General features: G+C 48.5%; 118 protein-coding genes, 1 other RNA gene, 1 pseudogene, 1 riboswitch and 1 other annotated feature (2 of these 122 running past the window's edge). Of the genes and pseudogenes, 47 read left to right on the top strand and 73 right to left on the bottom strand.

Annotation, left to right across the window (positions count from 1 at the left end):
• Positions 1-432 carry the beginning of a stalk domain-containing protein gene (locus AN963_RS05025; RefSeq protein WP_055743435.1) on the bottom strand. The gene continues 1,437 nt to the left of window position 1, outside the view, so only the first 432 of its 1,869 coding nucleotides appear in the window; the start codon lies at positions 430-432; its stop codon lies off the left edge, out of view.
• A gap of 174 nt (positions 433-606) precedes the next feature.
• The gene (locus AN963_RS05020; RefSeq protein ID WP_055743434.1) at positions 607-1,560 is read right to left on the bottom strand and encodes a helix-turn-helix transcriptional regulator; all 954 of its coding nucleotides are present in this window, start codon (positions 1,558-1,560) and stop codon (positions 607-609) included.
• Positions 1,561-1,706: 146 nt separating this feature from the next.
• Between AN963_RS05020 and modA the strand changes: the two genes are divergently transcribed.
• Genes modA through AN963_RS05005 form a run of 3 tightly spaced genes read left to right on the top strand, consistent with a single transcriptional unit; the run spans position 1,707 to position 3,908 of the window.
• A complete protein-coding gene (gene modA / locus AN963_RS05015) occupies positions 1,707-2,531 on the top strand; it encodes a molybdate ABC transporter substrate-binding protein (protein WP_055743433.1) in 825 nt (274 codons plus the stop codon).
• 25 nt (positions 2,532-2,556) lie between these two features.
• A complete protein-coding gene (gene modB, locus AN963_RS05010; RefSeq protein WP_055743432.1) occupies positions 2,557-3,252 on the top strand; it encodes a molybdate ABC transporter permease subunit in 696 nt (231 codons plus the stop codon).
• 5 nt (positions 3,253-3,257) lie between these two features.
• Positions 3,258-3,908: an ABC transporter ATP-binding protein gene (locus AN963_RS05005; RefSeq protein WP_055743431.1), complete on the top strand. Its 651-nt coding sequence runs from the start codon at positions 3,258-3,260 to the stop codon at positions 3,906-3,908.
• A gap of 48 nt (positions 3,909-3,956) precedes the next feature.
• Here the strand turns inward: AN963_RS05005 and AN963_RS05000 are convergent, their stop codons facing one another.
• A complete protein-coding gene (locus AN963_RS05000) occupies positions 3,957-4,721 on the bottom strand; it encodes a LamB/YcsF family protein (protein WP_055743430.1) in 765 nt (254 codons plus the stop codon).
• A 149-nt stretch (positions 4,722-4,870) separates the two neighbouring features.
• Entirely contained in the window at positions 4,871-5,215 is a 345-nt protein-coding gene (locus AN963_RS04995) for a YlbG family protein (RefSeq protein ID WP_055743429.1), read from the bottom strand.
• Positions 5,216-5,291: 76 nt separating this feature from the next.
• On the opposite strand from AN963_RS04995, the gene AN963_RS04990 reads away from it, so the two are divergent.
• Positions 5,292-5,609: a hypothetical protein gene (locus tag AN963_RS04990; RefSeq protein WP_055743428.1), complete on the top strand. Its 318-nt coding sequence runs from the start codon at positions 5,292-5,294 to the stop codon at positions 5,607-5,609.
• 10 nt (positions 5,610-5,619) lie between these two features.
• On the opposite strand, the gene AN963_RS04985 is transcribed toward AN963_RS04990, so the two are convergent.
• The gene (locus AN963_RS04985; protein WP_055743427.1) at positions 5,620-6,075 is read right to left on the bottom strand and encodes a YlbF family regulator; all 456 of its coding nucleotides are present in this window, start codon (positions 6,073-6,075) and stop codon (positions 5,620-5,622) included.
• A 53-nt stretch (positions 6,076-6,128) separates the two neighbouring features.
• Complete coding sequence (locus tag AN963_RS04980; protein WP_055743426.1) at positions 6,129-8,039, bottom strand: hypothetical protein; 1,911 nt, start codon at positions 8,037-8,039, stop codon at positions 6,129-6,131.
• Positions 8,040-8,092: 53 nt separating this feature from the next.
• Between AN963_RS04980 and AN963_RS04975 the strand changes: the two genes are divergently transcribed.
• Complete coding sequence (locus tag AN963_RS04975) at positions 8,093-8,536, top strand: protease complex subunit PrcB family protein (protein ID WP_236707875.1); 444 nt, start codon at positions 8,093-8,095, stop codon at positions 8,534-8,536.
• A 94-nt stretch (positions 8,537-8,630) separates the two neighbouring features.
• Here AN963_RS04975 and AN963_RS04970 read toward each other — a convergent pair whose 3' ends face one another.
• The 10 genes from AN963_RS04970 to AN963_RS32435 form a co-directional block, all read right to left on the bottom strand.
• Entirely contained in the window at positions 8,631-9,053 is a 423-nt protein-coding gene (locus tag AN963_RS04970) for a thioredoxin domain-containing protein (RefSeq protein ID WP_055743424.1), read from the bottom strand.
• A 74-nt stretch (positions 9,054-9,127) separates the two neighbouring features.
• Positions 9,128-9,697, bottom strand: a complete 570-nt coding sequence (locus tag AN963_RS04965; protein WP_055743423.1) for a manganese catalase family protein — start codon at positions 9,695-9,697, stop codon at positions 9,128-9,130.
• A gap of 29 nt (positions 9,698-9,726) precedes the next feature.
• Positions 9,727-10,005, bottom strand: a complete 279-nt coding sequence (locus AN963_RS04960; protein WP_055743422.1) for a spore coat protein CotJB — start codon at positions 10,003-10,005, stop codon at positions 9,727-9,729.
• Positions 9,995-10,231 (bottom strand): spore coat associated protein CotJA, encoded by a 237-nt coding sequence (locus tag AN963_RS04955; RefSeq protein ID WP_055743421.1) that lies wholly within the window; start codon positions 10,229-10,231, stop codon positions 9,995-9,997. The genes AN963_RS04960 and AN963_RS04955 overlap by 11 nt, the downstream gene beginning before the upstream one ends.
• Positions 10,232-10,437: 206 nt before the next feature.
• Entirely contained in the window at positions 10,438-14,307 is a 3,870-nt protein-coding gene (locus AN963_RS04950; RefSeq protein ID WP_055743420.1) for a non-ribosomal peptide synthetase, read from the bottom strand.
• 34 nt (positions 14,308-14,341) lie between these two features.
• A complete protein-coding gene (locus AN963_RS04945) occupies positions 14,342-15,073 on the bottom strand; it encodes a 4'-phosphopantetheinyl transferase family protein (protein ID WP_055743419.1) in 732 nt (243 codons plus the stop codon).
• Positions 15,074-15,241: 168 nt separating this feature from the next.
• Positions 15,242-15,946, bottom strand: a complete 705-nt coding sequence (locus tag AN963_RS04940; RefSeq protein ID WP_055743418.1) for a thermonuclease family protein — start codon at positions 15,944-15,946, stop codon at positions 15,242-15,244.
• Between the two features lie 352 nt (positions 15,947-16,298).
• Positions 16,299-17,348: a MerR family transcriptional regulator gene (locus AN963_RS04935; RefSeq protein WP_055743417.1), complete on the bottom strand. Its 1,050-nt coding sequence runs from the start codon at positions 17,346-17,348 to the stop codon at positions 16,299-16,301.
• A 225-nt stretch (positions 17,349-17,573) separates the two neighbouring features.
• Positions 17,574-18,014 carry a CBS domain-containing protein gene (locus AN963_RS04930; protein WP_055743416.1) on the bottom strand — a complete coding sequence of 147 codons (441 nt, stop codon included), beginning with the start codon at positions 18,012-18,014 and terminating at the stop codon, positions 17,574-17,576.
• Between the two features lie 275 nt (positions 18,015-18,289).
• Positions 18,290-18,370 (bottom strand): putative holin-like toxin, encoded by an 81-nt coding sequence (locus AN963_RS32435; RefSeq protein ID WP_353936533.1) that lies wholly within the window; start codon positions 18,368-18,370, stop codon positions 18,290-18,292.
• Between the two features lie 185 nt (positions 18,371-18,555).
• On the opposite strand from AN963_RS32435, the gene AN963_RS04925 reads away from it, so the two are divergent.
• Together AN963_RS04925 and ftsW are read left to right on the top strand one after the other, a co-directional pair.
• Positions 18,556-18,900, top strand: a complete 345-nt coding sequence (locus tag AN963_RS04925; protein ID WP_055743415.1) for a YugN family protein — start codon at positions 18,556-18,558, stop codon at positions 18,898-18,900.
• A gap of 83 nt (positions 18,901-18,983) precedes the next feature.
• Positions 18,984-20,153, top strand: coding sequence for a putative lipid II flippase FtsW (gene ftsW / locus AN963_RS04920; protein ID WP_055743414.1), 1,170 nt, complete (start codon positions 18,984-18,986; stop codon positions 20,151-20,153).
• A 42-nt stretch (positions 20,154-20,195) separates the two neighbouring features.
• On the opposite strand, the gene AN963_RS04915 is transcribed toward ftsW, so the two are convergent.
• Together AN963_RS04915 and AN963_RS04910 are read right to left on the bottom strand one after the other, a co-directional pair.
• A complete protein-coding gene (locus AN963_RS04915) occupies positions 20,196-20,528 on the bottom strand; it encodes an Asp23/Gls24 family envelope stress response protein (protein ID WP_055743413.1) in 333 nt (110 codons plus the stop codon).
• A gap of 77 nt (positions 20,529-20,605) precedes the next feature.
• Positions 20,606-22,234 (bottom strand): thiamine pyrophosphate-binding protein, encoded by a 1,629-nt coding sequence (locus tag AN963_RS04910; protein WP_055743412.1) that lies wholly within the window; start codon positions 22,232-22,234, stop codon positions 20,606-20,608.
• A gap of 146 nt (positions 22,235-22,380) precedes the next feature.
• Here AN963_RS04910 and sleB point away from each other — a divergent pair, with 146 nt between their 5' ends.
• Positions 22,381-23,160 (top strand): spore cortex-lytic enzyme, encoded by a 780-nt coding sequence (sleB, locus tag AN963_RS04905; RefSeq protein ID WP_055743411.1) that lies wholly within the window; start codon positions 22,381-22,383, stop codon positions 23,158-23,160.
• 73 nt (positions 23,161-23,233) lie between these two features.
• Here sleB and AN963_RS04900 read toward each other — a convergent pair whose 3' ends face one another.
• On the bottom strand, positions 23,234-23,491 hold the full coding sequence (locus AN963_RS04900; protein WP_055743410.1) for a hypothetical protein: 258 nt from the start codon (positions 23,489-23,491) through the stop codon (positions 23,234-23,236).
• Between the two features lie 167 nt (positions 23,492-23,658).
• Here AN963_RS04900 and cax point away from each other — a divergent pair, with 167 nt between their 5' ends.
• A complete protein-coding gene (gene cax, locus AN963_RS04895) occupies positions 23,659-24,702 on the top strand; it encodes a calcium/proton exchanger (protein WP_055743409.1) in 1,044 nt (347 codons plus the stop codon).
• A 79-nt stretch (positions 24,703-24,781) separates the two neighbouring features.
• Here cax and AN963_RS04890 read toward each other — a convergent pair whose 3' ends face one another.
• The 5 genes and pseudogenes from AN963_RS04890 to AN963_RS30095 form a co-directional block, all read right to left on the bottom strand.
• Entirely contained in the window at positions 24,782-26,116 is a 1,335-nt protein-coding gene (locus tag AN963_RS04890) for a sodium-dependent transporter (protein ID WP_055743408.1), read from the bottom strand.
• 395 nt (positions 26,117-26,511) lie between these two features.
• A complete protein-coding gene (locus AN963_RS04885; protein ID WP_055743407.1) occupies positions 26,512-26,793 on the bottom strand; it encodes a YlaN family protein in 282 nt (93 codons plus the stop codon).
• Between the two features lie 93 nt (positions 26,794-26,886).
• A complete protein-coding gene (gene glsA, locus AN963_RS04880; RefSeq protein WP_055743406.1) occupies positions 26,887-27,819 on the bottom strand; it encodes a glutaminase A in 933 nt (310 codons plus the stop codon).
• 184 nt (positions 27,820-28,003) lie between these two features.
• A complete protein-coding gene (locus tag AN963_RS04875) occupies positions 28,004-29,176 on the bottom strand; it encodes a MalY/PatB family protein (RefSeq protein WP_055743405.1) in 1,173 nt (390 codons plus the stop codon).
• A 223-nt stretch (positions 29,177-29,399) separates the two neighbouring features.
• Positions 29,400-29,549: pseudogene (locus AN963_RS30095) on the bottom strand (AbgT family transporter); the annotation flags it as partial.
• Between the two features lie 209 nt (positions 29,550-29,758).
• Between AN963_RS30095 and AN963_RS04870 the strand changes: the two are divergent.
• Positions 29,759-30,265, top strand: coding sequence for a molybdopterin-binding protein (locus AN963_RS04870; protein ID WP_055743404.1), 507 nt, complete (start codon positions 29,759-29,761; stop codon positions 30,263-30,265).
• A 98-nt stretch (positions 30,266-30,363) separates the two neighbouring features.
• Here AN963_RS04870 and sda read toward each other — a convergent pair whose 3' ends face one another.
• Together sda and AN963_RS04860 are read right to left on the bottom strand one after the other, a co-directional pair.
• Entirely contained in the window at positions 30,364-30,501 is a 138-nt protein-coding gene (gene sda, locus AN963_RS04865; protein ID WP_055743403.1) for a sporulation histidine kinase inhibitor Sda, read from the bottom strand.
• A gap of 284 nt (positions 30,502-30,785) precedes the next feature.
• Positions 30,786-31,997 carry an ornithine--oxo-acid transaminase gene (locus AN963_RS04860; RefSeq protein WP_055743402.1) on the bottom strand — a complete coding sequence of 404 codons (1,212 nt, stop codon included), beginning with the start codon at positions 31,995-31,997 and terminating at the stop codon, positions 30,786-30,788.
• Between the two features lie 218 nt (positions 31,998-32,215).
• On the opposite strand from AN963_RS04860, the gene AN963_RS04855 reads away from it, so the two are divergent.
• Positions 32,216-33,613, top strand: a complete 1,398-nt coding sequence (locus AN963_RS04855; protein ID WP_055744453.1) for a sigma-54 interaction domain-containing protein — start codon at positions 32,216-32,218, stop codon at positions 33,611-33,613.
• Positions 33,614-33,824: 211 nt separating this feature from the next.
• Positions 33,825-35,228 carry an amino acid permease gene (locus AN963_RS04850; RefSeq protein ID WP_055743401.1) on the top strand — a complete coding sequence of 468 codons (1,404 nt, stop codon included), beginning with the start codon at positions 33,825-33,827 and terminating at the stop codon, positions 35,226-35,228.
• 353 nt (positions 35,229-35,581) lie between these two features.
• On the opposite strand, the gene AN963_RS04845 is transcribed toward AN963_RS04850, so the two are convergent.
• The gene (locus AN963_RS04845) at positions 35,582-36,799 is read right to left on the bottom strand and encodes an MDR family MFS transporter (protein WP_055743400.1); all 1,218 of its coding nucleotides are present in this window, start codon (positions 36,797-36,799) and stop codon (positions 35,582-35,584) included.
• Positions 36,800-36,932: 133 nt separating this feature from the next.
• Between AN963_RS04845 and AN963_RS04840 the strand changes: the two genes are divergently transcribed.
• Positions 36,933-37,814 (top strand): LysR family transcriptional regulator, encoded by an 882-nt coding sequence (locus AN963_RS04840; protein WP_055743399.1) that lies wholly within the window; start codon positions 36,933-36,935, stop codon positions 37,812-37,814.
• A 2-nt stretch (positions 37,815-37,816) separates the two neighbouring features.
• Here AN963_RS04840 and AN963_RS04835 read toward each other — a convergent pair whose 3' ends face one another.
• Together AN963_RS04835 and AN963_RS04830 are read right to left on the bottom strand one after the other, a co-directional pair.
• The gene (locus AN963_RS04835) at positions 37,817-38,485 is read right to left on the bottom strand and encodes a phosphatase PAP2 family protein (RefSeq protein WP_236707874.1); all 669 of its coding nucleotides are present in this window, start codon (positions 38,483-38,485) and stop codon (positions 37,817-37,819) included.
• A gap of 18 nt (positions 38,486-38,503) precedes the next feature.
• Complete coding sequence (locus AN963_RS04830; protein WP_055743398.1) at positions 38,504-38,944, bottom strand: DUF188 domain-containing protein; 441 nt, start codon at positions 38,942-38,944, stop codon at positions 38,504-38,506.
• A 140-nt stretch (positions 38,945-39,084) separates the two neighbouring features.
• On the opposite strand from AN963_RS04830, the gene AN963_RS04825 reads away from it, so the two are divergent.
• A complete protein-coding gene (locus tag AN963_RS04825; RefSeq protein ID WP_407922539.1) occupies positions 39,085-39,342 on the top strand; it encodes a hypothetical protein in 258 nt (85 codons plus the stop codon).
• Positions 39,343-39,445: 103 nt separating this feature from the next.
• On the opposite strand, the gene AN963_RS04820 is transcribed toward AN963_RS04825, so the two are convergent.
• Positions 39,446-40,363 carry a S8 family peptidase gene (locus tag AN963_RS04820; protein ID WP_055743396.1) on the bottom strand — a complete coding sequence of 306 codons (918 nt, stop codon included), beginning with the start codon at positions 40,361-40,363 and terminating at the stop codon, positions 39,446-39,448.
• Between the two features lie 191 nt (positions 40,364-40,554).
• On the opposite strand from AN963_RS04820, the gene AN963_RS04815 reads away from it, so the two are divergent.
• Positions 40,555-40,815, top strand: a complete 261-nt coding sequence (locus AN963_RS04815; RefSeq protein ID WP_055743395.1) for a stage VI sporulation protein F — start codon at positions 40,555-40,557, stop codon at positions 40,813-40,815.
• 972 nt (positions 40,816-41,787) lie between these two features.
• Here AN963_RS04815 and AN963_RS30085 read toward each other — a convergent pair.
• The 4 genes from AN963_RS30085 to rnz form a co-directional block, all read right to left on the bottom strand.
• On the bottom strand, positions 41,788-41,880 hold the full coding sequence (locus tag AN963_RS30085; protein WP_236707873.1) for a sporulation protein YjcZ: 93 nt from the start codon (positions 41,878-41,880) through the stop codon (positions 41,788-41,790).
• Between the two features lie 123 nt (positions 41,881-42,003).
• A complete protein-coding gene (locus tag AN963_RS04810; RefSeq protein ID WP_055744451.1) occupies positions 42,004-42,627 on the bottom strand; it encodes a YczE/YyaS/YitT family protein in 624 nt (207 codons plus the stop codon).
• A 91-nt stretch (positions 42,628-42,718) separates the two neighbouring features.
• Positions 42,719-42,943 (bottom strand): hypothetical protein, encoded by a 225-nt coding sequence (locus AN963_RS04805; protein ID WP_055743394.1) that lies wholly within the window; start codon positions 42,941-42,943, stop codon positions 42,719-42,721.
• 36 nt (positions 42,944-42,979) lie between these two features.
• Positions 42,980-43,933 carry a ribonuclease Z gene (rnz, locus tag AN963_RS04800; RefSeq protein WP_055743393.1) on the bottom strand — a complete coding sequence of 318 codons (954 nt, stop codon included), beginning with the start codon at positions 43,931-43,933 and terminating at the stop codon, positions 42,980-42,982.
• Between the two features lie 141 nt (positions 43,934-44,074).
• On the opposite strand from rnz, the gene AN963_RS04795 reads away from it, so the two are divergent.
• The 3 genes from AN963_RS04795 to AN963_RS04785 are packed head-to-tail and all read left to right on the top strand — an operon-like array spanning position 44,075 to position 46,664.
• The gene (locus AN963_RS04795) at positions 44,075-45,067 is read left to right on the top strand and encodes an ABC transporter substrate-binding protein (protein WP_055743392.1); all 993 of its coding nucleotides are present in this window, start codon (positions 44,075-44,077) and stop codon (positions 45,065-45,067) included.
• A 6-nt stretch (positions 45,068-45,073) separates the two neighbouring features.
• A complete protein-coding gene (locus tag AN963_RS04790) occupies positions 45,074-45,877 on the top strand; it encodes an ABC transporter ATP-binding protein (protein WP_055743391.1) in 804 nt (267 codons plus the stop codon).
• A complete protein-coding gene (locus AN963_RS04785) occupies positions 45,858-46,664 on the top strand; it encodes an ABC transporter permease (protein ID WP_055743390.1) in 807 nt (268 codons plus the stop codon). Before AN963_RS04790 ends, AN963_RS04785 begins: the two co-directional genes overlap by 20 nt.
• 209 nt (positions 46,665-46,873) lie before the next feature.
• Here the strand turns inward: AN963_RS04785 and AN963_RS04780 are convergent, their stop codons facing one another.
• Complete coding sequence (locus AN963_RS04780) at positions 46,874-47,836, bottom strand: tetratricopeptide repeat protein (RefSeq protein WP_055743389.1); 963 nt, start codon at positions 47,834-47,836, stop codon at positions 46,874-46,876.
• A 58-nt stretch (positions 47,837-47,894) separates the two neighbouring features.
• Complete coding sequence (locus AN963_RS04775; protein ID WP_055743388.1) at positions 47,895-48,269, bottom strand: hypothetical protein; 375 nt, start codon at positions 48,267-48,269, stop codon at positions 47,895-47,897.
• Between the two features lie 178 nt (positions 48,270-48,447).
• Here AN963_RS04775 and AN963_RS04770 point away from each other — a divergent pair, with 178 nt between their 5' ends.
• Both AN963_RS04770 and AN963_RS04765 read left to right on the top strand, forming a co-directional pair.
• A complete protein-coding gene (locus AN963_RS04770; RefSeq protein WP_055743387.1) occupies positions 48,448-48,891 on the top strand; it encodes a DUF2621 domain-containing protein in 444 nt (147 codons plus the stop codon).
• Between the two features lie 67 nt (positions 48,892-48,958).
• Positions 48,959-49,204 (top strand): hypothetical protein, encoded by a 246-nt coding sequence (locus tag AN963_RS04765; protein ID WP_055743386.1) that lies wholly within the window; start codon positions 48,959-48,961, stop codon positions 49,202-49,204.
• A 182-nt stretch (positions 49,205-49,386) separates the two neighbouring features.
• On the opposite strand, the gene AN963_RS04760 is transcribed toward AN963_RS04765, so the two are convergent.
• The 3 genes from AN963_RS04760 to AN963_RS04750 all read right to left on the bottom strand — a co-directional run bounded on the left by AN963_RS04760 (position 49,387) and on the right by AN963_RS04750 (position 50,941).
• The gene (locus AN963_RS04760; protein WP_055743385.1) at positions 49,387-49,767 is read right to left on the bottom strand and encodes a VOC family protein; all 381 of its coding nucleotides are present in this window, start codon (positions 49,765-49,767) and stop codon (positions 49,387-49,389) included.
• A 182-nt stretch (positions 49,768-49,949) separates the two neighbouring features.
• Entirely contained in the window at positions 49,950-50,402 is a 453-nt protein-coding gene (locus AN963_RS04755) for a GNAT family N-acetyltransferase (RefSeq protein WP_407922528.1), read from the bottom strand.
• The gene (locus AN963_RS04750; protein ID WP_055743384.1) at positions 50,399-50,941 is read right to left on the bottom strand and encodes a DUF502 domain-containing protein; all 543 of its coding nucleotides are present in this window, start codon (positions 50,939-50,941) and stop codon (positions 50,399-50,401) included. The genes AN963_RS04755 and AN963_RS04750 overlap by 4 nt, the downstream gene beginning before the upstream one ends.
• A gap of 94 nt (positions 50,942-51,035) precedes the next feature.
• On the opposite strand from AN963_RS04750, the gene AN963_RS04745 reads away from it, so the two are divergent.
• Both AN963_RS04745 and AN963_RS04740 read left to right on the top strand, forming a co-directional pair.
• The gene (locus AN963_RS04745; protein ID WP_055743383.1) at positions 51,036-51,881 is read left to right on the top strand and encodes a sulfurtransferase; all 846 of its coding nucleotides are present in this window, start codon (positions 51,036-51,038) and stop codon (positions 51,879-51,881) included.
• Entirely contained in the window at positions 51,878-52,672 is a 795-nt protein-coding gene (locus AN963_RS04740) for a DUF817 domain-containing protein (RefSeq protein WP_055743382.1), read from the top strand. Before AN963_RS04745 ends, AN963_RS04740 begins: the two co-directional genes overlap by 4 nt.
• A gap of 75 nt (positions 52,673-52,747) precedes the next feature.
• Here AN963_RS04740 and AN963_RS04735 read toward each other — a convergent pair whose 3' ends face one another.
• On the bottom strand, positions 52,748-53,908 hold the full coding sequence (locus AN963_RS04735) for an MFS transporter (protein ID WP_055743381.1): 1,161 nt from the start codon (positions 53,906-53,908) through the stop codon (positions 52,748-52,750).
• Positions 53,909-54,156: 248 nt separating this feature from the next.
• Here AN963_RS04735 and AN963_RS04730 point away from each other — a divergent pair, with 248 nt between their 5' ends.
• Positions 54,157-54,699 carry a GNAT family N-acetyltransferase gene (locus AN963_RS04730; protein ID WP_055743380.1) on the top strand — a complete coding sequence of 181 codons (543 nt, stop codon included), beginning with the start codon at positions 54,157-54,159 and terminating at the stop codon, positions 54,697-54,699.
• Between the two features lie 83 nt (positions 54,700-54,782).
• On the opposite strand, the gene AN963_RS04725 is transcribed toward AN963_RS04730, so the two are convergent.
• Complete coding sequence (locus AN963_RS04725; RefSeq protein WP_055743379.1) at positions 54,783-56,381, bottom strand: peptide chain release factor 3; 1,599 nt, start codon at positions 56,379-56,381, stop codon at positions 54,783-54,785.
• A 176-nt stretch (positions 56,382-56,557) separates the two neighbouring features.
• On the opposite strand from AN963_RS04725, the gene AN963_RS04720 reads away from it, so the two are divergent.
• On the top strand, positions 56,558-58,078 hold the full coding sequence (locus AN963_RS04720) for a carboxypeptidase M32 (RefSeq protein ID WP_055743378.1): 1,521 nt from the start codon (positions 56,558-56,560) through the stop codon (positions 58,076-58,078).
• A gap of 86 nt (positions 58,079-58,164) precedes the next feature.
• Here AN963_RS04720 and AN963_RS04715 read toward each other — a convergent pair whose 3' ends face one another.
• A complete protein-coding gene (locus AN963_RS04715; RefSeq protein ID WP_055743377.1) occupies positions 58,165-58,791 on the bottom strand; it encodes a LysE family translocator in 627 nt (208 codons plus the stop codon).
• A gap of 220 nt (positions 58,792-59,011) precedes the next feature.
• Here AN963_RS04715 and AN963_RS31435 point away from each other — a divergent pair, with 220 nt between their 5' ends.
• The 5 genes from AN963_RS31435 to AN963_RS04700 all read left to right on the top strand — a co-directional run bounded on the left by AN963_RS31435 (position 59,012) and on the right by AN963_RS04700 (position 61,647).
• Complete coding sequence (locus AN963_RS31435) at positions 59,012-59,173, top strand: hypothetical protein (RefSeq protein ID WP_169791908.1); 162 nt, start codon at positions 59,012-59,014, stop codon at positions 59,171-59,173.
• 128 nt (positions 59,174-59,301) lie between these two features.
• On the top strand, positions 59,302-59,682 hold the full coding sequence (locus tag AN963_RS04710; protein WP_055744449.1) for an SET domain-containing protein: 381 nt from the start codon (positions 59,302-59,304) through the stop codon (positions 59,680-59,682).
• A gap of 105 nt (positions 59,683-59,787) precedes the next feature.
• Entirely contained in the window at positions 59,788-59,931 is a 144-nt protein-coding gene (locus tag AN963_RS31430) for a hypothetical protein (protein WP_169791907.1), read from the top strand.
• Positions 59,932-60,029: 98 nt separating this feature from the next.
• On the top strand, positions 60,030-60,596 hold the full coding sequence (locus AN963_RS04705) for a mismatch-specific DNA-glycosylase (RefSeq protein WP_055744448.1): 567 nt from the start codon (positions 60,030-60,032) through the stop codon (positions 60,594-60,596).
• A gap of 64 nt (positions 60,597-60,660) precedes the next feature.
• Positions 60,661-61,647, top strand: a complete 987-nt coding sequence (locus tag AN963_RS04700; RefSeq protein WP_055743376.1) for a phosphotransferase — start codon at positions 60,661-60,663, stop codon at positions 61,645-61,647.
• A gap of 58 nt (positions 61,648-61,705) precedes the next feature.
• Here AN963_RS04700 and AN963_RS04695 read toward each other — a convergent pair whose 3' ends face one another.
• Together AN963_RS04695 and metH are read right to left on the bottom strand one after the other, a co-directional pair.
• Positions 61,706-63,577, bottom strand: a complete 1,872-nt coding sequence (locus AN963_RS04695; RefSeq protein WP_055744447.1) for a bifunctional homocysteine S-methyltransferase/methylenetetrahydrofolate reductase — start codon at positions 63,575-63,577, stop codon at positions 61,706-61,708.
• Between the two features lie 30 nt (positions 63,578-63,607).
• On the bottom strand, positions 63,608-67,054 hold the full coding sequence (gene metH / locus AN963_RS04690; RefSeq protein WP_055743375.1) for a methionine synthase: 3,447 nt from the start codon (positions 67,052-67,054) through the stop codon (positions 63,608-63,610).
• A 125-nt stretch (positions 67,055-67,179) separates the two neighbouring features.
• A riboswitch (SAM riboswitch) is annotated at positions 67,180-67,280 on the bottom strand.
• A 211-nt stretch (positions 67,281-67,491) separates the two neighbouring features.
• Between metH and AN963_RS30080 the strand changes: the two genes are divergently transcribed.
• The 3 genes from AN963_RS30080 to argS all read left to right on the top strand — a co-directional run bounded on the left by AN963_RS30080 (position 67,492) and on the right by argS (position 70,301).
• On the top strand, positions 67,492-67,596 hold the full coding sequence (locus AN963_RS30080) for a YjcZ family sporulation protein (protein ID WP_083496784.1): 105 nt from the start codon (positions 67,492-67,494) through the stop codon (positions 67,594-67,596).
• A gap of 148 nt (positions 67,597-67,744) precedes the next feature.
• Positions 67,745-68,239: a hypothetical protein gene (locus AN963_RS04685; protein ID WP_055743374.1), complete on the top strand. Its 495-nt coding sequence runs from the start codon at positions 67,745-67,747 to the stop codon at positions 68,237-68,239.
• A gap of 42 nt (positions 68,240-68,281) precedes the next feature.
• Positions 68,282-68,519 (top strand) — a binding site (T-box leader).
• Positions 68,520-68,588: 69 nt separating this feature from the next.
• Positions 68,589-70,301: an arginine--tRNA ligase gene (argS, locus tag AN963_RS04680; RefSeq protein WP_055743373.1), complete on the top strand. Its 1,713-nt coding sequence runs from the start codon at positions 68,589-68,591 to the stop codon at positions 70,299-70,301.
• A 145-nt stretch (positions 70,302-70,446) separates the two neighbouring features.
• Here the strand turns inward: argS and AN963_RS04675 are convergent, their stop codons facing one another.
• The 11 genes from AN963_RS04675 to AN963_RS04625 form a co-directional block, all read right to left on the bottom strand.
• Entirely contained in the window at positions 70,447-70,851 is a 405-nt protein-coding gene (locus tag AN963_RS04675) for a hypothetical protein (protein WP_055743372.1), read from the bottom strand.
• Positions 70,852-70,903: 52 nt separating this feature from the next.
• Positions 70,904-71,746 (bottom strand): deoxyribonuclease IV, encoded by an 843-nt coding sequence (locus tag AN963_RS04670; protein ID WP_055743371.1) that lies wholly within the window; start codon positions 71,744-71,746, stop codon positions 70,904-70,906.
• Positions 71,747-71,893: 147 nt separating this feature from the next.
• The gene (locus AN963_RS04665) at positions 71,894-72,757 is read right to left on the bottom strand and encodes a universal stress protein (protein WP_055743370.1); all 864 of its coding nucleotides are present in this window, start codon (positions 72,755-72,757) and stop codon (positions 71,894-71,896) included.
• Positions 72,758-72,887: 130 nt separating this feature from the next.
• Positions 72,888-73,949 (bottom strand): HD-GYP domain-containing protein, encoded by a 1,062-nt coding sequence (locus AN963_RS04660; protein WP_055743369.1) that lies wholly within the window; start codon positions 73,947-73,949, stop codon positions 72,888-72,890.
• 105 nt (positions 73,950-74,054) lie between these two features.
• The gene (locus tag AN963_RS04655) at positions 74,055-75,005 is read right to left on the bottom strand and encodes a copper amine oxidase N-terminal domain-containing protein (protein WP_055743368.1); all 951 of its coding nucleotides are present in this window, start codon (positions 75,003-75,005) and stop codon (positions 74,055-74,057) included.
• Between the two features lie 99 nt (positions 75,006-75,104).
• Positions 75,105-75,416 carry a hypothetical protein gene (locus tag AN963_RS04650; RefSeq protein WP_055743367.1) on the bottom strand — a complete coding sequence of 104 codons (312 nt, stop codon included), beginning with the start codon at positions 75,414-75,416 and terminating at the stop codon, positions 75,105-75,107.
• 47 nt (positions 75,417-75,463) lie between these two features.
• Complete coding sequence (locus AN963_RS04645) at positions 75,464-77,020, bottom strand: solute symporter family protein (protein WP_055743366.1); 1,557 nt, start codon at positions 77,018-77,020, stop codon at positions 75,464-75,466.
• 100 nt (positions 77,021-77,120) lie between these two features.
• Complete coding sequence (locus tag AN963_RS04640) at positions 77,121-78,647, bottom strand: solute symporter family protein (RefSeq protein WP_055743365.1); 1,527 nt, start codon at positions 78,645-78,647, stop codon at positions 77,121-77,123.
• Entirely contained in the window at positions 78,644-78,994 is a 351-nt protein-coding gene (locus AN963_RS04635; RefSeq protein ID WP_055743364.1) for a DUF485 domain-containing protein, read from the bottom strand. The genes AN963_RS04640 and AN963_RS04635 overlap by 4 nt, the downstream gene beginning before the upstream one ends.
• Positions 78,995-79,140: 146 nt before the next feature.
• A complete protein-coding gene (locus AN963_RS04630) occupies positions 79,141-79,872 on the bottom strand; it encodes a LytR/AlgR family response regulator transcription factor (protein WP_055743363.1) in 732 nt (243 codons plus the stop codon).
• Entirely contained in the window at positions 79,872-81,623 is a 1,752-nt protein-coding gene (locus AN963_RS04625; RefSeq protein WP_055744446.1) for a LytS/YhcK type 5TM receptor domain-containing protein, read from the bottom strand. Before AN963_RS04625 ends, AN963_RS04630 begins: the two co-directional genes overlap by 1 nt.
• Before the next feature lie 135 nt (positions 81,624-81,758).
• Between AN963_RS04625 and asnB the strand changes: the two genes are divergently transcribed.
• Positions 81,759-83,606, top strand: a complete 1,848-nt coding sequence (gene asnB, locus AN963_RS04620; RefSeq protein ID WP_055743362.1) for an asparagine synthase (glutamine-hydrolyzing) — start codon at positions 81,759-81,761, stop codon at positions 83,604-83,606.
• 24 nt (positions 83,607-83,630) lie between these two features.
• On the opposite strand, the gene AN963_RS04615 is transcribed toward asnB, so the two are convergent.
• The 3 genes from AN963_RS04615 to rnpB all read right to left on the bottom strand — a co-directional run bounded on the left by AN963_RS04615 (position 83,631) and on the right by rnpB (position 87,374).
• Positions 83,631-84,224 (bottom strand): IseA DL-endopeptidase inhibitor family protein, encoded by a 594-nt coding sequence (locus AN963_RS04615; RefSeq protein WP_236707871.1) that lies wholly within the window; start codon positions 84,222-84,224, stop codon positions 83,631-83,633.
• 187 nt (positions 84,225-84,411) lie between these two features.
• Positions 84,412-86,763, bottom strand: coding sequence for an S-layer homology domain-containing protein (locus AN963_RS04610; RefSeq protein ID WP_236707870.1), 2,352 nt, complete (start codon positions 86,761-86,763; stop codon positions 84,412-84,414).
• A 228-nt stretch (positions 86,764-86,991) separates the two neighbouring features.
• An RNA gene (rnpB, locus tag AN963_RS30075) (RNase P RNA component class B) lies at positions 86,992-87,374 on the bottom strand.
• 137 nt (positions 87,375-87,511) lie between these two features.
• Here rnpB and AN963_RS04605 point away from each other — a divergent pair.
• Together AN963_RS04605 and AN963_RS04600 are read left to right on the top strand one after the other, a co-directional pair.
• Complete coding sequence (locus AN963_RS04605; protein ID WP_055743359.1) at positions 87,512-87,820, top strand: iron-sulfur cluster biosynthesis family protein; 309 nt, start codon at positions 87,512-87,514, stop codon at positions 87,818-87,820.
• A gap of 13 nt (positions 87,821-87,833) precedes the next feature.
• Positions 87,834-88,367, top strand: a complete 534-nt coding sequence (locus AN963_RS04600; protein ID WP_055743358.1) for a gamma carbonic anhydrase — start codon at positions 87,834-87,836, stop codon at positions 88,365-88,367.
• Between the two features lie 156 nt (positions 88,368-88,523).
• On the opposite strand, the gene AN963_RS04595 is transcribed toward AN963_RS04600, so the two are convergent.
• Positions 88,524-89,945 carry an aminotransferase-like domain-containing protein gene (locus tag AN963_RS04595; RefSeq protein WP_055743357.1) on the bottom strand — a complete coding sequence of 474 codons (1,422 nt, stop codon included), beginning with the start codon at positions 89,943-89,945 and terminating at the stop codon, positions 88,524-88,526.
• 113 nt (positions 89,946-90,058) lie between these two features.
• Between AN963_RS04595 and AN963_RS04590 the strand changes: the two genes are divergently transcribed.
• Positions 90,059-90,988, top strand: a complete 930-nt coding sequence (locus tag AN963_RS04590) for a DMT family transporter (protein WP_055743356.1) — start codon at positions 90,059-90,061, stop codon at positions 90,986-90,988.
• Between the two features lie 75 nt (positions 90,989-91,063).
• Here the strand turns inward: AN963_RS04590 and AN963_RS04585 are convergent, their stop codons facing one another.
• Complete coding sequence (locus AN963_RS04585; RefSeq protein WP_055743355.1) at positions 91,064-91,741, bottom strand: DUF1385 domain-containing protein; 678 nt, start codon at positions 91,739-91,741, stop codon at positions 91,064-91,066.
• 76 nt (positions 91,742-91,817) lie between these two features.
• Between AN963_RS04585 and yfkAB the strand changes: the two genes are divergently transcribed.
• Both yfkAB and AN963_RS04575 read left to right on the top strand, forming a co-directional pair.
• Positions 91,818-92,933 (top strand): radical SAM/CxCxxxxC motif protein YfkAB, encoded by a 1,116-nt coding sequence (gene yfkAB / locus AN963_RS04580; protein ID WP_055743354.1) that lies wholly within the window; start codon positions 91,818-91,820, stop codon positions 92,931-92,933.
• A 33-nt stretch (positions 92,934-92,966) separates the two neighbouring features.
• Positions 92,967-93,227, top strand: a complete 261-nt coding sequence (locus AN963_RS04575; protein WP_055743353.1) for an alpha/beta-type small acid-soluble spore protein — start codon at positions 92,967-92,969, stop codon at positions 93,225-93,227.
• A 103-nt stretch (positions 93,228-93,330) separates the two neighbouring features.
• On the opposite strand, the gene AN963_RS04570 is transcribed toward AN963_RS04575, so the two are convergent.
• The 3 genes from AN963_RS04570 to AN963_RS04560 all read right to left on the bottom strand — a co-directional run bounded on the left by AN963_RS04570 (position 93,331) and on the right by AN963_RS04560 (position 95,787).
• Positions 93,331-93,519 (bottom strand): hypothetical protein, encoded by a 189-nt coding sequence (locus AN963_RS04570; RefSeq protein ID WP_055743352.1) that lies wholly within the window; start codon positions 93,517-93,519, stop codon positions 93,331-93,333.
• A gap of 142 nt (positions 93,520-93,661) precedes the next feature.
• Positions 93,662-94,063: a LysM peptidoglycan-binding domain-containing protein gene (locus AN963_RS04565; RefSeq protein WP_055743351.1), complete on the bottom strand. Its 402-nt coding sequence runs from the start codon at positions 94,061-94,063 to the stop codon at positions 93,662-93,664.
• A gap of 191 nt (positions 94,064-94,254) precedes the next feature.
• The gene (locus AN963_RS04560) at positions 94,255-95,787 is read right to left on the bottom strand and encodes a fumarate hydratase (RefSeq protein ID WP_055743350.1); all 1,533 of its coding nucleotides are present in this window, start codon (positions 95,785-95,787) and stop codon (positions 94,255-94,257) included.
• 177 nt (positions 95,788-95,964) lie between these two features.
• On the opposite strand from AN963_RS04560, the gene AN963_RS04555 reads away from it, so the two are divergent.
• The 3 genes from AN963_RS04555 (at position 95,965) to AN963_RS04545 (ending at position 99,523) form a co-directional block, all read left to right on the top strand.
• Positions 95,965-97,932 (top strand): beta-propeller domain-containing protein, encoded by a 1,968-nt coding sequence (locus tag AN963_RS04555; RefSeq protein ID WP_055743349.1) that lies wholly within the window; start codon positions 95,965-95,967, stop codon positions 97,930-97,932.
• An 80-nt stretch (positions 97,933-98,012) separates the two neighbouring features.
• Positions 98,013-98,702, top strand: a complete 690-nt coding sequence (locus tag AN963_RS04550) for a tetratricopeptide repeat protein (protein ID WP_055743348.1) — start codon at positions 98,013-98,015, stop codon at positions 98,700-98,702.
• Between the two features lie 203 nt (positions 98,703-98,905).
• Positions 98,906-99,523, top strand: a complete 618-nt coding sequence (locus tag AN963_RS04545) for a SurA N-terminal domain-containing protein (RefSeq protein ID WP_055743347.1) — start codon at positions 98,906-98,908, stop codon at positions 99,521-99,523.
• A 68-nt stretch (positions 99,524-99,591) separates the two neighbouring features.
• On the opposite strand, the gene AN963_RS04540 is transcribed toward AN963_RS04545, so the two are convergent.
• The 5 genes from AN963_RS04540 to AN963_RS04520 all read right to left on the bottom strand — a co-directional run bounded on the left by AN963_RS04540 (position 99,592) and on the right by AN963_RS04520 (position 103,774).
• Positions 99,592-100,281, bottom strand: a complete 690-nt coding sequence (locus AN963_RS04540) for an MBL fold metallo-hydrolase (protein ID WP_055743346.1) — start codon at positions 100,279-100,281, stop codon at positions 99,592-99,594.
• An 85-nt stretch (positions 100,282-100,366) separates the two neighbouring features.
• The gene (locus AN963_RS04535; RefSeq protein ID WP_055743345.1) at positions 100,367-101,158 is read right to left on the bottom strand and encodes an ABC transporter ATP-binding protein; all 792 of its coding nucleotides are present in this window, start codon (positions 101,156-101,158) and stop codon (positions 100,367-100,369) included.
• 151 nt (positions 101,159-101,309) lie between these two features.
• On the bottom strand, positions 101,310-101,747 hold the full coding sequence (locus AN963_RS04530) for a hypothetical protein (protein WP_055743344.1): 438 nt from the start codon (positions 101,745-101,747) through the stop codon (positions 101,310-101,312).
• The gene (locus AN963_RS04525) at positions 101,744-102,571 is read right to left on the bottom strand and encodes a DUF3100 domain-containing protein (RefSeq protein WP_055743343.1); all 828 of its coding nucleotides are present in this window, start codon (positions 102,569-102,571) and stop codon (positions 101,744-101,746) included. The genes AN963_RS04530 and AN963_RS04525 overlap by 4 nt, the downstream gene beginning before the upstream one ends.
• Before the next feature lie 27 nt (positions 102,572-102,598).
• A complete protein-coding gene (locus tag AN963_RS04520) occupies positions 102,599-103,774 on the bottom strand; it encodes an amidohydrolase (RefSeq protein WP_055743342.1) in 1,176 nt (391 codons plus the stop codon).
• Positions 103,775-104,073: 299 nt separating this feature from the next.
• On the opposite strand from AN963_RS04520, the gene AN963_RS04515 reads away from it, so the two are divergent.
• A complete protein-coding gene (locus AN963_RS04515; protein ID WP_201783703.1) occupies positions 104,074-104,724 on the top strand; it encodes a pentapeptide repeat-containing protein in 651 nt (216 codons plus the stop codon).
• A 60-nt stretch (positions 104,725-104,784) separates the two neighbouring features.
• Here the strand turns inward: AN963_RS04515 and AN963_RS04510 are convergent, their stop codons facing one another.
• From AN963_RS04510 to AN963_RS04500, 4 genes are all read right to left on the bottom strand, one after another.
• Positions 104,785-105,234 carry a hypothetical protein gene (locus AN963_RS04510; RefSeq protein ID WP_152985602.1) on the bottom strand — a complete coding sequence of 150 codons (450 nt, stop codon included), beginning with the start codon at positions 105,232-105,234 and terminating at the stop codon, positions 104,785-104,787.
• Positions 105,235-105,365: 131 nt separating this feature from the next.
• Positions 105,366-106,898 (bottom strand): amino acid permease, encoded by a 1,533-nt coding sequence (locus AN963_RS04505; protein WP_055743340.1) that lies wholly within the window; start codon positions 106,896-106,898, stop codon positions 105,366-105,368.
• Between the two features lie 13 nt (positions 106,899-106,911).
• On the bottom strand, positions 106,912-107,049 hold the full coding sequence (locus AN963_RS31425; RefSeq protein ID WP_169791906.1) for a hypothetical protein: 138 nt from the start codon (positions 107,047-107,049) through the stop codon (positions 106,912-106,914).
• Between the two features lie 190 nt (positions 107,050-107,239).
• On the bottom strand, positions 107,240-109,660 hold the full coding sequence (locus AN963_RS04500; protein WP_055743339.1) for an EAL domain-containing protein: 2,421 nt from the start codon (positions 109,658-109,660) through the stop codon (positions 107,240-107,242).
• A gap of 213 nt (positions 109,661-109,873) precedes the next feature.
• On the opposite strand from AN963_RS04500, the gene uvsE reads away from it, so the two are divergent.
• Entirely contained in the window at positions 109,874-110,806 is a 933-nt protein-coding gene (uvsE, locus tag AN963_RS04495) for a UV DNA damage repair endonuclease UvsE (protein ID WP_055743338.1), read from the top strand.
• A 54-nt stretch (positions 110,807-110,860) separates the two neighbouring features.
• Here uvsE and AN963_RS30730 read toward each other — a convergent pair whose 3' ends face one another.
• Positions 110,861-111,127 carry a hypothetical protein gene (locus tag AN963_RS30730; RefSeq protein WP_152985601.1) on the bottom strand — a complete coding sequence of 89 codons (267 nt, stop codon included), beginning with the start codon at positions 111,125-111,127 and terminating at the stop codon, positions 110,861-110,863.
• A gap of 25 nt (positions 111,128-111,152) precedes the next feature.
• Here AN963_RS30730 and AN963_RS31780 point away from each other — a divergent pair, with 25 nt between their 5' ends.
• The 4 genes from AN963_RS31780 to AN963_RS04475 form a co-directional block, all read left to right on the top strand.
• A complete protein-coding gene (locus AN963_RS31780) occupies positions 111,153-111,371 on the top strand; it encodes a hypothetical protein (RefSeq protein WP_236707941.1) in 219 nt (72 codons plus the stop codon).
• Positions 111,372-111,590: 219 nt separating this feature from the next.
• Positions 111,591-111,950 carry a hypothetical protein gene (locus tag AN963_RS32220; protein WP_055743336.1) on the top strand — a complete coding sequence of 120 codons (360 nt, stop codon included), beginning with the start codon at positions 111,591-111,593 and terminating at the stop codon, positions 111,948-111,950.
• A gap of 255 nt (positions 111,951-112,205) precedes the next feature.
• Entirely contained in the window at positions 112,206-113,714 is a 1,509-nt protein-coding gene (gene hutH, locus AN963_RS04480; RefSeq protein WP_055743335.1) for a histidine ammonia-lyase, read from the top strand.
• Positions 113,715-113,803: 89 nt separating this feature from the next.
• Positions 113,804-113,845, top strand: the start of a protein-coding gene (locus AN963_RS04475) for a thiol-disulfide oxidoreductase DCC family protein (RefSeq protein ID WP_055743334.1). It continues 381 nt past the right edge of the window; 42 of the gene's 423 nt are visible here — the first part of the coding sequence; it begins with the start codon at positions 113,804-113,806; its stop codon lies off the right edge, out of view.

The raw sequence follows: 113,845 nt of genomic DNA, 5'->3' as shown, positions 1-113,845 counted from the left end.
TCCTCGAACCTCTGAACCAAATGGATTGGCCATTGTCACCATGGACGTATCGCGCTCAAACGTAAGCGGTTTATCTTTATAGCGAATCGATTTGACTGCCATTCTATTCCATAAATAATCGTATACGTAAAATCGCAAATCCTTGGTTTTCGGATTATCGAACTCCACGGTCATTTTCCCAGCAATTTTCGCATCAGATGTATGTAATTCTGCCTGAATCGTATATTTGGGATGCAAGTCTTTGACGTAAGATGGCACTGGTGGATCGTAAGAAAAGGGATCTGCCCCTGTCTGTGCCGTTTCTGTTGATGAATTCACTGCCATTGCCAGTATTGTGGATAGGGCTGGCCAATAGACGACAATCCCTGCTGATCCAAATAAAACTAGAATCGTAACACATACCAATAAACTCGTTTTTTGAAGTTTTTTCATAACTACCCTCAAATCGCTCGGTGACAAGCATTCGTTTTTTTTATAATAGCAAATCCTTGTCTGCCTGAGTAGAAATTCGGGAGATTCTGTAAAAAAACCCCGATCGAAATTTGTCAATCTAACAAAAAAACCGTTGCCACTACGAAAGGACTCGTAACGGAAACGGTTTTTCATTTACCACGTTTCATACATGATTTTTCCAGTATGCGTCAGCTCATATCCCCCAATTGCTTCTAGTTCCTTTTGAAATAGATGCGACTGTAAAATTTCCAGAACGTGAGAAATCAGCTTCTCGTTTTCCTCGTTCTTCAAAATGACGAGATCGTATCTCTCCCTCACCAGTGGAAGAAAATCAACCCCCACAATGCGGGATGCTTTCTCAATCCCGATGCCTACATCTGCTTCCTTGCGTGCCACCGTTCCTGCCACAGCGAGATGATTGGCCTCTTCACGCTCGTATCCGGCGACATCGCAGCCTTTTATGGCATGTAAGCGAAACTCTTCTTCGATCAGGGTCCGAGCTCCCGAGCCTTTCTCCCGATTTACCATGCGGATACCCGGTTTGAGCAGGTCAGTCCAAGCATGGATTTCCTTGGGATTACCCGCCTGTACATAAAATCCCGCCCACCGTGAAAGCAAATTGACGATTATGTAGCGATGTCCAGACAGTATGCTTCGGACATAAGGCAAGTTGTACTCACCCGTATCTCCATCAAATAAATGCGTGCTGACGATATCAGCCTCACCTGCGTACATGGCAATCAAACTGTTTATACTTCCTACATAGGAGCGGAGAGGTCGATAATCCTTATCCTGCTTTCGCAGATGACTCGCTAGCATGTCCAGACTGACATCCTGTCCGCTGATAATAATGTCTCGTGCTGTTCCCGTCTGCTTGGTCGCTGTCAACTGCACTCCTGCTGAAGGGAGCTCTGTTGCCGGCTGCTGCTTGTATTCCCCTTTTGCCTTCACCTTATAGGCTTCCAGATCACTGGCATCCACGCGCATCTGTCTTCCCACTCGATACGCAGGCAGCTCCCCTTTTTTAATTAAGTCATACACGGTCAGCTTAGAGATCCGCAATAGCTTTGCGATTTCTTCTGTCGTGTAAGAATTTTCATTGCTCATGGCTGACCTCCTATTTCCTTATTCTCACCTTTTATTTTCTTTTACTTTTCGTAAAATGGCAATTGATTAATGAGAAGATGATAATATAATCTAGTTATATCCAGTTATATTTAATTATAACTAAACATAATTACGGAGGTTTTTTTATGAAAAAGCAATTACTCGCGCTGTGCACTTCTTTGGGCTTGCTGCTCACCGCATGCTCAGGCTCTCCAACGACACCTCAAGCAACCCAGCCAGCACCTGCCGCTACGGCACCAGCTACACCGGCTGCTCAAACAGAAAAGGCTGAAATCATGGTTTCTGCCGCTGCCAGCTTGACGGATGCTCTAAACGAATTGAAAACGACATTCGAAGCTGACAACCCTGGCATCACCGTAACCTACAATTTCGGAAGCTCCGGAAAATTGGCACAACAAATCGGACAAGGTGCTCCTTCTGACGTCTTTTTGTCTGCTAGTGCTAAAGATATGAACGGTTTGGAAGAAAAACAACTGATCACAAAGGATACTCGCCAAGATTTCACCAAAAATGAGCTGGTCCTGATCACCAATGCATCCAGCTCCGTTGCGATCGATAGCTTTGAAAAGCTGACTGATCCTTCCCTAAAGCATATTGCCGTCGGGGAGCCTGAAGCCGTTCCTGCCGGTCGTTATGCAAAAGAAGTGATGGACACGTTGAAAATTGGTGACAGCCTCAATGGCCGACTCGTCTATGGTAGCGATGTGAGACAAGTATTGACTTTTGTCGAATCCGGTAACGCAGATGTAGGTATCGTATACGCTAGTGATGCAGCCAGCTCCAAAAACGTGAAAGTTCTGGCAACCGCTAAATCCGAATGGCACAAACCTATCGTCTATCCAGGTGCTGTCGTAACAGCCTCTACGCACGCAGATGCTGCAAAATCATTCCTTTCCTACTTGACATCCGACAAAGGAAAGGCGATCTTACAAAAGTACGGGTTCCAATAAATAGGCGGAATGGAGGTGGCTAGCGTTGATCGAGACTAATTTTACACCCTTGATTCTATCCTTGAAAGTAGCTGCGCTTTCCACCTCCCTTGTTTTTGTCATCGGCTTGCTCTTGGGCAGACTCATGACTCAACGGAATTTTTTCGGAAAGAATTTGCTGGAATCTTTCTTTTTACTCCCGCTGGTTCTCCCCCCTACTGTTGTTGGGTTTGGTCTTTTGTATTTATTCGGCAAAAACGGATTTTTAGGAAAGCTGTTGACTGACTGGTTTGGGATTCAGGTCGTTTTTACGTTGACTGGGGCCGTAATCGCCTCTGTAGTTGTCTCATTTCCTCTCATGTATCAAAGTGCCGTCGCAGCCTTTACTAGCGTCGATCGCAGGATGGAGGATGCTGCTCGCACATTAGGTGCCTCTGAGTGGCGACTTTTTTGGACAGTCGCTTTTCCGTTGGCTTGGCCGGGACTGCTCGCAGGGTTTGTTCTTTCCTTCGCACGTGGTCTAGGCGAATTTGGTGCTACCCTCATGCTTGCTGGATACATCCCTGGCAAGACGGATACCATCCCGGTCGCCATCTATTTTGCAGTCGAGGCTGGCCAGATGGAAAAGGCATTATTTTGGGTCATCATCATCGTCTCATTGGGAATGGGTACGACATTCTGGCTGAACTGGTGGAGTCGGAGAAACGTCCGCCGGTATGCAAACCATAAAGAAGGCAGGTGAACCCAATGTTGACTGTTTCCATCCAGAAGCATTTGCCTGACTTTGTACTGGATGTCTCCTTTTCTGTGCAGCAGGAAATCGTTGTCTTGTTTGGTCCTTCTGGTTCAGGCAAAACGACGATCCTTAACAGCATTGCCGGTCTAATACACCCTGATGGTGGGAAAATCACGCTCGGAGACCAGCTCTTTTACGAGCATGGAAAAAAACCAATGCCGATACAAAAGCGTAAGATTGGCTACTTATTTCAAGATTATGCCCTGTTTCCGCACATGACAGTGGAAGGGAACATTGGCTACGGAATGAAATCTGGCCATGAAATCGGACTGGAGGCTCTGCTCGCTACAGTCGGGATCGATCACCTGCTCGAAAAGTACCCTCACCAGCTATCCGGTGGGCAAAAGCAGCGCGTCGCTCTCGTCCGGGCATTGGCTACAGAACCCGACATCCTGCTCTTGGACGAACCTCTTTCCGCTCTCGATGCGGACACGCGAAGACAATGTCAGGATGAGCTATTGCGCATCCATTCCATGTGGAACATTCCTTTTCTGTTAGTCACCCATGACAGAGATGAAGCGGAGAAACTCGCCGATACCATCCTGATTATGGAGAACGGAAAAATAAAAGAAAGCCATGCGGCGAGATCCATTTCCCGTTGAACGGTGTAAATGTCCCCTGCATGGCTTTTCTTTTTATACCCATCGGGTTTATCGAGCGCTGATCGGTTCGATTGTCACTCCATTTTGTTTCGCCCAACGGTGCAGCTCTACCAAAAACTGCAAGACATCGTGACTTTCGTGATGGACACAAAGTGTATCGGCTGCCAGATCGATGTGCTGTCCATCTACGGTCAAAACCTTTTGTTTGAGGACAAGCTGGCGAGTCTGCTCCATGCGCTCTTCTTTACTGATCAATACGCTTCCTTCGAGCTCACGTGGTGCCAAGCGTCCATTTGGCAGATAAGCCCGCTCCGCAAATACCTCTTCGGCAACCTGAAGCCCGTGCTCCAAGCCAGCTTCCACCAGCTTGCTTCCAGACAGTGCGTATAGAATCAGGTCTTCGTCAATGTCTGCGATCGCCTGCACGACTGCTTCTGCAAGCTCAGGTCTCTCTGCAGCCTCATTATAAAGGGCCCCGTGCAATTTGACGTGATGCAATTCTCCCCCGATCGCCCGAGTCATACCTGACAACGCCGCTACCTGATAAAGCACCAGTTCGTAGACTTCGTTCACGGAGAGATTCATGGATCGACGACCGAAACCCTGAATATCCGGATAACCAGGATGCGCCCCGATTTTTACATCGTGCTTTAGCGCGGCTTCAATCGTCCTGTAAATGATATGCGGGTCACCTGCATGCAAACCGCACGCAATGTTGACGGAGGTGATCCACTTCATAATGCCCAAATCCTCAGATTGTCGTCCTCTGCTAAAGCCCTCGGCCATATCGCAGTTAATGTCTAGATGAATCATGGATGTACGCCCCACCTTTCCACACCTATCTATATTCCATGAAAACGCATTCATCTTCATTACTCATGTATTTCACTCTCTAAGCATACCATGTACGCTTGGTAATCAAAAGGAAAAAAGCTGCCGAAATCTGGCAGCATTTGTAGAGGTTATGTCGAAACTGCTGTGGGTTGATTCCCTTCTTCAGATGTCAACGTTTCTGCCAGAGCCATCAACTGATTTTTCTCTTGCTTGTAGTCGTATTCCTTTGCTTTATCCGGTCTCGCGTTGTTGTACTCCACCGGAATCTCATGGCGATGGGAACGCTCAATCTTCGTGACGAAGTGCAGTTTTTCCATCGTGCGAATCGTTTCGTCAATCAGATTGGCATCTACATACATCGAAACGTAATTCAACCGCTTGGAGATGTAATGAATGGTGCCAAATTTACGTAAATTTTTAGCGGCACGCGTGTTTTTGACCCACACGGCAACCCCCAGACGTCGCTCTCTCATGTTTTGGCGTCGGTCTCCTTCCCAAATCGTGGTATAATGACCCGTGAAGCTTACAAGAAAGGAATCGTGGTCTCGTATGCTGGCTACGTTTTATCAACAATTTGAAAAAACGCTACTCCAAGAAGGAACTATCACGGCAAGCAACTGGCGAACTCATGCAGGCCAGCGCTTTCTCTATGTAAGCAGTGCGCTCCCCGTCCATAGCCTGACCACACAGCTGATGGAGACTGGAGAGCGCCTGGCTACCAGTACAAAATTGAAACCTGAGTGTATCTACGTACGCTCAGATGAACGTCAGCACGTCTATCGCTTCCGCTTTCTCGTACCTAACGAGAAACAATTTTGTTGCGGGAACCTCTGCGAAGACTGCTTTTTGCTGCGGGAGAATCGCTAATACGATCCGATCAGGATGGCTTTTTCACACTGCAGCCGCAACTGCCTCCTGTGCCACAACCACTGCTCTGGGCTTCGAGGAACGGATTGTTGCTCGGAACCTTGATGGTATCTGACACGGCATTCGCGATTGTGCGGCTCACTTGGTATAAAAGTTCGTCCAATGAATCCTCCGCCCGCTTGAATGTCTGAACAGAATCCATGAGCTCGATTGTCCGCTTCAGCTCGCGGACTTCTTTCGATATATGGTTGTAGTCGGGATGGTATTTCCCGAACCGTTGCACATCCTCGTACTGTTCTTTCTTCTTTTCAAAGAGCGCCAGCAAACGCTGCGCCTCCACATCTGCTTCCATTTGACGCTTGGCCAGCAGATAATCTGAGACCTCGCGCGATTGGTTAATCATCGTGGAAAGTTCTTGAGACTCCATCAACAGCTGTGTCATGTCCGCTGTTTCCAATGCTTCCATTTGAGCGAGACCTCCTTTCTCAAGTAACTAACTACTCTTCGATTGTACCACGATCATACCCCGTCGTACAGATAATCGGGCACCACAATGCGCACTCGAGCGATCTCGTCCAATCGATAACGAGCTTTCCCGCTCTCCTGTGCTAGCGTTACGGTCCAATATCCCATTTCGACCCGCACCTCTGAAGGCAGCCCTCGCAGCTTGTCTTTCCCCGCTTGCTGTAGCTCCACTTCGAGCTGTAGCTCACTTGCGCGTTTCAACAAGTCTCGCAACGATTGCGGGTGATACGATTGAAAATGCTGTGTCCACATTTTTGGCAGTGAAGCCACTTCTTTCATCCCTTCTAGCGGATCAGGAAACGTATTTTCCATAGCGTACCCGTCCCATGGTCGTTCTACGACAAACCATCCAACGGGAGCTTTTACTTCTATCTTATTATCAGTAGGTTCTAACGAATCGATTGTGCGAGCCAGTACTTGCGGCTCGTACCCATACTCCCTCAGCAAGGCGACGAGCTTGGATTCCTGCGAGAGAGAAATCAAGAAGTCTGTTGGTGATATGATCTGCGACAAAAACGGTTGGAAGTCGGGTATTTCTTTCCACTCTTCTATAAAACCAGAGTGGGCCGTCCTCACTCGGTAATATGGCTCGATTTGAATCTGGCGTGCAGTCTTGGCCCAATGATGGATGGATTCCACCAATGCTTCCGGTAACGGATGGGCACAAGCCGAGCTAAGCAGTTCAATCACCTGTTCCTCGCTTCTTCCTGATGCAAGAAATGATTGTAGCTCTTTGGCCTGCACTTCCCCTCGAATCAACGGTCCATCGAAATGCAACGTGCAAAATCTGCTGATCTCCCATACACGCAACAAAGGAACGAGTGGTGGGATCGTAAGGGCTCCGGCTGGGTCAACAAACCACCCTTCTTCCGCCGTAAGATGAGGCAAGCTGTTCCAACGCCAAAACAAGCGTTCTTCTCCATCTATACCAAGCTGAATCCATCCCATTCCGGTCAATAAATGGAGCCATTTCTCTACGATCAGCTTGTCTGCATCAGTAGGGAGGGTAAAGCCCGCTTCCTCTAACATGCGCATCTGTTCCTCTAATGAACTCCACCTGTCGAGTGGAACTTTCCGCATCAATAGTGCGAATGCCTCCCACCAATCACCGTGTGACAAATACTGTTGAACAACACATTCGTATGTCTGCTGCCATCGATCAGGGGGAGATTGGGCCATCCAGCGTCTCACCTCTTGCGGGCGAATCGAGAGCACCTTGTTTTCGATATGGATCAATCCGAGACGCATGGCCAAATCCAAAGCGACGGTCAAGGCAAGCCCTTCTCTCTCTTCCTGATCCAAAGGCGGCAAGGTCAATCCCGCACAGTGCTCGTCCGACAAAGAGAGCACAGCTGCTATGCGCAAAGACATGCGACGATGGATGGTACCTTTTTGAGTAACAGGTACCTGGTTGTCCCGAATGAACAGGAGAAGCCCAAAAAGATCCAGATGTATACCCCGTCCTGCCGTTATATAATAAGGGAGCGTTTTTGAAAGAGAAACGAATGCCCGGGATGGTTCAGGGAGGAGATACGCTGTGATTTCCTCACGAATTTCCTGCGGCATGAGATAACCGATCTCGCTCCACATTTTGCGGACGGTCATAATGATTCCCAACCGTCTCAGTCTCGTTAAGCCGACGGCCATATGTCTTTGGTCTGATGATACCATTCGCTCCCACGAGCGTTTACTAAAAAAACCTCTGGTCGATGCGATGACAAATCGCTTCATGACTTCTCGTTCGATCTCAGTCGACTGATCCCACACGCGCTCCAGAAAATTTGGGTCTTGTAGCCGTGTAAACAAGTCTTGATCATCAGCGAGACCGAAACGATTCGTCTGCTCCACCATGATGGCTCGCTGAGTTGTTTCGGACAGGTATTCCAGCGAATCCTGGACGCGCACGACTGTCACCTCTGCTTTTTCTTATAGATTATATCCAACAAATGGAGGGATGTATGATGTTTACCCTGTTTCCCGGTTTGTTGCTTTCTGCTGCCTTGACTTTGACAGGAATTCAGCCAATGCCTACTCCACATCCTACCCCAACTACGACTTCGACGGAAGAGGTCACAGCGGTAGATGCCCAATACGAAGCGGTCGCTGCTCCATATCCACCTGCTGTACAGGATGCATTGACCAAAGTACGGAAAAGTGGCGGTCATACGATTGTTCGTGCCAAAGGTAAATCGTATGTCGTGATCGGCGCAGGTCAGCGTCCTACCGGTGGGTATCAATTGGTTGCCGATCAAGTAAGACGGACTGGACCTCATGGCTTTACTGTCTCCGTTCACGTAAAGGCTCCTGCTCCTGGGGCGATGAAAATTCAAGTCATTTCTTATCCGACGCTGGTCATTGCTTTGCCTGATCAGCAAGCACAAGTCACGGTACAAATGCGATAATCGGGTTCCTTATAGAAAAAGCCGACTTCTAAGTGCGCCAAACGGGCACTCGGAACGTCGGCTTTCTGCATGAAATGCCAAGGTTTTTAGCGTTTCACGGCTTTACTTCAATGGGAATACGCTGGGAAACACCGTATGATTCATGGTTGTTGTTTGCCAGCTCCACCATGACCTCATGCTTACCGCTTGGAATATCCTTTAAGACATACGTGGGTTCAAACACTTTTGCCACCTTTTTTCCATCCAGATAGAGGTGGACATGGCCTTCACCATGCTTGTTCTCTTTCCCCATATTTTCGAGGGAAAAGGAGAAGTTCGTGACCGCGATCTTCAGTTCTAGATCATCCTGGTTGAGTGCATGCGTAACGGTCAAGGTCGGGGCTTGCCCATGGCTATGCCCTTCCTCTACCGTCGCTTCAGTCGGAGCCACGTTGTTATTCGCATAAACGAAATACTCTACACATGCCGCAATTCCGATCAATACCAACAATCGAATGACAAAACGTTTAGCCTTCATCGGGACACTCCTTTCCAAATTCAGTCATCCCCCAGTGTGCCCGATTGGCCGGCGGTTCATTCGTTTAATGTAGGTTAGAAAAATTTCTTGCGGCCTTGTTCTTCTTTCAATATTTCCACTGCTTCCCGGAACCGTAGGGAGTGGACGACTTCCCGCTCCCGCAAATACTTCAAGCTATCTTGAATATCCACATCATCGGTCATGTCGATGAGCCATTGGTAAGTCGCGCGAGCTTTCTCCTCCGCTGCGATGTCCTCGTACAGATCAGCGATGGGATCGCCTTTTGCTTGTATATAGGTCGCTGTAAAAGGAACGCCGCCAGCATTTTCATAGTACAGGGCACGGTCGTGGTTGGCGTAATGGGCTCCGAGTCCCGCCGCCTTCAACTCCTCCACGGAAGCGTCCTTCGTCAATTTGTATACCATCGTCGCGATCATTTCGAGATGGGCGAATTCCTCCGTGCTGATATCCGTCAAAAGTCCGACCACTTTGTCTGGAATGGAATATCGTTGGTTCATATAACGCAGGGCAGCAGCCAACTCACCATCTGCTCCGCCGTATTGTTCCATTAGGTATCTGGCCATTTGGACATCGCACTTGCCGACACGTACCGGGTATTGAAGCTTTTTCTCATAAATCCACATCGTCGCGTTTTCCCCCTCATTGCTCTATGTTAGACTTGCCACGGCCAGGGAGTGTCGTTCCACTGCCAAGGGTACCCAGAATAGCTGCGTCCAAAGTTCATTAGGGGACCGTACAACGCTTCAAATTCATTTGCCATCTGCCAGCGTTGCTGTGTGAGCTCATTGAATTGCTCAATCGCGTTTGCATCAGTGGGGTGCGTATCGAGGTACAGATTCAGCTCAACTAAAACAAAGTCAATCGCTTGCAGTTGCGTGAGCAGCTCTACGTACTGCTCATCGCCAGCGCGGGTATTCGAGTTAACGTTCATGATGCCCCTCCCCTCTTTCCCGTTGTCCTGTCGGAATGTAAGGGCTGTAGAGCGCTGGCCACAAAACGCCTCGTTTTAATGCCTCCATCGGCGAATATTGCGGCAGGTTTTCTGGTTGAAAACCAATAAATAGCTCAGGTGGGACCGAGTAGGATTTGACGCGAATCGGTGGGCAAGGATCGAAGGGACTAACGTATGGAAAATAGACCCGTGTTTGAGAATCCAATGCAGACATCCTCCTCCAAAATAGGTATCTGACCAGTCATGATTACCTTATGTCGCCCATTCATCTCGCGTGATGGGCGAACGCACAAAAAACCTTGATTCCGGATGAATCCAGAATCAAGGTTTTTTTACGAGGAAGGCTGTGTTTACAAGGAAATGGAGTAAAAAAACTGACCCCAGTCTTTCGGGATCAGTTTCCGTTCACAGCTATTTTTTTCCTGTTTCCATAAGAAGATGCGCCCTTACATGCCCGACGAGAACTTCGACATTCGGCTCTTTCAGCAAAGTTCCGTGATCGGCAGCGATGCAGTGTTCATCGATCTGACCAGCCGCTGTGACCTCCCAGCCGAGCTTTTCTGCCTTGTTGAGATTGGTCATGGCCCGAATCAGCAACAGCTTGCTTGAATACGGTTTTGGCCGGTACGTCCGCAATGCCTGAATCAACACCTGCAGCGAGTCGTCTTCACTCGGCGTGTTATCGACCGTTTTCTTGAGCACTTTCCCTACAAAACGTAGCTTTTGCAGAACGAATGGATTACGCAAATGCGGTGGTAATTGAAAGAGAAGCTTGAAGCTGTTTATGATTTTGGTCTCCATCTTGAGCGGAGGCAATCCGGGATTCGCATAGTTGAGGATGGCAAGTAACGCAATGTCCTGGCCTTCCTGCGATAATTGTTGCGCCATTTCATAGGCAATTGCGCCTCCTAGGCAAAAGCCCATCAGGTAGTACGGTCCATGAGGCTGCACCTCGCGAATTTCCTGGACGTACTTGTGTGCGATCGCCTCGACAGTCACCTGTGTCTGATCCTCACTTCCTGCGTAGCGCAAGCCATAGAGCGGCTGCTCCTTACCTAGTCTGCGAGCCAGATCTCCATAAATCAGCACTTCTCCTCCCCCACCATGAATGCAGAACAGAGGCGTTTTGGTGCCCAAGGGCTGAATGGGTACCAATGATTTGGACAACTCTGCATGCTCCTCATCGGATGAAAGCAGTTTTGCCAGCTTTTCAATCGTGTCCTCCTGAAACACACTGGAGACGGACAGCCTTTTCTGAAAAGTCTTTTCGATGTATGAAAACATCCTCATCGCTAATAATGAGTTGCCGCCGAGTAGAAAGAAGTTGTCGGTCACTCCGATTGGTTTTACTTCCAGCAACGTCTCCCATATTTGGACAAGCTTTTCCTCGATCGGATTTCGAGGTGAGAGGACGTGCTCTTCGTTGCTGGTTACAGTCGGAACAGGAAGACGTCTTCGATCGATTTTCCCGACAGGTGTGACAGGCACTTCCTGCAGCTCGACAAAGAAGGTAGGAATCATGTATTCAGGCAATTGATCGCGAACATAGGAGCGGAGCTTTTGTTGATTGAAGCTGCTACCCGCGTTCATCACGACGTAGGCTACCAGACCAGTCGTCCCGTCCTTGCCTTTCGTGACTCCCGCTACCGCTTGACGGACTCCCGGCAATAGACCTACGACCGTCTCGATCTCCCCTAACTCAATCCGGCACCCTCTGATTTTCACCTGATCATCCGCTCTTCCGATAAACTCCACATTTCCATCTGCCCGATATCGCGCTAAGTCACCTGACTTATACATCCTCTGCCCGGGTACTTCGCTGAATGGATCGAGCGGAAACCGTTCCTCTGTCAATTCTAGTCGGTTTAAATATCCTCTCGCTACACCATCACCTGCCATGTACAAGTCTCCAATGACCCCGACGGGAACAGGCTGCAAATGGGAATCGAGAATATAGAGCCGATCATTTGCTATGGGCCGCCCAATCGGAATCATCGTGGCATGTGGTGGTATCTCTTGCACAAGGTAGCTCGTCGTGTTGACCGCATTTTCTGTTGGGCCATACAGATTGATCAACCGACTGTTCGGCAGCTTCGTCAGGCATTTGTGCGCCAACCAGACAGGCAATGCTTCTCCTCCTGGCATGACCTGACGCAAGCCGACCATCGCCTCACTGTGATCTTCGAGTAGTACATTCAACCGATCGGGAGTGACGTTTAGGGAAGTGACCCCGTATCGCTGAATCGTCCGGGCGATTTCTTCAAATGTAGGCTTGTTCGTTGGAAGAATGACGAGCCTTCCTCCATTTAGCAGAGCGCCGTAAATCTCAAAGGCGGATACGTCAAAGGCTACGGAACCGAGATTCATATACGTTTCGTTTGGTCCTACCGACGCGTAGTCGATATCTTTTACCAGTCGGACGATCCCCCGATGATCCACCATGACTCCTTTGGGTTTGCCCGTCGAGCCTGAGGTATACATCACATAAGCCAGACTATCGGCGCTGCAAAGAGAAGCAGGTTCGGGGCTTTGGACTTGTGCGTCGTGAGCCTCTTGATTGAGATACACCCACTTTGCTGATATGCCGGGGAGCACCACTGCAATACTCTCTGTCGTGATGACATAAGGAACGGCGGAGTCTTCGAGCATGTACGCAATACGCTCTTTGGGATAGGTGAGATCGATCGGGACGTAGGCTCCTCCTGCCTTTAAAACGCCCAGGTAGCTCGCGATCATATCAAAAGAACGATCGAGGCAGACCGCTACGAGTTGGTCAGTAGTGATGTTCAATTGTCGCAATCGGTTGGCGATTTCATTAGCTCGGTTGTTCAATTGCCGATATGACAGCTCCGTATCTTCAAACAGCAAGGCTACATGGTCGGGGTGCAGCTCCACCTGTTCTTCAAAGAGCTCAACTATATTCGAATTTCGGGGGTACATTGCCCGCTCCTGATTCCATTCCCCTAGAAGTTGATGCCGCTCTGTCGCAGTCAAAATAGGCAATTCAGTGATCTTCGCCAAAGGGTCTGCTACAGCTCCGTTGAGCAACGTAGTGAAATGCCCTCCCAGACGGATGATGGTTTCCTCTGTAAAAATGTCAGTTGCATACGTGATCGAGCACATCCATCCTTTCGCGGACTGCGTTACCTTTACCACTAAATCAACGCCCTCGTGGTGATAGCCAGCATCTAACTCCTCGATGACCAGTCCCGGTACTTCTGATATTTCGCGAGTAGTTGGCATGTGCAGCATGACCCGAAAAAGCGGCTGAGCATTGCCCGCGCTACTCAAGCCGAGCTCTGTGACCACCTTGCCAAAAGGAATTTGCTGATGCTCGTACGCTTCCGACACCGACTTTTGAACGATGAGGAGCGCCTCACGAAAGGTCAGATCGTGCTGCCAAAACGATTGTAGGACGATGGGATTGGCAAAAACACCGATCCCCCGTTCCATTGCAGGATCGTTGCGGCCAGAAACGAGCGTGCCGACACGTATCTCGTCTTCTCCGCTATAACGGCGCAAAAGCATTTTTAATACGGTTAGAATGACTAGGAAAGGAGTAATTTGTTCTTGCTTAGTGAAAGATAGGACATTTTGCTGGAGCTCAAAAGGGATTGTCAGATGGTAGGTATTGGTCGTAAAAGTAGAGGAGTGCGTTCTCGGAAAGTCTGTGGGCAAATACTGCTCTGGTGGCTCGTATCCGATTTTCTGCTTCCAATAAGCGATGTCTGCTTCTGCCTTTTGGCCTGACACACGTTTTTCTTGCCATTCACGGTAAGTTGTATAGGAGATAGACGGATTAAGTTGTTGATCTAAGTCTGTGCTTGTTACAGCCATGTAGCCTTCCATTAATTCTTCGAAGAATCGTTTCATCGACCAATCGTCTGCCACATCGGATGCAACTTGAAGGATGAACAAGTGCTCCGTGTCGGATAGCTTTAGCAATCGAGGTCGAAGCTGGAGCACATTGTCCAACCCAAGAGGGGAGGCATATTTGCCAGTTAAATACATCTCGATCTCAGTGTCAGACTCCGCTTTTGACAAAGGTTGAAGGTCAATGATTGTCCATTCCAGCGCCTGGTAAGGCCGAATCATTGGTACGGGGACTCCATCGCGCAATGAAAAGGTTGCTCGCAAGATTTCATGTTTTCTCACCATTTCGTTCATGCTTGCTTCCAATGCAGCCTGATCCAATACCCCGGTCAGTTTCCACGCATAAAAGTTTGACTGGTCAGGTTGCTTTGCATACTCCTGGACCTGCTCCAAGACAACGTTCTGCATTCCTACCCCTCCTCATTCACCTTGCTTTCGGCTTTCAATCGTTTGCGTATCGAAAAAATCGGATCGCAGGCAAAGTAGCGTCAAGAGATACGGTCCCCACGTACTGATTCCGATAGCGAAAATCATGCACAAGTAAGTTCTCAAAAGCGGGCGCATTCTTCCAGCGTCCCTTTTCATCGAGGCCGCCAAGCCCAGTGCCTACAGCTTTTAACCTCGCTTCTTTGCGGGTCCACATGGTAAAAAAGGTGGTGACTCGCTCCTCTTCTTGCATCGTTTCGAGCTGGTGTCTTTCTCGATCAGTGAAGTACGCATTCGAAACACTTGGCCAATCAAATGCGGAATCGACGTATTCGATGTCAATACCCACTTCTTGATCAGATGCCAGGACATAGCATACGGCATCTCTCGAATGTGATAGGTTAAAACGGATTGCTCGTCCTGAATCTGCTGGAATCAAAAAAGGCTTTCCAAAGTTATTTTTTCCGAGCTGAACTGCTGCAGGATCGCATTGCGCGTAAGCTGACAAAAGAAATCGGAGGAGAACGTGAGAGAATCGGTAACGGTGTTGATCACGGGGAGACACAAAGCTCATTGCCTTTCTGTTTTCTTCGTAGGAGAGTTCGAGAGTGCTGGGAAGAAGTGAATGAACGGTCGCCACCCATACATGGACTTCCCTTCCGGAGCGAAATGGTTCTCTACTCGCCACCTCGCCTGGTCGATGGCAATCTATCCATCGTGTCTCGTCAGAAGTACGCGGTACTTGCACGCACCACATCCCCTTTCCGAAATTGATGCCTATTATCCATATTGTAGCACCTTTGTGTTCGTTGTAAAGAACAACCCTCCACTCCAGAGAGAACAAAAATCGCCATTTCGTCTCCGATATCCATCGAAACAGAAATGACGTTTATAATGATGTACGTTCTTTTATCGTTTATCGTTTCGGAGCACGGAAGCCAGCCGCTTTCGCTTCTTCCTCGGTAGCAAACCACATCTCCGCATTTGTCTGTTCATAGCTCGCAGAACCAGGTACATGGTATATTTTATCGCCCTTGGCGTTGATATTCCCTTTAATAGGCTTGCCTTCTGGTGGAGCTTGGTCAGATCCTGGCGCTTTTTGCTTTGGTTTTTCCGCTGACGGAGAAGGCATAGATGGATTCTGTGTGGATTTGCCCCACAGCCCTCTGTTGTTTTCACGCGCCTCTCTCTCGGCCTCTAAAAACAAATCAGCGTACGCCACATTCGGTGGTATGGTCATGATGCGAGCATATCCGTCCCGAACCAGCTTTTCATTGACGAACGTACCATCTTGTAAATACATATAGGCTAATAAGCGCTTGTATTTATCATAAGGCTCCACATCGAATTTCAGCGTTACCTTTTGACCCGTCAGCAGTTGTTTTGAAAAATCGCTTGCTTCTTTTCCATATGGTTCTACAGGGTGATTCGGCTTGACTGTCTCCGGAGTATCGACCCCAATGAGCCTCACTTTTTCTCCCGTTGACAATTCTACTGTATCCCCGTCAACTACACGCTGGACTGTCGCTTCCATCTCGCCGTTGGCCTGTGGCTGGCCTGGTGATGAACAGGCACCGAGCAACGCCACGAACAGTGCCAGGTAAATCGTCATTCGTTTCATTCCATTCCTTCCCTTCTTCTACGATGCATCGGCTTTTAGCGTAGAGGAAGATTAAGCACAGGTCAATATTTTCTGGACGGAGTGACTTGTACAAAGACTTTTTGGCACGGAAAAAACGACCTAGCTCTGAGGTCGTTTTTGTCTATACGTTCGGATTAATCGCGGTCACTGTTAAAGAAAAAGAAGAGCACAACCACGACAATAATAATCCATAAAAACTCATCGTTATCTCGATCAAAAAAACCGTCGAACAGACCCATTTCGGAGTCCCCCTTTCCCTTCTCGCTACAGCCTATGCAAAAGGCTAGACGCGTGTCAGTAGTTGGAAGAGCCCAAAAATGTAGAGGATGTTCTATTTTAATCGAGCCGTAATCAGGTGAACGTATGTCGTGATTTGCCGTACATCTGTCTGAAACCCCAGATCAGCCAGCTCTGCCAGCATGCGGGAACGGTCTGCAAAGCATTCATTTTCCATCTTTTCGATCGTACGATATTCGCCTGCGCTCTCCAGTTCTTTTAGGTGAGTGCGGCGATGTTCTTGATCGACAAACATCAGATCGGCAATGATAAATCGACCTCGTGGCTTGAGGACACGACGACACTCTGCTAGCGCAAGCAGCTTTTGGTCATCCGTCAAATGATGGAAGGCATAGCTGGACGCAACAAAATCAAATCGGTTCTCCAGAAAAGGAAAGGCGAAAAATGTACCTAGCTTTGTGTCAACCTCCGGATGTTTGCGCCTGCACTGTCTGAGCATTTCCAGCGACTGGTCGAACCCACTCATTTTCGCACCAAATCGAACCAATCGACCTGCCAGATTGCCCGTTCCCGTCCCTGCGTCAAGGCCTGTTTCTCCCGGCTTCGGTTTTGCTGCAGCCACTACAGTGTCCAGCACTTCGTCGTACCTCTCGTGCTTGTTGTAGCCATCCTGCTCTCGCGTCACGAGCTCGTCGTACACATCGGCAATCTGATTGAAATTCCACCGATCTACCCAATCGCCTCGAGTTTGGCGTAATCGCTTGTTGGCTTCTGCCAATTCATACAAAGAGGCAGGGGCGATGACCTGGTCGGTTCTGACACGCTCAATCATTGCTTCGGTCGTCTCGATCACCTTGCTTAGCTCTACCCAGCGGTCGTACATAAAGGAACGCTGCAGCTCCAGATAGTGCAATAAACTGCCTTGCCCCTGATCCATTTGCTCTAACAGCTCCCGTATGTCTTCAATGGGCATCCCCACCTCACGTAGCGTGATGATTGTTTGCAGTCGCCATAAATCTTCTTCAGAAAATTGACGATAGCCGGATTCATCCGCCTTTTGCGGTCGGATCAATCCTTTTTCCTCATAATAACGGATTGCTCGCGGCGTAATTTGCAACCGGTGAGCCATGTCCTTTATTTGCATCAGGTACCTCTCCCTGTTAACCTTCCTTTTTACGTATCTTAAACCTTACCGTTACGTTAGTGTAAAGCAAATATTTAGAACACTTGGCTACGTCAAGCTTTTTGGCAGAGCAGTGGTAGTATTTATGCCAATAAGAATTTTATAAATTTTTATCGTGCAAATAAGCTGCCGGCTTTTGCTTCCGACAGCTGTGTCCTTTATGCGTTATGAGTTTCAGCCAGCTTTTTAATGACTAGCAGGCTCGGAAATTTCTTGGAGAGCATCGCTCGCTTCATCCTGGTGCACCTGACGAATAGCCATGTCAGCCAAAGCAACAATCCCTGCCAGCTTGCCGTTCTCTACGACTGGCAATCGGCGAATTTGATGCTGAGCCATGATTTTCGCAGCTTCATCTACTGTCATCCCAGGTTGGCCGAGTACGATATCACGTGTCATGACCACTTCAGTGGCAGCCGAGCCTTCATGTTTTTCAGCAAGCCCTCGAATCACGATATCGCGGTCGGTAATGACACCGATCACATCGTTTTTTTCGTTCACGACCGGAATGACGCCTACATTCCAGTCACGCATTTTGCAAGCGACCTCGTAAACGTTATCCTTGAGCGTCACAGTCGCGATATCTTTTGTCATGATTTCGCGCAATGTGCGGTTTTCTACTTTCGCCATAATCGTTCTCCTCCTTTTGCTAATGAACGCTTGTAGTGTGTCCTGTTACCTATTCGTTCATTCGCATCGTTGGGACGTGCGTCACGTTTTTTCGACTAGAGTAGATACATCCCCGTGTGATAATATGTTAACATGGTGCTTATGGACAGTAGCAAAAAAAGGCCGCAGAGTGCTGCTACACCCTTGCGGCCCTAAGCTACAATAGTCGTTCCTTTCGGGGAGTCGGCTCATAGTACCCGCCTGTAGACCTCCCGGCTGCGAAGCTCAAGGGAGGTCTACTTTTTCCTACTAGAAGACAGCATCACTACTAAAGTCCCAAATGTCAACATCAGACTTAGTGCCTCGAATACTGTCATCTTATCACCCCCCTTCTACCGGGGATGCCGACCACCCTTGAGTACGATCTATTGTGTAGAAAATTATACCATATGATGGTAATTGAGGTCATCTATTCGCAAGACTGACTTATACATTGCGCTTCTTCCAAAAACAGACTATCATTAATAAGTGAAAATCTTACCTTTTTGTAGGAGGAAAAAGAATGGTTATCAAGGACACTGGGGTTGGCACAAAAGAAGTCTTCTTCGCCGATCTAGAGCACTACATGGGCGATCTCGGTTTTGACCGTGGTGCTTGGGATTACAAACACGCTACATACGATTATAAAATCCAAGATAAAGGTAACGTTTACTATCTGCGTCTGGAAGCAAACGTAACCGAAGGAAAGCTGGAGGATTCTCACGCTGTTCTGAAATTCGAAGATCCTTATATGGGTAAACATCTGTTCCCGCATGGTCTGGACTACGACTACCCAATTCCTGATTCTGTCATCAAATCAGCCAAGCTCAAACTGCAAATGCTGAATGAAAAACTGTCCTCACACTAATAACGACCAGCTTTTTTAAATGGATGCGTGTAGCTAAACAGAGAGGTGTCCCCTCTCTGTTTCACGTAGAAGGGGGATCTACGATGAAAACTCGGGGGGTTCCTGACTTTTTGTTATTGTTTTTAACCGCCCTGATCGTTGGGTTTGGCATCACGATGGTACTCAGCGCAAGCTCGATCTTTGCTCTGACCAGCTTCACCTCAAACGGCTGTAGTTATTGCAATGGCGATGAACTGTACTTCGTGAAACGACAAATTCGCTTTTTGGTATTAGGCATTGTCGGGATGCTGGTTGCCATGAACATACCCTTCTCCTTTTACAAACGTAATTTCTTGTTGATCGCCACAGTAAGTTTCTTTTCCTTACTGCTGGTGTTGATCCCAGGCATCGGTGAAGAGATCAAAGGGGCACGATCGTGGTTCCGTATTGGCTCCGCAAGCCTCCAGCCAGCCGAATTCGCCAAGCTTGGGCTGATTCTTTATCTAGCGGCCATCATTGCCAAAAAAGGGGACGGGATTCAAAAGCTTAAATCGGGTCTGATGCCTCCACTCCTGGTGACGGGGCTGTTCTTTCTCTTGATCGTCGCTCAGCCTGACCTCGGTTCAGCCGCCATCCTGCTTGGCACTGCTCTGATCGTTCTAGTCTGCGGAGGTGCGAAGCTTCGTCACCTGATTGGTCTCGGCGGGCCCGTCGTCACCTTAGCTCTGGTTGCGTACATCACCGTAAAGCAGCACGCATTGAACCGGATCCATTCGTATTTGGACCCATGGAGCGATCCTTTGTTTACGGGATACAACATCATTCAATCATGGATCGCGATTGCCCATGGTGGACTTTCCGGGACAGGATTCGGAAAGAGCATCCAGAAATATTTGTACTTGCCAGAAGCCCATACCGATTTCATTTTTTCCATCATTTCGGAAGAACTCGGATTTATCGGTGCTTCGATCTTCTTGCTCATCTATTTACTGTTTTTGCTTCGCGGCATTCACATCTGCCTGCGGGTGAAGGATACATTCGCCAGTCTCGTCGGAATCGGCGTCATCAGCATGATCGCCCTCCAAGCGACCGTAAACATTGGCGGTGTGACGGGGATTATCCCATTGACGGGCGTCCCTCTCCCCTTTATCAGCTACGGCGGCTCTTCATTGCTGGTCTGTCTGATATCCACCGGCATTTTGTTGAATGTATCCAGGGAAGTTAGCAGGCAGAAAGTGGACGAGCAGGTCACGAGGACGACGTATTCGGTTTGATAGGAGAACAAAAAAAACGACCTGCCCTTTCGCAGGTCGTTCTCATTTTACCTCAACCGCTTCTACCCGAACATTGATTGCATCTACCAGCAGCCCTGTCAAATGCTCCACAGCTTCCTTTACACGCTCTTGTAAGGTCTGGCAAACATGATGGATGGGCGTTCCATAGCGCACAGAGACGCGCATGTCGATCGTTACACGATCATCCACCATCGAGATACTGATTCCTTTGGACCCACCATTGATTTTCTTGGCTAAATCCTGATACAGTCCTCCCGAACGGACAGATACCTCGAGTACCTCTTCTACCGCCACTCCAGCAATTACGGCAATCACCTGATCTGCTACCCTAATTTCACCGAGCTTTTCCACCATCTGGACGCCCTCCTCCTTCGCCCGATTAGTAACCTCTCCCACCGATAATGTCTCACTTTTCTTTCATTATAAACAAATCAAGCTTGGGCTTGGAAGGGAATTTGTTTTTTTCTCTCTGATAATGTCGGTGGGGTGCTAGCTACGTCGAGAAGTGTCAATTGTTTAACGTCACGCACCTCATTCAAAGCCCTTTGCAAGTCCTCCACTGTCTGTACAGAACGACCGTCGACACCACATGCCTTTGCCCAGAGCACAAAATCCGGATTGCGCATTTTCACGCCAAACGGAGTGTAGCCCGCATGTTTCATCTTGATTTCTTCCAAGCCGAGTGTAGCGTTGTTGACTACAACCAACAGGATGGATACATTCTGCTCCACTGCTGTCATCAGCTCTGCAAGATGCATCTGCAATCCTCCGTCACCCGTGATGCAGACGACCTGCCTATCGGGGCACGTCAGCTTAGCTGCGATCGCAGCAGGCAATCCAAAACCCATCGTCCGCCACTTGCCTGAAAACAGGGGAAGCTGGGCACTGACTCGAAACGCCCGATTAAACCAGAGTGTATGCTCCCCTGTGTCCAGCGCGATGATGGCATCCTCTTTTACGAAGTTCCCTAATGCATGTATGAGCGTTTCCGGTTTGATCGGTTCATCCGGACTTTGATCCGTGAGTCGTTGTGTTTCTTCCCAAAATTTCGCGTGCCAACGTTCTACCTGTTCCTCCCAAGCATAGTCCAACTGACGAGTTTCTAAACGCCTACTCCAGAGGGGAAGCACATCGTCAAGGTTTGCCGTTACCGAAGAAAGCTGTGGATGCGCGTGTATGGACTCCGCATGTGAATCGACCTGAATGATGGGAAGCTGCTTAGGCATGTAAGAGCGAGGAAACCAACTAGCTCCCAGGATCACGAGCAAATCCGTTTCTGCCAATGCATGCAAACCAGATTCACTTCCCCCTTCTCCTAACCCACCCAAGACAAGCGGATGAGATTCCTCCATAACTCCTTTGGCCCCCAACGTCAGGAGTACGCCTGCACCCAATTGCTCTGCCAGCCTCCGGCATCCTTCTGCATCCTGACGCGCTCCTACACCTAGCAACACCAACGGTTTTCTTGCCTGCAACAATCGCTCAGCTGCATGCTCCATCTCGATCCGATCTGGCCTCACTGCTGTAGAGACCCGTGGCAACTCCGGAACGATCTGTGCTGTCGTCACTTGGTTGAATACATCCTTGCAGATGGAAATATGAGCAACACCTTTTTGTTGTGCGGCAATGGTAAACGCCTTGTGTAACACCATCCCGATCGCATCTGGATGAGTGACCGTCGTCGTATACTTGCAAATGGGCCTCATCACGTCTTCTTGAGGAATGTACTGTTTGTACCCTCCACCCAGCTTGTGCGACTCTACCTGACCCGTTATGGCCACGACAGGGACTTGATCTGCCCACGCATCTGCAAGCCCGTTCAACAAATTGACGGTACCTGGCCCCATGGTGGCTGTGCATACAGCTGGTCGACCCGTGAGCTTTGCTTCCGCACTCGCCATCATAGCCGCAGCTGCCTCATGTTTGCACGCCACGTACTGGATGGACTCCTGTTTCCCCAAGGCTTCCATCCAGGCAAATAGAGCGTCTCCTGTCACACCATAGATTCGTTTTACTCCCCATTTCGTCAATTGTTCGGTAAGAAACGATGCGACCTGCATGAATCTTCACTTCCTTTCTATGCGTTTCCTTCACGTATTCGCTAGTTTGCTCATCCTCCAATATTTTACTAAGACTCATTTTCGATAGTTGGAGAACCTAATCTCTATCATCTGGTGTTTAGCACCCTTGCGAAGGAGGATTTGCCATGAAACAGCCTTACAAATGGCTGATGGCCGTAACGGTACTCGCAATTCTCATCACGACAGCGGTAGTGGTTTACCCGATGCGTTCGGATGCATTCAGCCAGCAGATCGTCAAAGTTGGTGCAGAAGGAAAAGACGTCCGAGAGATGCAATATCGCCTGAAATTTTTAGGCTTCTACACAGGAAAGGTGGACGGCGTCTTCGGATGGCGCTCCTATTGGGCACTGCGCAACTTCCAGTACGAATTTGGCTTGCCTGTAGACGGCGTTCTCGGAGCCAAATCAAAAGTGAAGCTCTACAACGCGACGAAAAACTACAAACCAACTGCGGCAGATCTAGGCGTTCCACAAACGTCTCAAGGCGGACCAACTACGCCAAGCACGCCAAACGCAGCACCCAAAAAAGAGACGTTTCACGCCGCTGGGATCTCTGAAAATGACCTGCGCCTGATGGCCAATGCGGTATACGGGGAATCACGGGGGGAGCCTTACATCGGTCAAGTAGCGGTGGCTGCAGTCATCCTGAACCGGACAAAGAATCCCTCCTTCCCGAACACACCTGCAGGCGTCATCTTTGAGCCTCGTGCTTTTACAGCAGTCGCAGATGGACAAATCTGGCTCACTCCAAACGAGACCTCCAAACGCGCAGTAAACGATGCGCTCAAAGGCTGGGACCCGACTGGCGGTGCGATTTACTACTTCAACCCGGACACAGCGACTTCCGGCTGGATCTGGAGCCGTCCACAAATCAAAAAGATTGGACGTCATATTTTCTGCCGCTAATTTGAAAACTAGGCTCAACAAGAGCAGGCACGCGAGTCTCGGACTCCGTGCCTGTTTCTCATCTCGTATGCTCCTAGGAACGTTGACTTTGCATGTGCTGAGCCATTTTGACGAATCTCTCTTCCGGTTCAGTCGTTCCACAAACGCCACACTGGATCATGTAAGCATCACCCTTGTACGGCTTGTGAAACAGGTCTAATTGGTCAGCGGTTAACTCAGCAACCACTTCTCCTGACTGCGGATCGAGTCGCATATAGCGCGGTGTCTGTTCAATCACTGTAAATCGCATGCGATTCGATTTACATGTCGGACACAAATAAGGCATTGTCATGTTTGCCACCTCCCATTCATTGTTCACCGTTTAGTTTCTTCCACATGAGGAACTCTATACCTATTGGCTCATGGACTTGGGATATGGCAATATAGGGTGAATAGGGTAATAATTGTGTAGGGTTTTTGTTCCCTGCAGATTGAAAGTACATAAACCGAGGTGACCGTATGAAATTGCGTCTATTTTTCACAGTGGTTGGATTATCCTTTCTTCTGGCTGCCTTTGCCCACTACTTTACGGAAAATGAAATGTTTCAGTTTATTACTGCAGCCATCAGTGTTGTTTTTTTGGCTGCCTGGCTGGGAAAGTCGACAGAGAATGTAGCCCATTATGCGGGGGATCGAATCGGTGGATTTCTCAACGCTACCTTCGGCAACGCCGCTGAGCTCATCATTGCCTTTTTCCTTGTAAAAGAAGGGCTGTTTGAGATGGTGAAAGCGTCCATTACCGGGGCGATCATCGGCAATATGCTGCTGGTACTGGGACTCAGCGTTCTTATGGGAGGACTGAAATTCAAGGAGCAAAAGTTCAACAGACAATTGGCCGGTCACAATGCTTCGCTCATGACACTTGCCATCGTCGCCCTGTTTATCCCCGCTGTTTTCATGCGAGAATTGCCTCCAGTCAAGATCGAGACGTTGAGCATCGTAATCGCTGTCCTCCTGATCATCGCCTATCTACTCTGGCTGATTTTCTCGATGATCACGCACAGTGACTTTTTGTCAGACATCGAAGAGCATGAGAGTGAAGCCGTATGGTCCAAAGGCATTTCCATTCTGATGCTCGCCACCTCTACGGTCTTTGTCGCCATCGTCTCCGAATGGCTCGTTCACGGCGTCCAGCATGTCTCTCAATCTATGGGCTGGTCTGAGCTGTTCGTTGGTGCATTTGTCATTGCCATTATCGGAAACGCTGCAGAACACAGTGCCGCACTCCTCCTGGCTATGAAAGGTAGAATCGGAGCTGCCGTCGAGATCGCAATCGGCTCCAGCCTGCAAATCGCTCTGTTTGTCGCCCCTACCCTCGTACTCGTCAGTCTCCTGTTAGGCAAACCGATGGACATCGTGTTTACTCCGTATGAACTGGCGGCAATCGGAGTGGCAACTTTCATCACCATTTCCATTACGAAAGACGGCGCCACGAACTGGTTTGAGGGCGTGCTGTTACTGACGGTATACATCATCCTGGGCACAGCGTTTTTCTTTGCGTAATCCCACGCTAGCAACAAAAAAAGGACTGCTCAAGGCTTTTTGCCTCGCAGTCCTTTTTTGATCGTGATCATACAGCTTTCTATACAAATCCGAGCATATTCAAAAACACAAACAAGATCGCGAGTGGTGCCATGTATTTGAGGAGAAACAACCACAAGACAAACATCTTACGTCCGGCTGAAGACTTCACCTGCAATTCGTGGATCAGTGTTTCCCGTTTCATTTTTAAAGGCACGAACACGGCAATGAGCAGAGCCCCGAGAGGCATCAAGATGTTACTAACCAAAAAGTCGACGGCATCAAAAATCGATTTACCAAAGATGGTGTACTCACTCAAGATGCCAAATGACAATGCGGACGGGATCCCAAAAATAAAGATAAGCAATCCGATCAGCCAGGAGAGGCGCTTGCGCTTTTTCTCGTCTCCTTTTGCCAGTGAAGCCACGATGATTTCCAGCATAGAGAACGCTGAGGTCAACGTAGCAAACAGGAACAATGCTAGGAAAATCCATAAGAACAGACCGCCAAACGCAATCTTCTCAAAAACAGAAGGCAAGACAATAAAGAGTAAGCCAGGGCCTGCAGTCGGCTCAACTCCAAGTGAAAAGACAGCTGGGAAGATCGCCAAGCCCGCGAACAGGGAAACGAACAGATTCAGTCCTACGATCGATCCCGCAGAACGTACAAGGCTTTCCTTTTTCGCTAAATAGGAGCTGTAGGTCACCATGACGGATACCCCGACACTAAGCGAGAAAAAGGATTGACCCATCGCGTATAAAATGGATTCCCCACTCAACTTGGAGAAGTCTGGACTCAAGAAGAAAGAGATACCCTCCATCGCGCCGTCCAAGGTGAGAGAACGAACCATCAGAATGAGGAAAAGAATGAATAAGGCAGGCATCATATACTTATTCGCAGACTCAATCCCGCTCTGCACCCCACGCGCCACTACCCAAGCCGTAATCAACATGAATACTAGTTGAGCGAAAACCGCGCCGAAAGGATTACTGATAACCGATCCAAAAAGCTGATCGTAAGAAGGCCCGGTAATCTGGCCTGTGATACCGCGCACCAAGTAGGTGAGAATCCAGCCTCCTACCACACTGTAAAACGACAGCAAGAGAAAACACGTAACAACACCGAGACGTCCAATCCAATGCCAGACAGTACCAGGAGCAATCGCTTTGTATGCACTAACTGCCTCTTTTTGTGTGCTTCGCCCGATCGTAAATTCCCCGAGCAATAGCGGAAGCCCGATTACGATCGTAAAAATCAGGAACAAGAGAAAAAATGCGCCGCCACCGCTCGTTCCAACGATATAGGGAAACTTCCAAATCGCCCCCAGGCCAATAGCAGAACCAGCCGCTGCCAGAATAAAGCCCAGCCTGCTCGTCCACTGCTCTGTTTGTTTCATACTCCCTTCACTCCTCCATCTGTGTCTCTAGTTGAAAAAAACAAAAAAACCCGCCCCAAAAAGGGACGAGTTCATTCATTCTCGCGGTACCACCCTACTTAGACATCAGCTACTCCGAGCTGATTGTCTCGCTCTGCCATTTGTAACGGAATGACCCAAATGCTCCAGAGTGAATTCCACGGTACACACTTCAAAACTGCTTTCAGTCTATGGCAGCTTCTCCCTGACAAGTTGTTGATCCGCTTACTAGTCTCTATCCACGCATTTTAATAATATCGAAAAATATATCTATTAATGTAATGTACACTCAAATAATATGCAACCCTTTTTTTAGCTTGACTTCATCCATTTACAGACAAAATGAAAAGCGAGGAATATCGCTGTTCTCCTCGCTTTTACCTTTGGTTATACAGTTCATGGAGATGGGCCAGCTTACGTTCCAAAGAACCCATAATTTCCCGACCAATCTCTTCTTCAATAAGTCCCAGGCGAACCGCATATTCTACTTCACGGGAGAGCCCGAACATTTGTGTATCCAATACTTCTTCATACAGTGGGCACTGCGGCATGGTCAGGTTTTCCATCTGTACGTCGATCAGCTTGTAAATTTTGTCCGCATCTGCTTGAAGCAACGCTAGCGCTTTTTGTTCCAGATCGGGAACCTTAATTTCTGTCAAAACCTATCCCTCCGTTTGCCTCCATCCTTATCATACATAGTACGCGATTCTGCGCCATTTGAAAAGGGGAGAAGGAACAACAACTGTAAGAAGCTAAAAGATACCAAGATTCCATTCTTTTGAAAGCAGCTCCAGCAGCTTGACTCCGGCAACCGAGTTTCCTTTTTCGTCCAGAGCAGGCCCGAAGACTCCTATGCCCATTCGTTGCGGAACTGTAGCCATAATCCCGCCTGCCACTCCACTTTTTGCGGGAATGCCGACATCGATGGCAAATTCCCCTGAGGCGTTGTACATTCCACAGGTTACCATGAACGTCTTGCAAATACGAGCGATTTCTGCTGGAAACACTCTTTCCCCCGTGCATACATCCACCCCGTCCGCTGCGAGTACCATGCCCAGTCTCGCTACTTCCGTGGCTGTCACCTCGATGGAGCAGTGCTGGAAATACAAATCCAGTGTTTCCTCTACGTCTCCTGTTAAAACACCGCTGTCTTTCAAAAACCAAGCAAGTGCCCGATTGCGGTCTGCTGTTTTCTTTTCCGAGCAATACACCGCTTCGTTCACATGGATGTTCGGATTCCCCGTCATCTTGCGCAGCATATCCAAGAGGCATTCTAGCCGTTCCTGCACGTTTTTCCCCTGAATCATCCCTGCTACGGCGATTGCCCCAGCATTGATCATTGGATTTAACGGCTTGTGTGGCTTGATCGTCTCCAGCTTGATAATAGAGTTGAAAGGATCTCCTGTCGGCTCCTTGCCTACTCGTTCAAATACGTATTGGTGGCCATTCTGGCAAAGGGCCACAATCAACGAAAAAATCTTGGAGATGCTCTGCAGAGTAAAGGGCTTATTTACTTCCCCTGCGGACAGGATAGTTCCGTCCGGCATGCAGATGCTCACACCCAGCTGACAAGGGTCCTCTTTAGCCAATTCGGGTATGTAAGATGCCACCTTCCCCGTACCTGTACAGGTTGAGGCTTCCTTTCGCAGTCGCTCCAATTGTTTGGTCGCTTGCTCGATGTTCATCTGCAATCCCCTTTTTGGAAGTTTCAACTTGATCACTATGGATCAAATTGTAGAGTGGAAAAATCTCTCTGTCAAACTTCGGAAAAATGTCAGAGGATTGCAGACGTCTATGGAATGTGCTCACTCGACTCAAGCACGAATTTCCCCTTGGTGTAAGCAACTCGACAACACGTAGCCGATCCTTCTATTTTCGGTGTATAGCCTGCTCCAGACGCTCCATCGCCTCTACCAAAAGCGCTCTCGGACAAGCAAAGTTGATTCGCTGGAAGCCCTCTCCTTCTGCGCCAAACCCCATTCCATCGTTCAGACCAAGCTTGGCTTCCCTACGGATCAAGTGATTCAGTTCGGTTTGATTCAACCCGAGCTTGCGGAAATCCATCCACCCCAAGTACGTCGCTTGGGGAACGTTCATCGATACTTCAGGTAATCGATTGGTCACATACTCATGGAGATACACTGCGTTTTTGTGCAAGTAGACAAGCAGTTCATCCAGCCATGCCTCCCCGTGTCGATAAGCAGCAACTGCCGCCTCCATACCAAACAAGTTAATATGTTCATTCCCCATTTTGGATGCCATCCCGTTGAAGTCACGCAAGAGCTGCTGATTCGTAGTGAGCATGTAAGAAGTAAACAGACCCGCTAAGTTAAACGTCTTGCTAGCAGCATGGAAGGTCACGCTATGATTGGCGACTTCAGGCGACAAGGCATAAAGCGGTATGTGACTGCCTTTTTCGTAGACGAGATCCGCGTGAATTTCATCTGAAATGACAATGACTCCATGCTCCACGCACAAGTTCCCCAGACGTTCCAGCTCCTGTCTGGTCCAGACGCGTCCGATTGGATTGTGCGGACTACACAAGATCATCAATTTGACATGATCGTCAGCGAGCTTTTGTGCGAGGTCGTCCCAATCCATCTCGTACTGTCCCTCGTTTTCGATCAAGCTGCTCCGTACGACCTGACGTCCTCGGTTTTCGATTGCAATCGCAAAAGGATGATACACAGGAGTCTGGATCAGTACCTTGTCCGCAGGTGCAGTGAATGCATCAATCGCTACGTGAATGCCAGGGACCACCCCGGCTACGCTGGTCATCCAACTCTCCTCGACGTTTACACCGTAACGCCTGGCGATCCATTCCTGCAGGGCTTGATAATAGTCCGATTGCTTCATCGGATAGCCGTAAATCGGATGCGTCGCTCGTTTGATGAGTGCTTCCGTCACGGCTGGCGGACACGCGAAATCCATGTCAGCCACCCACAAGGGCAGCATTCCGTCTCCATTAAAATCAGGATTCGTCGTCTCCCACTTCACGCTATTGGTTCCTGTGCGATCAATCCGTTTGTCAAAATCGTACATATGACCCACCCCGCTTTTCGTCAAGTTCTTCTTTTTCAGAATATACGCTTTTTTGGCAGTTGTCCAAGAATGAGTGTGGGGAACAGAAAAAAAAGAGCCGCACCATCGGGCGACTCTTTTTTAGGTTAGCGAGGATATACACCTGGGCCTACCGGCAGATCAAGGAAGTACCAGAGCGCCATCTGTATGATTCAGATCACCAAGAACACAATCGCGTGCGGTGGCCCAGAGGAGGAATAATCACCATGGCAGCATCTGAGGCGAGGTTTCCGAGAACTCCGACGAAAACAACGGCATAGCTGACGATTGCTACGGGCACTCGAGACATCATTTTTCGCAGGACGGTCGTCAGAAGACCCACTCCCTTAACCAAGAAATAACGAATGAACAAATTGGTAGTATTGTACACTCTCTTTATATAAGCGATCGATTATTTTAATATAATTATATAAACTCCGAATAATGTGTCAATTATTTTTAGATCATTTTCTGAAATTTTCGTTATATTGCATTGGTTTGCCGTTCTCCGTGAACTTGCAGTAGAATGAGAGTTGAGATTGATAGATCACGGAGGTATGCTTCATGTCGGATGTTATCGTGTTTAAAGGGGCCATATCCTTCCCCATCACATTAGATCCAACCGTCTGGGTTTTTGACGACCGCAAATTCGATCTCCGCGAGTACGTCGAGGAGAATGAGTCAGTCGAGCAAAAACAATCCAAGTACTTGCAAGGTACGGGCACACAATGGGACAAGGAGCTTCGTGAAGGGTCAGAGCCGCCGTCAGAACGCAAGACTCTGGCACAGGAGCGCAAGGTGCTGGAAGGGGATTACGGCATTCGTCTGGACCCATTCATCACGATCGCTGAGCCATTGCCAGAAGTCACTCATGTCCGTTTACACCGTGAAGACCAAGATCCTGTCGAGCTGCCACTTGCTGAGGCGAGACGGGCGATCCTGCAATTTGCAAAAGATGGCAAGCCGATTCGCGAAAAGGGCCCCGTCTATTTCTATCTACCAGAGACTCTCCTCGCAAAGGAAACTCCCATCGATGGAATTACAATGATGGAATTTATCAGCTCCAAGTAAGTCTTTTCTTGCACAGAAAAAGCCATCCTCCGTCGTCGGGGGGATGGCTTTTCATTCTTATGACAATATGCTCCAAGTGGCCAAACTTGCATCTGCTCTTACGCGCTTACCTGTGCGATGCGAATACCTCGATGGTCTAATTCGGAACGGAGCAACTCAATAAAAGCAGAATCTAGTTGAAGGTCGACAGCTCGATGATATACTTCTATCAACATTTGATCGCTCAAGTATTTCACCTTTGCTCACCTCCAGCTTGTTTATGAGCCCATTGTATCAGAAGCAACATTAACGAACAATCGTTCGGATATCCACACCCCATGTTGAAAAGTTGTGGAAAAGTTGTGAGTAATTTGTGCGTAACTGACAAAAAGCAAGATGTTTCCATGTGGATTTAGTTTCCAAGTTTATCCACACAAGATCGAAATTTGTCGAAAAATTATTCTCGGAACCGAGACATTTTCCCTTTTATCATTGAAAAAAGCTATCCTGTCATGGATAGCTTTTTCTTTCAAGCGATTTCTTACGCGTTTGCAGTTTCCGTCACATGCAGTACTTGCTTGATTTTCGCAATGGCCCAATCCAGATCTTCTTTGGAAATAATGAGCGGTGGTGCAAAGCGAATCGTTGTCTCATGGGTTTCTTTGCAAAGCAAGCCCAGTTCTTTCAGTTGCTCGCAATAAGGACGAGCAGCTGTTTTCAACTCGAGACCAATGAACAAACCGCGACCACGGATTTCTTGAATCAGTGGGTTGTTGATTTCTTTGAGCTTCTCCACGAAGTAAGCGCCCATTTCGAGGGAGCGTTGTACCAATTGCTCGTCTGCCAGTACATCCATCGCTGCGACTGCGACTGCGCAACCGAGCGGATTGCCCCCAAAAGTAGAACCATGGGAACCTGGTTCGAATACACTCAGAATTTCCTTGTCTGCTGCTACTGCCGAGATCGGGAATACGCCACCACCGAGAGCTTTCCCCATGATGTACATATCTGATTTTACACCTTCCCAATCACTCGCAAACAGTTTTCCAGTACGCCCAAAACCAGTTTGGATTTCATCGCTCACCAGAAGAACGTTGTTTTCTTTACAGATGTCATACGCTTGTTTCAGGAAGCCATCTGGTGGAATGATGATTCCCGCTTCACCTTGAATAGGCTCGAGCATGAACGCTGCCGTATTTGGCGTAATCGCCTGTTTCAGCGCTTCGATGTCACCATAAGGGATGATCTTGAAGCCTGGGGTGAACGGTCCAAAACCGCGTCTGTACTCTTCAGCGGAAGAAAAAGAAGTAATCGTTACCGTGCGACCGTGGAAGTTGCCTTCACACACGATGATTTCTGCTTGGTTTTCTGCAACTTTCTTCACATCGTAAGCCCAACGGCGAACAGCTTTGAGTGCTGTCTCAACTGCCTCTGCACCTGTATTCATTGGCAAGATCATTTCTTTGCCAGTCAGCGCAGACAATTTTTCGTAGAATTCACCCAGCTGGTCATTATAGAAAGCGCGAGAAGTTAGGGTTACTTTGTCAGCCTGATCTTTCAGTGCCTTGATGATGCGTGGATGACGATGTCCTTGGTTCAGAGCAGAGTAGGCGCTCAGCATATCCATGTATTTTTTGCCTTCTGGATCTTCGACCCATACGCCTTCTGCCTTGGAGATTACGATCGGTAGCGGATGATAGTTATGCGCACCGTATTTTTCAGTCTGGTCAATTACCTTTTTTGTTTGTTCCATGTTGACGACCTCCTTCAATTTCACATGCAACTATTACTAAGCAAGAATGATGCCAAAGGAAAATGCCAAGAAAGATGCAAAAAATGAAAGCGGACCGCAAAATAATTTTGCATATTGTTTCGTAAATTTCGGCACCTGCACAAACATTTTGCACCTGCGCTTTCCTATGATATGATACTTTCACGAAGAAAGGCTGGTGAACTACTGTGTCGTCTTCCATGCAACATTCTTCACTCGACACGTTTCTACGTATCTACGAACAAATATTAGACAGAATGAATGAGGGTGTACATGTTATTGACTCGCATGGCACAACGATCGTCTACAATCAGAAAATGACGGAACTCGAATCCATGACGCAGCAAGACGTTTTACATAAACCCTTGTCTGAGGTCTTTCAATTTCCTTCAGGACAGGAAAGCACGTTGCTCACCTGCCTGCGAACAGGAAAAAGCATACGCAATACCCGACAAACGTATTTCAATGACAAGCAAAAAGAAATTACCACCATTAATAACACGTATCCCATCGTGGAAATTGGTCAAATCGTCGGCGCAATGGAAATCGCTGATGACGTCACCAAAATGGAACGGTTGATTCGCGAAAATTTATTGGAGAAAAACGGATCGCGCTACACCTTTGATCAGATCATCGGACGCAGTGGACCGATTCTAGACGTGATCGAGAATGCCAAACGCGCAGCACGCACCTCTTCCTCCGTCCTCGTCGTAGGAGAAACCGGAGCCGGCAAAGAGCTATTTGTGCAAAGCATTCACAATGCTAGTCTGCGCGCATCAGGCCCACTTATTTCTCAAAACTGCGCTGCCCTACCCGACAGCTTGATTGAGGGGCTTTTGTTCGGGACAGCACGAGGAGCATTCACCGGTGCTATCGAGCGACCCGGATTGTTTGAGCAAGCGGAGGGTGGCACGCTTTTTCTCGATGAAATCAACTCGCTTAGTATGCCTCTGCAGGCCAAATTGTTACGTGCTTTGCAGGAGAAGTCCATTCGCAGGATTGGAGATACCAAGGATCGGTCCATCGATGTACGGATCGTCGCCGCCATTAATGAAGATCCCGTCGAAGCTATCGCCAATCAGCATCTACGAAAGGACTTGTACTATCGACTAGGCGTAGTCACCCTGTTTATTCCTCCGCTTCGTGAACGCAAGGTCGACATCCCGGTACTGGTAAGCCACTTCATTGAAAAATACAACCAGCTCTTTCAAATGGAGGTCGTCGGAGTCAGCGATGAAGTCCACAACTTTTTCAACGAGCATGATTGGCCAGGCAATGTACGCGAGCTGCAGCACCTCATTGAGGGGGCTATGAACTTGATGATTGATGACACGATCATCGGCTACGAACATCTGCCTCTGCATTTTTTACGCCGTGCTCCAGCGGCTGCCATCATGGTAGAGCAGCAGTCTCAACCGTTCCTCCCCTTCCCGGATGAAGGGAAACCATTAAAGGAAACAATGCAGGAATTCGAAACCTCGTATATTCACCATGTCGTGGACAAATACAATGGAAACATTTCGCGTGCTGCCAAAGAGCTGCAGATCAGTAGACAAAGTCTCCAATATCGGCTACGCAAGCTCGGAATAAAAGGATAATACGCACCATTCTTTACATACGCCAAATTTTTTGGCGTATTTTTTAATTATTTTGCACAAAAATGCAATGATCGTTTGCACTTATCATTCATAATGCTGCGCAAACCATGAATTTTCTGCTTATTTTATTTGGTATCATTCTTGCAGAACATATAGCCATCCTGAAAACGCATTCATCAAGCCTATATTCTTGCACGAAGGAGTCGACTACATGACAACACACAACGATCAACAAAATGAACTAAAACGTAGTATGAATAGCAGGCATCTCTTCATGATTTCGCTAGGCGGTGTAATTGGAACCGGCTTGTTCCTCGGATCTGGCTATACGATTAGCCAAGCGGGTCCGATTGGTACGATTCTTTCCTTCTTGGTCGGCGGATTTATTATGTATCTGACCATGCTTTGCTTGGGTGAGCTTACGGTTGCCATGCCAGTCTCTGGTTCCTTCCAGACCTACATGACCCGTTTTGTCAGTCCTTCTCTTGGCTTTGGTGTCGGTTGGCTGTACTGGTTGGGTTGGGCAGTTACCGTTGCTCTGGAGCTCTTGTCTTCTGGTCTCTTGATGCAACGCTGGTTCCCTGATTCGCCTGTGTGGATGTGGTGCGCCCTTTTTGGCGGTGTTTTGTTCCTTCTCAATGCCTTGTCGGCTCGTGCATTTGGTGAGACCGAGTTTTGGTTTTCTAGCATCAAGGTAAGCGCTATCATCCTGTTTATCATTTTGGGTGGTGCAGCTATGTTTGGACTGATCGATTTGAAAAACGGTCAGCCTGCTCCGATGTTCTCCAACTTTACCAGCGGCTCGTGGCTTCCTCACGGGATTACAGGTCTATTAATGACGATGATTACCGTCAATTTCTCTTTTCAGGGTACCGAGCTGATCGGGATCGCAGCCGGGGAAAGTAAAGAACCGGAGAAAACCATTCCGAAGTCGATTCGCAACACCGTTTGGCGTACGCTCGTTTTCTTTGTTCTCGCCATTTTTATTCTCGCTGGGATGATTCCATACGAGCAAGCAGGGGTAGTAGAAAGCCCATTTGTCGTCGTGTTTGACAGCATCGGTATTCCGTACGCTGCTGATATTATGAACTTCGTCGTGTTGACCGCACTTTTGTCGGTTGCCAACTCTGGTTTGTACGCTGCTACCCGTATGCTTTTTGCCTTGTCTAAAGAAGGCATGGCGTCTGAAAAGCTGGGTGCCGTCAACAAAAAGGGAATTCCGATGAATGCCCTGCTGATCACGTTTGCGATCGCACTTTTGTCCCTGTTGTCCGGCTTCTTTGCCGAAGATACCGTCTTCATGGTTTTGCTGTCGATTGCAGGTCTGGGTGCACAGATAGGTTGGATCTCGATCTCTGCTTCCCAACTCGCCTTCCGTCGCCACTACTTGAAAAATGGCGGCAAGCTGGAGGATCTCAAGTTCCGTACCCCGCTTTATCCGATTGTTCCGTTGGTGTCTTTGATCCTGAACCTGACTGTTCTGGTCAGCCTGGCATTTGACCCTGAGCAGCGCATCGCCCTCTATTGCGGTGTCCCTTTCATGATCATTGCCATCATCGTGTATCAGCTTCATTTTAAAAAGAAGCTGGAACCGCTCAAAAAGAACGCAGCGTAATAAGCCATAACCCAAAAAAACCTCTACCGAGGACAGCCCAAGGATGAGCGACCCCGATGTAGAGGAAAGTTTTTAGGCGCTACACGATAAAGAAAAGCTTGCAGCCCTCAGACGGGACATGCAAGCTTTTCGTTTTTTAGTCCTTGAGTTTTCTCTTTACACGGAGATGCGTACGATTTCCGTAATGACTACCATTGCAAATACGGCAAATCCAAGGGAACTCGTTACCAATAACATCCGTTTTAACTTTTTCATATCTTCCATAAAATCATTCCCTCACTTTCTTGCGCCATTCATCTCTATCGTTATATACGTACCACGACTGGAAAATGTTTCAAAAAGCCCAAAATTTTTTATGAGCGGGCTATTTTCGGGTAATCTTTACCGATTTGCTTCGTCCCGTGTTCCATTTGATACAACATCCACGCTACCAACATTCCCACCAGGAGGCAAATCGTCCAAGGTAACCAAGTCATCTCAAGTTGGATAGACTGATCATATACCCATCCACCGGCGATCTGCCCTACGGACCCACCTATGGCGATCGAATAACCATTGAAGCCGTAATAAGCACCGACAAGTTCCTTTGGAGCAAAGCGAGGTACCACGTCAACCAGATTGGGCACCGCAATCATCGTTCCTAATGCGTACAGGAAGACGTCGAGCAGCAGCAGCCAGAGAGTATCGGCGAACGTCAGCATAAACAATCCTGTTCCCATAATCATCGTACCTACACCAATCAGAGTCAGTCGTTGATGATACCCTTCCATCCACTGACTGACTTTCATTTGCAGCAGAATCACGGAAACAGAGACCGCCGACAGCACAATGCCGACATTCCCCTTGTTATGCGTCACGTTCTCTACAAGCAGAGGAATCGTCAAGAATATTTGGTTGCTCAAGTAGTAATACCCCATTAAGATCACAGTGAAACGGACAAATTGCCGATCTTTCATCACGTGCAGCATGCTATCCCATATGCTGTGACGCGTGCTCGTGGCAGAAATCGGAGGTAACAGGAAAAAGGCGACCAGCGCACATAATGCGAAGACCCCTCCTGCAAAAAGGGACAAGTACGTAAAATCAACGGCAGACAATGCAGTCCCAATAATTTGGGAACCAACGACGCCAATATTGGTCAACACATTTCGAAAAGCGAATACTTCTTTCCGGATAGATTCTGGAGTCAGCACGGCAAAGGCTGCAGAACCAGCGGGATCAAACAAAGCTCCCCCTAATCCTGACAATACCGCAGCCACGAAAAATTGCCATGTCTCGGTGCAAAATGCGAACATGGCAAATCCAATTGCACGCACGGCCATTCCGAGGACCATGGTTCCTTTATACCCAAACGCGTCAGCAGCAACTCCGCCTATGAATGCAAATCCTTGCTGGGAAAATTGTCGCACACTCAGAACAAGGCCCGCCATCGCCAGTGCCCAGCCAATACTTCCCGTCAAATATAACGTGAGATACGGAATAAGTGCATAAAAGCCCATGTTCATTAAAAATGAGGTGGACAACAATAGTTTTACACCAAACGGAGTTTCCCTCCATATTTCCCGCTTCATCAATACCCCTCGCTCTTCCCTTTTGATTACTTGAAATAGGGATATTCCCAGCTTAAAGAACAGGGTATAATTTGAGAAACGAACAATTTTGTATATTGTAATCAAATATTTAGATAAGAGGGAATCTCACTTTATGGACTTTGAACAATTACGCGCATTTTACACGTTAGCACAGACAAAGAATTTCACTAAGGCTGCAGAAATGCTCCATCTTGTTCAGTCTACCGTTACTATGCGCATCAAGCAACTGGAAGAAAAAGTAGGAAAACCTCTCTTTATACGTGACAAACGGAGCGTAGAAATTACACAAGCTGGACTGACTCTGTTGCCTTATGCCGAGCGAATTCTCAAGCTTTCCCATGAAGCATTAAATGAGGTTGCCGCTTTGCAGCCTTATGAGGACTATTTGTCGATCGGCAGTCTGAATGCCATCTGGACCTCCACCCTCGAACCGATTCTCAAGGAGTACCACTATCGCTACCCGCAAATCGCAATCAGCACCAGAACGGGCCACTCATCGGACGTCATCCAGTATTTATTAGACAATGTGATTCAGATTGGTATCGTGTATGTTCCACCTTCTTTGCCTAACTTTGATGTCATTCCGACATGGGAAGATGAAGTCGTTTTGGTGAGCCGACCAGGGTGTACTTTCATCACGTCGACTCACATTGATTCTCGAGAGTTGCGTCGCCTGCCGCTCATCCATATGAGCTGGGGCCCTCCCTTTAATGAATGGATCAGACAGACTTTACCCCGAAACTACGTTCCCAAGCTGACGGTAGACAAGGCGGAACTGGCAATCGATTTGATCAAGGAAGGACTCGGGGTTAGCCTCATGACGCGTTCAGCTGTCAAGGCAGATCTGGCAACAGGAAAACTCATCGAAATTACGATCACTGGAAACAAACCTCCCAAGCGCTCTGCCTATATCGTCTTGCCCCGAGAAAAAAAGAACAAACCCAGCGTGGAAAAATGGCTGGGCTTGATGAAGGAATTGGGATATTCGACGTAGCATCACGGTGATGGGAGAATCGGACTGGCGGGTGCAGGTTGTCTTTCCAGATGTCTCTCATAACCGTAGCGGACTAGAAAATAGCCGCACATGGCAAGACAAAATCCAGTAAGCACGTCACTGAAGTAGTGTACCCCCAGATATACCCTGCTTGCTCCGAGCAGAATGACCATGAGTATGGTCGCTGCCTGAATGACGGTTGGCCATGCTTTTCCTCCGAGCCAACGACTGACCAAATACGCGAGCATGCAATAAAAGGCAGGAGCAATCATCGCGTGTCCACTGGGAAAGGAAAAGGAATCAGGCAGTGGAATCAAATGAAAGTCAGTAGGCCGAGGCCTGGCAAAAACGGCTTTGAGCAGCTCGTTTAGCACCTCTCCACCCCCTAGCGTCAACAAGAGGGTGAGAGCCTCGGCACGCCGCTTTTTGGCGTAAAGTGCGACGATCAGGACGACGCCTACAGGAGCCAATACGACGCCACTCCCCAAATAGGTCAATACCTCAAAAAACGATGTCCACATATCGGTTCGCAAAGCTGTTGCCATTGCAATACCCGCCTCATCAATTCCGTTTACTTTCCCTGTCATATATAGACCGATCAGAGCGGCGGACATAGCGGCAAACAAAACGGCCCCCATGGCTATACCTCTTCCGGCATTTTTCTTTGTCAAACCGGTTTCCTCCTCTATTTATCTCTCCATCAAAGAGCGCAACGCTTCTGCAAACCGTTGATCATCCTCACGAGTACGCGCAGCCGGTCCACGAGTACGCCCTCCACCACGGCGAAATCTGGCCTTTTCATTCCGCTCCTCCAAATGAAAAGTGATGCGCTCCGGATCAAATATCATACCATGTGGCGTTAGGGACAATGCTTTTTTCCCCAGAATCAGTGCAGCCAATCCAATATCTTGTGTAACCACGATATCACCTGCACGTGTATCATTCGCCAATTTTGTATCGACTGCCTGAGGACCGGCATCGACGGTGATGTGATTATTCCCACTCAATTGGTGATTGAAGCTCGCGTATGTAAAACAATTCCAGCCAAACTCCCTGCAGAGCTCCTGTGCAATCGCCAAAGCCTGGCGCGGACAGGCATCAGCATCAATCAGCACGCGTGTTCCGTGCATAGGCATCCACCTTTCGTTCGCTTTTTTCTCCCCGCCATGGTGCAAATTTGGTATGATGGTTTTGGAGAGGAGTGAACGTATCTTTGCGCAATCATTTTATACTAGATGAACGACTGGGTATTCGTCTCCCTGCTTTGGACATGGAGTGGGAGGCTTACTCAACAGACGAGAGAGCCGACATTTTGTTGGAATGGGAGGAGATCCGCGCGAACATTCCCGATAAGATCATCCGGATTGAGACGGTCATCATCGAAAAAACCAGACAGATGTCCGAAGAAGAAAACTTCAATCGATCCTGCGAGTTAAACAGCGAGATCCACGAATTAGCCAGTGTCATTAATGATCTTAATATATGGTTCCGCGTACAGCAAGATCATGACGCCAAAGTCCATCAATAAGAGTCGTGCAAATATGCCGCAAAAGCCCTAGGAGCAATCCCAGGGCTTTTTTTCATCATACAATGGGGGTATGCTGTGCTGTATGTACACAGCCTTTCTTGGATCATTCCTTATTCTTTCTTCCTCGTGAAAGCTCCAGCGCCTTAAGTCCCGTCACATGTGGTGCAGCCATGGATGTTCCGTTTAGCGTCTTAAATTGATTTCCCGGCCAGGTCGATAAAATATCAACTCCAGGTGCTTTGGTGTTTGCGCCTTTTCCACGCGAACTAAAATCGGCGAGCTTTCCATTTTGGTCGATAGCGCTCACACCGACGACTCCTTTGTACCTAGCTGGATACTCCACTTCTCCCCCATTATTTCCCGCAGAGGCAACCATGACGATTCCTTGTTTTTTCGCTTTCTCGACGGACCTCGCCAGTGCTTCACTGTATTGCGGCATGCCAAAGCTCATGTTTATAATGTCCACCTTGTTTTCGATGGACCAATTAATTGCCCGCATGATGGTTGCCAATGACGATTTCCCGTCTCCTCCAAACGCCCGCACGTCGTACAAATGAGCCTCCGGGGACACTCCGACAATGCCACGCTGATTCATTTCCGCCACAATGATCCCTGCTACGTGAGTCCCGTGCCCATTTTGTCTTCCTGAGACGAGGTTGACTCCTCCTTTGATCTGATCGCGTAATTCAAAATGCTCTCGTGAGATGCCCGTATCAATAACGGCGATTTTCACGCCTGCTCCCCGCCCTCTTTTCCACAGCTTCTCCGCTCCCACGTAGCGGACTCCCCATGGTATTTCTTCCTCGGCGTGTACGCTCACCGTCACATTTTCTTCAACTGTTGCTGGATAGCGATTGAAATGGGCTTGGTGACGTTCATATACCTGCTGGGTGACACACAGGCAGGACAAATCATCATAGCAACGCCATATCTGTTTTTCCTTTTGTTCCGCTACGTGTGCCTGTAAATCCGCCATAATTTCATGAAATGGTGTACGTCGGTGAAAGCTGATAATTTTCACACCTATAGCCTCCTGTCATGCTAGTTCTGTCACCATCCTATGTTCAGGCGGACCCAGCGGGTTTGGGCATACACACATGCCAAGCAAAATAGGCGAAATGTCCAGACATCTGTCCAAACGGATAACCGGAATTTCCCATATAACTGCATAGGACAGAAGTACTTTCATCCATGAAAGGAGCGAGGGAACAGATGGCCAAGAAAAAGAAAGTCAAGATCAAAAAACTCAAGAGTAATCCGAATGATATTCTGAAAAAGATCAACAAGAAGAGCAAGAAAAAATGGAAAATGAGCGATATCAAATCCTTGGCAAAAGACTACTCGAAAAAGGATTTAAAGGATGATCAAAAATTAAAGAACCTGATTAAAAAAGTCAGTAAGGCAGTTGGCATTCAATTGAGCGACAAACAAATCTCCAGTGTGAAAAAACAAGTACATGACGCACTCGGATAAAAACTTCACACGGCTACGCCTTGTACTCAGGCGTGGCCTCCTGCCTTTTTTTGGGACAGGCATCCATAGACCGTTCTTAGAAAAACGCGGGAATTTCGCCCGCGTCCTTTTTCCACTCGGTCAAACTGTAGTGGAGGGGAGGAAAAAGGGGAAAACGCTCCAGCTTCATAGGAACACCTACTGGGGGTCATCCTGTCCGGTTCCATGTAAAAAACGAAACCGCGTCCAAAGTAGCCGTCTCAGGGAGATCCCCAGAGGTGGACGCTTAAAACCGTGTTTCGTTTTTTCCATTGCGCCTTGCTTGGTGTTCCTAAGATCTTCCTCTTTTTTCCCCTTTTTCCTCGGCCTAGCTTTGACTCTCCCACTTGCCTTATTTTGTGGGCATTTCAAGGGGTTTCTTTGAGAAAAACCCCTTCGTGGGACAATTCCTCAGAAGAACGAAAGCTTGGTTCTCCTGATTCAATGATCCCGTGACACGCCGAACAGACCTATTTGCCGACTTTTTCTATTGTTTCACGAACGCCCTTCGAAGCTCTAGCAATAGACAGAATAAGCTTTTGCTCCCTTGAACCTCGTAATACCCGGTGGCTAGAAACCACTACAGCTAGCAGGAGAAGCAGGTTTCCAGGCGGAGCGACTCCGGAACCCTACTTAGCGGAACAACGAATTCACGGGATCCAGAAGCGGTACCTCTGTATCCGCTTCGGAGCGGCTACTCCTTTACCGCTTCCCCGTGAATCGTTGTGGAGCGGACAGTCTATACTCCTTTGCGGGGTGTAAACGGGGCCCCGCCGAACGCGAGCGTTAGCTTGTGTTCGGTGGGTAAAGACCGGAGCGCAGATCGGAAACCTGCTTCTGGGCACCACCACAGCACACAAAATTACTTATAAATTCCTAGTCGTTCAAAAAACAAAAGGGAGAGCATGGTTGCTCCCCCTTTTGTTATCCAGAGATTGGATCAGTAAGATGAAATTAGTCGCAGGCACACGCAACGATAGTCAACAGTACGAACAACACCAACACCAAAGCAAAGTCGTCGAAGCCAAAGCCGTTGAATCCGCTCATTCGCTTTCCCTCCTTCATCGGCAACTAGTCATAAGGTATGTGCTCATAGCCAAACGTGATTGGACGTTCGCCTATATCCATACCATTTCTTTCTAACCGGTTTTCCAATGAGGAGGAGATGCACTAACTTGCTTGGCGTTTCACGGGTTCCGGCATGCCATATTGTTTTTTCATCACCATTTCCCAAAACGGGATGGTTCTCTGGATCATTGGTCCAGTCAAGACCGCGATTAAGACCGTTCCGATTGAAACCGGCCCACCCAGGGCTGCTCCTGCAATCAACACTGTGATCTCGATGATCAACCGCACTTTTTGGATGCTCCAGCCCAGTCGCTCGTTCATGGCGAGCATAAAACTATCTCGTGGCCCCGCTCCGAGTCGCGGTGATAAATACATTCCGATGCCAATCGTCATCACGATGACCCCTAGCAAGAACACGAGTAATCTGGCAACGAATGTCTGTGGCTCTGGAATGGCATTCGACCACAGTATCAAGTCGAGAAACGTTCCGAAACAGACCATATTTAAAAACATGGCAAAGTTCGGCTTGATTTTGGCCACTACGTAAGAAGATAAAATGACGATGACTCCCACAATTTGCGACCAAATCCCGATTGTTAATCCAAACGTTTTCTGCAGACCAATATGAAACGTATCCCATGGCGCTACTCCCAAGTGTGCTTTGATCGTCAGGACACATCCGAAGGCCCCTACGAACAGTCCCAGAATAAACATAACATAGCGCATGGTGATGGATCTGCTAATCCGTATACCGGACACTGCTTTCACCTTTCCTCTCCTGCTTTGCCTGATTGGCTCTATCTATCTTTCAAGCTCCTTATTTCCAACCCGCAATGACTTCAAAAAATATCCCGTCTTTTCGGTAATATGCTTCCGATTTCGCCTGTCTGATGAACGTATCTGCCTCTGCCAGTCGATCCCCAGCCAAGACGACCTGACGTTGCTTGTTTGTATCATCCCGGTATTCCACGACCAAGCTGACTTCCTCGTTCAAGCAATGCTGCATTAATTCCTCTGGTGTCGCAAAGGTAATCCGTTTCATGCTGCCCCTACTCCCTCGCAATGATTATTCATGATATCAAGTGTCCGCTGTTTTTCTTTCTCGTTTGATTGGAACGCTGCTAAAATCATCAGCAAGCACCGTGCAAGGATGGATGGCACGAGCTTCTGCCAAAAGATCATCCATGCTGAAGTCGCCCTCTTCATCCTCATAGCGAGGGCTGAAATGCGTCAAGCATAGCTGCTTCACGCCTGCCTCCATAGCCAGCTGCGCCGCTTCTTGTGCAGTGGAATGGCCGCTGCGTACAGCCAGTTCCTTGTCCCTCTGGGCATAGGTCGCTTCGTGAACAAGCAAATCTGCCTCACTTGCGAGCTCGCGTACGGCTACGCATGGTTCGGTGTCACCGCTAAAAACGATTTTTCGTCCCGGCTGCGGCTCTCCGACGAAATCTTTGCCCTCCAGAACCGTCCCATCTGCCAACGTAATTTGTTCACCACGCTTCAATGCCCCATACAATGGACCCGATGGCACCCCTGCCTGCTTTGCCAGCTCGACCTGAAAAGCACCCGATTTTTCTTTTTCCGTGACCGCGTAAGCAAAAGAAGTCACCCTGTGCTTGGCAATCCGACATGTCACGATCACATCCTCATCCTCGTACACGATACCCTCACTGACAGTTTTTAGTTGTAGTGGGTATTGCAGATGTACCGGACTTGTCTCCATCACAACACGGAAGTAACGATCCAATCCCGGGGGGCCGTACAACTCCAGCGGCGCAGCCTCCCCATTGCGCAAGGAACGACTTGCCAATAGACCTATCAAGCCATAGAGATGGTCCCCGTGCAAATGCGTAATAAAAATTTTATCCAATTGGCTGATTTTCATCGGAGATCGGAGCAGCTGATGCTGAGTCCCTTCTCCGCAGTCGAATAACCACCATTTTCCTGCTTGCAAAAATCTCAGCCCAATCCCGCTTACATTTCGGCGGGTAGTAGGTGCTCCCGATCCTGTTCCCAAAAATGTCACGATCACGTCGTATGCGCATCTCCTTTTGGTTCTGCTCCCTCTACCTGCACGGCAGCGTGCCTGTCTTTCTCTATAGGCATTCACCCTTTTTTCGTGGGTCGCATACGCTACATCAAACAACAGCCTAGCAAGGAGGGACTCCTGATAATGAAACGACTCATCTCCGTGGGTCTAGCCGCCGGCCTTGCCGTTATGGCAGTCTTGGCTGGATGCTCGAGTGCCCCGGAAAAGATTCGAATTGGTGAAGTAACGCGCTCACTGTTTTACGCACCGCAATATGTTGCGCTGGAAAAAGGCTTTTTCAAAGAAGCTGGCCTGGACGTCGAACTGTCTACCATTCCTGGTGGTGACAAAGTGATGTCAGCACTGCTGTCTAGTGGAATCGAAGTCGCCTTGGTTGGATCCGAAACGAGCATTTACGTCTCCCAGCAAGGAGCAGCTGATCCCGTCGTCAATTTTGCTCAGCTGACACAGACAGATGGCACGTTTCTCGTAGCCCGCAAGAAAGAGGACAATTTCTCCTTTGACCAGTTGAAAGGCAGCGTCTTCCTCGGCCAACGCAAGGGTGGAATGCCGCAAATGGCGGGCGAATACGTGCTCAAAAAGCATAACATTAATCCACAAAGCGACCTGCAGCTGATTCAAAATATTGAATTCAAAAATATCGCCGCTTCCTTCGCATCTGGAACCGGTGAATATGTACAATTGTTCGAACCTGAAGCATCCCGCTTTGAACAAGAGGGAATCGGTCACGTCGTAGCCTCGTTCGGAAAAGAAAGTGGCACTGTTCCCTACACGGTATACATGACCAAGCAAAGCTATCTCGACAGCAAAGCAGCTGCTATCCAAAAGTTTACCAATGCCGTCTACAAAGGGCAACAATGGGTTGCCAGCCACTCTCCAAAAGAGACAGCTGATGTGATCGGTAAATATTTCGAATCGATTAAACCAGACATTTTGGAAAATGCAGTAAAGCGGTATTTGGATCAAGGCTCCTACGCGACAGATCCGATCCTGGATGAAGCCGAATGGAATCAGCTACAGGACATCATGGATAAAGCAGGAGAACTGAAGCAGCGTGCTGATTATGCCAAACTGGTCAATACCACCTTCGCCAAAGCTGCCAAGGAAGGGAAGTAGACGACTATGAACCAGATTCCTTCAACGCCGGCCAAAATAGAACTCGGCCACGTGACCCATCTTTACCTATCCGCGACCAGGGCATTCATGGCGGTCAGGGATATCAACCTGCGCGTGGAGGAAGGCGAGTTCATTTGTCTGGTAGGTCCCAGCGGCTGTGGGAAAACGACATTGCTTTCACTGATGGCCGGACTGGAGCAACCTACTGCCGGCAAAGTATGGATCGATGGAAAGGCCGTCACTGGCACGTCACGTCAGGTCGGCTACATGCTACAGCAGGATTACTTGTTCAATTGGCGGACCATTGAAGATAATGTCTTTCTCGGACTGGACATTCAAGGGATCCGCACGAAAGAAAACGAAGAGTACGCCATCCATCTGCTGGAGGAAATGGAGCTCATCGAGGTACGCAAATCTTCCCCGACGCAGCTATCTGGTGGCATGAGGCAACGGGTTGCTCTCGTACGGACGCTTGCCTGTCAACCGGATGTCCTGCTGTTAGATGAACCCTTTTCTGCCTTGGACTATCAAACCAAGCTCAAGCTCGAAGACTTGATTTTCACCACGCTGCGCCGTCACAAAAAGACGGCCGTCCTCGTCACACATGATCTTTCTGAATCGATTGCGATGGGCGATCGAGTCTATATTCTGTCACGCAATCCCGGACGAATCAACAGTGAGGTCATCATTCCTTCGCACATCAGAGACGCCATCCCATTCGATGCGCGAAATGAAACGGGATTTCAGGACCTGTTCCACCGTGTCTGGAAAGAGATGGAGGTGGTCTCTGATGCAGCAAAAGGAAATTGAGTCCGTCCACCGTCGGTTTTTAAAGCTGGAAGCCAAGACGCGTTCAGGGGTACTGTCTACTCAATGTGTGTTGTTTGTCATCTTCATCGGATTATGGGAGCTGCTCGCGCGGACGAATACCATTAATCCGCTCATTTTCAGCTACCCTACCAAGGTTTTGGCAGAGTTTTGGATGAGACTGATGGATGGCAGCCTCCTCCCCCACGTAGGTATGACGGTGTGGGAGACGATTATAGGCTTTCTCCTGGGTACCTTGCTCGGAACCCTTATTGCTGCCACCATCTGGTGGTCTCCGTTTCTCTCCCGTGTCCTCGAGCCCTACCTCGTCATCGCCAACAGCATGCCAAAGGTCGCACTCGGACCCGTATTTATCGTCAGCTTTGGCCCTGGCCTCTTCTCTGTCATCGCCATGGGCTGCGCGATCTCGGTGATCATTACGACGATCAACATTTACACCAGCTTCAAAGAAGTCAATCCCAACTATATCAAAGTGGTGCAAACACTGGGAGGTAACAAGAAGCAGACCTTTTCGATGGTCATCCTTCCTTCTACGATCCCCACCATTCTCGCTACGTTGAAAGTAAACGTTGGTCTCTCCTGGGTGGGAGTCATCGTCGGGGAGTTCCTCGTTTCCCAGCAAGGGTTGGGTTATCTGATCATTTACGGATTCCAGGTGTTTAATTTTACCCTGGTCATGATGAGTCTCGCCATTATCGCGGTCGTCGCTACCCTGATGTATCAAGGCGTCGCGTATCTAGAAAGGCGGCTCACCAGCCAGTTTAAATAGATGGTAACACAAAGCGGTGCTGGTTCTTCTCGGGATGAGAGCCAGCATCGTTTTTTTGTCCAAAATGCGTCGTCGATTGTCCTGCTACTAGGTCGAAGGGCACTATGAGCAATACCACCTCGGTTGCCAAAGTCGAGTTTCCCTCTTACATGCATGGTAAAAGTGCGTCAAAAAACGCCCGGCATATAGGCTCGGGCGTTTGGTTTTGACTACTTCCAGATTTTCCACCAGCTCTTTTTGGTGCTGGCGCCATCCATGGATTGACTCTCCGCCACTTTTTGAGCGGCAGCGGCTTCCGCTTCCTGCGCACCTGGTACTCTCAAGAGGAAATGATCGACCATCGGCTTGTAGTTATCCGCCAGATGGTCCTGCATGTTGCGCAGGATTGCGATGGCTTTTTCCTTTTGATCCGTTGCAATAAGTGCATTTGCATAATTGAATCCGGCATATGGGAACGGAAATTCAGGTGTCCAATACTTCTCGCAGATTTGAATCAGCTGGTAAACATACCCGGCTTGTCCTAGCTCACCAGTCACGGTCATGACAATCTCAAAACGATCCTTTGCACCGTCGATCGCTAGCGTGTACCAGTGCATGGCTTTGAGCAAGTTCTCCTCCGTCAGTGCGAGACGAGCCAAATGCAGCTGTGGACGCCAAGCTCCGTCTTTTCCGGCAAGTGCTTCCAGGCTTTCTTTGAGTTCTTCTTTCCGGCCCGCACCGAGGAAATTTTCCACGAACATGTTCAAGCCATTTTCCTGATTTGGATCTTTGTGGAGACCGGTATGTAACGTTTCGAAAGCTTTGGCATCTTCGCCCTCGAACGCATAGATCTTGGCCAAATTCGTACAAGCTGTGCCCGAAGAAGGGAAGCGCTCCAGACAATCCGTCAGAATCGCTTTGGCTCGATCGAATTCCCTCGCTTGCATGTGTACGACAGCCCGAAAAATGAGCGCTGACTCAATCGGTCCGTACAATTCTAGGAGCCTGTCTGCCGCAACAGCTGCCTGCTCATGAAATTGCTCCTTCACCAATTCCATCGCGAAATCGCGAAGCTTTTCTTTTTTGTCCCAGTACATGTCCAGGTTATGTGGGATCACTTTTTTCTGGTAGTCCTCTCGGGACATATCGATGGTTTGACCAAACTCATTGGTAAACGATACAAAATCAGACATGTAACAGCCTCGCTTTCATTTCCTACACAATAGTATCAAGAAGCTATGGCTCCCTGCTTTAAATCCATGCTTTCATATTTACTTTACGGATAAAGTCCTCTACTGATTCCTTAACGGGTTCGTCATTTGCCTCTTCCACATCCTGCAAGCCCACCAATTGACGAAAAAGCGCTTCGTTGCGAGTTGCCAGCGCAAAGTCGAGCAAAGCCTCATGTGAAATGCGCTCTGCCTCTTCCTCCAGCAATTGCGCTTCGAGAGCGATGTCCTCCTCCACTACGGGAAACTGCTTATCTATTTTGGGTATGCGAATCACCCATGCAAACGCACTGTCTGGGTTGCGGTCGCGTGCGATCAAGTAACCGTATTCGCCCATAGGCAAGCCTTGCTCAAAGGAGTCAGCAACAATGACGACGCGTTGTCCTAGCTTGAACATGAGCGTCAACTCCCTAAAAAGATTAATTCTAATCATACTAAATTGTATGTGTACTTGGGAAGAGCAAACCCGCAGGATGGGCTTTTGCACAAAAAGTTTGTTGCTGTCGGTAAAATACGGTACACTTCTGTTATCAAACATTTTGGCTAATAAAGTAATCAAAACGAGGTGCAGCTTCATGTCCCAAATGTCCACAGGGTTTTCCCTGTTTATCGTCGGTTGGTCCATTCTCTTGGTAGGCTTGATGGGGATCGGCGGGTATTTCATGTTTCGCAAGTTTTTAAAATCGATGCCCAAGAACGATGGAAAATCAGATCTCGATTGGCAAGATTATTATATCGACCAGACTCGTTCTCTCTGGACCGAAGATGGTCTCACCCTTCTCAATGAACTCGTCGATCCAGTTCCGCAGCTGTTCCGTGATGTGGCGAGACGATCGATAGCGGCCAAAATCGGTCAGATCGCCATGGAGGAAAAGGCGTCAACAATCACAATCGACCTGATCGTGAAAGGTTACATTGTCGCCACACCGAAGCGTGACCATAAATGGCTGATCGCTCATTTGAAGGACAAGCAAATTGACTACACTCGATACGAGCAATACTTGAACGCCGAGGGCTGACTTTCTGAAACCAGCAGGAGTTTCTTTCGTATAACTTGGTAGATCGCTTGCCAAGGAGAAGATGTGGATGACAGTCATACTTACCATTTTGGGTATCGGACTCGTGCTTTTCATCATTGCAGCCGTTATTATAGTAGCTCTGCTAAAAAAAGGGACAGGCTTCCTGTGGAAGATGGGCGGAAGTCGCTACCGTCGATACAGCAGCAGTGATTACAAGCATCGCGGCCCAATTTGGAAGCAAGGCCACAAGACATACGGACATCATCATTACCGCGGAAGGCACAGCAGTCGTAGTGGATTTTTCAGCAGCTAGAAATAAAATTGTGAGACTAGCCCTTAATTGAAAGATCGGCAGCCCAGGACGAGAAAATAAAATCCTGGACTGCCGATTTTCTATTGAGCGATCTTTCCTGTTCACTGAAAAGGCGACTGACTATTATCCTGTCAGCCGCCTACAATGGATATTGGTTCGGTTCTAAAGTACCTCGATAGACATTACTTTTTTTCCATTACTGCAAAGTAATTTTCTTCATCATCTGCAAAGTTAAATACTCTTCCAGAAGGCATATTTACAATTTCTCCGACTTTTACATGTTTATTTGATAAGTCTCTATGTAATTGATCGAGATTTTCCGTAAAGAACATTAATGAAGGTGTACCGAGATTTAATCCAGGTGACATTTTAGCAACGAATTCCTTATTATGCAGAATGATGCTAGTTTCTGCGCCTTTTGTCGGAGCAATTTCAATCCATCTCATTCCTTGACCATTATTTTCTTCAGAAATGACATGAAATCCTACTTTTTCCGTCCAAAAATCCTTAGCCCCATCTTGGTTATTTACATACAACATAATTTGACCGACTTTACTCATCATTAGTTACTCCACTCCCTTGTAAAAGTAATGACGAAACCAACAAGCCTGTCTAGCTCGTCTCCATTTCCTACATGTATGATAGCATGCAGATTATGTTAGGATTTCTTATCAATTGCGATGTTATTACATCTACTACATGATATTACCAAAGCAGCTATGAAAAGGGGATGTTTGATGACGTCTTAGAATTCCAGTACCACAGCCATTTCTTTTCCAAATCGGTCTCCCCGATCTATGAAACCTAATCCGGCATACAGTTGGTGTGCTTCCTTGTTTGCAGGGTGATAACCGACTACAATTCTGTTGGCAGCCGGTAGTTTCTGCATTTCCTGAATCATGAGCTGGGTGGCTCTTTTACCAATACCTCTGTTTTGATTGTTCTTATCCACCATGATTCGGTATATCCAATATCCATCCAACTCTTCCAACGCCGAATTAAACATGAGAAAGCCCACTATTTTGCCATCGAAAAGGATTGCGAATGGCTTTAGCGTAGGTTCAAATTTCGATTGTGCGATCGAAACGGCATTTGTTTCGATATGCCCTTTCTGACTTTCATCGACCTCTAGCTGGCAGCATTCATACCAGTTCCCAGCATGTACTTCTACGATTTCTACCTGATTGTGATTGATCATTTCCCTGATACCCCTCCTGATATGAGAAATGCCATTGCTTCCGAGCTCTCTACGTCCAAGGGTTGAACCTGCTCACACGGAAACAACAGAAGATTACCAGCAAAATTGTACGACTGTGGAAAATAGACGGCTACGTGATCGGACAATCCGTACACTTCCAGACTTTCTTTGGTAATAAAGCCAATTGCCTTGGCACTCCCGTCCTTGGACAGTGTGACTAGTACCGGCTTATCAAAGCTTTTCTTCTCACCGACGAAGGCACCGATCAGATCCTTGATGGATGTATAAATCAGTTTAATGAAAGGTACTTTTTCAAATACTTTGGACACAAGAGAAAGTAGTCCACGCGTCAACACATTGGAAGTGAGAAAGCCAATAATCGTAATCCCGAGGATGGTCAAGACGAATCCAACTCCCGGTATCCCCAACCCCAACCAGCTGTCCACCGTGACGAAGATGGTGTACAGAATATAGACCGTGACTGCAAGTGGGATGACGTACAGCAGGCCCTCCAGGAAATAGCGTATAAATCGTTTCATAAGATGTCTCCTTTCCCGCATTACCAGAATATTGTACCCGATCAGACAGGTCTTCTGCTATGATGAAGGGAAAAAAGTGAAAGTAGGGAGATTTATGCAAGCACTCGTCTCGCCACAATGGCTGCACGACCATCTTCACGACGACCAAGTCGTGATCATAGACTGCCGTTTCAACCTGAGCATCGCAGAAGCAGGTGCTGATGTTTACAAGCAGGACCATATTCCTGGCGCTCTCTACTTCCATCTGAACCGCGACCTTTCCGGACCGAAAGGAGAGCACGGTGGACGCCATCCCCTCCCCGATCCCGAGACGTTTGCTGCCCTCTTATCTGCGGCTGGCATCGATGAAAATACAACCGTCATCGCTTATGACGATCAGGAAATGGCGATGGCTGGACGACTCTGGTGGCTCTTGCGCTATCTTGGTCACGATAAAACAGCCGTCCTGAACGGTGGATATGCTGGATGGAAACAGGCTGGCTATGAGGTGACTGCAGATGTGCGTACTCCACAGCCTCGCACGTTTACTCCACGGGTACGTTCGAAAATGCTCGTAGATATCCAAGCCGTGCAGGAAAGAAGCCCTGAAACAGCCTTGCTGGATTCCCGTGCAGGTGAGCGATACCGCGGAGAGGTGGAACCACTTGATCCGAAAGCAGGTCACATTCCAGGCGCGCATCACTTCTTTTACAAAGACAATCTCGGTTCTGACTTGACCATGCTCCCGGTCGAACAACTGCAGGAGCGTATCGCTCCATTTGCAGAGCAAGACATCATCGTCTACTGCGGTTCCGGTGTGACAGCATGCACGAATCTGCTCGCCCTGCACGCAGCGGGTCGGACGGATGTGAAGCTGTACGCAGGCAGCTGGAGCGATTGGAGCTCCTACGATCTTCCTGTCGCTGTCGGCCCTACTCCAGCTGACGAAATCAAGAAGTGATACGAGCAATCCGCCTCCTGCTCCACTTTGCCTATCAGGAGGCCATGTCCTGTCTTTTTCCGGTGTTTATTTTCGCTTCCCTCGCTCTATCCAAGTTCGTGATCATTCCCGGATTAGGCAGATACGATTTGCTACTTCTGCTGTGCCTGTTCTTTCAGGTGGTCATGGTGAAAAGCGGACTGGAGTCAAAGGATGAGCTGAAAGTCATCACTGTTTTTCACCTGATCGGGCTAGCGCTGGAAATGTTCAAGGTGCACATGGGATCATGGGGCTATCCCGAAGCTGCCTACAGCAAAGTATTTGGTGTTCCCCTATACAGCGGGTTCATGTACGCGAGTGTGGCCAGCTACTTATGTCAAGCTTGGCGTCGCTTGGATGTCACGCTGACGGCCTGGCCAAAGCAGTGGCTCGCTGTACTCTTAGGCGGAGCGATTTATCTCAATTTCTTTACCCATCACTATCTGGTAGATATACGCTGGTTCCTGATGATCGCGATCTTTCCCGTCTTTTGGCGTACACGCGTTCATTTCCGTGTAGCCGAGGAACGACTGTGGATGCCTCTGCCTCTCGCCTATTTTCTGATTGGTTTTTTTATCTGGATCGCCGAAAACATCGCTACTTTTTTTGGTGCGTGGTACTACCCCAATCAGCGCGATGGCTGGGAAATCGTCCACCTCAGCAAAATCAGCTCGTGGTTTTTGCTGGTCATCGTCAGCTTCATTATCGTGGCTCAGCTCAAACATGTAAAAAGCATGCGGAGCAGTTTCAGCGGCAACCAAAAGGATTTGTAGTGACAACCGATTCAATGGAAAAAGGCCTTCCCGGTCCAAAGGCGGGAAAGCCTTTTTTGTCGTTTGCCCCATGCTCTATCTGGTCACCCCGCTCAGCAAGAGGCGATGAATCCCACCTGCCAGACACACTCCAGCCGTAACGAAGAAAGCAATGAAATACGAGTGATGCCAGTTCCCCAACAGACCGGCAATGATCGGACTCAAGACAGCACCTATAGACAGCACTGCGGAATAAATGCTAAACACACTCCCATACAGCTCTCGTGGCGAATGCACGGTCAATAGGGTGGCCAAAGCAGGGAACAGCATGCCGAAACATGCACCCAGCAAAAACATCATGATCTGAAGCGGAATCGCTACGCCAATGGCCATCGTGTAGAGTAGAAGACTGAGTACACCCAGACCCGCAAATATGCGTTGCTCGACGGATACCTTGTACAACCAAAATTGACAGAGGATCGCAAGCGCACCCAAGCCTTTGAGACTGAACAGCAGACCAGTCACCGCTGGAGAAAGGCCTTGTTTTTGAATTAATAAAGGAACCTCGTAAATAATCGTACCTTGCGCGTATATGATCGCGAAGCCTCCGAGAAAGGCGGGATAGAGCAGGCGGTTTTCTAAGACTGCAGAGAGGCTGGTCTTGCCCTTTCCTTTTTTGGTGGCGGGACTGAGACTTGCTCTCAACTCGCTCCCGGCTACTCGTACAGGCAAGACTAACCATGCAAATACACCTGCGATCATCATGATATAGCCCAGGATGATAAAGGATTGACTATAGCCAAATTGTACGGCTAAAAAGCTCCCTACTGCAGGTGAAACGATCCCTGCGGACGTCAGGACCAATCCCTTTTTACCCATAATTTGCCCTTGCTCTACCGCTGTCTTTCCTGTCTCGCCTAGCAGCGCTGAACAAGCAGGAGAAACGAAAGCCATCAGAAAACCGAGCATGAGTCGAAAGGCAAAAAAACCTTCTGTGTGCTGAACGACACCCTGACCGATCAGCATCACCCCTGCGAGTATGAGTCCTATGGAGATAAACCACTTCTTCGGGTATCGATCCAAAAAGGGACCTGCCAGCAAATTTCCTGTCAGATTACTAATCGCGTACCCTCCCAGAACAAAACCGATCATCGCTGCAGACACTCCCAGGATGTTTAAATACGGCGCCAATAGCGGCGTCTGCGCGTGCATATCAAACGATACGAGAAACAACACGACAAACAGGAGAACCCTCAAGGCATTCTCCTCCTCTCCTTGGGTGTTACCGTCTTTGTCCAAGTATATGAGGGGAGTCGTCCAATTAGGATTACAAAACTCAAATGGAAGACTATGTCATTTATTCATTCAATTTGGCATATTTACAAGCGACCTGATCTAGTTTCTAGGATCCCCTTTCCAAAAAAGAAAAATAGCTGGCTTACAGGAATACGCGCCGGCCATGTCAAAGACATCTCTTCTGCATATCAGAAAGGAAGGTGATCACTTTGATCGTATTGGAAACAGAACGGCTCTACCTGCGCTACCAAACAGAGGACGATGCCGCTTTTATTCTCGAACTCGTAAACGACCCTGCTTGGCTACAGTTTATCGGGGATCGCGGTGTCCGCACTCTCGAGGACGCCCGCTCCTACATTGTGAATGGTGCAATCCGCTCCTATGAAAAAGACGGATTTGGCTTTTATCTCGTCGAACGCAAAGAAGACCACGCCCTGATTGGGATGTGTGGCCTGGTGAAAAGAGATGGGTTGGAAGATGTCGATATCGGATTCGCTTTCCTGCCTGCCTATCGGTCACAAGGCTATGCCCACGAAGCAGCCTCCGCCGTCATGCAATACGCCATTCAAACATTGGGTCTTACAAGAGTGGTCGCGATTACAACGCAAGACAATCACGCTTCCGGCAGCTTGCTAGAAAAGATCGGCCTGCGATTCGAGCGTCTGATTCAGATGCCAAATGATCCAGAAGTACTCAAACTGTTCGTCTATGATACGTCGCTTTCCGTTAGCGAATCAGAAGCGTCACAGTAAGTGATGGGTGCTATTGACCTCCTCAGAAATAAAGGACCCCACCGCCATCTGTGAGGTCCTTCTTATTCGATCTGCTGCTTTACTTACGAGAGTACCGATTTTAAGCCCAATGAGCTTTCGTGGAACTTGATTGTTGAGTATTTATCCATCGCTACCCGGAGCTGGTATTCGCTCTCGAACAGCATGACAGGACGGCCGTAGCGATCCGTTACTGTCTTGTTTCTGAGAGAATCAATCGCAGCTTTATCGCCTTCCAGCCAGCGAGCGATTTGATAAGGCATGCGTGTCAGCATGATGTCGACACCATACTCTGCCTTCAGTCGGTATTCCAATACTTCAAACTGGAGTACACCGACCACACCCAGGATCAGCTCTTCCATCGGATGAGTGCGGAAAAGCTGTACCGTTCCCTCTTCCGTCAACTGCATGATCCCTTTTTGGAACTGTTTGTGTTTCATCGCGTCTTTCACCATCACCTTGGAGAAGAACTCCGGCGAGAAGTGCGGCATTTCTTCGTACTCAAAAGACTGCCCGACACAGAGCGTATCGCCGATCTGGAAAATGCCTGGGTCAAACAATCCGATGACATCGCCTGCGAAAGACTCATCGACGATCTCGCGGTCCTGCGCCATAAACTGCACAGGCTGAGCCAGCTTGATATCTTTTCCCAGACGAACGTGCTTCACAGACATGCCCCGTTCGAATTTTCCAGAGCAAATACGTAGGAAAGCGATGCGGTCGCGGTGTGCAGGATTCATGTTGGCCTGGATTTTGAAAATAAAGCCGGAGAACGCATTGGAATAGGGATCGATCATTCCTGCATTACTTTTCTTTGGAGACGGCGGAGGAGCCATCTGCAGGAAGTTGTCCAGGAAGGTCTGTACCCCGAAATTGTTAATCGCACTACCGAAAAAGACCGGGGTGAGCTCCCCTTTTGCGATCAGCTCTTCGTTGTAATCGTCCCCTGCCACATCCAGCAACGAGACTTCATCCTGTAGCTGCTGCCACAGTTCTTGACCGACACTCTCCCCGATCAGTGGATCTTCCGTGCCTTCTACAGGAAAGAAGGAAATCTGCTCGTGCTGTGAGCCGTTTTGATACAGCTCCACACGCGATTTTACCCGATCGTACACGCCGCTGAAATAGCTGCCCATCCCGATCGGCCAGTTCATTGGATACGAACGAATACCCAGTACGCGCTCGATTTCTTCCAACAGCTCGAATGGATCTTTCCCGTGACGATCCAGCTTGTTTACGAATGTAAAGATCGGAATTCCACGCATGCGACAAACTTTAAACAGCTTGATCGTCTGCGCCTCCACCCCTTTGGCCACGTCGATAATCATGACGGCGGCGTCTGCAGCGGTTAGTGTCCGATACGTGTCTTCGCTGAAGTCTTGGTGACCAGGTGTATCTAGAATGTTGATATGATGTCCTTTGTATTCAAAGTCCATTGCTGAGGAGGTAACGGAAATTCCACGCTTTTTCTCGATCTCCATCCAGTCGGACGTAGCATGCTTGGAATTTTTCCGTCCTTTGACCATTCCAGCCTCACGGATCGCTCCGCCGTAATACAGCAGTTTTTCCGTCATCGTTGTCTTACCCGCGTCCGGGTGGGAGATGATGGCAAAAGTGCGTCGTTTCGCTATTTCATTCTCCCATTGGGGATTGGTTTGACTCATCTTCATTCTCCTGTCATTACTAGTAAGTAGCCACAACCTTTTCCTTACGATTATACCGACAATTGCGTGCTGCATCCACCTAGTATTTTTTCTTTAAACCGTTATAATGTGTAGTAGTAAAAATTTTTTGACTGTAAGCTGGAAGTACATACTACCGTGAAATCAGGAGGTATCCCATGACCACTAATCTGGAATCACGCGCAACCGCTTTTCGTGACTTTGTGAAAAAGATGACGAGCTACAATCAGGCACTCGCCGTCCTCCACTGGGACAAAGCGACCCAAGCGCCAAGAAAAGGGATGGAAGCCCGTTCCGAAGTCATTGGCACGCTGGCAGGCGAACAGTTTAAGTTAGCTACCTCAAAAGAGATGGAAGACTATCTGGAGACGCTCAGCGAACCTGCTGCCTTGGAGTCGCTCGACGATGTGACCCGTCACACGGTGCTCGAATGTAAAAAGGAATTCGACCGAAATAAACAGATCCCCGCAGCCAAGTACCAGGAGTTCGTCGTGTTGACCTCACAAGCAGAGACGATCTGGGAAGAAGCCCGCGAGAAAAATGATTTCTCCATGTTCCAGCCTTACCTGGAAAAAATCGTCAACTTCCAGCTGGAGTTCATCGAGTATTGGGGTCATGACGGGAAAAACAAGTATAACACACTCCTCGATCTGTACGAACCAGGGATGACTGTCGATCAGTTGGATCCTATCTTTGCTACTCTGCGTGAAAAGACAGTCAAGCTCGTTTCTGCTATTTCCGATTCACCAAACAAGCCTGACACATCCTTCTTGAAAAGACATTTTCCAATCGCAGAACAAGAAGCCTTTAGTCGCTTTGTTCTCGAGCGCATCGGCTACGACTTCCAGGCTGGACGTATGGACCGCAGCGTTCATCCATTCTGCACCTCTTTCAACCCTGGAGACGTACGCATCACAACACGCTATGACGCGAATGAATTCAACTCTGCGCTGTTCAGCTGCATCCATGAAGCAGGGCACGCCATGTATGAGCAAAACATTGATCCTCAGCTATTGTTTACCCCGCTCTGCGATGGTACTTCCATGGGTATTCACGAATCGCAATCTCGCTTCTGGGAAAACATGGTTGGACGTAGTCTGCCATTCTGGAACGGCTTGTACAGCGATTTGCAAAAAGCATTCCCTGCTCAATTTGATGGTGTCAGCGTAGATTCGTTCTACCGCGCCATTAATGAAGTCACTCCTTCTTACATCCGTACCGAAGCAGATGAGCTTACTTACAATCTGCACGTCATGATCCGCTACGAAATTGAGAAGGGCTTGATTAACGGAACCCTCAAGGTCGCTGATTTGCCAACGATCTGGAACGAAAGAATGGAAGAGTATCTGGGCGTAGTACCTCCGACAGACACGCTGGGAGTCTTGCAGGACGTTCACTGGTCTGGTGGCAGCTTTGGTTACTTCCCTACCTACTCCCTTGGGAACGTGTATGCTGCTCAGTTTGCCCACGTCATGGAGCAGGAAATCAATGGTTACGAAGATTTAGTTGCAAAAGGCGAATTCGGTCCGATCCGTCAGTGGCTGAAAGAAAAAATTCACCAATACGGAAAAATGAAGAGCCCACAAGAGCTGGTTCATGCTATCACTGGCGAAGGCACAAATGCAACGTACTTGATGAATTACCTGGAGAAGAAATACTCCGCGATTTATAAGCCGTAAGCTCAAGAAAAAAGCGTTCCTCTAGAAGAGAGGAGCGCTTTTTATTTTGAAAATGGATATCAGCTTAAAACGAAAAGGCGGGTTCTTTAACTAGGGGCTTTTTCGAAGGCAAGCTTAATTCCAAAGCCCAAGAGAACAAACCCTGAAATTCCTTGAATAGCTCGTTGTGTAGAAGGCTTCTTCATCCACGAACGAATATAATCGATGAACGACACATACAGGATAAACCAGAGTACAGTTAAAACCGTATACGTCAGACCCATGCCGAGAAATTGCACAAATGGTTTAGTACCTGCCGTTAAAAATTGCGGTAAAAACGTCAGGAAGAAAACAGCTACCTTCGGATTCAAAAGGTTCGTTAAAAATCCTTGGCGAAATGGCGATTTGTTCTTGTATTTGGTTTGAATGTCGTCATGTGTCGCCTCTTTGTTTTTCCGCAATGACCATAGAGATGTGACACCTAAGTAGACCAGATAGAAGGCACCCACATATTTAAAGATCGAAAACAGTACCGCAGATTTTACGATGATGGCAGATAGACCAAAAACAGCTGCTAGCGTATGCACGATCAATCCAGTCGTAATCCCAAAAACCGTTTTGAATCCACCCCCTCTTCCGTACGCAATGGTGTTTTGCGTAGCTAACCCCGTATCCGGGCCCGGAAGAATGATCAGCAAGATGGACATGACGACAAATAGATAAAAGTTTCCCATCATAGCCTCCCTAACCAAAAATTATTACTCACCTTATCACAAATGCTGCGCTATGAAAATGGCTTTGATGAATATTCTGCCTATCCGGATTCCAGTATTGTCACTTGGGACCTACAAGACCCGAATGCCAGTCTGTTCCCTTCTTACTTTTGGATTACCTTCCCTGCTCTCTTTGCAGGTTGGATTTTTTTAGAAAAATACAGCAAAGGAGGAACTAAACATGGATAACCAATTTTTTGTTGGCTGGGGTACTCTCGCTCTAATCAATGCCGGATTGGCTCAAGGGAAAAACCGCAGCGGAATGAACTGGTTTTTGCTCTCTCTATTGCTCGGTCCCCTAGCGACTTTCATGATCGTCGTATCAGACAAGCTCACCGAGTAATCTCGGGCATTCCAATTATTTCTTTATTTAAAATAAATGTAAACCGTTGCTTTCATTCCGCGCAACTGTCATGCTAAGGTAAAATAGGAGACTTCATGTTCTCGACAAAGAATGCGCAGGTGATTGACATGCTAACCGTTAAAACTTCTAGCCTTAGTAATGGCGACCTCAATCGGGGAGTATTCGCTACAAGAGATATTCGTAAAGGTGAACTGATCCATGAAGCACCCGTTCTCCCTTACCCAAATGCAGAACATGAGCATATCGAGAAAACGATGATCGCGGATTATGCTTTTGAATATGGCGCGAACCACACAGCGTTCCTCTTGGGATATGGCATGCTGTTTAACCACTCTTACGAACCAAATGCCATCTACGAAATTAATTTCGATAACCACACCTTCGACTTTTATGCGTTTACGGATATCAAAGAAGGTGACGAAGTCCTGATTAATTACAATGGGGAAGTGGACAACAAAGATCCACTTTGGTTTTACGAAGAAGAATAAACCCTTTCTTCACAACTTCTTCACATCCCGGCAACCTCAAGATTACAAAATAGGAGTATCCTTACCTTGTGTCAATTATTTCCACAAAGTGAGGGGTCCTTACTGATGTTTGATTCACTGTCACGCTGGTTGTGGGGCAAAGAAAATCACGAAGACGTTCCATTCGAAGTCAAAAAATACGTCCGCAACGAAATGGAGCAGTTTACTGTAGCTGAGCCGGAGCAAATGCTGCCATATCCTCAACTGTAATGATACCGCCTCATCAGTCGTCCGAATTCGGGCGGCTTTTTGTTTTCTATAAACGGCAGAAGGCTATGCTACAATGTGTGGAACAGGAGGGATGCATGTTGGTACACTTTACGGAAAAATGGTTGCCTACTTACATACGCCGCGATCTTGCTGTCCTATTTTGTGGCATTAATCCGGGGAGAATCTCTGCCACTTCCGGGTATCATTATGCCAATCCTGCCAATCTTTTTTGGCGAGGCTTGTATGAGGGCGGATTGACTCCGCATCGATTCGCTCCTGAAGAAACGGCTACCTTGCTGGAGTATAATTACGGAATTACTGACCTTGTCTCCCGCCCGACTCGTTCTTCTACGGATTTGCGTGGGGAAGATTATACAAACGGTGCGGAGCAGTTTGTACAAATGATCCAAACTTACCGACCACGTGTGATCTGCTTCAACGGGATTACTGCTTTTCGGCATGCCACTGGTCAAAAAAAAGAAGCCGTTTCCCTCGGCCTCCAGCTAGATCGTGCGTTTGGAACAGAGAGTTGGCCAGGTAGCTATTTGTTCGTCATTCCTTCGACCAGTGGCGCAAATGCATCCTTTACCCGCGAGGAACGTTTGGCGATGTTTGGTCAGCTCAGTCAGTTTTTGCAGGAAAAAGGCTGGCATCCCCTACACTAATTGTCACACCTCCCGCACCCAACCAGTAGGATAATCGTATACTCGATGATTTAGGAGGGTAGAGATGGAAGCACTCATCCGCTTGATCGAGGAAGAATACGATCTGAAGGTTGTCAGTCACAAAGTGGAGAGAAATACAGACAAATCCCTTGTTGTCATTCTAAAGACCTCCAAAGGGAAATTAGTAGGGAAAAGTTTGTTTACCCCGGCGGACAGACAAGAATTTATTTTAGACGCAGAGGAACATTTACTAAGAAAAGGAATTCACATCCCCAAAACCAAGAAGACGAAATCCAACAACCGCTTCATTTACTGGAAAGGCTCCCCGTTTATCATACAGGAGTGGGCTCCTGGCCCCATGCTCGCTCTCAATTCTCCGTTTCGGATCAAACGAACTGGCGCCACTTTAGGAAAAATACATGCTGCATCTGTCGGCTTCAACACCTCTGCCAGCGATGCTTACAATGCAGCAATCACGTGGGAAGAAGAGTACGAACAAGATTTCGCCACTATTCAACGATGGAAAAACAAGCACGAGCAAAGTGAGGATCCCAAACATGTGATCATCACCGCGCATCTCCCCTTTTTTCTCATCGCCGGAAAGATTGCGTTAGAAAGCTTGCAGAACTCACCCTACTATAAGCGCTGGAAAGAACTCCCATGCTCCAGACATTTTTTATGTCATGGTGATTTTAATAACGGGAATCTGTTGTCAGTGAAGCAAAAAATAACAGTCATTGACTGGGAAGACGTCCGCTACGATTTCCCCTCCAAAGACATCAGCCGGATTCTCTCGTTAATGATGAGAAAACACAGGAAATGGAATACACAAAGCTTTCAGCATTTGCTGACAGGCTATCTTCAGGAAAACCCGCTTTCCCGTAGGCAACACCACCTCATGTACGTTGACCTCGCGTTTCCGCATATTACCGAACGCTTTTTGCGACAACAGCAATACGTCGATATGTCAGAAAAAGAAATCGCGATGTTCCTCAAGCGAGAAATCAAAAAAATAGCCTATATGTTGGAACAAATGAGGGCCCTCGAGTAAAGAGCGGCGAAACGCCAGTCTCTTCACGCAAGGGCCCCTATTGTGTCAATGGTTTTAATTAGTGTGTGCTGCTCGCTGTTTTGACGAGCGCACTCTGCTGGCGCACATACTGTACCAGCTCTGCAGCCATGGAAGAATAATTAAACGGCGTGATCAGGTAGATCCCGTTAAAGTACTGAATGGCCGTATCGAGCAACTCCTTGGCCATTTTGATCCCTTCCTGTCTCGCTGCTTCCCCCTGAACCTTTTTCATCCGGTCCAACGCTTCTGCGGACAGCTTGATCCCCGGCACCTCATTATGCAGGAACTCCGCATTTCTCGAGCTGGTCAGCGGCATGATTCCGATAAAGACAGGGATGCCAATATGCTTGGTAGCTTCATATACGAGCTTGATCGATTCCGCGTCGTACACTGGCTGCGTCATGATGTAATCCGCCCCTGCCTCCACTTTCTTTTCCAGTCGTGCAATCGCGGCATCAATCTGCCTTACATTCGGATTGAAGGCGGCTCCCACAATGAATTGAGCTTTTTGCTTTAACGGACGACCGGCGAATGAAACCCCTTCGTTCAGCTGCTTCACCATTCGGATCAAGTCAAAAGAGGTCACATCGAAAACCGAGGTTGCACCTGGAAGATCACCAAATCGGGACGGATCGCCGGTAATAACCAAGATTTGATCAATTCCCAGCGCATGCAGGCCCATCAGGTGGGATTGCTGGCCAATCAGGTTGCGGTCGCGACAGGCAATGTGCAGCAATGGATCAATCCCGTGTCGGCTTTTCATCAAAGCTCCCAAGGCCATGTTGCTCATCCGCACGGTAGCCAACGAGTTATCGGCTAACGTGATCGCATCAGCCCCCGCCCGGTGCAACTCGCAGCAGCCATCCAGGAATGCGTCTGCATCCAGATCGCGCGGCGGGTCAAATTCGACGATGACAGTCTTCTCTGTTTTGACTCGTTCGACAATGCTTGGTTTGCCTTGCTCACGTACGTTCGTTACTGAAATGTGCGGACGATCTCCAGAGGGAATCGTCGGATTGATCCGAGCTTGTGGTTCCAGGTCTTCCAGCGCATCTGCCATCGCTTTCACGTGAGCTGGCGTCGTGCCACAACACCCACCCAACAAGCGGATTCCCTGCTCCCGCAGACGAAGAGCACTCATCGCAAAATAGTCAGGCGTCGATTTGAACGCGTACTCTCCGTCGGTCAGGCCCAATCGACCTGCGTTCGGGAAAGCAGACAAGAGGGCGCCTTCTGGAACCAATGCGTTTTCAAAAGAGCGTAAAATTTCTGCCGGTCCCAGACGACAGTTGAGACCAATGATGTCCGCCCCCGCTGTTTTCAGTTGACCAAACGCTTCTGACAACGAATATCCGTCGCGCGTTCGTCCAACCTCTAGTGTAGCCAATTGGGCAATGAGAGGTGCATCCGTCAAAGGACGAATGACTTCCAGAGCCAATAACAGTTCTTCTAAATCCAGGAACGTCTCCAGAATGATCCCGTCGACACCTGCGTGCAACAAAGCAATCGCTTGCTCCTCATATTGGTCCCGATATTCATCCAACACTTTTTTGCGCACGCGTCCTGCTAAAATCGAGCCTATGCTGCCCGCGACGTAGGCATCATCCTTTGCAGACTCTCGGGCGATTTTGACAGCGAGTCGGTTGATCCTCGCTACTTTGTGCTCCATGCCGTAGCGGGACAAGGAATCCCGGTTGGCGGAGTACGTATTCGTCTCCAGGAGTCTCGCTCCGGCATCGTAGTAAGAATTATGCACTTCTTGAACTAACTTCGGATTGGACAGACACAGCTCTTCAAAGCTGACACCTACTGGGACGCCCAGCCTGTGCAGCTGGGTCGCCATAGCTCCATCTCCAATCAACAGATGATCCTGTAAATATTCACGCAAATTTCTCTTGCTCGTGGTCAACTCAATCACTTCTCTCCTTTTGATACCGTTTTATACTTCAAACACCGACGGTCCGGCGTTAAAATAACGAGCCTCTGGATGGGCAAACACCATCGCGGAAACAGACGCTTCTGGCTCCATCATAAAGCCTTCCGTCAGATGTACTCCGATGTTTTCAGGTTGCAGCAAGCGGAACAACTGCGCTTGATCCTCCAGATTCGGGCACGCCGGATATCCGAACGATACGCGAATCCCTTGATAACGCGCACCGAAGCGTTCGAGCATGGTCATCTCAGCCGGATCCGGAATCCCCCATACATCGCGCATGATATGGTGAATGCGCTCTGCAAATGCCTCTGCCATCTCCAGTGCGAGTGCCTGGAGAACATGGGAACGCAAATAATCTCCACGATCTTTTAGCGCGGTAGAAAGCTCGCGAATACCCCCACCCGCAGTAACGGTCAAGAAACCGACATAATCCATTTCTCCGCTTTCTACAGGTCGGAGGAAATCAGAGAGGCACAAGTGAGGCTCCTCAGGCTGACGAGGGAACTCGAAACGCTCCAGCACCTTACTGTGGTCTTTTGGATCATAGACCAGGATCTCATTCCCGCTAGACTGTGCCGGGAAGAATTGATACACTCCATGGGCCGAAATCGAACTTTCTTTTTTGGCGTCATTCAGCAAATCTTCGACAAGTCCGTACAGCTCCAGTACCTTTTCATCTCCGGATTCAATCAGCTTGTCGACATTTCCACGAACACCGAGATGCTTTCCGAGCAGCATCCGCAAGTTCAGATACGGCTGCAAATGGGTGATCGGGTATTGACGCAGCACGTGACGCTCGCAATCTGGTGGGACATGTACCGGAACGGTTTTGCTAACAGCGGATCGGGCAGGTAGTGTCGGCTTTTTCTCCTCCACCACTGGCTGTGCCGTTGCGACGGCTTCCAACAGGTGTTGCTGCTCTTCCACCAGTCGTACGCGCTCTTCCGGATTTTGCAGACGGTTCACAAGGTCCAGACCGTCCATCGCATCTTTGGCATAGAGGACAATGCCACGGTATTCCGGTGCAATCCGGTTCGAGGTAAACTTCCGTGTCAACGCAGCGCCTCCAACCATCATGGGTACGTCGATGCCTGCATCTCGCAAGTCTTGTGCGGTAATGACCATCTGTTGCGCAGACTTTACCAAGAGACCCGACAAGCCGATCGCATCTGGCTTTTGTTCACGGCACGCTGCGATCAGCTGCTCCGGTGGTACCTTGATGCCGAGGTTCACGACGTCGTAGCCGTTGTTCGCCAAAATGATTTCCACCAGGTTTTTCCCGATGTCATGCACGTCGCCTTTAACGGTAGCAAGCAAAATTTTACCTTTAGCTGCGGCATCTGATTTCTCCATGAACGGCTCCAGATACGATACCGATGCCTTCATGACCTCAGCACTTTGCAATACTTCTGCTACGATCAGCTGGTTGCCATTAAACAGACGTCCTACTTCTTCCATCCCTGTCATCAATGGTCCGTTGATGATTTCCAGAGGAGCGTACTTCTCCAGTGCGAGCTTGAGATCATCGGACAGACCATCTTTGGAGCCTTCCACAACATAGCGAGCTAAACGTTCCTCTAGTGTCAGCGAGGAGGCTTCTACCCGCACTTCTTTTTTCTTTTGGCGATAGAACTCGGTAAAAGAAGCCAGCGTTTCATCATTGGTCTCGAACAAGAGTGCTTCAGCCAGCTTGCGCTCATCTTCAGGAATCGAGGCATATCGCTCCAGCTTTTCGGTATTGACGATCGCATAGTCCAATCCCGCCAAGGTCGTGTGGTACAGGAATACCGCGTTGAGTACTTCCCTACCTGCAGCCGGCAATCCAAAGGAGACGTTGCTGACTCCTAAAATGGTTTTACATTCCGGCATCGCTTGCTTGATCAAACGAATGCCTTCTACCGTTTCCTTGGCAGAGCCGATGTATTGTTCGTCACCGGTTCCGACTGGGAAGACCAGCGGATCGAAAATGATGTCCTGTGGCTTTATTCCATATTGATTGACCAGAATATCATAGGAACGCTTGGCAACCTCCAGCTTTTTCTCGCGAGTGACAGCCATCCCTGCTTCTTCAATCGTTCCAACCACGACAGCCGCTCCGAATTTATGAATCAGCGGCGCGACTTCTTCAAAGCGTTCTAGCCCATCCTCGAGGTTGATCGAGTTGAGAATCGCTTTCCCCTGGGAATAACGCAGACCCAGCTCCATGACTTTTGCGTCCGTGGAGTCGATCATCAGCGGCGCTTTCACTTTTTTCACGATGAATTGCAGAAATCTTTCCATATCTTCGTACTCATCTCGGTCCGGGTCAGCAAGACAGATGTCGATGACGTGAGCACCGCGTTTTACCTGCGCACGTGCGATATCCGATGCCTCTTCGTACTGACCAGCTGCGATGAGATCGCGGAATTTTTTCGAACCGATTACGTTGGTACGTTCTCCGACTAGCAGTGGACGATTGTCATCTTCCACATAGACCACTTCAATTCCGGATACAGCACTGACAGGATCAACGTCTTGAGAGCGTGGTGGGCAATCCTTCAACGCCTCCGCCATCGCCTTGATGTGGTCCGGAGTCGTCCCACAGCAACCACCCGCTATGTTTAGCCAGCCTTGTTCTGCAAATGCGCGCATTTTGGCTGCGAGTCCTTGTGGGGTCTCGTGATAATGTCCATTTTCATCCGGGAGTCCAGCGTTCGGATAGCAGCTGACGCCACATTGGGCCAAGGTGGACAGCGTACGCAAATGGTCGCGCATGAATTCAGGTCCGGTCGCACAGTTCAGACCGACTGAGACTGGCTTGAGATGCTCCAGCGAGAAATAGAACGATTCGATGTTTTGACCAGCAAGTGTAGTCCCCATCGGTTCGATTGTCCCGGATAGCATGACCGGTAGCTCTGTCTTCAGCTCGTCAAAAGCTTTGCGGATTCCAATGCCCCCAGCCTTGACGTTCAGCGTATCCTGGGACGTTTCCAGCAAAAGCACATCTGCCCCCCCCAGAATCATCCCTTTTGCCTGGCGATAATACGACTCCACCAGTTCGTCAAACGTCACTCCACCTGTCAGGGAAAGCGTCTTGGTGGTCGGTCCCATAGAACCTGCCACGTAACGAGGCCATTCCGGTGTCGAGTACGCATCGACCGCTTCTTTTGCCAAACGGGTCGCGGCGATATTGATTTCGAGGTCTTTATCCGCTACGTCGTACTCTGCTAATACGATAGAAGTAGCCCCGAATGTATTGGTCTCGACGATGTCTGCTCCTGCTTCCAAATACTTTTCATGGATAGAACGGATGACATCAGGTCTCGTCAAATTCAGTAGTTCATTACAACCGTCGTACTCCTCACCGCCAAAGTCATCGGCCGTCAGATTTGCCTGTTGCAGCATGGTTCCCATTGCACCATCTAGAATCAGAATTTTTCGGGAAAGCTGCTCGCGAAAAGTTGGTTTCATCAGCTTGCTCCTTTTTGGCTATTTCTCAGCCATTTCTAACCACTCACTTTTTTAGGTAACAAAAAAATCCCCTTCTTTGAAAAGAAGAGGATTTGTCCGCGGATTACAGATGCGCCTGAGCCATCCTCTCATCTTTCAAAGCCGTAGCTTTGCTGGAATTGGCACCGGATTTCTACCGGTTGCCGAGGCTTCATCAGGCCAGTCCCTCTGCCTCTCTGGATAAGAGTCTTACATCATTATGGAGTTATTTTCAAACTTCTTTGATGTTTTGCAAGTATCTTATCACCCCCCTGTCTCTTCGTCAATTGAGAATTTGTCTAATATTTACTGCTGTCCAAAAAGCTTACGCCCATTTTTGTTGGAACTAGTCATTCGCCCACGCCAATCTGTGTGTTCGTGTATAGACTAGAGCATAACGGAAAGGAGGGGAAACAAACTTGAGTACATCTTTCTGCGGCGGTTTTTTCGGTGACAACTTCGCATTGGTGCTCGTTCTGTTTATCCTGCTGGTAATCATTGCGTGTTCGTGTGACGGCTGCTAGTCAACTTTATGGAAAAGGGCCTAGAGCTAATTCCTCTAGGCTCTTTTTGCATGTCCATAAACCTTCCTTCGTTGTCTCCATTCGCGGCTTTTGCTATACTGAACGAAAAATGGTATCGCGGCTTGGCAATACAAAGGAGCGAAACGCTGTGGACACACTAGATGCACGTGAAAAAGAAGAATTTTTGTCCTCTCTTGAGACGATAAAGGAACTTGAGCATAGTGAATTTGAGACCTATTCGATCGTGAAAACCAAGGAGACGGGGGAGCATTACTTGCATTACTTCCTCTCGCACATCAACCTTTCAGAGGGTGGACGACGTGACGATTACGATCACTTCATGCCCATCGATTCGGATGATGTACTCGGATTGTTGTTTGGCGAGCAGCCATACCGTTTCCCTGATCATTGGCGCAATCCTTATTTGCGCAGCGGCAATGACAACCGTTTGATTCCATTCGATCCAACTGAAAACTACGATCTAGAGGAAGAAGCAGCTGCAGAGCTTGCCATGCTTGAGCAACTGGAGCTATTCAAGCAACAATGGATGAATGCAGAGAACTTGAGTGCCGAGGAAAAGGAAAAGATAACCAAGGAATACTTCGCTCAGCTCGACAAGATTCTTCAAAAACCGGAAGAGTGAGTTGCACGACTGGTGTCTAACCAGCTATAATGCTATAGAATAGATGAATCGCTGATGAGGAAAGTACTCCGTGTAGTAAGCTGTAGCGAGTCGGGGGCGGTGAGAGCCCGATGCCAGACACGGAAGGAAACGCACCTCGGAGAAGCGTCCTGAACATCCTCCTTTGCGCGGATTGTGTAGGGAAACGCCGGGACTGCCCGATATTGCAGATCAAGCGGTTTTTGCTTAGGCAAAAACAACAGGAGTGGCACCGCGGGAGCACAAACCTCTCGTCTCTTTTTTCACAGGAGACGTAGAGGTTTTTTTATTTGGGGCACCCAGCCTTTTTCTAATTAGAAAGGAGATTCACATGAGCTACAAACACCAAGTGGCGGAAAAAATCGCCGACGCACTCGCACAACAGGGCGTAGAAAACTTACCAAAAGAAACAGTATATGCAATGCTGGAAACACCGCCAAACCCTGCAATGGGGGATATCGCTTTCCCTTGCTTCCAATTGGCAAAAGCACTCCGCAAGGCACCTCCGATGATTGCGGCTGAACTTGCCGGACATATCAGTGGTGCTCCCTTGCGCGAAGCGACTGCTGTGGGACCGTACGTCAACCTGTTCCTGGACCAAGCAGTTGTTGCTGAGCAAGTTATCGGAACGATCCTCTCGCAAGGCAGTGCTTACGGAGATAGCAATCTGGGACAAGGTCGCAAGGTTCCGATAGACCTCTCCTCCCCGAATATCGCCAAGCCTTTTTCCATGGGTCACTTGCGTTCGACTGTGATCGGGAACGCGATTGCCAACATCATGGAGAAACAAGGCTACCAACCAGTGCGCATCAACCATCTCGGTGACTGGGGCACGCAGTTCGGAAAACTCATCGTCGCCTATCGCATGTGGGGGGACGAATCGAAAGTAAAAGCGGAACCAATCAAGGAGCTGCTCACGCTGTACGTACGTTTCCACGACGAAGCGAAAGACAACCCGTCTCTGGAAGATCAGGGCCGTGAATGGTTCAAAAAGCTTGAAGATGGCGACGAGGAAGCACTTCACCTGTGGAAATGGTTCCGCGACGAATCGTTGAAAGAATTCATGAAGATCTACGACCTGATGAACGTTTCCTTCGACTCCACCAACGGCGAAGCGTTCTACAACGACAAGATGGATCGCGTCGTTACTTTGCTGGAGGAAAAAGGACTGTTGACTGAGTCTGACGGCGCACTAGTCGTGAGTCTGGACGAGTATGACATGCCTCCTAGCCTGATCAAAAAATCCGATGGCGCGACACTCTATGCGACTCGTGATTTGGCTGCAGCCCTGTACCGTCACGAAACATATGATTTTGCCAAAGCGGTGTACGTCGTAGGAAACGAGCAACGCCTCCATTTCCAACAGCTCTACAAAGTACTGGAAAAGATGGGCTATGACTGGTCGCGTGACATGCACCACATTCCGTTTGGCATGATGCTCAAAGACGGCAAGAAAATGTCTACACGTAAAGGGAAAGTCGTCCTCCTGGAAGAAGTGCTCTCCCAAGCGATCGCAGATGTACAAAAAGTGATCGAGGAGAAGAACCCTTCTCTGGCCAACAAGGAAGAGGTCGCTCGTCAAGTAGGTGTCGGTGCCGTCATTTTCCACGACTTGAAAAACTACCGCCTGAACGACATCAACTTCTCTCTGGAAGAAATGCTGACATTTGAAGGCGAAACAGGGCCTTATGTCCAATACACCCACGCGCGTGCCTGCTCACTGCTGCGCAGAGGTAACTTCCAACCGGCGCAAACGGCCTTGGCTGAAAGCGCTCTGGACAGCAAAGAAGCATGGGCAGTCATCACCCTCTTGAACGGATTCCCGGAAGTGATCGAGCGCGCCAGCGACAACTTCGACCCTTCCCAAATCGGGAAATACGTGATTGATCTGGCTCAGTCGTTCAACAAATTTTATGCTAACGTCCGCATCCTCGCGGAAGAAGAAGACATCAAGGCTTCTCGCCTGCAGCTCGTCGCAGCTGTGGTTGCCGTTCTCAAGGAAGGATTGCGCCTGCTTGGCCTGTCTGCTCCGGAAGAGATGTAATTTTGCCTTCATGAACAAACAAAAGCCGTTACTCCCCTCTTTTTGTGGGAGCAGCGGCTTTTTCGTTATCATCGCTTCTGTCATGATAGAAAGCAATGAAAAAGGAGCAATCTCAATCATTGCTCCTTTGCTTGTCTACGCTTCTTTACACGTCAGCTTCAGTCTTTTGCTTTTTCCCAAACCACGTTTTGGCGACCAGCTCCACCACTTGCTTGGAGACGGACACAGGTGCCTCCACTTCATTGCCTGCAGCATCAACCGTGCGATACAACAGCGCTTTGTCGTCAGCCGGGTCTGACTTGGTTTGCAGCGTCAGATCGCCGATTTGCCCCGCATTCGTCCATTCCTCGATCATCAGCTGGTACTCGCCTGGAGCCAGCTCGATATAGTCATCCTCCGAAAGGTCCACGACTGCATAACCGTCATGCTCGATTTCGGCATCGTATGTATTTCCATTGGCTGATTCGTATAGGGCCAGCTCGGCTTGATCGTTCAAGTTTTCCTTGAGCGGTGCAAAATCCGTGATGGTGACCTTAATTCGTCTTTTCATCGGTATTCCTCCTCATTGACCACATTCCATCTCACACTGTACCACAAGTAGGTCATCCCTGCCAGTTATCAGCCAACTCGTGTACGTGATTGATCTCCTCCCGATGGCTCTCCTCCCCTTGCTTGGGGGTTTCCAGGACGATTGGCAATCCTTGCAATTCAGGAGTTTGCAAAAAGGACGCAAATGCGGCGTCTCCGATCATCCCTTTCCCGATGTTTGCATGCCGGTCACGAAAGGAGCCTGTTGAATAGAGAGAATCGTTTAAATGGACGGCGCACAGGCTGGAAAAGAAATGGAGCGACCGCATACGCTCTGCCACCTGCCCCCAATCATCCCCACGCCACATACCACTGGCAAAAGCGTGACAAGTGTCGAGGCAAAAGCCTACTTTCTGCGGCTCATCCACTAGAAGACGCACCTGTGTCAGTTCCTCCAGCGTCGTCCCCATGCGATTGCCCTGTCCCGCATTATTTTCCACCAGCAGGCGTGCCTTTCCCCCCCAATCTGCGAGAATGCGGTTGACCATGCTAATCATCCGTTTGTAGCCTTCCAGCGCGTCGCTCCCTTTGTAATGACCAAAATGAACGACAACGCCAATCGCACCGCATGAATCCGCGATATCCAGATCATTTTGAACAGAAAGGATCGTCGCTTCGTAAAGACCCGGATCCTGCGCACACAAATTGACGGTGTAGGGTGTATGGGCAATGGAGAGAATCCCTTGTTGCTCACAAAAAGTACGACAAGCCATGGCATCTCGTTCATCGAACTCTTTGACACCCAAGCTCCGTGGGTTTTTCGGAAAGAATTGATAGGACTTGGCGCCTAAGCTACTTGCCGTCCTCGCAGCTGCTTCATATCCGTGCCGTATGCTCACATGGCTTCCGATCTTCATCCGCTGTCCCTCTCTTCCTTTCTACCCATTTTCTCCAGACGGTCCTGTTCTCAACCGAAAGTGCGACCCTTGGTCAAGAGGGATTTCCCGTAGTGAACAAAAAAACAGCTGCCCGAGAATGGGACAGCCGTTCCGTATTATTTTGATTTACGATTTCACAATGAGAAGTGGTGTCTGGGCACGATGGATCGTCTTGAACGTAACACTTCCCACCAAGGTCCCCGCAATTCCTCCTAGTCCATGATGACCGAGAGCGATGAGACTAGCTTCTTTTTCTTGCGCAGTTTCTCTGATCAGCGTAGCCGGATCGCCGATCAGTACTTTGCTCGCATAGGGAATCATCCTTTCCTCGAGCAACTCTTCGTACGGACGAAGCGTCTCGCGGCCCCAATTCTCCAATGTAGCTGTGTCTTCCCAACCGACACCATACATTCCCGTATACGCCACAGGAGGGGTAACAACTGTCAGCAAGGTAAACGAGACATCCATCCCCTCACTTAACTGGAGTGCCGTATTAGCCGCTGCCATCGCTTGATCCGATCCATCGACCGTTAGCAAGACATTGCGCCAAGGGAAATGACTCGCATCCGTCTCTTCAGAAATAAGGAAGACAGGAATTTTGGCATCGTGAATGGTAGGATAACTGACGCTTTGCTTGAGATATCCGGTCATTCTTCCGTATCCATGTGTGCCCATGACGACGGCGATGTACTCGTCTGTTGCGTACTTGGCTATCTCTTCATGTGGATTTCCAAACACGATTTCGAGATGGTACGCTACACCGGCCTTTTCGACGATCTCTATAAGCGGTTTTACATCTTCCTTCGCTTCATCCAATTGAATCTTTTCAACGCTCTGTCGTCCCAGCTTGTTCACAACATGGCGCGATGGGAATGGCTGTATGACATGCAGGATGGTCAATTCATGCTTGTCTCTTGCATAGGCGGTCGCAAAACGGACAGCCTGGATGGATTGTGCAGAAAAATCAACGGGTACCAGAATACGGGACATACGTACACGTCCTTTCCTCTAATCATGGTCAAGGGCCAGCCCCTTGCCTGTTTTCATTGTAGATCAGTCATGTTCCCCCGTATGTAGGGACTCTCCCTGATCTTGGAAGGAAAAAACCCTGACTTTCGCCTTACTCCATGACCCCAGATATAAAAACGGTTGGTTTTTCACTTAAATCAATGTCACGGATCTCGTGCTCCTCGACCATGTGCTTGCTCGCTTGTTGTTCTCGCCGGATCACCCTCACGACTGGACGCGTTGGCAATCCACGATTCTGGTCAATCACAACCCCTATTTCCCCTGTGCTCAGCTTCAATGAAGTCCCTGTCGGATACAGCGCGATCGAACGTAAAAAATGAATCACCATTTTGTGGTCAAAGCGCTTTTCTGCCAAGCCCATGATTTTTTCGCACGCTTCATAGGGTGGCAGCGTTTCCTCTTCTTCGGATAGAGGCGAGATCAGATTGTCGTAGTAGTTACAGATCGCGACGATCTTGGCGAAATCGTGAATGTCCTCTCCGACTAGTCCGCGCGGGATTCCGCTACCATCCACCCACTCATGGTGCTGCAGAGGAATATGAGCGGAGACAATGCTCATCTCGTGTTTTTTTCGCAAAAGGTGAAAGCCTAGCCAGGTATGATGATTTTCCATGCTGTTTGCCTTGTAGGCAGGTGCATTCTTATCTACACTCAATTTCCCGATATCGTGCAGGAGTGCGCCGATTGCCAGCTCTTTTAATTGAGTCGTGTTGTAGGCCAGCCCCACTCCAATCACAGTCGCCATCATACAAACGTTTAACGCATGGATGTACATTGCATTGTCCACTGTCCGGATTTCACCCAAGTTCAACAGCACACGGCGATTACGCAGAGTTTCATCCACGATGTTGGTCACTGACTTGTGAATGCCTCGCACATCCATATGTTTGCCGCTCTGCACACACTGGATGGCTGCAGAAAGATTGCGTATCGCATCTTTGCGGGTCGCTTCTGTGACGACATCCTCTTCTTTTACTTCATCAAGCAACGGATCTTTGATACTTAGCATGGTCACACCAAAACTGCGCAACTTATGGATCATTCCGACAGTTAACTGAACGCCAGCGTGCAAGAGAGTCAAGCCTTCACTCGTATAAATACTACGGGACAGCACATCGCCCGGTTCCACTTGCTCGACATTTACATATTTCATGGGGTCTTCCTCCTGATTCCTTCCTCCCCTGTGTTACTACCCTATCTTACCACTGGGGAAACCTCTTTCGTAGTCCCATGTACTCAGGAGAGGCGCTATCAGGCATTACTTACTCACTTGAAACGATGTCGAGATGCTCGTGATAAAAGCAGCCATCTGAGCATATTCGGCGGTCAATTTCTCATTTTGAGGATCATACTGAACATCTCCAGGCTGGCTAAGGGTAACGACAAAACTTCCGCTTTCTCCGATCTTCTTGGTTCGTCCGACTTCCATTTCGCCAGACTCGCTAGCTTCCCAGTCATCCCGCTTCCAAACAGATAGGGAAAATACGACGCCCCCATAGCTTTTATTCGCACGATCGATGAAATGATACGTCATCTCTGTGGCTTCGTTACGTGTTTCTACGACCTCATACTTTCCTACCCAGCTTTTGGGCAGTGTAAGCGAAAAATGAAAATCTTTGTTTTCATAAAGCACGCCCGGCTCTTCCAACACTTTTTTGTCGTTGACGGACTCTACTTGGAGAGTAACCCTCGCATATTCACGTAAATCACCATTTCCCTGTGCAAGGAAAGTCTGAGCATCTACCCCGATATTCGTTCCCCGGATCACCGCTTCGCCCAACTTTTTATTAGCCGCATTGTAAAAAGACAGCTTGGCTTCGATGGAATTTTGGGAGTTGCCTACTCCTGCTATCTCGATTTGCCCCGTTACTTTGGAGTGATTCCCGTCTTTCGTGACGATCAGATTTCCTACTGAAATGGTCTTGTAATGAGGATCGATGAGGTTCAGCTTTTGATTCTTGATTAAAATCTTCTTCGTAGATGAGTCATAATCGATCGTCGCACCCAAATTTTCTGCAACGAATCGAATCGGTACGTAAGCTCGGCCATCCACTTGCAGTACCTTGTCATCTTTTGACATGGATACTGCACTGCCATTGATCTCGAACTGAACAGGAAACAAGAAAGCCTGAATCGAATTCGAAGCCAAAGCGACAGACGAGCTGGCAAGCGCCACACCACAAACAAGTCCCCACACAATTTTTTTCAAATTGACACCCTCTTCTCCCTAGATGCATGGTTAGACGTTCTTGCTATAGATTTTGTTGTCAAAAAATAGAAATAAAAAAACGACCTCGATTGGTCGTTCTCACTCCTCTTTTTTCATCACGCTGTATTCGTCCCGTACCATGGATACGTTATCGACCTGCTGAGTCAGGTCGAGCTTGTGTAAAATATCTTCTAGCACAGATGCAAAGATCAGAGTTAGATTTCCTGTATTGACCGGCTCCCGAAAATACGTACCGATCATTTCATAGCCCTGCCGCTTATGGAACGATGTATCTTGCTCATCCAGTGCTTCCTGTAGCTCATCAATCAAATCCACCAGCGCGATTCGCGCCGTTTCGTAAACATCAGGCTGAGTAGCTGAGGCGGAGTCCACCTCTTTTTTCGTGACCATACCGTCCCTCCTCCTTCTCTCGATAGGGTGGAACAGGTACGTCTTCTTTATGCACCCTCTTGCTCCATTTTTTGTCCTTTGCCAGCACGAATGCCGGTATGAGCCTGTAAAAGCACGCGATCAAACTGTGCATGGGCGCCAGGCTGAGGACGACTGCAAATCGTACCGAGCCAAGCACCCAAAAAGCCGAGTGGGATCGAAATCAACCCGGGATTGGTCAGCGGAAAAATAGGAGCTCGCTGGATCAATCCATGCTCCACATCCATAACCGCTGGCCCCATGATGACCAAAACAACAGAAGAGATCAGACCCGTCAAAACACCTGCGACTGCTCCCTGGACGGTAAACCTGCGCCAATATAAGGTACAGAGGAGTAACGGCAGATTGGAGGATGCTGCGACGGCAAAGGTCAAGCCAACTAAAATCGCTACATTCATCTTTTCCGCCCCGATCGCCAGCCAGATGGAAACCAGACCGACTGCAACAGACGAAAACTTGGCGACTCTGACCTGCTCTTTTTCGGAAGCCATCCCTCTGCGGATCAGATGACTGTAAACGTCGTGGGCAAAGGCTGACGAGGCGGACAAGACCAGACCGGTAACAACTGCGAGGATCGTAGCAAAGGCAACCGCCGCAATGTAGGCCATCAAAAACTCGCCACCGAGTGCATCCGCCAGCAAAGTCACAGTCAAATTGCCTCCGAACCCGACCTGTTGCAATGCCTCATAACCGACAAAAGCACTGGCACCGAACCCAAGAAATATCGTCATCAAATAGAATGCGCCGATGATCCAGGTCGCGGTGTAAATGGAGTATCGTGTGGTAATCGCATCTTTTACCGTAAACAAGCGAGAAATGATATGTGGTAGTCCCGCCGTTCCCAATATGAGCGCCAAGTGCAAGGAGATCGTTTCCAACGGTTCATTCAGATGGTTACCTGGCTGCAAAAATTGTTCTTTTAGTGGCGTGATCATGCTGACGTGGTGGAACATCTCGGATGGATTCCAATGAAATCGGGAGAAAACGATCAGACTGAGGACGAGTGTACCTGTCAAGAGCAAAATAGCCTTGATAATTTGTACCCAGGAGGTTGCTACCATCCCCCCAAAAACAACATAGAACGTCATCAAAGTACCCACAACCAGAACAGCTTTGGTATAGTCTACCCCTAACAAGTAATGGATGAGAGCGCCCGCTCCAACCAACTGAGCCAGCATATAGAAAATCGTAATCAAGAGTGTCGTGACGGCTACTACTCCGCGCAACCACAAACTGCTGAATCGGACTGCAATCGCATCAGCAAGCGTGTACCTTCCCAGGTTGTGTAAAGGCTCGGCGATGATGAACAGAATGATTAGGTAGGATACAAAGAAACCGATGGCATAGACGAACCCATCAAAACCGTACATGGCAATCGTACCTGCAATGCCGAGAAAAGAAGCCGCACTCATATAGTCTCCTGCGATGGCGATACCGTTTTGCAATCCCGTCAAACGATTACCTGCCGCATAAAAGTCACGGGTCGTTCCCGTTTGCTTTGCTGCCGAGTACGTAATGGCCATGGTCCCAATGATAACGGCTAGAAAAAAGATGATGGTTGTCATTAGTACCACCTCCCACTTTTGGAATGCATGTACAAAAAAGAAAAGAAGCCGGGGATGACCCCAGCCTCTCTTTGGCACGAGTTTCCTATCTTACCTTTTTCTATGCGGAGTCTTGCATTCCTGTATTGGCCTTCACCAAAATTTCATCGTACTTGGCATCATTGCGAGAGCTGGAGAGTAAGGTACCAATCCAAGCAGCGAGGAAGCCAAGGGGTATAGAGACGATACCTGGGTTGGGCAATGGGAAGAGTGCTTCTCCCACCAGAATGGCTTTGCCTGCTACCGGATTCCAAACGTTCGGACTCATCGCAACCAGAATCAACGAGCTGAACAAACCTACGAGCATGCCTGTAATGGCACCAGTAGTATTAAACCTTCTCCAGAAAATGGTAAACAGAATGACAGGCAAGTTGGCGCTGGCAGCCACCGCAAAAGCCAGCGAAACCAGGAACGCCACATTCAATTTTTGAGCGAACAGGGCGAGGATGATGGACACGATGGAAACACCAACTGAAGCCCATTTTGCCATCTTCATTTGGTCTTTCTCCGTCGCTTTGCCATGACGGAGCACGTGACCGTAGAAATCATGGGCAAATGCAGAAGCTGCTGTCAGAACCAATCCCGCCACAACTGCGAGAATCGTGGCAAAAGCAACCGCCGAGACAAAAGCGAACAGGAAATTGCCTCCAATGGATTGAGCGAGCAATGGTGCACCCATGTTACCTGCCGGGTCCATGTTACCTGCTCCTACGAATGCAGCCGCGCCGAAGCCGAGGAATACAGTCATGACGTAGAAGATCCCGATGATCCATGTAGCGTAAACGACTGATTTACGTGCAGTTGTCGCATCCTTTACGGTAAAGAAACGAATGAGGATGTGCGGCAATCCAGCTGTACCGAGCACCAAGGCGAGATTCAATGAGATCGTATCGAGGCCGATCTTGAATTTGTTTCCAGGATTCAGAAATTGCTCACCCAGAGGTGTCGCCGTCTGCATGTGTTCAAACATTTTCATCAAGCTGAAGTCGAACTTGGCAAAAACCATGACCGAAATCACAAAGGTCCCTAACATCAACAGGACCGCTTTAACAATTTGCACCCAGGATGTCGCTGTCATGCCGCCAAACACAACGTACACGGTCATCAAGGCTCCCACGATCAATACGGAGGTCGTGTACTCGAGACCCAACAGCAGCTTGATCAGGGCACCCGCCCCTACCAGCTGAGCGATCATATAAAAGATAGAAATCGCGATCGTGTTCAGTGCAGCCACACCACGAATTTGTTTATTATTAAACCGCGCAGCAATCATGTCCGCCATCGTATATTTACCGAGATTGCGCAGTGGTTCTGCTACCAGATAGAGCACGACCAGGTAGGCTACCAAGAAGCCGATACTGTAAAAGAATCCGTCGAAACCGCTCAGTGCAATCATTCCCGCGATTCCCAAAAACGATGCCGCCGACATATAATCGCCCGCGATCGCAAGCCCATTTTGCCAACCTGTCAAGCCGCCGCCAGCCGTGTAGAATTCACTAGTCGTATTGGTTTTCTTCGATGCGTAATACGTAATAACCAGGGTCATCAGTACAATGGCTAAAAAGAGTAAAAATGCCGTAACGTTCATGAGTTCTTGCCCCCTGTCTCCTGCTTGATTTTCTCTACCAGCACGTCAAATTCTTTTGCACGTCTGGTGTACAGGATACAAAGTCCCCACGTCATGATGAATTGCGCAAATGCGAAGACCCATGCCCACGAAATGGCTCCAAACGCTTTCGTATTCAAGACAGTGAAGTAGGAAGTCAGGATCGGGAGTGAAAAGTAAAACACGAAGAAAAAGATCGATGAAGGCAGAATGAACGATTTCTTTCGTCTCAACAATTCCTGAAACGACTCAGACTTGATAATCGCTGAATACTGTGAGGCTGACTTGTTTTGCTCCCCACTCTTCTGCGCTGAAACCGAGTTGCCCATTGGAATCTCCCCTCTTCAAACAAAATTGTAAGCGCTTCCTACATTGTAGAGAATGTGGCGCTTTCATGGCGTTTTTCTGCGCCAAATGTCGGGGATTGCGCGCCAACGGTAAACCATCCATCCTTATTTGCAAAAAAATGGAAGACTCATTCCTCCAGTCTTCGCAGTAATTCTTTTGCTGACGTGCGGGAAACAGGAATTCGGATCCGGTTATCTCCCTTCAACATCAGGTTGTAAGCCCCATTGAACCATGGGGTCAGCTCGCTCACATATTGCAAATTGACCAGATAGCTCTTGTGTGTACGAAAAAAATCGTAAGCCTGTAGCTTCTCTGTCAGCTGCGTCAACGTCATTCGGGTCGTGTATGCATCGGTCTGCGTATGAATTTGTACGAAGCGTTCTTCTCGAACGGCATACACAATCGTAGTTGGATCGATGACCACGAGCCGATTATTCTCCTCCACCAATAGCTTGGTGCGTTTGGCTGGCGCAGTCTGTTCCGTTTTTGCCTTGGCCAATCGCTCACGTATGCGCTGCAGAGTTTCCTGAATTCGTTTTGGCTCATACGGCTTGAGTACATAGTCGACCGCATACAGCTTGAAGGCATCTACCGCAAACTCCTCGTGCGCCGTACAGAAGACGATGAGCGGCTGCTGCTTGCGAGAGGCCAGCATTCTCGCAGCCTGTGTCCCTTCCAGCTCAGGCATTTTCACATCGAGAAAAACGACATCCGGCTCATTCTGTTCGACTAGCTCCAAAAGCTCTCTCCCATTGGTAGCCGTGGCCACCAGCTCGATGTCCTCCTCCTGCTGAAGCAAATAAATAAGCTCTTCACGCGCGAGTCGCTCATCTTCCGCGATCATTATGCGAATCGTCATCAGGCACTCTCCTCTTTTTGAATCGGAATGGAAAAGGTGATCAAGCAACCACCCTCTGTCTTGTTTGAAAAAACAAGCTGGGCATCCGGTCCACGCAGACTGACCAAACGCTGATTGACGTTATGGACACCGATTCCATTGCCTTCCTTGCTTCCCGTCGGAATTCGCCCTAAGACCTGAAGAAGATTAGGCGGGACACCGCTTCCGTTGTCTTCCATGGTGAATCGAATGGCACTATCCTCTCTTTTGACAGTCAGGACGATTTCTCCCCCGGTCGGCATGTGCTGCAATCCATGCTGAATACTGTTTTCCACGAGTGGCTGAAGTGTACCTGGCGGGATCAGGGCATCATCTACTCCTTCCCCGATGTCACACCGCACTGCAAATTGTTCCGAGAACCTGATTTTAATAATTTCCAGATAGGCGAACAGATGATCAAGCTCCTGCCGTACTGGTACCAGCGGAGTGGACGTCAGCTTTAGAGTAAGCCGCATAAAAGTACCAAGCTGCACCGTCATATGCCGTGCCAAGTTGGGGTCGATCCGAATTAAGGTAACGATCGAATTTAACGTATTAAACAGGAAATGAGGGTGAATCTGCGCTTGCAGCATGCGCAGCTCTGCATCCTTCATGAGCCCTTTCATTTTTTCAGTCAGGGTCAGCGTCAACTGATTGGAGATCAGGTTGCTCAGCCCTTTTGCCAGCGCCTCCTGTACTTTCCCGATTTGCTGGGGCCTGCGAAAGTACAGCTTAATTAGGCCGACGACAGTCCCGCCTTCACGGATCGGGACAAGTAAAGCTGCCTGCAGTACGCAATTTTTCTGTGTACATCCCAATACCTCACGACTTAACCCTTTTTCAATAGCTCCGCTAAAAAGGGCACGCTTGTCGAGATCCCCGACAATGGCTTCTCCGGGTAAATGATGCTCTGCCCCAGCACCAACATGGGCTAGCAAATGCTCCAGATCCGTGACTGCGACCGCTGTTGCCTTCACTTCCCTTTGTAACAACAACGCAGCTGCTTGTGCGGTTTGCGGCGTAAGACCCAGCTTTAAATGAGGCAAAATCCGTTCTGCGATCGTAAAGGCACGCTCCGCTTCCATCGCGGCAGATCGCTCTTGTTCTTGCAAGGCTACCCGAATCATGGTCGTAAAGATGGCAATCGAGATGCTATTGGTCAAAACCATAGGGACGCCGATTAAATTGACGACAGTACGGACCAGGTCTGGTGGACCGGCCATAATCAGCATGAGTGACATCTGGATGACAGGAGCAAACATGCCGATGAATAAAGCTTTCGAGGGAGAGATGACTCTCTCTTGGGAAAAAAACCGAGCGACATATCCCGCTAGCAGGCCCGTCATCGGAACGGAGAGCCCGACTGGAACGGCGGCAAATCCACCCATTGCGTATATGTGAGCACCTGCAATGATTCCCGCTCCCATGCCCACCACTGGCCCCCCCAGCAATCCACCAATGACGACCCCTACCAATGTAGAATTGGCGATGATATCGCTAGAAGAGAGTGGGAAAATCCAAAATGCAGGCAAGAACAAATCTTCTTTTACGACCACTCCAGCGTAGGTACCTGCGATACCAAAAAGTCCAAACATCAAGGAATAGGAAATGGATGTCCCCGCATGAATTTCTCTGTCCAACAATTGACGGAACAACGGAATTCGCGTGAGGATAAATGCAAGCGTTAGCAAAATGCCCATTCTCTCGATAAGTAGTAGTGTGAGATTGTCCACCGCGTCCTCCATGTCTGTTGAAATCTTCTATAAATTCCGCTTTTTTGTCCGATTTCCCTGCTGGACAGACAATCAAACTGGGCGTCCCGCATACGCTGAGTGATGTGCAATGCTTCATGGGAAGGGTGAATAGACATGTGTGGAATCGTAGGTTGGATTGATTGGGAAAAAGACCTTTCCCAGGAGCGTCCGGTTTTGCAAGCAATGACGCACTGTTTGACGAAACGTGGGCCTGATGCGGAAGGCTTCTGGGTCACTCCACGTGTTGCGTTCGGACATCGTCGATTGGTCGTCGTCGATCCGGCTGGCGGACAACAGCCCATGACGGCTTTCCAAAACGAATATGCGTGTACCATGATTTACAATGGTGAACTGTACAATACCGAAGATTTGCGTGCGGAGCTGCTGGCAGCTGGTCACACGTTCCAATCCCACTCCGATACGGAAGTACTGCTGCACACGTACCTCGAATGGGGAACGGAATGCGTCAGTCGCCTCAACGGGATCTTCGCCTTTGCGATCTGGGATGAACGTGCTTCGCGTCTGTTCGTTGCTCGAGATCGGATGGGGGTAAAACCTTTATTTTATGCACAACGGGGCAGTTCCTTTCTCTTTGCCTCTGAGCTGAAATCCTTGCTCGCTCATCCCGATGTCAAGCCTGTTCTCTCACGCGAAGGATTGGCTGAGGTGTTCGCCATCAGTCCAGCCCGCACACCCGGTCATGGCGTTTTCCGTGATGTTTACGAGGTTCGCCCAGGCTACTCCCTCGTCGTCACCCGAGATGGTGTCAAACAACAACGTTATTGGCGATTGGAAAGCCATCCGCATACGGACAATGCGGAGGATACTGCCAAACGGGTAAGGGAACTGGTATCAGATTCCATCCATCGTCAGTTAGTGGCGGATGTCCCTGTCTCCACTCTACTCTCAGGTGGATTGGACTCCAGTGTAATCACTGCAGTTGCTGCTCAATCCTTCAAAAAGGAAGGGCGCGGGACCCTGCATACCTATTCAATCGATTATGTAGACAATGCCCGACACTTTCAAGCGAGCGCATTCCAGCCCAATGAGGACGCACCATTTGTGAAGCTCGTTTCGCAATATTTAGGGACCCATCACCACAACATTGTGTTTGATACGGGTGAGCTGATCGATGCGCTGAAAACTGCGACGCTCGCCCGTGATTTACCGGGGATGGCAGATGTGGATGCATCCCTTTACCTCTTTTGTCGAGAAATCAAGAAAGAGACGACCGTCGTCCTCTCAGGTGAATGCGCGGACGAAGTCTTTGGCGGTTATCCCTGGTTCCATCGGGAGGAAATGCTGAATGCCGGTACGTTCCCTTGGGCCAGAGCAACCAAAGAACGCGCTTCCTGGTTGGCACCGGAGCTCAAAGACTGGGTGAAGCCGGAAGAGTACGTCGCGATGCGGTACGAAGAAACAATCGATGAAGTGCCGCAATTGCCAGGCGAGAACCCTTTTGAGGCACGCCGACGAGAAATGTTTTACCTCAACATTACGTGGTTCATGAATACTCTTCTGGATCGCAAAGACCGGATGAGTATGGCGGCAAGTCTCGAAGCTCGTGTTCCATTTTGCGATCATCGCATCGTCGAGTATGTCTGGAACATCCCGTGGGAGCTGAAGACTTATGGCAACCGCGAAAAAGGCATCTTGCGAAAAGCGATGGAAGGTTACTTGCCGGATGAAGTCCTCTATCGGAAAAAGAGCCCGTATCCCAAGACGCACAATCCTTCTTACACAGAGGGTGTTCGTACCTGGCTATTGGATATTTTGAATGACTCAACATCTCCATTGCTGCCTCTGATCGACGTCCCTACCATTCGGCGTATTGCTGAATCAGATGCACAGGCATCCAGCATTCCGTTTTTCGGTCAGTTAATGAGTACTCCACAATTGTTTGCTTACTTAGGGCAACTAGATTACTGGCTTAGGGAATACCACGTCTCGATCGAAGCGTAAACGAGAAAAGCTCCTCGCCCCCTGTTACGGGGTTTTGAGGAGCTTTTTTCTTCCATTGGACATTGGTTTTGGTTTTGCTACTGGCTTTGATGCAGGTTTCGGTGCAGGTTTCGGTGCAGGTTTCGCTTTCGCCTTTGCTGCACTACTTGCGACTGGTGGTCGGTACCGTCGATCGTATTCCTTGCCTGACCTTTTCATGATCGTATAAGGGGCCGTAGCTCCCACACGAATCAATCGATAATCGACCCGAACCTTTTTGTTTGCTCCGCTCAACACCACTGAAACTACTTTCTGATTGGGACGATTTAACTTGAGCTGCAACGATTGTACTACGGTAGGGAATGGTGGAATTTCGCCGTACGGGACACAGAGCTTCCCTTTGACCAGACGCAGATTCAGATTGCGAATCATCGTCTCGCTTAGCTGTCTCCCCCAGTAACGACGAAAGATGCGGGAAATTTTTCGCTTCGAGTTGTACCTCTCCGGCAGGGGTGTGAAATCTACATTGTTGATCGTATAGACAGGCTTCCCTCTAGGCGAGGTGGCGATCTGAGTCCAGACTAGTTCGGCCGCATGGATAAACTGTTTGAACATACGCAATTCATCCAAGGAATTCACCTCCTCCATAAACCCTATGGGAAAGGGCTTATGCTAGTACGCCCCTTTTACTACCCAGTTTTTCCTGACAGGAGTTAGCCTAGATGAATACCCAATAAACAAGGACACCCACCCAATCCTTTGCGTGTATGTACCAAAGAACGGGTGGGTGCAGAGCCTTATTTTTCGTTTGCTTCGAATGGTTTTCTTATCGTTTTGCGACGACGATTACATAGACTTGACCGCTTGCATTTGTCCACAAGTCAACCTTGTCTGTTGTTTTGATCTCGTCTTCATCGAGTTCAGAGCCATCGTAATATTTGATCTGAGCGTCCTTCGCCATTTTCATGCTGCTGGACACATCATCAAAGAATACGTATTTGTCTCCATTTACGCGAGACTCAATGCCTACGAATTTCACGTCGCTCTGTGCCTTTTTCCCTTGCGCAGAAGCTGCTGTCACATCACCATCACGATTCAACGTCAATGTCGCATATTCAAATTGATCTACGTCCTTGATTGCGTCCTCGTCGCTGACATCGTATTTCTTGCCATTCACTTCAACGATGGCGGAAATCACTTTTCCGTCCTCTTTACGAACCTCCACAGAATCGACTACACCACTTACTTTTCTCGCAGCACCTGTTACAGCTTTCACTTTGCCCGCGTTGTTTAGTGTAAGAGTATATTCCTTGTCGTTGGAGGCAGCATCGCTGTCAATCGTAACACCAGAAGCCAATTGGTATACTTTTCCACCAACCGTAATCTTATCACCAGATTTTTTGGTTACATAGCCAGTCACCGTTTGTTTTTCCAAGGTCAACTCCACGATATTTTTCGTGCCGACATTGTATTTCCAGGTGATGATTCTGTAATCGTTCAAATCATCCGTGCCGATGGAGGTTGGAGACACGCTTTCCTCGTTAACCGTCAGCTTGGCAGTGGTCAAGATGCTATAAATCTTGCCTTCTACCTTGATGGTAGCGAGCTTCTCCGGATTGCCAGCCTGATACGCAGTCGTATCCTCAATCAGCTTGTTGCTCGCGACTCCCACGCCTTGCTCGATTTTTTTCAGATTGCCATTCGTGTCAAACGTGAGGATGGCTACCTGATTGTTCTTCAGGTCATCGAGCTCGGACACTTCGTCTTCATCTACGAGAAGCTCCGTATCTTCCAATACTTCGTAGTCGTATCCGTCAAAGCTGATCATATTTTCATCCGTATCGACACGAATAGGTTCTACGACACTCAGCTTTGTGATGGTAGCTGCTGTGACTTTGCCATCCACGTCCATCGTCAATTCGACGGCATCACCTTTTTCAATGTCACTAAAGGAGCTTGACACTTCCTTGGCTTGCGGATGCGCTTTTTCTTTTACAGTAGCAGACGTCGTCAGGACGTACGTCGTTCCATCTACCTTGATCTCTTTTTTCGAATTGGATCCGCTCACAGATGAGACTTTTTCCACGGTTCCTACTGTTGTGTTTTTCGAGAATGTGATAGAGGCTACTTTTCCATCCTCATCCATCACAGCGACGAATTTTTGGCCGATTTGGGAACGCGAAACGCTCACGCCATTTTCCACTTCCAGCACAACCTCTTTGCCATTTACGATCGCTTTAAACTTTTTCTCATCCCCCACTGCTGTGGTGAAGTTCAACCCGGTCTTCACTACACCCTCAACGATGTTGGCTTCCGCAGTAGAAACGGTCAAGAAGGATACTTTTCCGCTTTTCACGATGTATTCGACTTGTGCTCCCACAACGACATTTCCGTACACTTGAGCAGAGTCAGAGATCGTGATATCGCCACTCTGTCCTGCCAACTTGAGTTTTTTCGATGACTTGTCGTAAGAAGTAACCGTTCCTTTCACAACTGGCAGCTTTTTGATGGTTCCGTCTGCGTTACCATCTTTGTCATAGTAGGAGCCATTTGCATACACTGGCGTTTCCATGAATCGATCTGTGTACTTGGCAACAATATCGCGTTTGGCCGGAATAGTCGGTGTTTCCTTCGTATCGTAGATCCCCGCTTTATCTGCCGCCAACAGGTACGGGTAATACCACTCGCTTGTGTTCGATGCGTTTACATTGATTTTCAAGCCTTGTACGTAAACGGTCAGTGCCTCAGCGATTTTTACGTTGCTATCTGGTTTGAACGTGCCATCCGGGTAGCCTTTGATAATTCCTTGAGACACTGCCAAATTGATGTATCCTGTTGCCCAATGGCTAGAAGGCAAGTCTTTGAACTTGGTGGAACCTTTCAGCAGGTTTGCCTGATCATCCGTGTACCCCATAGCGAGTACGGCGATTTTCGCAAACTCAGCGCGCGTTACTTCCTTGTCTGGTCGGAATGTTCCATCGGTGTAGCCTTTCAATACTCCTGCGTAGTTCAATTTTAGAATCGCGTCTTTATTCGTGTTTTTAGCGATATCCGATAGCGGCAGGGCAGTCGCGGCAAGTCCCATGTTCGGTACAGCCAGCATCCCAGCCAAAACAGCTCCAGCGAGTATTTTCTTCAGATCTTGTGCAGATCGTGCTTTAAAGTTTTGCAAATTCATTCCCTCCATTACTTTTAAGTAGCCCGTATATGTTTTGTCTGTTCTTGCCTCATCTTGTCGAGTCTATTGGGCAAGTGCTCTATTTGACGTGAGTACTCTCTGAAATGTTGCATGTCCACTCCCTGCCAACTTATGACAGTCTTTTGAAAATATCACTCAAGCTTTTAATAAACGCAAAAAAACCGCCTGAATCACTCAGACGGTTTTACGTTTCGTTCCAGCAGGAAATGCTATAAGCCAGGTTCTGTCTCTCCCGTGCTTCAAGCGGGTCTCCCCCTCGCACCAAGAGCGGTAGCCATCTATCTATGACGTCTCAGACGCCATCCGTCCCTCTGTTTGGTTCCTTTAGGACGGTTCCCCTACCAAATTTGGGTTTCTCGCTCGCAGGGTTTACCGCGTTCCATCTTTTCTGTCGCCAGAAAAGCTACGTTTCTGTGGCACTTTCAGCGTACTCGGGCCTCAGAGAGAGCCTTTTCCACGCCGTCAGCGAGGCGAACCTCACTGCCCTGGTTTACACCAGGTACGAACACTCCAAGCATCTCAGCCTGGGCGAGCCTGGACTTTCCTCTACCGCCAATCGCGAACGATCGCGGCAGCGACTACCCACATTTCCTGCGTTATCGAATCAGTAACCCTACTCTATCATATGGTGTTTGATCGGTCAACCAAGGCATCCTGGAAACACGTCCAAATTGTTCATTCTCCAAAACCTGTAGTACAATAGAGGATGTTACAAGGAGGGTTGACCGTGATTATCATTACCCCACACGCAGCAGCACGCCTTGCCCTGTTGATCGCTGAAGAGCCTGATTCAGACAAGCTCGGGATAAAACTCATTCCTACGACAACGGGTTGTGGGAGCTTTACCTACAGTATTGCGATCACCGAAGCACAGAAGGGCGATCATGAGCTGGAACTCTGCGGAATTCGTTTTCTGTACCAAGATGAAGAGGCGGAACAACTGACTGGCACGATCATCGATTGCGACGCTACGACCGGGCGGTTTTCAATCATTCATCCTCGGCCATTGCAAAATGATTGTACGCACATACATTGATTAGGAGGAAGTTATGTTACTGCTATCATTTGAAAATGTCAATCCACGCATTCATCCATCCGTATTCCTCGCGAAAGGTGTTGTCGTTTCTGGCGATGTAGAAATTGGCGAGGATTCCTCGATCTGGTACAACACCGTCATCCGTGGTGATATTGCCCCGACGGTTATCGGTCGACGTGTGAGCGTACAAGACAACAGCACCCTGCACCAGAGCCCGAATAATCCTCTGATTTTGGAAGATGAAGTAACGGTTGGTCACAACGCTGTTCTGCACAGCTGTATCGTCAGACGCGGAGCCTTAATTGGGATGGGCTCCATCATTATGGATAAAGCTGAAATTGGTGAGGACGCGATGGTCGCGGCCGGAGCGCTCGTGCCTCCTGGGATGAAGGTCCCTCCTCGCACGCTCGTGGTCGGCAACCCAGCAAAGGTCAAACGCGAACTGACAGAAGCGGATTACAAAGAGCTTATCCGTATTCGCCAATCGTATGTGGATAAAGGAAAAACCTACCGTCAGCTGGAACAAGCGCCGCTGGACAGAGAATAAGCATATAAAAGAAAGCCGCTACTTGAGCGGTTTTTTGTTTCCATTTTGTGATTTGCAAATAGTCTGTGGCACCTTTCAAGAAACGACCTCTCGCTTCAGCCACAAAAGACGAAGCACCTGTCGCCACATCGAGGATGGCCCCCGTTCACCCATCTTTTATTGATGGACAGATGAGTACACGCTGATCAGCCGCTGCACCCCTTCACGCAATTTCTGCTCATTCAAATAGGAATAACACACTCTTATCCATGATTTTGACTCCCGAAGTGGGTCACATATCGATCCGGGCACAAACGTAATGGAATTCTCGATGCTTTTGCTGAGAAAATCATCCATGGGAACAGACTCAGGAAGCATCATCCACAGGTTGAAGCCTCCTGCCGGGCTAGACCATTTCCAGTCGGTAACAGAAAACTCTTCCTCCATCATTTCCTTACGAATGGAGAGAGCAATTCGGAGCTTCTCCAAATGCTGCTGCATTCGTGCTGAAAAGAAATAGTGCAAGAAGATCTTTTGATTCAAATGGGGAGTCCCACTGTCTGCGAGTGACTTCGCTCTCACCAACAGGTTCATTACAGACGGACGGCAGGCGACTATGGCGATGCTCAAGCCAGGCGCGATGTATTTACTAAAGCTGCGAATGTAGATGACCGTCCCAGACGTATCATAGGAAAACAGCGGCAACGGCGGCTTTTTTCCAAAGTAAATATCACGATAAGGATCGTCCTCTACCAGTAAGCATTGGTACTGTGCAGCCAGTTCCACCAATCGTTTTCGTTGCTCTACAGGGATCGTGTAGCCCGTTGGATTTTGAAAGGTAGGGTTGAGATAAAAAAGTCGCGGCTTATGGGTTTGCAGGAGCTTTTCTACTTGATCCAGGTCATACCCGTCCTCTTCAATCTCGATGGGGACGATTGTAGCTCCCTGTCTTCTAAAGACATCGATGGCTGGGCTGTATGTCGGTCTTTCCAGAAAAACGACGTCTCTCGGCTTTATCAAGACTCTGGCCACTATATCAATGGCTTCTTGAGAGCCCGAGGTGACCAATAATTCGTCCGGATTCAGGTAAAAGTGATAATGATTGATGAAATAATCACATAGGGCATCTCGCAGCTCCTGATCACCTTGTATCGTCGAATACGTTCCCAATACTTTTGGATATAGATCAAAAACCTTTTTCACGTATTCGGAAAAATACAGGTTTGGCAAAAGATTCGGATCGAGTAGGGCTTTGGAAAATTGATACGTGGCCTGCACCTGATGAATTTCCGAGAGATGACTCTCTTGAACGTAGGCAGAAACAATGGGATCATTACGCGAATCCAACGACAAACCATGGCCAGGCTGTACATAGTAACCCGATTTATCTCTTACATACACTTTTTGATTTTGTTTCAACAACTGGTAGGCTTTAAACACCGTGAGCCGATGGACATTGAATTCCAGTGCCAGCGTACGGACAGATGGGAGCTTTTCATGCTCTTTCCACTCTCCGCGTCTGATTCGTTCTAAAACATAGTCGTATATCTGTTCGAAAAGCTTGTCGGAATGATCATTGGAAAGAACCCCTCTTTTCATCTAGCTTCCCCCTCTCCTACCTCTTATTATGATTGCATAAGTCGCTATCTGTTCTATTCGTTAAAAACTGTTCTACTCCTCTTCCCTTATGCTGGTGGAAAGGAGGAATCACAATGATACTGCTCAACTATATCGTGATGTGTTTAATCTTCGGTACGACCTTTTTGGCCATAAAAGTCGGGATAGATGCAGGCGCGTCGCCCTTTTTCTCAGCGGGTATTCGTTTTTTTCTAGCTGGCTTTATTTTATTTCTTTGGATGGTCTGGAAAAAGAAAGCGAGCCTGTCGCTCTTGTTCACGAAAGAGATGTTCCTGACAGGTCTAGGGCTTACCTTTGGTGTCTTCGCCTCTTTGTACTGGGCAGAGCAGTATTTAAGCTCTGGGATTGCCGCTATCTTATCGGCAACAGCGCCTCTACTTATTCTGCTGCTACAGACGTTCCTTTCTCGACAAAAGCTCTCCGGCTCAGCTTGGGTCGGTTGTCTCGTTGGGTTAGCAGGTGTTGTCATCTTGCTCTTACCAGGTCTTACCATCGACTTCAATAAGTACTGGCTGCTTGGGTGCTTGGTGGTCTTATTTGGTCAAATCTTTTATTCTGGTGGCGCTGTCTATTCTCGTCATGTCATCCAGCGATTCCAGCATACGTCACCCATTGCACTCAATGCCGCTCAGATGATGCATGGCGGATTCCTGCTTCTGCTGTTATCGTTGTTTACAGAGCAGGCGCATATCGCATCCATGTTTACTCCGACAGCTATCTTTTCACTTGTTTATTTAATCTTCGTCGGATCCATGATGGGACACACCATTTTTTATTGGCTCGTAGCCAAAACCAATCCGGTATTCCCTTCTACCTGGCTATATATCTCTCCATTAATCTCCCTCTGCTTAGGGGCAGTCCTCTATCATGAGCCGCTAACCATCTTGTCGCTGGTAGGAGGAATTACGATTATCGTTGGCATCGTTCTGGTCAATTTGGAAAACTTGAAAAAGCTAGTGAACAAAAAGGCAGGCGTTTTGCCTTCCATCAGTAACCAAAGATAAGACCTGCTAATGAGCTTTCGTGAATACAAATAAGGAGAGGGCTCCCCCTCTCCTCTTAGGCGTCTGCTTAACAGATTAAGCTGCACGACGCTCCATATCCCGAATGTGCTCGAACAGGATATACGACCTCAGCGCTGTCTCCAGGTGTACGCGGTCCGGTTCCTTGGTCGTGAAATGCTTTTGGAAAAACCCGGACAGCTTGTAAGCGAAACCGCAGTATTTGCGCAAAAAACGATCACCAAACATCCCAGCCAGAAGTGTCGCCACCCCGCTGGCAACGCTCCACTCCAACGGCAGGAAAAACACAGTGAGCACAAAGCCGATGAAATACCAGACAACCAGATTCGTCGAGCAACCCGCATTGACGATATCCGCCTTCGCAATTTCCCCGATAGCGTCCATCTTTTTTCTTCCATAATGACTGAATACTTTATGCTCTGCTCCGTGGAATTTTTTCATCACACTTGGAAAGACAAAATGAAAGCCTCCTATGTAGACCGCAATCCACATGGGATCGACAACTGCCCAGGATGGATACAAAAATGCAGCAATGACGTATCCAGCTAGCAGCAAATGAAACAACTGATAATACCAAGGAAAGGAGAAAAAGATTCGGTACCAGAGCTTGCCGATGGTTCGAATCGTAATTTTTTCAGCCCACAAATGGATGACTCCGTCTTTCACTTCCGCACAGGCCAACACATTCCGATCGTGAAATAAGACGCCACGACTAAAAGACATTCCCATAATCATCTGTAAGCTATTCTCCTTCCGCTCGAATGTCGTTATAATAGGTTGAATGTACACAGAATGAAGGAGGTTTCCACAATTGATCCGCATGGTTCCGACTACACCACTCACACCTAAGCAAGATCCATGGGAGCCGTTGGCGGGTGCGACACCACCAGCCTACAAGCTGACTAGCGTCGAATTTACCGTAACGAATCTGTGCAATCTCCGTTGTGAGCATTGTGCAGTGGGTGATACATTGCGTTACAAGGACGATCCTGCTCTACCCGTTGACCTAATCCTGCGACGTCTGGATGAAGCACGTGATCTTCTCACTCTCAGTATAACAGGCGGCGAACCGATGTACAGCGAGCGTACAGTCAAAGAGGTCATCCTGCCTATCCTGAAGTATGCGACCGATCGAGGGCTGCGAACACAGATCAATTCCAACATGTCCATGCCATTCTCGCGCTATGAACTGATCCTTCCCTACATAGATGTCATGCACATTTCGTGGAACTGGTCTACTCCAGAAGAATTCCATGATATTGTTTACGCAAAAGCAAGACAGGCGGTTTCATCCAAACAGGCAGAAGCTCTGTTCAACAGCATGCTGGATAGTTCTAGAAAGCTAGCGGATGCCGGTGTGTTTGTCTCCGCCGAAACGATGCTGAACCATCGGACATGGCCAAAGCTTGTGACTCTTCACCAGCAAATCCAAGAGATGGGTGCCCGTCGCCACGAAGTCCATCCGATGTACGCGAGCGACTTTGCCCGTGATCTCGACGTCCTCCAGCTAGATGAGCTGCGAGCCGCGGTTCACCATATGCTCGATATCCGCAATGAAGATCTGTGGATGCTGTTTGGCACCTTGCCCTTTTTCGCTTGCAGCCCAGTCGAAGCAGATCGCGAGCTTATCAAGCGCTTGCGAGAAGCTAAAAATGTAACGACTCGCAATGATCCGGATGGTCGCAATCGCCTCAACGTGAATATTTTTACGGGTGAAGTGATCGTAACGGATTTTGGTGATGTCGAGCCGCTCGGAAACATTCAGTCTGATCAGCTTCAAACGATGTTTGACACCTGGCAGAAGCATTCGCTCAACGAAAAAATCAGCTGCTACTGCCCAGAAGCCCAGTGTGCCGGTCCCAATTTACTGGTTGCCAATACCTACTACAACGAAACCGACTTTACCCAGCGCAAGGCTTTGGTCTAAACGGGCAACATAGGTGTAGAGGTGAAAGCTAATATGAGCAAACGCAGGCGACCTCTCGTTGCGAACTCACGAAACGGACTGGATGCCCTGAAGGCACAGGTCGCTCAAGTCGATGACCCGAATCAGGCGAAGTATGAAGTTGCGCGTGAACTAGATGTTCCTCTGCAGAACGGGTACAATGGCCAGCTAAGCTCCCATGACGCCGGTCGTATCGGTGGACGTTTGGGCGGGAGCATGGTTAAGGAAATGGTCAAAATGGGCATGCAAGCCATGCAGAATAAAAATAGTGACTAAGCTTGTCATGCCACATCGGCTTCCTGTTCTTCTTCCAGCTATACGAAAGAACCCCACTGTCCATGCTCAAGAGCAAACAGCGGGGTTTTCTTCGTTTCTTCATCTAGCGAAGTCGATCCAGCTTTTTTGCACTCGGCTTTCGAGGCCCCAGCATGGTCTTGCTGATCATGTTCACTTTGTGGAAGGAATCAAACACAGTATCGATCACTTCCACCAGTTCACGGATTTGCACCACTTTCCCATAGACGCCCATGAAATGGTGTCTCACAATCTTCCCATTAAGCCCAAACATGGCCGCACCTCCTCTTAATCCTCTCCTATCACCCTATGCAGCAAGGCGTTCGGAGGAAATCACCCAACGAAAAAAATTTAGGATGATACACAAAATGCCCGAAGGCAACTCTCGGGCATTTCATCGTTGTAGAATCATGATGCTATTGTCTAGGTCGCGGAGTCGGTGTAGTGGTCGGACGCGGAGTAGGTGTGGTGGTCGGACGCGGACGAGGAGGTGGTGGTACTGGGCGCTCCAGATTCGTAACGCGCGTTTCCAGTCTGTTTATGCGAGTCTCCAGACGATCGACACGGTCACTCAACTTCGTATAGTCGTCCCGCAAAGCATCGATTCGATACTCAGCACGTGTCAGGCGACGGTCGAAGTCGCTCATGGGGGGAGGAGTCGGGGCCGGCGTAGTGGCAGTGGGGATGTAGATTGTTTGACCGACGTAAATGTAGTAGGGATACGCAATATTATTGACACGGATTAGTTCCTGGACAGGTACGCCAAAGCGGGCAGCGATGCTGTTTAATGTGTCTCCCGCACGGACTACATAGTTCACTCGCGATCACTCCTTTTCGGATTTGTTTCGTTATTAACCTATGCCCGCCCGTATGCTGCGAACCTAAACCAATACCCATTTTCCCAACAATGGTCAAACACCCAGTATATACGCCGTGACCAGATTGGAAGTGTCAGGCTATGCAAAAAAACCTCCAGCACGATAATAGTGCCAGAGGCTTCTCAATCTTCTTATTTGAATACCGGTGCAGCAAATTGCGCCAATTTTTCCATCGAAGATTTCTCGACGTCAGCGTGCAGGCTGTTGCCATGGGAATCCATCGTAACGATCGCTGCAAAGCCTTTTACGCGTAGGTGCCACATTGCCTCAGGAACACCGAATTCCATGAAGTCCACACCTTCTACTTTTTCCAAGCATTCTGCATAGTATTGAGCAGCTCCGCCGATGGCATTGAGGTACACGGCGCCATGTTCGTTCAGAGCTTTCAACGTTTTGGCACCCATGCCACCTTTTCCGATGACAGCGCGAATACCGAATTTTTTAATGATCTCCCCTTGGTACGGCTCCTCGCGAATAGAGGTAGTCGGACCTGCTGCTTTTACATGCCACTCGCCAGCTTCATCTTTGAGCATGACTGGACCGCAGTGGTAGATGATGCCGCCGTTCAAGTCAACCGGGCAATCATTTTCCATCAGGTAGCTGTGCAAAGCATCGCGGCCTGTGTGCATTTCGCCGTTGATGATAACGACGTCGCCTACTTTCAAGCTGCGGATTTGTTCTTCGGAAATCGGAGCTTGCAGGACAACCTCTCTGCGCTCTTCTTTCGCGTCAGCCGCTGCAGCAGGAGTCAGATCCATTTCCACAACTTCATCTTTGTACAGGTAACGGTTGATTTCACCGGTTTCTGGATTGAGACGAACGCCTTGGCGACGGAATGCCCAGCAGTTGTAAGCAACAGATACGAAGAAGCTCGCTGGCAGACGATTTTCTACGCCTACTTTACATCCGAGTAGTGTCGCGTTTCCGCCGAAGCCCATTGTCCCGATACCCAATTGGTTTGCCGTTTCCATGATGTAGCTCTCCAGCTCAGCCAGTTCCGGAATTGGATTCACGTCATCGACACGACGGAACAACTGGTGCTTCGCCAGCGCATATCCGGAAGTGCGGTCGCCCCCGATTCCTACGCCGATAAAACCAGCGGAGCAGCCTTGGCCTTGTGCTTGGTATACCGCGTGCAGGATGCATTTGCGGATGCCATCGAGGTTGCGGCCAACTTTACCGAGGCCTTCCAGTTCACAAGGGAGGGAGTACTGGATGTTTTTGTTCTCACAGCCGCCGCCTTTGAGGATCAGCTTGATTTCGATCTCATCCTCTTCCCATTGCTCAAAGTGAATGACAGGAGTACCAGGTCCGAGGTTATCCCCCGTGTTCGCTCCCGTCAAGGAATCTACGGAGTTGGAACGCAGTTTACCTGTTTTGGTCGCTTCTGCGATTGCTTCTTTGATCGCCTTCTTGATGATCAGTTGATTCACGCCAATCGGCGTTTTCACTTCAAATGTCGGCATACCCGTATCCTGACAGATCGGGGAAACGTTTTCTTCTGCCATGACGACGTTTTGCGCGATGGTAGACAAAGAAAGCGCTGCGCGAGTGCCCAAATCTTCTTGCAGTTTTGCAGCGTTGACGGCGCGACGCACGTCAGGCGGCAGGTTCGTAGACGTATCTGTAATCAGCTCAAGGATGCTTTGTTTCAAGTTTTCCATCTATGACGCTCCTTTAGACGAAGTGGTGTGATCGATATCATAAACCGCCTACTATTATAGCATACGGTCCCTCACCTGTCCGTAGATTGTGTCCGAAGAAGTGTGAAACATTTGCCGATACCTATCGTCCAATAAGCAGTGACTAATTGACAAAAGCTCGATCTTAGGGGGGATACCATGAAAAAAGGATGGTCTATGCTACTCATTTCCACAGCTCTCACACTGGCACTCACCCCGTTCTTTACAGCTACTGGGGCGATGGGAGAAGAAGTTGTAGCGGTCAATAACAAAGACGAATTGCCAGTCGTCGGTTCGTATGATCACTTCAAAAAGCTCTTGGAAACAGAATGGCGAGCACAACAAAACAGAAATTATCCAACTGCCATGGAATCCACTGTCGTCATGTCCCCAGCCGCTCCGCAGGCTAAAATGGCTGATTCTGCTGGTGGAACTCCGTCTGATTTCTCTACGACAAACACCCAAGTACAGGGTGTGGATGAAGCCGATATTGTCAAATCAGATGGCACGTACTTGTACCAAGCGACTAGTCAGGAGGTTCGCATCATTCAGGCTTACCCTGCAGCTAAGATGCAGATCAATAGTCGAATCACCTACGACAACGGTCTCTTTCAACCATTGGAGCTCTACGTAGATGAAAAACGGCTGATTGTCATTGGGCAGGCTAATGAATCTGTAAAAACCAATTCTTCGATTGTTTCCAAACGCAGAATTCCGTATGTTCACGAGCAGCAAACGACCAAAGCAATGATCTATGACATCACTGATAAAGCCAATCCCCGTTTGACTCGGCAGCTGGACATCGAAGGTCAGTACCTTTCATCACGGAAAATTGGTGCCAATTTGTATGTGACAGCGAACCAGTACGTCAATACCTACCGAATTTTTGAGGACAAAGAGGCGCTTCCAGGTCCACTCTATCGGGATAGCCTCGAGGGCGATCAATACCAATCGGTTCCCTATTCAGACATCCGCTACTTCCCCAAGAGTATTCAGCCCAATTTTTTGATGGTAGCCGGGGTCAATCTGGATCGTCCCAAACAAAAAATGTCTATGGGCACTTACCTGGGGGCTGGTGAGAACATCTATGCTTCTCCCGAAAATCTCTACGTGGCCGTAACCGAATATGAGGCACAGCCCGAGACCGTAAAGCCCATGGGGCAATCGTTTGCTCCTACTCTTTTGCCGGTTCCCACAAAAACCAACACGACCATCTATCGTTTTGGAATGGCTGAAGGCGTGCTCACTTTCTCTGGAAAGGGAACAGTACCCGGTCGCATCCTCAACCAGTTTTCTCTCGACGAGCACGATGGGTACTTGCGGATCGCAACGACCAGTGGCGAAATGTGGCGCAATGATGAGAATACGTCCAAAAACAATTTGTACGTTCTCGATCAAGAGTTGCACACGTACGGCAAGTTGGAAGGAATCGCCCCTGGCGAACGAATCTATTCCGCTCGCTTTATGGGAAATCGCGCCTATATGGTGACATTTAAACAAGTCGATCCACTGTTTGTGATCGATTTGGCCAAACCATCCGCGCCTTCGATACTCGGTGCACTGAAAATTCCTGGTTACAGTGACTATCTGCATCCTTATGACGAAAACCATATTATTGGTTTCGGTAAGGAAGCCGAATCAGACAAAGACATGGCATTCTATCAAGGAATGAAAGTTGCCCTCTTTGATGTGTCGGACGTCACGCATCCAAAGGAGAAGTTCAAGACCGTTATCGGTGATCGGGGAACGAATTCAGACCTATTGTCAAACCATAAAGCACTTCTCTTTTCCAAGGAGAAAGAGCTGCTTGCTTTCCCAGTGACTGTTTATGAATGGACTACCGAGCAAAAAGCGAAAAATGACATTCACGAATACGGTTCGTTCACTTTCCAAGGAGCCTATGTCTACCAATTGAATCTGAAAACCGGCTTTACTTTGAACAGCAAGATTACCCACCTCACTGAGCAAGACTTGAAAAAATCTGGTGATGGCTGGTACAACAGCAAGAACAATATCAATCGCATCCTTACCATCAACGACACGCTTTACACCGTTTCCGAAGGCTTTATAGCAGCCCAGCAGCTATCCAGCAAACGTCAGCTAGGCATTCTCCCACTTGCGAAATAAAGGCAATGCTCTGTCACGCGAACAGGTTCTGTGCTAAGATGGATGAGTAGAAGCAGCAGGGAAGAGAGGGTGTCATCTGCGTGGATTATTTGAGTCTGAATCTGACGTCAACATTGGCGGGGCTAGCAGTCGTGCTTTTCGTCATGTTTATCCGACTGCATTGGCCGTTCCGCTTTCAATATATGGCCAACCTATACAAACGTCGCGCAGAAGTGAGATTGCGATGGCTAGACGCCTCTTATCGAAAGAACCGCTCGCGTGCAGTAGCCATGTTAGATAAATCAACGCATGAAATTATGACCGGCAATTATGAACTTGCGGAAAAGTTCATTGTTCAAGGGATTCATGTATGCAAAGACCAACCCTCGCTGTTCAATCAAGCTATGATACACTATTTGTTCTACAACCTGGCGATCGTCTACTATTCTTCCGGTCGCTATAGTGAAGCCTTGGAGGTCGCTTTTCGCATCTATCAGCGAGATCAGGGTATGACTGATTCATTGGCGCTCATCGCCTGTTCTCACGCCCGGCTGGGAGAAGTAGAGAGTGCATGGGAAGCGTATCAGCTGATTGCCACCAAGCGATCTGCCCGTGAATGGAAGCTGTTCTGCCTCGCTGAAATTGAAGCAGCCAAGGGTAACTACGAGCGTGCTCTCACCCATCTGCGGCAATTGATGGGAAAATCATCACCCAGCTTTCTCCATTTGAATCGTTCCGAACTGGAGAAACGTCTGGAAGAATGGCAAAAAGCATCCACACAAGCTGGATAACGCATAGATTTCCATTAGAATCACAAGCCGCACATCGCGTTATGGCTGTGCGGCTTTTCCTTGTCTACACGGAAATCGTTTCCCTAGAATCACCCATAGATTTCTTGCGATTGTGGAATTCTTGTAAGAACGGGTTACATATTTCTCCCGTATGTTCCCCCTATACTGATTGGCAGATAAGCATGAAAGAGAGGGTCAACTCTATGAAGAAGTTTGATGTATCCGTACTCACTGTATCCGTACTAATTTTCGGTCTCGCTGTCATCGGCGTGTCTCAAGCAAAAGGGACAACAACAGATACCGTCGCAGCCAAGATTGGCAATACTACCATTACTCAAACGCAAGTGTATGATGCGCTCAAAGTAAAGTCCGGTCCATCCGTGATGACACAACTAGTCGCTGCTGAGCTCTACCGATTGGAAGCTCAAGCCCAAGGTGTTTCTGTAACTGATCAAGATCTGGACAAGCTCATCAATCCAATCAAAGAAAAATTAGGTACCCCTGAGAAGTTCCAAGAGTATCTCGATGAAAAACATACAACGGAGCAAGAGTTCCGCGAAAAAACGCGACTGATTTTGATGCGTGATAAATTACTGGAAAAAGCGTTCCCGCCTACAGAGGAGCAAATCAAGGCTTACTACGAAAAGAACAAGGACAAGTACGAAAAACAAACGCTTGAACAAGCTCGACCAGACATCGTAGACAAAGTGAAAGATAAAAATAGAAGAGCCAATATCGATAAATGGCTCGAAGACCTCCACAAAAAATATCAAGTACAAATCATGGACCCTGCCCTTGTAGAAAAAGAGAAAAAAGAATAGCATTCCGTTCTCACATAAAAAAAGACTTGTGTCGCATGCATTCATGCTGACTCAAGTCTTTTTTATGTTTATCCACGAACCAATGAGATGATCTCTTGAATAAAGGGAACGACATTTCCTTTTAGGATTGGGCCATGTCCGGTCGCTAATACTTCAATAGGCCAATCCAGCATGATTTCCAAGCCATCTGCGTATTCCTGGACACGCTCAGGCTCTTTTACTTTCCACATCTGTATATACTGTTTATACGCTTCGCGAACTTCGGGCTCTTCCCCTACGATACTTCCCAAATCTGCGTCGGGAAAACAGAGATGATCTCCTGTAAAGCATACCTTCGACTGCGGATCGAATAAGGCGACGGAGCCTTCTGTGTGGTAGGAAAGTTGTCGAAAGCGTAGCGACGGAAGATCTCCCCCGCTTCCGGTAAACGTGTGCCCGAATAGCGTCTGGGAAAAATCATCCAGCTCATAATAATCATCCAGATGTATCCAGTTATTCCGGGATGGAAACAAGTCGGCATTGCCGATATGATCAGGGTGACGATGTGTAAAATAAACGTACTCGATGTGCTCAGCGGTGGCACCGATATCCTCAAGTGATTTCTGTAAAAAGGCTCGATGCTTTCGCAGTTGGGAATCAATCAACACAAACGAATCACCTTGTTTGATCACGTAGCTATTGATGTAGCTGTTCCATGCTTCTTCATAGGTGATGATCGCCCAGGTGGAGTCTGCGATCGGTGCAACCACATTGGTCATGCCTCCATCTCTCCTCTCCTCCCAGATACAGTTCCTTACTCCTATTATACACAAACATACACGAGCGTGCCGTTTGCTACCAAACTTAACGAATGACGGCTTCTTCACCAAGACTGATCCAAGCACGTCCCTGCGAACGGCGAATGTCGACACTCACGCCGAAAAAGCGCGTCAGCTCCTCTGGCGTCAATACATGATCCGTTTCCCCAGCCTGATCTACCTTGCCCGCTTTCAATAACAACGTGTGAGTAAAACAAGGTAAAATTTCTTCAATGTGATGTGTAACATACACTAGTGTTGGTCCACCTGGCTGCTTTGCGATTTTTTCGATCATCGCCAGCAGCTGCTCCCTCGATAACAGGTCGAGACCCGTACATGGCTCGTCCAGAATCAAAAGTCGAGGTTTAGCCATGAGGGCACGGGCAATCAGTACCTTTTGACGTTCTCCTTGTGAAAGAGCGCCGTACGGACGATCTTTCAATGCCTCACAACCAAACATCACCAGCAATTCTTGCGCCGACTTCACATCCTCCTCTCGCGGTATGGAATACAATCCGATGGTCGCTTCTCTCCCGCTCAGGATGATACGGAATGCCGTCTCGTGCTCATGGAGCTGTGCCATCAATGACGTACTCACCCATCCGATCGATTTGCGCACTTCCCGCAGGTCAACCGTCCCATACAGATAGTCCAGTACGCTCACTTCGCCCTTGGTCGGCCACGTGTACCCGCTGATGATTTTGAGCAAGCTTGTTTTCCCGGACCCGTTTAGACCCACTAGACACCAGTGCTCTCCCTCTTTGACCTGCCAGTCGATCCCGTCCAATATGGTTGTCTCATCCCGTTGCCAGCTGACGTTTTTCACATCGATAATCATGGTTTCTCCACTCCAGTCTCTCTCTATGATCCCGCAATGTTCTGATTATTACGAGTATACTCGTCATTTCCTGATCGATCAATTCTTTTTACCTACGAGAAGACCCCCATGGCACAATGACTCATGGAGGTCTTCGACTCGAACAATGGAATTAAAATTTCCCTTGAATCTTAAAGATGGCTTCAGCAAACAACGTGGCAAACAGGAACGTCCCCGTAAAAACGACGAGCGAGACAACAACGATTCGCCAGCTAAGCTGTTTGAAGAGATGAATGTCTTTCCCGAGCGACAAACCTGCATAAGCGAGAATCGGTGTCGCTAATGCGAGCAGATTGATTTTTCCGATTGCCGCAGCCGTGAACGCATTCCCCGGGAAAAACGGCGAAGTGGCGATCATCGCGAAGAGAGAAATCCATACAATTACTGGTGACTTGAACGGCAAGATACGTGTAAAACCCATCCCGATCAATGTAATCAGTGCCAAAAGCAAAATTCCAGGCAATGATTCGGTCGGTGGTACATGATAGCCAATCCAGTTGCCCACGAGAGCGATAACGCCAATGAGTAAAATCGTCAATACCTGGTTCATGCGCTATGCTGCCCCCCTTCTTGGATGTTTTTGCTCTTGCGTCCGATAATTGGCTCCAACCATTTATACAGACGCTGAGTGAGTGGGAGGGAAACGAAAATACATACGTAGGTCCCGATAATGCTCATCATCAGATTGGCTGCCCCAGAATAAAACGCGATATCTTTTGCCGCGTCTGGGAAGATGACAGCCAAAGAACCTGTTGCAGCAGCCATCATACTACCTGATCCTACCGCAGCACCCATCGCGAGGGAAATCGGATGGAATATTCCACTGCTACCCAATAGGCTCGCCAGGATGGACATGTAAATGGCACCGAAGAGTGTACCACAAATATAGACGCCCAGAGCTCCACGTGCTTCCGGTGAGTTTGCTCCAAACTTGTCCACAATAATAGCGAGGTTGGGCTCACGATCGAGCGAATATGTTGCGCCGATTGCCTCTCGCTTGAGGCCAATCAACAGAGCGATAGGCAACCCCAACGCGATTGTCCCGACAATATGACCTACTTCTTGGAACAGAAGTGATACACCAGAGCCCATCAGTTTGGGTAGTTCAGGTCCGATGTTGGCTCCCAGTTTGCAGATGAAGAGGAAAAAGGATAACCCCAAAATATTGGCTGCGGCGTTCATTTCTTTTTCCTTCAGCCATTTGAATTTAGGCCAGCTGATAAAGCCTCCGAGAATGAGTGCATACAGCATAGGAAACAATGCGATGACACCAATGCCGATGTTGATTTTTTTCGTACCGATCAACTCAGTGAGAGCTACCAGAATTAATACAATGAAGTGCAGCTTGAACACATTAACGCGTTCCTCCGTCATGATGTACCCCCTGTTTTATCTTTGTTGTTATTTCATAACCACTTTCTCTGCTGCTCGGATGAATAGCTCCACCCCTCGAACGAGGCAATCTTCATCGAAATCAAAGCGCGGGTGGTGATGTGGATAGATAAAACCTTTCTCCGCATTTCCGGCACCCAATTGAATAAAGCAGCCTGGTGCCTTTTCCAAATAAGCTGAAAAATCTTCCCCAGGCATCAAGGGGTCAATATACATGATGTCTTCCTCACCCCAGCGCTCCCGAATCGTCTCTTCCATCAGCTTCGTCACTTGAGTATCGTTTACGACTGAAGTGTAGCCGAGTGAGTAATTGAACGAATAGGAAGCTCCATGCGCGTCGGTAATCCCTTTGACAATGCGCTCGATCCACATCGGAATATTGTTGCGGATCTCTGCGTCAAAACACCGGGTAGAGCCTGTTAAAGTCAATGTGTCCGGGATGATATTGTAGGCTGTCCCTGCATTTAGCATGGTGACCGAGATGACCACCTTGTCCAATGCGCTCACATTGCGGGAAACGATTTGCTGCAAATGACTGATGACTTGTGCCCCGATAACGATAGGATCTACGGTCATTTCCGGCTGGGAAGAGTGCCCTCCCTTGCCCTGAATGGTGATATCAAAGCGATCAGTAGAAGATGTCAGCGCACCGTAGAGAACACCAAATTTTCCGACAGGCATATAAGACGCCAAATGAATGCCGATAATGGAATCCAAACCGTCCGCCGCACCCGCCTTGACGATTTCTGCTGCACCGCCTGGCGGCAATTCCTCAGCATGCTGGAAAAAGAACCGAACTTCGCCTTTGATCTGATCTTTGAATTGGGACAGAATTTTTGCTGTTCCCAAAAGCATTGCCGTATGGCCGTCATGACCGCACGCGTGCATGACCCCTGTTTCACTGGAGGCATAAGGCACCTGATTCTCTTCCTGAATCGGCAACGCATCGATATCTGCTCGAATGCCGAGTACGGGACCAGGCTGTGAACCAATCAAACGAGCTACCACACTAGTCGGAGTCGGACGAGTTAATTCAAGATTGCCAAAGGATGCCAATGTTTCATAAACGTACTGGGAAGTCTTGTTTTCTTGAAATGAAAGCTCAGGGTTTTGATGCAGATACCGGCGCCATGTTATGACTTGGTCTGCCACTTCCGCTGCCAACGCCTCTGGGTTCCAACTCATTCGCAACCACTCCTTCTCTATCTGTTGCAAAAGTTAAATAAAATTAAAAAATAATAACCTTTTCGTGAATATAACACATTTTTGCAAAAATGACAAACGTCCATTCTGGATGGACACACTATTTCATTCGTCCTCCACTCCCCTCGATTTATAAGATATTTTAGATAATTTCGTCAGGTGTGTCCATGCTAAACAAACTTTATGATTGATAAAACTATTTAGATTACTATTTTTAAAGGCTTTTCGTATCACGAAGTATAATCCTATGAAGACAACATCTTCTTTGGAGTGACGCAAACATGATGCAAAAGAAGAAAACCTTGAGACTAGAGTCTCCAAACCTACCAGATGACCTTTCCGACGTACAGCTCCATGAAATTCAATCCCATGACTTTATTGAATCGAAAATCATTCAAAACTGTCTGATTGAACATCAAAAGGCAACAAACGTCTGCTTTGAAAAAATGCACTTTCAAAACGTAACCTTTTCAGACTCCTCTTTGACAGGAGCGGAGCTGACAGATGTCCTATTTGAAAAATGTGACCTTTCCAATATAGATCTAAGCAATGCCATCATTCACAGGACTGAATTCAGAGAATGTAAGATGGTCGGGATGAATTTAACGGAAGTAACTTTGAGGAATGTCTTATTTGAGAAGTGTTTAGCAGACTTTTCAACGTTTCGATTTTCAAACGCAAAGCAGGTCATTTTTCAAGATAGTTTTTTATCCAAAGCAGATTTTAGCTATTCAAAGTTTCAAAAAATGGAGTGGTCTCGCACCCACATTGATCAAGCCCAGTTTTCCGGTACAAAACTAGAAGGAATTGATCTTAGTGATTGTCAGTTTGATGCATTAGGAGTGACTGTAGAGGATTTGAAAGGGTGTACCATATCTCGCGAGCAGGCGTATGTATTCGCGAAGCTGTTTGGTCTCATTGTGAATGAATAGCAGAACAAAAACCGATCTCATCACGTTCCTTTCTTGTTGAGACCGGTCTTCGTTCGTCCATTACAGATTGACTGCCACGATTACGAACTTGTTACCATTCTGCCTGAGCCATAGCTCACCGCCCCCTACCATGACCCCCTGATAATTGACAAAGGTCTGCTTTACATCTTGTTGCTGCAAGGCATGCCTTACTTTTTCCGTCATGATCTGATCGTACTCGGCATCAAATTGTTTTTCATTTGCGATAAAGCGACTTTGACCATCACTGTTCACTCGTAATGGAAACTGTACGTGATGGGCGATTGCCTCTTTATTGCCTTTGCTCACCCATTTCTGTAGCTTCCCGAAAAATGACTCGAACGCGTGTGGATCTGTGATACCTGCCACCTCATAGCGGTTCGTCGATTCTTGTGTATGTGCGTTCGTCACTGGCAAGCTTGTCCACATATGTGCGAACAGGAAGCAGCTTGCCGCGCCTAGCTTCACAAACTTTTTTTTGGGTATCCACATAACCAATTCTCCTTCGTTGCCAGAAATCTTCATCTAATCGTAGGTTCCCGCCTCCTCACCCCTGCTATGCAAAAAAACAGCCCTCTGCCAGACTGAACCGGCAAAGAAGCTGTTTTCAGCATTCTTCCCTCTTACGAATTTCGGTACTTCGCTTCCTGACTCTTTATTTCTTCCTCCGATTTGTTCAACGCGGCTTGTGGACCGGGGAAATGCTTTTGATAATAAGCCAGGTCCATGATCAGAAGGACAATAAACATGGCGATCAGCGCGTAGCCAGCCGTCTGGTTAGGAGGAATGACCATCATAATCGAGATAAATAAGATCCAGATCAAGCTCAGCACATTAATCGTCTTGCTCCAATTGCCCAAATTCCACGGACCGTAGTGCTTGCGCTGAAAGATCCCTTTTGCCTCTGCACGTAGCTTGAGATACAAAGGGATGCCGTAAGCAACGTAGAGTCCAACCACACTGACCGCTGTCAAAAACGCCAGTGTTGTATATGTCGTTTCTGGATTGATCCGTTTCACGATGTAATCAAACAAGGCGAGTGCAAAGGAAAGGATAATGACGAGCCAGATCGCTTTTGCTGGTGTTCTGTACTTGGTAGAAATCTCTGCCCAATGTCTGCTCCACGGCATCCCTTTGTCACGTGAAAATGCGTACAGCATCCGTGAGAAAGAAGTGATGGACGCAAGCCCGCAAAACCACATGGCAAACGTTACGAGCCATAGTACAACGGAACCAAAGGTCCCACCTAAAGCTTCACTAATGACATAAATAAAGGCATTCGGAGCCTCACTGGCCGCTGCTGCATTTTTGATGGAGAGAGTAACAAATGCGAGCATGATAAAACCAAAAATGAAAGAAAAGGCTACGGATGTGAATATCCCCCATGCAGCACGGACCCGTGGATTAATCGTTTCCTCAATTGTATGGGCTGACGCATCGTATCCAGTAAACGTCCACTGTGCCTGCAAAAGACCAATCAGGAAAGCGATCGCGTACGGTTTGTCAGAGAATGTCTGTCCGACTTGGAACAAGTAATCGAGCGGCTGTAATTCATGACGCGAAAAGAAGACCAAGCTTCCGACGAGGATCACCACAACTCCAATGTGGTACCAGGCCGAAAAATCATTCAGACGGGCGACAAGCCGAATCCCAATGTGATTGAAAATGCCGTGCAAGAGAAGAGTAATGCCGAACAAGATCAAAGTCGTTGTTTCCGTCGAAGTGTATCCAAATGCACTCGCCAACAGCGGGTCAGCAAACAAGGAAAAGGAGTAGTCAATTCCGGCTACGATCCCGATCTGACCGATCAAATTGATCCATGCCGTATACCATCCCCATCGTTTGCTCCCTAAAATGGCTGCCCAGTGATACAATGCACCTGCCGTCGGGATCGCAGAAGCGAGTTCCGACATAGATGCTGCAATCAAGATGACGAATAGGGCGACGATCGTCCATCCAAAGCCCATCATTCCTGAGCCGCCATACAGCAGCCCATGTCCATATAGTGAGACAGCACCCGTTAGAATCGAAATGATGGAAAAGGAAATAGCGAAGTTGGAGAAGCCACCCATATCCCGGAGAAGCTCTTGTGCATAGCCAAACTTGTTTAAGTCCTTTTTGTCCTCCAGTAGTTGATGTTCCCTCTCTTGCTGCATCTGTGATCCCCCCTCACGAGTTTGCCTTCGAGCCAATGAAGCTTTCGTGCTCGTCTTCATCAAAGCGGCGTACACTTTCGTTTGCCCGATACCCAATGGCGATCGCGACGACAATAGTCACCACAACTAATAGCAGACCAAGCCAGAGCATTCGTCCCCCTCCTTTTTTCCTAGATTCATCACATGGGCAAGGCCACAAGATTAGTACATTGTACGTATGAAATAAGCAGCTATACCATTGGAATGGACCACGCATGCTGATTCTGATTCATTCTGAACGAGATTCTTTGATGAGAACAACAAAAGCGCAGGAACATCTCCCTGCGCTCAAGTCGGTTGCCTTATGATATTTTCAATGTTTGTTCTTGCATATAGGACGTGATTTCTTCCAGTGGGAGCGGCTTGCTGAAAAGATATCCTTGCACCTCTTCGCAGAGATGCTCTTGAAGAAATGCAAGCTCATCGTTCGTTTCCACTCCCTCGGCGATGACCTTCAATTCCAGATGATGGGCCATGGAGATAATCGTGGAGACTATCGCCCGATTGCTAGCGCTTTTCTTCATGTCCCGAACAAATGATCGATCGATCTTCAGACGGTTTAACGGAAATTCCTTGAGATAAGAAAGGGAGCTGTATCCAGTTCCAAAATCATCGATGGCGATGTAGACCCCGAGCTGTTTTAGCTCCGCCAGTGTGTTGCTGGCACGGTGAACGTCGATCATCGTACTTTCCGTGATCTCCAACTCAAGAAAATGTGGCGCCAGACCAGTCTGCTCCAAAATATCTGCGACCATCTGGGTAAAGTCCTTCTTCAAAAACTGACGGGCTGACAGATTCACAGCTACGCGGATCGGCGGTAAACCGAGGTCTTGCCATACCTTGTTTTGCTGACACGCCGTCTGCAAGACCCACGCCCCTATTGGTACAATCAAGCCCGTTTCTTCTGCGACTGCAATGAATTGGTCGGGTGACACGAGTCCCCGCTCTGGATGGTTCCAGCGAATCAACGCTTCCATACCTACGATGGTCCCATCCGACGCGTTAACCTGTGGCTGGTAGTACAAAGTAAGCTCGCCTAAAGCAAGCGCTCGATTCAGCTCGTTTTGGATAAACATTTTATCGCTCGTGATTTGCTGCAAATCTGGCGCAAACATATGATAGCTGTTTTTTCCTCGCTCCTTGGCTGAATACATGGCGGTATCTGCCGTTTTCATGAGGCCATGACGGTCTTCTCCATCCATCGGATAACGGGAGATGCCAATACTGGTCGTAATGTAGAGCTCGTGACCATTAATGAGAAATGACTGCTCGATCGTTCGGTTGAGAGAATCTGCGACTTGCACGACTGTCTCTTCCGATACGTCTGCCATAATAACCATAAACTCATCTCCGCCCAGTCTGCTCACAACACCTCTTTGTCCGATGCAATTACTCAGGCGCATGGCCGCTTCCTTTAACAACAAGTCGCCGTAGTCATGTCCGAGCGAATCGTTGACGAGCTTGAAACGGTCCAAGTCAAGAAACATCACATAGAAGATATACTCAAGCTGTCTTGCTTCTTCAATCATTGTATCCAGCTTTTCTTCCACAAATCTGCGATTCGGCAGCCCAGTAAGTGCATCATGAAAGGCCAGATAATTCACCTTGGCCTCCGCTTGTTTTTGGACCGTCACGTCTCTCGCGATGAGAAAGACTCCCGCTACCTTGTGATCAACAAACACAGGAACATTGGTCATGTTCAAATGAATCTGACGTTGTTGGGTAGTCAAGGCAACTTCGTAATTTCTCGATTCTCCACGAACGGCTAACTCAAAGAAAGAGGCTACGCACTCGCCATCCTCGATGTCGCACATGCGAATGAAAGCCTCGAGGGGAAGCCACTTCTCTTCGGTTAGACGTATTGCAGCAGGGTTTAATACACTTTCCTTTCCGTCTACGGAGTAAAAAATAACAGCATCGTAATTATGCTCAAACAGTGATATGTATCGCTGGTCACTCTCTATGATCCGCCGGGTCTTCCCTGCAAACAACTTGTCCATGTAGATGGACACAAGCGTTACACCGAGAATCAACAGCGTAACAACTCCAACTGCATAGGCAATCATCCTCGCATCAGCAGCCATGTAAGCTTCCTTGGCTACGGTATGATGGCCACTGACAAATGTAGTAGCGAACATTCCCGTGTAATGCATGCCGGCGACAGCCGCACCCATAAGCAGGCCCGCCAATAGCTTCAATCTGAAACCTTTTGCGCTGTCCGCATTGCGCAAGCGATACGTCAACTGCAGAGCTACTACCGACACCGCTATTGCCACGAGAATAGACAAACTAAACCAAAACCAATCGTACGTAATGACTGCATCCATTTGCATGGCAGCCATTCCGGTGTAATGCATCGAGGCGATCCCAGCTCCCATGAATAGTGCGCCGACAAGCAGCCTTTTCCCTGTCAGTGAGTGAGTACTGATCACCCATAGTGCGATACCAGAGGCTATAATCGCAAACAAAATGGATAAAAAGACTATCCCGACATCGTAATGAACTTGAATGGACAGGTGCAAAGCAAGCATCGCCACGAAATGCATGGCCCATATTCCCAGACCCATCGACACCGCACCCGTACACAGCCAAAACAGGCGCCCCTTGCTTGGAGAGCCGTGAATACGCGCGCTTACATTTAGCGCAGTGTACGACGCCAAGACCGCAAGTAAGTAAGAAAAAGAAACAAGTCCAAGATTGTACGAATGGCTCAGCGTGTTCATTCATTTCCCCTTTTAACGGAGTTTCTTCGATTGAGATATGGTAATATTCCCCTATCTTATCCCTTTTATTTTCAACTGACAAGAAGCTCAACCGCTTCTGTATGCTCAATGCTTTTACTGCCTGAATGAAGTGCTGGGAACTTTTCGATCAGCAGAAACCGAGCAAGACGGGGATACTAAACCAACGACGACGCCGTAAAGGGAGTGAGTGCCTTGATCCGTTTGGGCTATGCCTGTATCAGCGTAAAGACGAAAAACAACCCAAACAAAAAAACGACAGTCGCGCAGCTGAATAAATTAGAACCCCAAGCACGCCTGAAAAAGCTGAGACAAATTTTGCAAACGAACTTTTTCAATCTGATGGACCTGCTAGCTTACAATGTGGAAAACCACATTTTCCTGTATCGCATCCCTTCAGAATTTGTACCATTAGCTACCCATACCGTTGCAGAAAACTGGGATTGGGCCAAGGAATTTGCCTGGGACTTTCAAAAGGCTGGGGAATTCATACGGAGAAAAGGTATTCGCATGACAGCCCATCCCGGTCATTTCAGTATCTTGAATAGTGAAAAACCTGCCATTGTTCAATCGGCGATCACCGATTTCAGTTATCATGCCCGCGTCTTTGATTTGCTTGGTTTGGATGACAACTCAGTGCTGGTGACTCACATCGGTGGTGGCATCGATGACAAAGCAGCCGCACTCGACAGGTTCGCTACCCATTTCGAACAACTCCCCGATTCTGTAAAAAGGCGACTCGTCGTCGAGAACGATGACACTTCCTTTACCATGGTCGAGGCATTAGAGCTATGTGAACGAATTGGTATTCCCATGGTCTTGGACATTCATCACCATCACTGTTTAAACAACGGAGAAAACTGGGTCGATTATTTGCCGCGTATCATTCAAACATGGGGAGACCGAACTCCCAAAATGCACATGTCCTCTCCAAAGTCGGAAAAAGATTTCCGTTCCCATGCGGACAACATAAATCCGGATGAGTTCGTGAACTTCATTTCTTCTCTGACCCAATACAATGTCGATATTATTCTGGAATGCAAAAACAAGGACGATGCGTTGCTGACTCTTCGCCGGGAGATGAAAAAACGAGGAGTTGAAGCAGAAGCTTTTGCCTCAAAATCTTGACTGGTCCTGACAAAGAAAAGACGCCACTGTTTTCGTGGCGTCTTTTTTTCTTTTTTAATGCGCACAGCCACAATCGCATCCGCAACCGCATCCCGAAGAGGAGCCTCTATGATCGTGAGAACTGAAGGAACTACTTCCTTTATGATCCCATGCTTGGCAACGATCGTGATAATGCTTCATTCTGCGTTGATGATGCTTGTAATGCTTGCGATATTCACTGTATTTGCGACGGTTTTCCCGATGCTGCTCGCATTTGTGATGATAGTACTGCATCCGATCCATGTGGAACTGGAACTTGAACAGGTACATTTCAATTTCCACGCCCGCATGTCCTCGTGGCATCGCGTTGGGCGATGCATTTGGCGATCCCCAGTTCGGCATCATGTTTGGAGACGAATTCGGATGTCTTCTGTTGGGCATCATGTTCGGCGAAGAGTTTGGCATTCTGCGATTCGGCATCATGTTTGGGGATGAATTCGGCGGCCTGCGGTTTGGCATCATATTTGGCGACGAGTTCGGCATTCTACGGTGCGGCATGTTCGGAGAAACGTTAGGCGGTCTGTGATTCGGCATTGGCATTCCCATATTCGGTGGCATTGGATTCACTGGTTTGCGGTTCGGCATCGGGTTAGCTGGCATCCGATTTGGTGGCATTGGATTTGCTGGCATCCGATTTGGAGCCTTCGGAATGGATTGATTCGGCGATGGAAGAATCGGTCGCTGTGGCATAGGGCGCATTGGTTTTACTGGTTTTGGCCGTTTCGGCAACTCAGGGGATGGATTGATGGGAGATGGGAAGTTTGGTGACGGTCGTAGATTTGGAGAAGGCAAATTCGGTGATGGCACGTTCGGCGATGGCACGTTCGGCGATGGCACGTTTGGCGACGGCACGTTTGGCGATGGCACGTTTGGCGATGGACGATTTGGTGATGGAACTTTCGGGGCCGGCATCATCGATGGCGGTTTTGGCATTTCTTTCGGCCGTCTCGGCAGAGCAGGAGGCATTGGAGCCATACTTGGAGGTACTTTACGTCGTTTTTCCAAGGAATGGAACACGTCCTTTCTAGTGAAATCACACAGTACATGGTATGACGTTTATCCCGCTCAAGAAACGACACTCGCCCAGTTTACGAAAAAGGACTAAGCCCGTTTTTTGAAAAAATAGTGAGTCGCCGTGACAACATGCCACTTGACTGCGCAAATGCATAGGTTACAATTGAGGTACTTATAAAAATAATCAGACAGCTGCACATGAACGAAAGTGAGGAAGACGTATGCCGGGAAAAAGGCTTTCACGTTTTGCCCAATCACATACATGCCCAGGAAGAGGGGTTAGGATCTAGTATCCTAACCCCTCTTTCTTTTCGTTCTCTGCTATGCTAAAGGAGGAAAATCAGTCATGAATCAGCAAACAAACGTTTTGAAAATGGATGGGAATCACTTGGGTATTGAAGAGGTTGTGTCCATCGCCAGAAATGGTGTTCGGATTGAGCTTACAGCGGATGCTTTAGAAAATGTGCGACAATCCCGCAACATGGTCGAGCAAATAATCAAGGAGCAACGCGTGGTTTATGGCATCACTACCGGTTTTGGCAAATTTTCCGATGTAATGATCTCCGGTGACGATGTGAGCAATCTGCAGGAGAACCTTATTATGAGTCACGCGTGCGGCATGGGTGAACCTTATCCCTTGGAAGTCGTTCGCTCCATGATGGCACTCCGTATTAATGCATTAGCCAAAGGCTTCTCTGGTATCCGTGAAGAAACGCTACTCCACCTCGTCGAGCTATGCAATCGTGGTGTCCATCCGATTATTCCTCAACAGGGTTCTTTGGGTGCAAGCGGTGACCTCGCCCCTCTCGCCCATATGGTATTGGTTATGTTGGGCAAGGGCGAAGCTGAAGTAAATGGTCAGCGTCTATCTGGCAAAGCTGCTCTAGAGCAGGTAGGCCTCGCTCCCATTCGTCTCCAAGCCAAAGAAGGTCTTGCCCTCATCAACGGGACACAAGCCATGACCGCACAACTCTGCCTGGCACTTTACGATTCACGTGTTCTGATGGAGAGTGCCGAGGTCATTTCCGCCATGACAGTGGAAGCTCTGCGGGGCATACCGAAAGCGTTTGACCCGCAGCTCCATCTCGTACGCCCTCATCCTGGCCAACAAGAATCGGCACGCAAGCTTCTCATTCACCTCCAAGGTAGCGAGAGAACGACAGATCAAGGAGAATTGCGCGTGCAAGATCCGTACAGCCTGCGCTGCATTCCACAGGTACATGGCGCTACCCGAGATACCCTCGAATATGTCTGGACAACGGTCACGCGCGAATGCAATAGCGTCACAGACAACCCTATATTGTTTACGGAGACAGGCGATATCATCTCCGGCGGCAACTTCCATGGACAGCCCATGGCCTTTGCAGCTGATTTTATGGCGATCGCCATTGCGGAGCTGGCCAACATTTCTGAGCGTCGCACGGAGCGGCTCGTCAATCCACAGCTGAGTGGACTCCCTGGCTTCCTGACGGAAAATGGAGGGCTTCACTCTGGATTTATGATTACCCAATACGTGGCAGCCTCTATTGTTTCTGAAAATAAAGTGTTGTGCCATCCTGCTTCCGTCGATTCCATCCCTTCTTCCGCCAACCAGGAAGATCACGTGAGCATGGGAACCACAGCTACTCGCAAATTGCGCACAGTCGTCGCCAATACGACAAAAGTTCTCGCTATCGAATATTTGGCCGCAGCGCAAGCGATTGATTTTGGTTCGGGCGCTCTCGGAAAAGGTACAGGACGCGCCTATGAACAGATTCGAAAAGTCATTCCACGTCTCACTGACGACAGAGAGATGCACCCTGATTTGCTCCAAGCAGAGAAGCTGGTTCATGAAGGATCTCTCATGTGGGTGTAAGCAGCTCCTTACAGCCCCATTCATTTTACGGCTGTCGTCTGCTATGATATAGGAGAAGGCAATGCAAGCGTAACCTGGAGGGCTGCCCTATGAATTCATCCAAACAGCCAGTCCGACCCGCATCGATATTA

It is taken from the genome of Brevibacillus choshinensis (genome assembly GCF_001420695.1).
Lineage (GTDB): Bacteria > Bacillota > Bacilli > Brevibacillales > Brevibacillaceae > Brevibacillus > Brevibacillus choshinensis.
This window is presented reverse-complemented; position numbering and strand designations above follow the sequence as displayed.

Excerpts from the sequence above, each read along its gene's own strand:
- AN963_RS04990 (WP_055743428.1), top strand. The coding sequence starts at position 5,292 with ATGCTGGCTACGTTTTATCAACAATTTGAAAAAACGCTACTCCAAGAA.
- AN963_RS04710 (WP_055744449.1), top strand. The coding sequence starts at position 59,302 with ATGCTAACCGTTAAAACTTCTAGCCTTAGTAATGGCGACCTCAATCGG.
- AN963_RS04970 (WP_055743424.1), bottom strand. The coding sequence starts at position 9,053 with ATGAAGGCTAAACGTTTTGTCATTCGATTGTTGGTATTGATCGGAATT.
- AN963_RS04555 (WP_055743349.1), top strand. The coding sequence starts at position 95,965 with ATGAAAAAAGGATGGTCTATGCTACTCATTTCCACAGCTCTCACACTG.
- AN963_RS04785 (WP_055743390.1), top strand. The coding sequence starts at position 45,858 with ATGCAGCAAAAGGAAATTGAGTCCGTCCACCGTCGGTTTTTAAAGCTG.
- AN963_RS04960 (WP_055743422.1), bottom strand. The coding sequence starts at position 10,005 with ATGAACGTTAACTCGAATACCCGCGCTGGCGATGAGCAGTACGTAGAG.
- AN963_RS04760 (WP_055743385.1), bottom strand. The coding sequence starts at position 49,767 with ATGATGAGTAAAGTCGGTCAAATTATGTTGTATGTAAATAACCAAGAT.
- AN963_RS04610 (WP_236707870.1), bottom strand. The coding sequence starts at position 86,763 with ATGAATTTGCAAAACTTTAAAGCACGATCTGCACAAGATCTGAAGAAA.
- AN963_RS04900 (WP_055743410.1), bottom strand. The coding sequence starts at position 23,491 with ATGACAATGCCTTATTTGTGTCCGACATGTAAATCGAATCGCATGCGA.
- AN963_RS04500 (WP_055743339.1), bottom strand. The coding sequence starts at position 109,660 with ATGAACACGCTGAGCCATTCGTACAATCTTGGACTTGTTTCTTTTTCT.
- ftsW (WP_055743414.1), top strand. The coding sequence starts at position 18,984 with ATGAAAACTCGGGGGGTTCCTGACTTTTTGTTATTGTTTTTAACCGCC.
- AN963_RS04670 (WP_055743371.1), bottom strand. The coding sequence starts at position 71,746 with ATGAAGATCGGAAGCCATGTGAGCATACGGCACGGATATGAAGCAGCT.
- AN963_RS32435 (WP_353936533.1), bottom strand. The coding sequence starts at position 18,370 with ATGACAGTATTCGAGGCACTAAGTCTGATGTTGACATTTGGGACTTTA.
- AN963_RS04645 (WP_055743366.1), bottom strand. The coding sequence starts at position 77,020 with ATGACAACCATCATCTTTTTTCTAGCCGTTATCATTGGGACCATGGCC.
- AN963_RS04640 (WP_055743365.1), bottom strand. The coding sequence starts at position 78,647 with ATGAACGTTACGGCATTTTTACTCTTTTTAGCCATTGTACTGATGACC.
- sleB (WP_055743411.1), top strand. The coding sequence starts at position 22,381 with ATGAAACAGCCTTACAAATGGCTGATGGCCGTAACGGTACTCGCAATT.
- AN963_RS04545 (WP_055743347.1), top strand. The coding sequence starts at position 98,906 with ATGAAGAAGTTTGATGTATCCGTACTCACTGTATCCGTACTAATTTTC.
- glsA (WP_055743406.1), bottom strand. The coding sequence starts at position 27,819 with ATGAACATCGAGCAAGCGACCAAACAATTGGAGCGACTGCGAAAGGAA.
- AN963_RS04790 (WP_055743391.1), top strand. The coding sequence starts at position 45,074 with ATGAACCAGATTCCTTCAACGCCGGCCAAAATAGAACTCGGCCACGTG.
- AN963_RS04750 (WP_055743384.1), bottom strand. The coding sequence starts at position 50,941 with ATGAAACGATTTATACGCTATTTCCTGGAGGGCCTGCTGTACGTCATC.
- AN963_RS04725 (WP_055743379.1), bottom strand. The coding sequence starts at position 56,381 with ATGAGTCAAACCAATCCCCAATGGGAGAATGAAATAGCGAAACGACGC.
- AN963_RS04540 (WP_055743346.1), bottom strand. The coding sequence starts at position 100,281 with ATGACCAATGTGGTTGCACCGATCGCAGACTCCACCTGGGCGATCATC.
- AN963_RS04520 (WP_055743342.1), bottom strand. The coding sequence starts at position 103,774 with ATGAGTTGGAACCCAGAGGCGTTGGCAGCGGAAGTGGCAGACCAAGTC.
- AN963_RS04840 (WP_055743399.1), top strand. The coding sequence starts at position 36,933 with ATGGACTTTGAACAATTACGCGCATTTTACACGTTAGCACAGACAAAG.
- AN963_RS04525 (WP_055743343.1), bottom strand. The coding sequence starts at position 102,571 with ATGACGGAGGAACGCGTTAATGTGTTCAAGCTGCACTTCATTGTATTA.
- AN963_RS04890 (WP_055743408.1), bottom strand. The coding sequence starts at position 26,116 with ATGAAACAAACAGAGCAGTGGACGAGCAGGCTGGGCTTTATTCTGGCA.
- AN963_RS04510 (WP_152985602.1), bottom strand. The coding sequence starts at position 105,234 with ATGTGGATACCCAAAAAAAAGTTTGTGAAGCTAGGCGCGGCAAGCTGC.
- AN963_RS04770 (WP_055743387.1), top strand. The coding sequence starts at position 48,448 with ATGTCCCAAATGTCCACAGGGTTTTCCCTGTTTATCGTCGGTTGGTCC.
- AN963_RS04870 (WP_055743404.1), top strand. The coding sequence starts at position 29,759 with ATGTCGGATGTTATCGTGTTTAAAGGGGCCATATCCTTCCCCATCACA.
- AN963_RS04590 (WP_055743356.1), top strand. The coding sequence starts at position 90,059 with ATGATACTGCTCAACTATATCGTGATGTGTTTAATCTTCGGTACGACC.
- AN963_RS04855 (WP_055744453.1), top strand. The coding sequence starts at position 32,216 with ATGCAACATTCTTCACTCGACACGTTTCTACGTATCTACGAACAAATA.
- metH (WP_055743375.1), bottom strand. The coding sequence starts at position 67,054 with ATGAAACCAACTTTTCGCGAGCAGCTTTCCCGAAAAATTCTGATTCTA.
- AN963_RS04660 (WP_055743369.1), bottom strand. The coding sequence starts at position 73,949 with ATGAAATATGTAAATGTCGAGCAAGTGGAACCGGGCGATGTGCTGTCC.
- AN963_RS31430 (WP_169791907.1), top strand. The coding sequence starts at position 59,788 with ATGTTTGATTCACTGTCACGCTGGTTGTGGGGCAAAGAAAATCACGAA.
- AN963_RS04950 (WP_055743420.1), bottom strand. The coding sequence starts at position 14,307 with ATGCAGAACGTTGTCTTGGAGCAGGTCCAGGAGTATGCAAAGCAACCT.
- AN963_RS04985 (WP_055743427.1), bottom strand. The coding sequence starts at position 6,075 with ATGGAAGCATTGGAAACAGCGGACATGACACAGCTGTTGATGGAGTCT.
- AN963_RS04630 (WP_055743363.1), bottom strand. The coding sequence starts at position 79,872 with ATGACGATTCGCATAATGATCGCGGAAGATGAGCGACTCGCGCGTGAA.
- AN963_RS05000 (WP_055743430.1), bottom strand. The coding sequence starts at position 4,721 with ATGATTCATCTAGACATTAACTGCGATATGGCCGAGGGCTTTAGCAGA.
- cax (WP_055743409.1), top strand. The coding sequence starts at position 23,659 with ATGAAATTGCGTCTATTTTTCACAGTGGTTGGATTATCCTTTCTTCTG.
- AN963_RS04715 (WP_055743377.1), bottom strand. The coding sequence starts at position 58,791 with ATGGGAAACTTTTATCTATTTGTCGTCATGTCCATCTTGCTGATCATT.
- AN963_RS04650 (WP_055743367.1), bottom strand. The coding sequence starts at position 75,416 with ATGGTCACGAAAAAAGAGGTGGACTCCGCCTCAGCTACTCAGCCTGAT.
- AN963_RS04910 (WP_055743412.1), bottom strand. The coding sequence starts at position 22,234 with ATGCAGGTCGCATCGTTTCTTACCGAACAATTGACGAAATGGGGAGTA.
- AN963_RS04940 (WP_055743418.1), bottom strand. The coding sequence starts at position 15,946 with ATGAAACGAATGACGATTTACCTGGCACTGTTCGTGGCGTTGCTCGGT.
- AN963_RS04815 (WP_055743395.1), top strand. The coding sequence starts at position 40,555 with ATGGCCAAGAAAAAGAAAGTCAAGATCAAAAAACTCAAGAGTAATCCG.
- AN963_RS04745 (WP_055743383.1), top strand. The coding sequence starts at position 51,036 with ATGCAAGCACTCGTCTCGCCACAATGGCTGCACGACCATCTTCACGAC.
- modA (WP_055743433.1), top strand. The coding sequence starts at position 1,707 with ATGAAAAAGCAATTACTCGCGCTGTGCACTTCTTTGGGCTTGCTGCTC.
- AN963_RS05005 (WP_055743431.1), top strand. The coding sequence starts at position 3,258 with ATGTTGACTGTTTCCATCCAGAAGCATTTGCCTGACTTTGTACTGGAT.
- AN963_RS04850 (WP_055743401.1), top strand. The coding sequence starts at position 33,825 with ATGACAACACACAACGATCAACAAAATGAACTAAAACGTAGTATGAAT.
- AN963_RS04560 (WP_055743350.1), bottom strand. The coding sequence starts at position 95,787 with ATGGAAAACTTGAAACAAAGCATCCTTGAGCTGATTACAGATACGTCT.
- hutH (WP_055743335.1), top strand. The coding sequence starts at position 112,206 with ATGAATCAGCAAACAAACGTTTTGAAAATGGATGGGAATCACTTGGGT.
- AN963_RS04830 (WP_055743398.1), bottom strand. The coding sequence starts at position 38,944 with ATGCACGGAACACGCGTGCTGATTGATGCTGATGCCTGTCCGCGCCAG.
- AN963_RS04915 (WP_055743413.1), bottom strand. The coding sequence starts at position 20,528 with ATGGTGGAAAAGCTCGGTGAAATTAGGGTAGCAGATCAGGTGATTGCC.
- AN963_RS04810 (WP_055744451.1), bottom strand. The coding sequence starts at position 42,627 with ATGCGCTATGTTATGTTTATTCTGGGACTGTTCGTAGGGGCCTTCGGA.
- AN963_RS04805 (WP_055743394.1), bottom strand. The coding sequence starts at position 42,943 with ATGAAACGGATTACCTTTGCGACACCAGAGGAATTAATGCAGCATTGC.
- AN963_RS04775 (WP_055743388.1), bottom strand. The coding sequence starts at position 48,269 with ATGTTCAAGCTAGGACAACGCGTCGTCATTGTTGCTGACTCCTTTGAG.
- AN963_RS04935 (WP_055743417.1), bottom strand. The coding sequence starts at position 17,348 with ATGCAAATAAAGGACATGGCTCACCGGTTGCAAATTACGCCGCGAGCA.
- AN963_RS04930 (WP_055743416.1), bottom strand. The coding sequence starts at position 18,014 with ATGGCGAAAGTAGAAAACCGCACATTGCGCGAAATCATGACAAAAGAT.
- AN963_RS04860 (WP_055743402.1), bottom strand. The coding sequence starts at position 31,997 with ATGGAACAAACAAAAAAGGTAATTGACCAGACTGAAAAATACGGTGCG.
- AN963_RS04570 (WP_055743352.1), bottom strand. The coding sequence starts at position 93,519 with ATGTTTGGGCTTAATGGGAAGATTGTGAGACACCATTTCATGGGCGTC.
- AN963_RS04530 (WP_055743344.1), bottom strand. The coding sequence starts at position 101,747 with ATGAACCAGGTATTGACGATTTTACTCATTGGCGTTATCGCTCTCGTG.
- AN963_RS04995 (WP_055743429.1), bottom strand. The coding sequence starts at position 5,215 with ATGAGAGAGCGACGTCTGGGGGTTGCCGTGTGGGTCAAAAACACGCGT.
- AN963_RS04595 (WP_055743357.1), bottom strand. The coding sequence starts at position 89,945 with ATGAAAAGAGGGGTTCTTTCCAATGATCATTCCGACAAGCTTTTCGAA.
- AN963_RS04925 (WP_055743415.1), top strand. The coding sequence starts at position 18,556 with ATGGTTATCAAGGACACTGGGGTTGGCACAAAAGAAGTCTTCTTCGCC.
- AN963_RS04600 (WP_055743358.1), top strand. The coding sequence starts at position 87,834 with ATGTTACTGCTATCATTTGAAAATGTCAATCCACGCATTCATCCATCC.
- AN963_RS04795 (WP_055743392.1), top strand. The coding sequence starts at position 44,075 with ATGAAACGACTCATCTCCGTGGGTCTAGCCGCCGGCCTTGCCGTTATG.
- AN963_RS30085 (WP_236707873.1), bottom strand. The coding sequence starts at position 41,880 with ATGAGCGGATTCAACGGCTTTGGCTTCGACGACTTTGCTTTGGTGTTG.
- AN963_RS04780 (WP_055743389.1), bottom strand. The coding sequence starts at position 47,836 with ATGTCTGATTTTGTATCGTTTACCAATGAGTTTGGTCAAACCATCGAT.
- AN963_RS04825 (WP_407922539.1), top strand. The coding sequence starts at position 39,085 with ATGGAGTGGGAGGCTTACTCAACAGACGAGAGAGCCGACATTTTGTTG.
- AN963_RS04635 (WP_055743364.1), bottom strand. The coding sequence starts at position 78,994 with ATGGGCAACTCGGTTTCAGCGCAGAAGAGTGGGGAGCAAAACAAGTCA.
- AN963_RS04700 (WP_055743376.1), top strand. The coding sequence starts at position 60,661 with ATGGAAGCACTCATCCGCTTGATCGAGGAAGAATACGATCTGAAGGTT.
- AN963_RS04535 (WP_055743345.1), bottom strand. The coding sequence starts at position 101,158 with ATGATTATCGATGTGAAAAACGTCAGCTGGCAACGGGATGAGACAACC.
- AN963_RS04965 (WP_055743423.1), bottom strand. The coding sequence starts at position 9,697 with ATGTGGATTTATGAGAAAAAGCTTCAATACCCGGTACGTGTCGGCAAG.
- AN963_RS04975 (WP_236707875.1), top strand. The coding sequence starts at position 8,093 with ATGATGTTTACCCTGTTTCCCGGTTTGTTGCTTTCTGCTGCCTTGACT.
- AN963_RS04585 (WP_055743355.1), bottom strand. The coding sequence starts at position 91,741 with ATGATTATGGGAATGTCTTTTAGTCGTGGCGTCTTATTTCACGATCGG.
- AN963_RS04665 (WP_055743370.1), bottom strand. The coding sequence starts at position 72,757 with ATGTCCCGTATTCTGGTACCCGTTGATTTTTCTGCACAATCCATCCAG.
- AN963_RS04505 (WP_055743340.1), bottom strand. The coding sequence starts at position 106,898 with ATGCAGCAAGAGAGGGAACATCAACTACTGGAGGACAAAAAGGACTTA.
- argS (WP_055743373.1), top strand. The coding sequence starts at position 68,589 with ATGAGCTACAAACACCAAGTGGCGGAAAAAATCGCCGACGCACTCGCA.
- AN963_RS04765 (WP_055743386.1), top strand. The coding sequence starts at position 48,959 with ATGACAGTCATACTTACCATTTTGGGTATCGGACTCGTGCTTTTCATC.
- AN963_RS31435 (WP_169791908.1), top strand. The coding sequence starts at position 59,012 with ATGGATAACCAATTTTTTGTTGGCTGGGGTACTCTCGCTCTAATCAAT.
- AN963_RS31425 (WP_169791906.1), bottom strand. The coding sequence starts at position 107,049 with ATGCTCTGGCTTGGTCTGCTATTAGTTGTGGTGACTATTGTCGTCGCG.
- asnB (WP_055743362.1), top strand. The coding sequence starts at position 81,759 with ATGTGTGGAATCGTAGGTTGGATTGATTGGGAAAAAGACCTTTCCCAG.
- AN963_RS04720 (WP_055743378.1), top strand. The coding sequence starts at position 56,558 with ATGACCACTAATCTGGAATCACGCGCAACCGCTTTTCGTGACTTTGTG.
- AN963_RS32220 (WP_055743336.1), top strand. The coding sequence starts at position 111,591 with ATGGGAGATGGGAAGTTTGGTGACGGTCGTAGATTTGGAGAAGGCAAA.
- AN963_RS04755 (WP_407922528.1), bottom strand. The coding sequence starts at position 50,402 with ATGATCAATCACAATCAGGTAGAAATCGTAGAAGTACATGCTGGGAAC.
- AN963_RS05020 (WP_055743434.1), bottom strand. The coding sequence starts at position 1,560 with ATGAGCAATGAAAATTCTTACACGACAGAAGAAATCGCAAAGCTATTG.
- AN963_RS04675 (WP_055743372.1), bottom strand. The coding sequence starts at position 70,851 with ATGAAAAGACGAATTAAGGTCACCATCACGGATTTTGCACCGCTCAAG.
- AN963_RS04845 (WP_055743400.1), bottom strand. The coding sequence starts at position 36,799 with ATGAAGCGGGAAATATGGAGGGAAACTCCGTTTGGTGTAAAACTATTG.
- AN963_RS04875 (WP_055743405.1), bottom strand. The coding sequence starts at position 29,176 with ATGTACGATTTTGACAAACGGATTGATCGCACAGGAACCAATAGCGTG.
- AN963_RS04575 (WP_055743353.1), top strand. The coding sequence starts at position 92,967 with ATGAGCAAACGCAGGCGACCTCTCGTTGCGAACTCACGAAACGGACTG.
- AN963_RS04515 (WP_201783703.1), top strand. The coding sequence starts at position 104,074 with ATGATGCAAAAGAAGAAAACCTTGAGACTAGAGTCTCCAAACCTACCA.